This is a genomic window from Devosia sp. Micro-HW1, assembly GCF_056341075.1.
The window spans coordinates 1-115343 of record NZ_CP094375.1 but is presented as its reverse complement, the minus strand read 5'-3'; the positions used below and the strand labels follow the sequence as shown (position 1 = coordinate 115343).

General features: G+C 61.7%; 101 protein-coding genes, 1 tRNA gene and 1 pseudogene (1 of these 103 running past the window's edge). 56 read left to right on the top strand and 47 right to left on the bottom strand.

Annotation, left to right across the window (positions count from 1 at the left end):
• Positions 1-235: the final stretch of an MDR family MFS transporter gene (locus MQW79_RS00515; RefSeq protein WP_476586184.1), read on the top strand. 1151 nt of this gene lie to the left of the window's left edge; 235 of the gene's 1386 nt are visible here — the last part of the coding sequence; the start codon falls outside the window, past its left edge; the stop codon is at positions 233-235.
• Between the two features lie 7 nt (positions 236-242).
• On the opposite strand, the gene MQW79_RS00510 is transcribed toward MQW79_RS00515, so the two are convergent.
• Positions 243-587 (bottom strand): winged helix-turn-helix transcriptional regulator, encoded by a 345-nt coding sequence (locus MQW79_RS00510; protein ID WP_476586183.1) that lies wholly within the window; start codon positions 585-587, stop codon positions 243-245.
• A 103-nt stretch (positions 588-690) separates the two neighbouring features.
• Here MQW79_RS00510 and MQW79_RS00505 point away from each other — a divergent pair, with 103 nt between their 5' ends.
• The gene (locus MQW79_RS00505; protein ID WP_476586181.1) at positions 691-1404 is read left to right on the top strand and encodes a glutathione S-transferase family protein; all 714 of its coding nucleotides are present in this window, start codon (positions 691-693) and stop codon (positions 1402-1404) included.
• Here MQW79_RS00505 and MQW79_RS00500 read toward each other — a convergent pair.
• The 3 genes from MQW79_RS00500 to MQW79_RS00490 all read right to left on the bottom strand — a co-directional run bounded on the left by MQW79_RS00500 (position 1401) and on the right by MQW79_RS00490 (position 4302).
• Positions 1401-2114 carry a DUF4336 domain-containing protein gene (locus MQW79_RS00500; protein WP_476586180.1) on the bottom strand — a complete coding sequence of 238 codons (714 nt, stop codon included), beginning with the start codon at positions 2112-2114 and terminating at the stop codon, positions 1401-1403. The two genes, MQW79_RS00505 and MQW79_RS00500, sit on opposite strands and share 4 nt — an antisense overlap.
• A gap of 282 nt (positions 2115-2396) precedes the next feature.
• Complete coding sequence (locus tag MQW79_RS00495; RefSeq protein ID WP_476586179.1) at positions 2397-3128, bottom strand: RlmE family RNA methyltransferase; 732 nt, start codon at positions 3126-3128, stop codon at positions 2397-2399.
• Positions 3118-4302 (bottom strand): Ppx/GppA phosphatase family protein, encoded by a 1185-nt coding sequence (locus MQW79_RS00490; protein ID WP_476586178.1) that lies wholly within the window; start codon positions 4300-4302, stop codon positions 3118-3120. The genes MQW79_RS00495 and MQW79_RS00490 overlap by 11 nt, the downstream gene beginning before the upstream one ends.
• A 410-nt stretch (positions 4303-4712) precedes the next feature.
• Between MQW79_RS00490 and MQW79_RS00485 the strand changes: the two genes are divergently transcribed.
• Together MQW79_RS00485 and MQW79_RS00480 are read left to right on the top strand one after the other, a co-directional pair.
• Positions 4713-4786, top strand: a tRNA-Gln gene (locus MQW79_RS00485).
• Positions 4787-4894: 108 nt separating this feature from the next.
• Positions 4895-6820: a DUF6538 domain-containing protein gene (locus MQW79_RS00480; protein ID WP_476586177.1), complete on the top strand. Its 1926-nt coding sequence runs from the start codon at positions 4895-4897 to the stop codon at positions 6818-6820.
• A gap of 67 nt (positions 6821-6887) precedes the next feature.
• On the opposite strand, the gene mobV is transcribed toward MQW79_RS00480, so the two are convergent.
• Positions 6888-8612 (bottom strand): MobV family relaxase, encoded by a 1725-nt coding sequence (gene mobV / locus MQW79_RS00475; RefSeq protein WP_476586176.1) that lies wholly within the window; start codon positions 8610-8612, stop codon positions 6888-6890.
• 864 nt (positions 8613-9476) lie between these two features.
• On the opposite strand from mobV, the gene MQW79_RS00470 reads away from it, so the two are divergent.
• From MQW79_RS00470 to MQW79_RS00460, 3 genes are all read left to right on the top strand, one after another.
• Positions 9477-10706, top strand: coding sequence for an AAA family ATPase (locus MQW79_RS00470; RefSeq protein ID WP_476586174.1), 1230 nt, complete (start codon positions 9477-9479; stop codon positions 10704-10706).
• 42 nt (positions 10707-10748) lie between these two features.
• The gene (locus tag MQW79_RS00465) at positions 10749-12209 is read left to right on the top strand and encodes a competence protein CoiA family protein (RefSeq protein ID WP_476586173.1); all 1461 of its coding nucleotides are present in this window, start codon (positions 10749-10751) and stop codon (positions 12207-12209) included.
• 515 nt (positions 12210-12724) lie between these two features.
• Entirely contained in the window at positions 12725-14836 is a 2112-nt protein-coding gene (locus MQW79_RS00460; RefSeq protein ID WP_476586172.1) for an AIPR family protein, read from the top strand.
• A gap of 10 nt (positions 14837-14846) precedes the next feature.
• Here MQW79_RS00460 and MQW79_RS00455 read toward each other — a convergent pair whose 3' ends face one another.
• The 6 genes from MQW79_RS00455 to dcm form a co-directional block, all read right to left on the bottom strand.
• Entirely contained in the window at positions 14847-15284 is a 438-nt protein-coding gene (locus tag MQW79_RS00455) for an EcoRII N-terminal effector-binding domain-containing protein (RefSeq protein WP_476586171.1), read from the bottom strand.
• A complete protein-coding gene (locus MQW79_RS00450; protein WP_476586170.1) occupies positions 15281-16831 on the bottom strand; it encodes a DEAD/DEAH box helicase in 1551 nt (516 codons plus the stop codon). The genes MQW79_RS00455 and MQW79_RS00450 overlap by 4 nt, the downstream gene beginning before the upstream one ends.
• Before the next feature lie 272 nt (positions 16832-17103).
• A complete protein-coding gene (locus MQW79_RS00445) occupies positions 17104-17850 on the bottom strand; it encodes an HNH endonuclease (protein WP_476586169.1) in 747 nt (248 codons plus the stop codon).
• A gap of 94 nt (positions 17851-17944) precedes the next feature.
• Positions 17945-19591, bottom strand: coding sequence for an ATP-binding protein (locus MQW79_RS00440; RefSeq protein ID WP_476586168.1), 1647 nt, complete (start codon positions 19589-19591; stop codon positions 17945-17947).
• A gap of 42 nt (positions 19592-19633) precedes the next feature.
• Positions 19634-20050, bottom strand: coding sequence for a very short patch repair endonuclease (locus MQW79_RS00435; protein WP_476586167.1), 417 nt, complete (start codon positions 20048-20050; stop codon positions 19634-19636).
• Between the two features lie 25 nt (positions 20051-20075).
• A complete protein-coding gene (gene dcm, locus MQW79_RS00430; RefSeq protein ID WP_476586166.1) occupies positions 20076-21146 on the bottom strand; it encodes a DNA (cytosine-5-)-methyltransferase in 1071 nt (356 codons plus the stop codon).
• Positions 21147-21190: 44 nt separating this feature from the next.
• Here dcm and MQW79_RS00425 point away from each other — a divergent pair, with 44 nt between their 5' ends.
• The 3 genes from MQW79_RS00425 (at position 21191) to MQW79_RS00415 (ending at position 22324) form a co-directional block, all read left to right on the top strand.
• Positions 21191-21337 carry a hypothetical protein gene (locus MQW79_RS00425; protein ID WP_476586165.1) on the top strand — a complete coding sequence of 49 codons (147 nt, stop codon included), beginning with the start codon at positions 21191-21193 and terminating at the stop codon, positions 21335-21337.
• Positions 21338-21542: 205 nt separating this feature from the next.
• The gene (locus MQW79_RS00420) at positions 21543-21737 is read left to right on the top strand and encodes a hypothetical protein (protein ID WP_476586164.1); all 195 of its coding nucleotides are present in this window, start codon (positions 21543-21545) and stop codon (positions 21735-21737) included.
• Between the two features lie 2 nt (positions 21738-21739).
• The gene (locus tag MQW79_RS00415) at positions 21740-22324 is read left to right on the top strand and encodes a hypothetical protein (protein ID WP_476586163.1); all 585 of its coding nucleotides are present in this window, start codon (positions 21740-21742) and stop codon (positions 22322-22324) included.
• Positions 22325-22338: 14 nt separating this feature from the next.
• Here the strand turns inward: MQW79_RS00415 and MQW79_RS00410 are convergent.
• The 3 genes and pseudogenes from MQW79_RS00410 to MQW79_RS00400 all read right to left on the bottom strand — a co-directional run bounded on the left by MQW79_RS00410 (position 22339) and on the right by MQW79_RS00400 (position 23680).
• Positions 22339-23090 (bottom strand): annotated as a pseudogene (locus MQW79_RS00410) (SOS response-associated peptidase).
• Positions 23091-23093: 3 nt separating this feature from the next.
• Positions 23094-23399 (bottom strand): hypothetical protein, encoded by a 306-nt coding sequence (locus tag MQW79_RS00405; RefSeq protein ID WP_476586162.1) that lies wholly within the window; start codon positions 23397-23399, stop codon positions 23094-23096.
• A complete protein-coding gene (locus MQW79_RS00400; protein ID WP_476586161.1) occupies positions 23399-23680 on the bottom strand; it encodes a hypothetical protein in 282 nt (93 codons plus the stop codon). The genes MQW79_RS00405 and MQW79_RS00400 overlap by 1 nt, the downstream gene beginning before the upstream one ends.
• 97 nt (positions 23681-23777) lie before the next feature.
• Here MQW79_RS00400 and MQW79_RS00395 point away from each other — a divergent pair, with 97 nt between their 5' ends.
• Together MQW79_RS00395 and MQW79_RS00390 are read left to right on the top strand one after the other, a co-directional pair.
• The gene (locus tag MQW79_RS00395; RefSeq protein WP_476586160.1) at positions 23778-23948 is read left to right on the top strand and encodes a hypothetical protein; all 171 of its coding nucleotides are present in this window, start codon (positions 23778-23780) and stop codon (positions 23946-23948) included.
• 60 nt (positions 23949-24008) lie between these two features.
• A complete protein-coding gene (locus MQW79_RS00390) occupies positions 24009-26072 on the top strand; it encodes an ATP-dependent helicase (RefSeq protein ID WP_476586159.1) in 2064 nt (687 codons plus the stop codon).
• Between the two features lie 64 nt (positions 26073-26136).
• Here the strand turns inward: MQW79_RS00390 and MQW79_RS00385 are convergent, their stop codons facing one another.
• The 4 genes from MQW79_RS00385 to MQW79_RS00370 all read right to left on the bottom strand — a co-directional run bounded on the left by MQW79_RS00385 (position 26137) and on the right by MQW79_RS00370 (position 31799).
• Positions 26137-26895 (bottom strand): aminoglycoside adenylyltransferase domain-containing protein, encoded by a 759-nt coding sequence (locus MQW79_RS00385; protein WP_476586158.1) that lies wholly within the window; start codon positions 26893-26895, stop codon positions 26137-26139.
• 521 nt (positions 26896-27416) lie between these two features.
• Positions 27417-28430 carry a hypothetical protein gene (locus MQW79_RS00380; protein WP_476586157.1) on the bottom strand — a complete coding sequence of 338 codons (1014 nt, stop codon included), beginning with the start codon at positions 28428-28430 and terminating at the stop codon, positions 27417-27419.
• Positions 28420-30528 (bottom strand): ORC-CDC6 family AAA ATPase, encoded by a 2109-nt coding sequence (locus tag MQW79_RS00375; RefSeq protein WP_476586156.1) that lies wholly within the window; start codon positions 30526-30528, stop codon positions 28420-28422. The genes MQW79_RS00380 and MQW79_RS00375 overlap by 11 nt, the downstream gene beginning before the upstream one ends.
• A complete protein-coding gene (locus tag MQW79_RS00370; protein WP_476588266.1) occupies positions 30528-31799 on the bottom strand; it encodes a metallophosphoesterase family protein in 1272 nt (423 codons plus the stop codon). Before MQW79_RS00370 ends, MQW79_RS00375 begins: the two co-directional genes overlap by 1 nt.
• Positions 31800-32290: 491 nt before the next feature.
• Between MQW79_RS00370 and MQW79_RS00365 the strand changes: the two genes are divergently transcribed.
• The 6 genes from MQW79_RS00365 to MQW79_RS00340 all read left to right on the top strand — a co-directional run bounded on the left by MQW79_RS00365 (position 32291) and on the right by MQW79_RS00340 (position 38441).
• Complete coding sequence (locus MQW79_RS00365; RefSeq protein WP_476586155.1) at positions 32291-33247, top strand: hypothetical protein; 957 nt, start codon at positions 32291-32293, stop codon at positions 33245-33247.
• A 194-nt stretch (positions 33248-33441) separates the two neighbouring features.
• Positions 33442-34587, top strand: a complete 1146-nt coding sequence (locus MQW79_RS00360; protein WP_476586153.1) for an ABC-three component system protein — start codon at positions 33442-33444, stop codon at positions 34585-34587.
• Positions 34575-35078 carry an ABC-three component system middle component 2 gene (locus MQW79_RS00355; RefSeq protein ID WP_476586151.1) on the top strand — a complete coding sequence of 168 codons (504 nt, stop codon included), beginning with the start codon at positions 34575-34577 and terminating at the stop codon, positions 35076-35078. Before MQW79_RS00360 ends, MQW79_RS00355 begins: the two co-directional genes overlap by 13 nt.
• Entirely contained in the window at positions 35075-36946 is a 1872-nt protein-coding gene (locus tag MQW79_RS00350; protein WP_476586150.1) for an AAA family ATPase, read from the top strand. The genes MQW79_RS00355 and MQW79_RS00350 overlap by 4 nt, the downstream gene beginning before the upstream one ends.
• Positions 36947-36957: 11 nt before the next feature.
• The gene (locus tag MQW79_RS00345; RefSeq protein WP_476586149.1) at positions 36958-37815 is read left to right on the top strand and encodes a hypothetical protein; all 858 of its coding nucleotides are present in this window, start codon (positions 36958-36960) and stop codon (positions 37813-37815) included.
• Complete coding sequence (locus MQW79_RS00340; RefSeq protein WP_476586147.1) at positions 37812-38441, top strand: hypothetical protein; 630 nt, start codon at positions 37812-37814, stop codon at positions 38439-38441. Before MQW79_RS00345 ends, MQW79_RS00340 begins: the two co-directional genes overlap by 4 nt.
• A gap of 517 nt (positions 38442-38958) precedes the next feature.
• Here MQW79_RS00340 and MQW79_RS00335 read toward each other — a convergent pair.
• Entirely contained in the window at positions 38959-42327 is a 3369-nt protein-coding gene (locus MQW79_RS00335) for a response regulator (protein WP_476586146.1), read from the bottom strand.
• Between the two features lie 214 nt (positions 42328-42541).
• On the opposite strand from MQW79_RS00335, the gene MQW79_RS00330 reads away from it, so the two are divergent.
• From MQW79_RS00330 to MQW79_RS00300, 7 genes are all read left to right on the top strand, one after another.
• On the top strand, positions 42542-44206 hold the full coding sequence (locus MQW79_RS00330) for an ABC transporter substrate-binding protein (protein ID WP_476586145.1): 1665 nt from the start codon (positions 42542-42544) through the stop codon (positions 44204-44206).
• 69 nt (positions 44207-44275) lie between these two features.
• Positions 44276-45253 (top strand): ABC transporter permease, encoded by a 978-nt coding sequence (locus tag MQW79_RS00325; RefSeq protein WP_476586143.1) that lies wholly within the window; start codon positions 44276-44278, stop codon positions 45251-45253.
• 3 nt (positions 45254-45256) lie between these two features.
• Complete coding sequence (locus MQW79_RS00320; RefSeq protein ID WP_476586142.1) at positions 45257-46165, top strand: ABC transporter permease; 909 nt, start codon at positions 45257-45259, stop codon at positions 46163-46165.
• Positions 46162-46965, top strand: coding sequence for an ABC transporter ATP-binding protein (locus tag MQW79_RS00315; protein ID WP_476586140.1), 804 nt, complete (start codon positions 46162-46164; stop codon positions 46963-46965). The genes MQW79_RS00320 and MQW79_RS00315 overlap by 4 nt, the downstream gene beginning before the upstream one ends.
• 3 nt (positions 46966-46968) lie before the next feature.
• Positions 46969-47892, top strand: a complete 924-nt coding sequence (locus tag MQW79_RS00310; RefSeq protein WP_476586138.1) for an ABC transporter ATP-binding protein — start codon at positions 46969-46971, stop codon at positions 47890-47892.
• A gap of 5 nt (positions 47893-47897) precedes the next feature.
• Positions 47898-48728, top strand: coding sequence for a hypothetical protein (locus MQW79_RS00305; protein ID WP_476586137.1), 831 nt, complete (start codon positions 47898-47900; stop codon positions 48726-48728).
• Between the two features lie 60 nt (positions 48729-48788).
• Positions 48789-49079, top strand: a complete 291-nt coding sequence (locus MQW79_RS00300; protein ID WP_476586136.1) for a MurR/RpiR family transcriptional regulator — start codon at positions 48789-48791, stop codon at positions 49077-49079.
• 21 nt (positions 49080-49100) lie between these two features.
• Here MQW79_RS00300 and MQW79_RS00295 read toward each other — a convergent pair whose 3' ends face one another.
• The 4 genes from MQW79_RS00295 to dctP all read right to left on the bottom strand — a co-directional run bounded on the left by MQW79_RS00295 (position 49101) and on the right by dctP (position 52423).
• Positions 49101-49526: a type II 3-dehydroquinate dehydratase gene (locus MQW79_RS00295; protein ID WP_476586135.1), complete on the bottom strand. Its 426-nt coding sequence runs from the start codon at positions 49524-49526 to the stop codon at positions 49101-49103.
• Positions 49523-50833, bottom strand: a complete 1311-nt coding sequence (locus MQW79_RS00290; protein ID WP_476586134.1) for a TRAP transporter large permease — start codon at positions 50831-50833, stop codon at positions 49523-49525. Before MQW79_RS00290 ends, MQW79_RS00295 begins: the two co-directional genes overlap by 4 nt.
• Positions 50830-51348 carry a TRAP transporter small permease gene (locus MQW79_RS00285; RefSeq protein WP_476586133.1) on the bottom strand — a complete coding sequence of 173 codons (519 nt, stop codon included), beginning with the start codon at positions 51346-51348 and terminating at the stop codon, positions 50830-50832. The genes MQW79_RS00290 and MQW79_RS00285 overlap by 4 nt, the downstream gene beginning before the upstream one ends.
• Before the next feature lie 94 nt (positions 51349-51442).
• Positions 51443-52423 carry a TRAP transporter substrate-binding protein DctP gene (gene dctP / locus MQW79_RS00280; protein WP_476586132.1) on the bottom strand — a complete coding sequence of 327 codons (981 nt, stop codon included), beginning with the start codon at positions 52421-52423 and terminating at the stop codon, positions 51443-51445.
• Positions 52424-52699: 276 nt separating this feature from the next.
• Between dctP and MQW79_RS00275 the strand changes: the two genes are divergently transcribed.
• Entirely contained in the window at positions 52700-53377 is a 678-nt protein-coding gene (locus MQW79_RS00275; protein ID WP_476586131.1) for a GntR family transcriptional regulator, read from the top strand.
• On the opposite strand, the gene MQW79_RS00270 is transcribed toward MQW79_RS00275, so the two are convergent.
• Positions 53374-54204 carry a shikimate dehydrogenase gene (locus MQW79_RS00270; protein WP_476588265.1) on the bottom strand — a complete coding sequence of 277 codons (831 nt, stop codon included), beginning with the start codon at positions 54202-54204 and terminating at the stop codon, positions 53374-53376. The two genes, MQW79_RS00275 and MQW79_RS00270, sit on opposite strands and share 4 nt — an antisense overlap.
• Before the next feature lie 232 nt (positions 54205-54436).
• On the opposite strand from MQW79_RS00270, the gene MQW79_RS00265 reads away from it, so the two are divergent.
• Positions 54437-55120, top strand: a complete 684-nt coding sequence (locus MQW79_RS00265; protein ID WP_476586130.1) for a TetR/AcrR family transcriptional regulator — start codon at positions 54437-54439, stop codon at positions 55118-55120.
• 735 nt (positions 55121-55855) lie between these two features.
• Here the strand turns inward: MQW79_RS00265 and MQW79_RS00260 are convergent.
• Positions 55856-58090, bottom strand: a complete 2235-nt coding sequence (locus tag MQW79_RS00260; protein ID WP_476586129.1) for a putative bifunctional diguanylate cyclase/phosphodiesterase — start codon at positions 58088-58090, stop codon at positions 55856-55858.
• Positions 58091-58170: 80 nt separating this feature from the next.
• Positions 58171-59073: a FecR domain-containing protein gene (locus MQW79_RS00255; RefSeq protein ID WP_476586128.1), complete on the bottom strand. Its 903-nt coding sequence runs from the start codon at positions 59071-59073 to the stop codon at positions 58171-58173.
• A gap of 254 nt (positions 59074-59327) precedes the next feature.
• Between MQW79_RS00255 and MQW79_RS00250 the strand changes: the two genes are divergently transcribed.
• Positions 59328-61217 (top strand): bifunctional sugar phosphate isomerase/epimerase/4-hydroxyphenylpyruvate dioxygenase family protein, encoded by a 1890-nt coding sequence (locus MQW79_RS00250; RefSeq protein ID WP_476586127.1) that lies wholly within the window; start codon positions 59328-59330, stop codon positions 61215-61217.
• On the opposite strand, the gene MQW79_RS00245 is transcribed toward MQW79_RS00250, so the two are convergent.
• Positions 61218-61499, bottom strand: coding sequence for a PilZ domain-containing protein (locus tag MQW79_RS00245; protein ID WP_476586126.1), 282 nt, complete (start codon positions 61497-61499; stop codon positions 61218-61220). It abuts the gene before it with no gap.
• A 180-nt stretch (positions 61500-61679) separates the two neighbouring features.
• Here MQW79_RS00245 and MQW79_RS00240 point away from each other — a divergent pair, with 180 nt between their 5' ends.
• The 4 genes from MQW79_RS00240 (at position 61680) to MQW79_RS00225 (ending at position 65652) form a co-directional block, all read left to right on the top strand.
• Positions 61680-61859 (top strand): hypothetical protein, encoded by a 180-nt coding sequence (locus MQW79_RS00240; RefSeq protein WP_476586124.1) that lies wholly within the window; start codon positions 61680-61682, stop codon positions 61857-61859.
• 69 nt (positions 61860-61928) lie between these two features.
• Positions 61929-62597 carry a response regulator transcription factor gene (locus MQW79_RS00235; RefSeq protein WP_476586123.1) on the top strand — a complete coding sequence of 223 codons (669 nt, stop codon included), beginning with the start codon at positions 61929-61931 and terminating at the stop codon, positions 62595-62597.
• Between the two features lie 170 nt (positions 62598-62767).
• On the top strand, positions 62768-65236 hold the full coding sequence (locus tag MQW79_RS00230; protein ID WP_476586122.1) for an extracellular solute-binding protein: 2469 nt from the start codon (positions 62768-62770) through the stop codon (positions 65234-65236).
• A 242-nt stretch (positions 65237-65478) separates the two neighbouring features.
• Positions 65479-65652 (top strand): hypothetical protein, encoded by a 174-nt coding sequence (locus MQW79_RS00225; RefSeq protein WP_476586121.1) that lies wholly within the window; start codon positions 65479-65481, stop codon positions 65650-65652.
• 317 nt (positions 65653-65969) lie between these two features.
• Here the strand turns inward: MQW79_RS00225 and MQW79_RS00220 are convergent, their stop codons facing one another.
• From MQW79_RS00220 to MQW79_RS00195, 6 genes are all read right to left on the bottom strand, one after another.
• The gene (locus MQW79_RS00220; protein WP_476586120.1) at positions 65970-67517 is read right to left on the bottom strand and encodes a tripartite tricarboxylate transporter permease; all 1548 of its coding nucleotides are present in this window, start codon (positions 67515-67517) and stop codon (positions 65970-65972) included.
• Complete coding sequence (locus tag MQW79_RS00215; protein ID WP_476586118.1) at positions 67517-68014, bottom strand: tripartite tricarboxylate transporter TctB family protein; 498 nt, start codon at positions 68012-68014, stop codon at positions 67517-67519. Before MQW79_RS00215 ends, MQW79_RS00220 begins: the two co-directional genes overlap by 1 nt.
• Positions 68011-68955, bottom strand: a complete 945-nt coding sequence (locus tag MQW79_RS00210; RefSeq protein WP_476586116.1) for a Bug family tripartite tricarboxylate transporter substrate binding protein — start codon at positions 68953-68955, stop codon at positions 68011-68013. Before MQW79_RS00210 ends, MQW79_RS00215 begins: the two co-directional genes overlap by 4 nt.
• Positions 68956-69207: 252 nt before the next feature.
• Positions 69208-70854 (bottom strand): MGH1-like glycoside hydrolase domain-containing protein, encoded by a 1647-nt coding sequence (locus MQW79_RS00205; protein WP_476586115.1) that lies wholly within the window; start codon positions 70852-70854, stop codon positions 69208-69210.
• Positions 70851-71069 carry a hypothetical protein gene (locus MQW79_RS00200; protein ID WP_476586114.1) on the bottom strand — a complete coding sequence of 73 codons (219 nt, stop codon included), beginning with the start codon at positions 71067-71069 and terminating at the stop codon, positions 70851-70853. Before MQW79_RS00200 ends, MQW79_RS00205 begins: the two co-directional genes overlap by 4 nt.
• A gap of 452 nt (positions 71070-71521) precedes the next feature.
• Positions 71522-72514, bottom strand: a complete 993-nt coding sequence (locus MQW79_RS00195; protein ID WP_476586113.1) for an MDR family oxidoreductase — start codon at positions 72512-72514, stop codon at positions 71522-71524.
• 160 nt (positions 72515-72674) lie between these two features.
• Here MQW79_RS00195 and MQW79_RS00190 point away from each other — a divergent pair, with 160 nt between their 5' ends.
• The 8 genes from MQW79_RS00190 to MQW79_RS00155 all read left to right on the top strand — a co-directional run bounded on the left by MQW79_RS00190 (position 72675) and on the right by MQW79_RS00155 (position 82468).
• A complete protein-coding gene (locus MQW79_RS00190; protein ID WP_476586112.1) occupies positions 72675-73604 on the top strand; it encodes an ArsR/SmtB family transcription factor in 930 nt (309 codons plus the stop codon).
• 128 nt (positions 73605-73732) lie between these two features.
• Complete coding sequence (gene arfA / locus MQW79_RS00185; RefSeq protein ID WP_476586110.1) at positions 73733-75247, top strand: arabinosylfuranosidase ArfA; 1515 nt, start codon at positions 73733-73735, stop codon at positions 75245-75247.
• Positions 75248-75495: 248 nt separating this feature from the next.
• Positions 75496-77427 (top strand): ABC transporter substrate-binding protein, encoded by a 1932-nt coding sequence (locus tag MQW79_RS00180; protein WP_476586109.1) that lies wholly within the window; start codon positions 75496-75498, stop codon positions 77425-77427.
• Between the two features lie 178 nt (positions 77428-77605).
• A complete protein-coding gene (locus MQW79_RS00175; RefSeq protein ID WP_476586108.1) occupies positions 77606-78610 on the top strand; it encodes an ABC transporter permease in 1005 nt (334 codons plus the stop codon).
• Between the two features lie 3 nt (positions 78611-78613).
• Positions 78614-79471 carry an ABC transporter permease gene (locus MQW79_RS00170; RefSeq protein WP_476586107.1) on the top strand — a complete coding sequence of 286 codons (858 nt, stop codon included), beginning with the start codon at positions 78614-78616 and terminating at the stop codon, positions 79469-79471.
• A gap of 3 nt (positions 79472-79474) precedes the next feature.
• Positions 79475-80515: an ABC transporter ATP-binding protein gene (locus tag MQW79_RS00165; protein WP_476586106.1), complete on the top strand. Its 1041-nt coding sequence runs from the start codon at positions 79475-79477 to the stop codon at positions 80513-80515.
• Entirely contained in the window at positions 80512-81432 is a 921-nt protein-coding gene (locus tag MQW79_RS00160; protein ID WP_476586105.1) for an ABC transporter ATP-binding protein, read from the top strand. Before MQW79_RS00165 ends, MQW79_RS00160 begins: the two co-directional genes overlap by 4 nt.
• 88 nt (positions 81433-81520) lie before the next feature.
• Complete coding sequence (locus MQW79_RS00155; RefSeq protein ID WP_476586103.1) at positions 81521-82468, top strand: hypothetical protein; 948 nt, start codon at positions 81521-81523, stop codon at positions 82466-82468.
• A 6-nt stretch (positions 82469-82474) separates the two neighbouring features.
• Here the strand turns inward: MQW79_RS00155 and MQW79_RS00150 are convergent, their stop codons facing one another.
• Positions 82475-84043, bottom strand: coding sequence for a GGDEF domain-containing protein (locus tag MQW79_RS00150; RefSeq protein WP_476586102.1), 1569 nt, complete (start codon positions 84041-84043; stop codon positions 82475-82477).
• Between the two features lie 217 nt (positions 84044-84260).
• On the opposite strand from MQW79_RS00150, the gene MQW79_RS00145 reads away from it, so the two are divergent.
• Positions 84261-85064, top strand: a complete 804-nt coding sequence (locus MQW79_RS00145; RefSeq protein ID WP_476586101.1) for an alpha/beta fold hydrolase — start codon at positions 84261-84263, stop codon at positions 85062-85064.
• Here MQW79_RS00145 and MQW79_RS00140 read toward each other — a convergent pair.
• Entirely contained in the window at positions 85048-85269 is a 222-nt protein-coding gene (locus MQW79_RS00140) for a hypothetical protein (protein WP_476586099.1), read from the bottom strand. The genes MQW79_RS00145 and MQW79_RS00140 overlap by 17 nt on opposite strands.
• A 107-nt stretch (positions 85270-85376) precedes the next feature.
• On the opposite strand from MQW79_RS00140, the gene MQW79_RS00135 reads away from it, so the two are divergent.
• Entirely contained in the window at positions 85377-85973 is a 597-nt protein-coding gene (locus MQW79_RS00135) for a YitT family protein (protein WP_476586098.1), read from the top strand.
• A 15-nt stretch (positions 85974-85988) separates the two neighbouring features.
• On the opposite strand, the gene MQW79_RS00130 is transcribed toward MQW79_RS00135, so the two are convergent.
• Together MQW79_RS00130 and MQW79_RS00125 are read right to left on the bottom strand one after the other, a co-directional pair.
• Positions 85989-87263: a hypothetical protein gene (locus MQW79_RS00130; RefSeq protein ID WP_476586097.1), complete on the bottom strand. Its 1275-nt coding sequence runs from the start codon at positions 87261-87263 to the stop codon at positions 85989-85991.
• A gap of 3 nt (positions 87264-87266) precedes the next feature.
• Positions 87267-88604 carry an anaerobic C4-dicarboxylate transporter family protein gene (locus MQW79_RS00125; RefSeq protein ID WP_476586095.1) on the bottom strand — a complete coding sequence of 446 codons (1338 nt, stop codon included), beginning with the start codon at positions 88602-88604 and terminating at the stop codon, positions 87267-87269.
• 453 nt (positions 88605-89057) lie between these two features.
• On the opposite strand from MQW79_RS00125, the gene rpsU reads away from it, so the two are divergent.
• Complete coding sequence (gene rpsU, locus MQW79_RS00120; RefSeq protein ID WP_476586094.1) at positions 89058-89324, top strand: 30S ribosomal protein S21; 267 nt, start codon at positions 89058-89060, stop codon at positions 89322-89324.
• 289 nt (positions 89325-89613) lie between these two features.
• Here rpsU and MQW79_RS00115 read toward each other — a convergent pair whose 3' ends face one another.
• The 5 genes from MQW79_RS00115 to MQW79_RS00095 all read right to left on the bottom strand — a co-directional run bounded on the left by MQW79_RS00115 (position 89614) and on the right by MQW79_RS00095 (position 91730).
• Positions 89614-89862, bottom strand: coding sequence for a hypothetical protein (locus MQW79_RS00115; RefSeq protein WP_476586093.1), 249 nt, complete (start codon positions 89860-89862; stop codon positions 89614-89616).
• Positions 89859-90113: a hypothetical protein gene (locus MQW79_RS00110; RefSeq protein ID WP_476586092.1), complete on the bottom strand. Its 255-nt coding sequence runs from the start codon at positions 90111-90113 to the stop codon at positions 89859-89861. Before MQW79_RS00110 ends, MQW79_RS00115 begins: the two co-directional genes overlap by 4 nt.
• Positions 90114-90165: 52 nt before the next feature.
• Positions 90166-90372 (bottom strand): cold-shock protein, encoded by a 207-nt coding sequence (locus MQW79_RS00105; protein ID WP_476586091.1) that lies wholly within the window; start codon positions 90370-90372, stop codon positions 90166-90168.
• 211 nt (positions 90373-90583) lie between these two features.
• The gene (locus tag MQW79_RS00100; protein ID WP_476586090.1) at positions 90584-91069 is read right to left on the bottom strand and encodes a group III truncated hemoglobin; all 486 of its coding nucleotides are present in this window, start codon (positions 91067-91069) and stop codon (positions 90584-90586) included.
• Entirely contained in the window at positions 91059-91730 is a 672-nt protein-coding gene (locus MQW79_RS00095) for a helix-turn-helix transcriptional regulator (protein WP_476586089.1), read from the bottom strand. The genes MQW79_RS00100 and MQW79_RS00095 overlap by 11 nt, the downstream gene beginning before the upstream one ends.
• 86 nt (positions 91731-91816) lie before the next feature.
• Between MQW79_RS00095 and MQW79_RS00090 the strand changes: the two genes are divergently transcribed.
• From MQW79_RS00090 to MQW79_RS00035, 12 genes are all read left to right on the top strand, one after another.
• Positions 91817-92419: a superoxide dismutase gene (locus tag MQW79_RS00090; protein WP_476586087.1), complete on the top strand. Its 603-nt coding sequence runs from the start codon at positions 91817-91819 to the stop codon at positions 92417-92419.
• 172 nt (positions 92420-92591) lie between these two features.
• Positions 92592-93131: a flavin reductase family protein gene (locus tag MQW79_RS00085; RefSeq protein WP_476586086.1), complete on the top strand. Its 540-nt coding sequence runs from the start codon at positions 92592-92594 to the stop codon at positions 93129-93131.
• Positions 93132-93194: 63 nt separating this feature from the next.
• On the top strand, positions 93195-93500 hold the full coding sequence (locus MQW79_RS00080) for a DUF6894 family protein (RefSeq protein ID WP_476586085.1): 306 nt from the start codon (positions 93195-93197) through the stop codon (positions 93498-93500).
• 418 nt (positions 93501-93918) lie between these two features.
• Complete coding sequence (locus MQW79_RS00075; protein WP_476586084.1) at positions 93919-98586, top strand: NAD-glutamate dehydrogenase; 4668 nt, start codon at positions 93919-93921, stop codon at positions 98584-98586.
• A gap of 189 nt (positions 98587-98775) precedes the next feature.
• Entirely contained in the window at positions 98776-99723 is a 948-nt protein-coding gene (locus tag MQW79_RS00070) for a class 1 fructose-bisphosphatase (RefSeq protein WP_476586083.1), read from the top strand.
• Positions 99724-99935: 212 nt separating this feature from the next.
• Positions 99936-101201 carry an AGE family epimerase/isomerase gene (locus MQW79_RS00065; RefSeq protein WP_476586081.1) on the top strand — a complete coding sequence of 422 codons (1266 nt, stop codon included), beginning with the start codon at positions 99936-99938 and terminating at the stop codon, positions 101199-101201.
• 68 nt (positions 101202-101269) lie between these two features.
• On the top strand, positions 101270-102055 hold the full coding sequence (locus tag MQW79_RS00060) for an SDR family oxidoreductase (RefSeq protein WP_476586080.1): 786 nt from the start codon (positions 101270-101272) through the stop codon (positions 102053-102055).
• 95 nt (positions 102056-102150) lie between these two features.
• Positions 102151-103020: a carboxylating nicotinate-nucleotide diphosphorylase gene (gene nadC / locus MQW79_RS00055; protein WP_476586079.1), complete on the top strand. Its 870-nt coding sequence runs from the start codon at positions 102151-102153 to the stop codon at positions 103018-103020.
• Positions 103021-103024: 4 nt separating this feature from the next.
• Positions 103025-103843: a 3'(2'),5'-bisphosphate nucleotidase CysQ gene (gene cysQ, locus MQW79_RS00050; protein WP_476586078.1), complete on the top strand. Its 819-nt coding sequence runs from the start codon at positions 103025-103027 to the stop codon at positions 103841-103843.
• A gap of 192 nt (positions 103844-104035) precedes the next feature.
• Positions 104036-104584 carry a PadR family transcriptional regulator gene (locus tag MQW79_RS00045; RefSeq protein WP_476586077.1) on the top strand — a complete coding sequence of 183 codons (549 nt, stop codon included), beginning with the start codon at positions 104036-104038 and terminating at the stop codon, positions 104582-104584.
• A gap of 17 nt (positions 104585-104601) precedes the next feature.
• A complete protein-coding gene (locus MQW79_RS00040; protein WP_476586076.1) occupies positions 104602-105828 on the top strand; it encodes an efflux RND transporter periplasmic adaptor subunit in 1227 nt (408 codons plus the stop codon).
• Between the two features lie 11 nt (positions 105829-105839).
• Positions 105840-109181: an efflux RND transporter permease subunit gene (locus MQW79_RS00035; RefSeq protein ID WP_476586075.1), complete on the top strand. Its 3342-nt coding sequence runs from the start codon at positions 105840-105842 to the stop codon at positions 109179-109181.
• Between the two features lie 191 nt (positions 109182-109372).
• Here the strand turns inward: MQW79_RS00035 and MQW79_RS00030 are convergent, their stop codons facing one another.
• The gene (locus MQW79_RS00030) at positions 109373-109849 is read right to left on the bottom strand and encodes a GNAT family N-acetyltransferase (RefSeq protein ID WP_476586074.1); all 477 of its coding nucleotides are present in this window, start codon (positions 109847-109849) and stop codon (positions 109373-109375) included.
• Positions 109846-110679, bottom strand: a complete 834-nt coding sequence (locus MQW79_RS00025) for a LysR family transcriptional regulator (RefSeq protein WP_476586073.1) — start codon at positions 110677-110679, stop codon at positions 109846-109848. The genes MQW79_RS00030 and MQW79_RS00025 overlap by 4 nt, the downstream gene beginning before the upstream one ends.
• A gap of 93 nt (positions 110680-110772) precedes the next feature.
• Between MQW79_RS00025 and MQW79_RS00020 the strand changes: the two genes are divergently transcribed.
• Complete coding sequence (locus MQW79_RS00020; protein WP_476586072.1) at positions 110773-111177, top strand: MAPEG family protein; 405 nt, start codon at positions 110773-110775, stop codon at positions 111175-111177.
• Between the two features lie 9 nt (positions 111178-111186).
• Here MQW79_RS00020 and MQW79_RS00015 read toward each other — a convergent pair whose 3' ends face one another.
• The 3 genes from MQW79_RS00015 to MQW79_RS00005 all read right to left on the bottom strand — a co-directional run bounded on the left by MQW79_RS00015 (position 111187) and on the right by MQW79_RS00005 (position 115343).
• Positions 111187-113082: an ABCB family ABC transporter ATP-binding protein/permease gene (locus tag MQW79_RS00015; RefSeq protein ID WP_476586071.1), complete on the bottom strand. Its 1896-nt coding sequence runs from the start codon at positions 113080-113082 to the stop codon at positions 111187-111189.
• Positions 113082-113402 carry an ArsR/SmtB family transcription factor gene (locus tag MQW79_RS00010; RefSeq protein ID WP_476586070.1) on the bottom strand — a complete coding sequence of 107 codons (321 nt, stop codon included), beginning with the start codon at positions 113400-113402 and terminating at the stop codon, positions 113082-113084. The genes MQW79_RS00015 and MQW79_RS00010 overlap by 1 nt, the downstream gene beginning before the upstream one ends.
• 138 nt (positions 113403-113540) lie before the next feature.
• On the bottom strand, positions 113541-115343 hold the full coding sequence (locus MQW79_RS00005) for a LysM peptidoglycan-binding domain-containing protein (RefSeq protein ID WP_476586068.1): 1803 nt from the start codon (positions 115341-115343) through the stop codon (positions 113541-113543).

The window sequence follows — 115343 nt, the reverse complement described above, 5'->3', positions numbered from 1 at the left end:
GGCCAATGTGATGAGCCAGGTCTGGGGCCAGCTGATGTTCGCCATGGGCGTGGCGCTGGGCGGCGGGACCCTGGAACTGGCGCACCGGCTGCGCGGCGGCGCGGAGCTGGCGCTGGTTGATTTCCACATCGCCTTCTACGTGGTGGCGGCGGTGGGCTTCATCGCTACGCTGCTGTTCCTCAGGCTGCCGCGCAATGCCGGCCACCAATTGCTGGCCGGGCCAGGCGTGCATTAAAGGCCGATCACGCCTCGGCGGGAACAGCGTGGCGGGCGCGCAGTGGCGCGCTCGATTCCCACCAATCGGCCAGACCATCGATTAGCGGCACCAATTGGGCACCCGCCGGGGTCAGGTCATACTCCACGCGCAGCGGATAGCCCGGAAAGGCCGTGCGTGACACGAGGCCGGCCTGTTCAAGCTTGCGTAATTCGAGTGACAGGATGCGGTGCGACAAGGTTGGATTGTCGCGCTGCAGGTCGCTAAAGCGCTTGGTACCCTCATGGAGATAGTACAGCAGCAGGCTGGGCCAGCGGCCGGACAGCACGCGCATGACGTCTTCGATCGGGCAATCGGACACGACGGTCTGCATCTGCTCCTCCTGGTTACAAAAATGTCCGTAATTTACTTAGGCACGCGAGGGACTAGGTTCCACCCCGCTGCGCAGCATCACGTCAAACTCTGAAGGATGAACAATGGAACCGATCCTTGTCTACGGCCACCCGGCCGGTAGCTCCATGGGCCTGATCGCAGCATTCGAATGGCTGGGGCAGCCCTATCGCCTGTGTCGGGTCGACATGCTGGGGGAAATGCGCGAGCCCAGCTTTGCGCGGATCAACGGCCGGCACGAGACCCCTGCTTTGATCACGCCCGATGGCCGCCCCATCACCGAGACCCTGGCCATTGCCGCGTGGCTGGCGGCACGCGACGCCGACCACCGGATCAGCTTTGCGCCCGACAGCGTCGAAGCCGACCGCATGTGGCAGATGCTGGCTTTCATCAATACCGGCTTTACCGGAGCCTTTGCGCCGCTCTGGACAGCGCTTGAAATGGACGAGCCCGACCCCGAAACCGTCTCTGTGCTGCAACGGACCGGAAAAGAGTGGGTGATTGAGCGCCACGACAAGCTCGAGGCCATGCTCGGCAACTCTGACTATCTGGTCGGTCCTCGGCCCAGCCTCGCCGACGGGGTGCTGATCGGCGTAGCTCGCTGGCTCGACTTTCACGAGGTCGCGGAAGCCAGCCGCTGGCCGAAGCTGGCAGCCATCCGGCGGCGGCTAGAGGCGGACCCGGCCGTGATCTTTGCGACTGCGGTCGAGAATGGAGACACTCCATCAGGGTCTGGCGCCATGACGGGCCACGTCGCGCTGGCCGATGTCATCGACCGCTATGGGCGCAGAGCGGCCTAGGCAATGGCCGCAATCGCCGAGTAACGCAGCCAAGCAAAGGCGCGGCGCAGGAAGGTCGGCGAGTCCGATGTCACCGGTGTGCCATGTGCCATCACTACGCGCTCGGCCGGCCAGGTGAGAATCTGGTCGACCGCAGCGCGCATTGCCGGCTGCCCACCGAAGGCCATGCGGAATTTTCGCGGCACAGCCGGTTCCAGCTCGGACATCAAGTCGAGTCGGGCGACGACATTGCGCCAGCCGGAATACCAGTCTCGTGGCAGGTTTTGCAGCAGGTCGGTAAACAGCACGGTGCCGCTGGCACGGTGAAAAAACACCGCTTCTGTCATGATCGAGGTGGTCGGCAGGATCACCTGGTCGACCTGGCCGACCCAGTCAGAGGGCGGAGCAGCAACAAGTTCGCCCGCAAAGGTCAGGTCCGGACGGGCCGCCTGAAGTTCGCGAAGGCCGAAAAGGCGCGCATCCGGACAGGCGGCACACCATTCCGAGAGAAAACGGTGGTGAAGCGTGTTGGGCGCAACGAGCAGGCGAACCGGGCCCAGATCTTCGACGGCGCGGCGCAGGTCGTCCGAGAGCGCCGTCGGCGACCAGATGAACAAGCTGCCATCGGCAAGCCGGATGACCGCCATGCGCGTGGGATAGCGAAAGCCGAGGGCCCCGGTGACGGCGCCGCCGTCGTGGATCCAAATTTCAGGTCCAAATGGCTTGAGCATTACGCGCCCGCTTTACGGCTGTTGAACTTACTTGCCCCCTTCGGGGACCGCCGGCACCCGCCATTCGAGCAGAGCTCTCATGGCCTTCTTGGCTCGAACAGCTCCACCGGAGCTATTCGTCCCCCTCGGGGACCGCCGGCACCCGCCATTCGAGCATAGCTCTCATGGCCTTCTTGGCTCGAATAGCTCCACCGGAGCTATTCGTCCCCTTTGGGGACCGCCGGCACCCGCCATTCGAGCATAGCTCTCATGGCCTTCTTGGCTCGAATAGCTCCACCGGAGCTATTCGTCCCCTTCGGGGATCGCCGGCGAAGCCTTGAACCCCTTGGCCACGAGATAGGCTTCCGCCGAATCCTTGCGGCTTGACGGGGGCTTGATGTGGAAGGTGGTGTTGAAATGGCGCTTGAGCATATGCAGCAGCTCATGCTCGGTGCCGCCCTGGAATACCTTGGCCACGAATGACCCGCCCGGCGCCAGCACCTGGATGGCGAAATCGGCGGCGATCTCGATCAGGTGAACGATGCGCAGGTGATCGGTGGCGCGATGGCCGGTCGTCGGCCAGGCCATGTCGCTCATGACCAGGTCGACCTTGTGCCCGCCAAGGGCCTCGATCAGCATGGCCGGCGCATCGTCCTCGGTGAAATCCTTCTTGAACAGGATGACGCCGGGAATGGGATCCATATCCAGATAGTCGATGCCCACGACAAGCGGGTTTGCATCCGTGGAGCCGACAGCTGCGGCCGCCACCTGCGACCACCCACCCGGCGCCGCGCCGAGGTCGACGACCCGGCTGCCGCGCTTGAAGAACTTCTGCTTCTCGTTCATTTCCTTGATCTTGAAGGCGGCGCGCGAGCGATAGCCCTCGGCCCTGGCGCGCGCCACATAGGGGTCGTTGAGCTGGCGCTCGAGCCACTTGGTCGACGCCACCTTGCGCCCCTTGGCGGTCTTCACGCGGATCTTGAGATCCTTGTCGGACTTGCGGCCGCCCGTGCCCAGAGCCTTGCTATTGGCCATTGCCCTGCCTCCTCGGGTAGCGACTGGGACGCTTGTGCATCCGGTCGGCGTCCATCAGTGAAATCAGAATGCCTTCGCGCAGGCCGCGATCGGCAACGCGGACGCGTTCGGTCGGCCATTCGCGCCGGATGGCCTCGAAAATGGCACAGCCAGGCAGGACAAGGTCGGCGCGGTCCTTGCCGATACAGGGATGGGCAACGCGGCGCTCAAAGGGCATTCCGAGCAGCGCGCGCATGGTCTCGTTGACCTCATCGCGGCGCATCCAGAGCCCATCCACCTTCTGCCGCTCATAGCGATCGAGCCCCAGATGGAGGCCGGCCAGCGTGGTGACCGTGCCCGAGGTGCCGATCAGGTGGACCTTGTGGGTGCCGATCATCTGCCGCAGCTTCTCACGGCCGCGGAACTGCCGGAGATGAGTGGAGACGAACTCCACCATGGCTTCAAACACTTCAGGCGTGACATCGACGCCGCCGAATTTTTCGGCAATGGAGACGACGCCGACCGGCATGGACTGCCAGGAGCGAATCGAAGCCGACATGCGACCCTGGGCCCGCGGACGGCCGCCACGGAAATCAAGCCAAGCCAGTTCGGAAGACCCGCCGCCGATGTCGAACATCAAGGCGCCCTGCGCCTCGTTGTCGATGAGATCGGCGCAACCGGTCACCGCCAGTTCGGCCTCGGTGCGGCGATCGACGATCTCCAGATCGAGCCCGATTTCATTTTTCACGCGGGAGAGAAATGCCGGACCGTTCTCGGCGGCGCGGCAGGCCTCGGTGGCGATGAGGCGCATGCGGGTGGGCTGATGGTCACGCAGCTTGTTGCGGCACTGGCGCAGCGCTTCCATGGTGCGTTCCATGGCCGCATCACCGAGGCGCCCGGTGACCGAAACCCCCTCCCCGAGCCGAACGATGCGGGTAAACCCATCAAGCACGCGGAAGCCGCGCTCATGCGGTCGGGCGATCAACAGGCGGCAGTTATTGGTGCCCAGATCAAGCGCAGCATAGAGCGGGCCGCGGCCACGGCGCGGATGGGGGGCGGCTGGTGTCCGCTGATCCGGCGCGTGAGCGGATGGCGGCGAACCGCCCCGCTCCCTCCGGGCATGGCCGGAAGGTGCGCCGGGCCCTGCCTCGTCCGCAAGGGCCGAGACAGCGGCGGACCGAATGGAATCGGTCACTGAAGGCTCCTTCGTGCGCGGTCGCAAAGACCGGGAATCCCGGCCGCGCCCGCTCGCACGTCATGGTTACGTTGTCGGGAACAACGGTAGAGCAAGGGGGCGCGGAGTGCAATGGATAGGATGGACCGACAGGGATTTGGCACCATGCGCCAGGTGCAAGGGTCCGTGCATGGATCGCGATACCCGTTGCGCATCGGGCCGACATTCCCTGCCACAGACAGGCAATCTCGACAGGCCTCCACATGCAACCGGAAGTTTCCGCCCCGAACAAAGGCCGATAGCTGGTTTCCACATTTCCACACGATGGACGGCCCCAGACGCTTGCAATCTCATCGCGCTTTGTCTAATGAGACCCCGCGCCGCGCTTCGAAGCCTCACCGCTCCCGCGCCGCCGGCCAGCAGGCACCTGCTGGGGAATAGTTCAATGGTAGAACAGCGGACTCTGACTCCGTCGATCTTGGTTCGAATCCAGGTTCCCCAGCCAAACTCTCCGTAAGCTGTTGAATTTGCAGGGTAATTCGTGGGCTGTGTGAAAATTTCACACAAACTCCCACACATGGTCCCACACACGCCGACTCCAAACGAGGTCAGCATGGGTACCCGCCTGCCGTTCTGCATCCGTCGCGGCGCCATTTTCTATTGGCGTCGGCGCCTGCCAAGTCCCGCCAAAATGTACGTGGAATTCAGCCTCGGCACCAAAGACGAGCGGGTTGCCCGTCGCCTATGCTCTTTGCTTGCGATCGATAGCGATCGCGCGTTTGCAGTATTGCGTGAGGGTGGAATGACACCAGAGCAGTCAGAAGTCTTTATCCGGCACAAGTTCGCCGAACATCGTGCAAAGCTGGAGCTCGTTCATATTGTCGGACTCGATAGTCCGAGAGACTGGAAGTCAGAGATCAAAGCCAGCAAAGCTACTGCCCTTGCGTTCAATACGCTGGCACTCCGGGGGCGCACCGGCGAAATTGAGCCGTCTTTTATCGAAGACGATCCCGATGCCGACGAAGTACTTCGGTTGGCGCGCCAGTCCATCGAGACATATCGCGAGGACTTCTGGTCAGACGGAAGGGCCCTCAGGATCAAACGCGACCTGGCCGAGCTCTTCCCCACCGCGGGTATCGCCCCGGCGGATGTGGCTCAGGCCCGCTCGCTCACGCTAAGGGCCTATGCCGCGGCTAACGCTTCTTCTGCAAAAAAGAACTCCCACCCAGGCGTCTCGCTAACAGATCTGGAAGCCTTGGCAGAGCGCCTTGAACTAGCGATCGACAAGCTCGCTGAACCAGTGTCGGCATCACCAATAACTTCGAGCGTTCAGGTGGGGCCTGAACCAGCTGCACAACCTGCAGTATCGGCAAAGACTGACATCATCAAATTCACAGAGGAGACTGTGGCGTACGAGCGGGTCAACACGAAGCTAAGGTCTAACACCCTTGATCAGAAGCTGACGGTGGTGACGCAGTTCGTCTGGGCGATAGGTAAGGCGCACTTCCAGGACTTGAAACAAAGCGACATCAAGCGCTATGTCGAGTGCCTCTCCCTCATTCCAAAAAATCATAAGGCGCCGAAATACAACGCGCTGACGGCTGAAGAGATGATGGCCAAGGCGGCCTTCCTCGAGAAAAAGGAGGTTGGCCTATGTGCCTCAACCGTCAACCGCAACCTAAGCTATCTGACCAAGCTAATGCGGCAAGCCAAAATGGCCGGCATTGAAGGCCTGCCTGACTTGATTATTGGGGGCTTCCGCCTGCCTAAACTGGTCCGCGCTCACGAACAACGACCTGGCTACACGGCCGCGGACATTGAGTTGCTTTTCAGCCACTCTATATGGAGCGGTTGTTATTCTGCCACTCGCCGGCATGTCCCGGGCGACGTGATCGTATGGGATGGTCTGTATTGGTGTCCCTTGATCAGCGCGTATTCCGGCATGCGCCGGGAAGAGATCGCCGGCATGCAGGTAGCAGAGGTTGTCCTTGACGCGGATGTTCATCATTTCGTCGTTGTGGAGAATGGCAACCGGGGACTGAAAACCCTGGCGTCAACACGCAAGGTACCAATTCACCCAGTGCTTATTCGGCTTGGCTTCGACCGCTATGTCAAAATGCAGAGAAAAATCGGCGAAGCCGATCTCTTTCCCGAACTGAAGCCTAAGAAGGGCACCAAGTCATCTTGGGGTGACAAACTGCATTATCATTTTTCCAAGGCGGTGAGGCTGAAGCTGGGCGCATCGCATGTCGAAAAGGACGCAGCCAAAACCTTTCACAGCTTCCGTCACTATATCTGTACGGCGCTCGACCGCATTGAAACGGTCAAGGACAAGACCACCAGAGATATCGTCGGACATGAAAATGTGGGGACCACCGACCGCATTTATAAAGAGCCGGCATCGCTCACGGTGAAACTGGCAGCCCTGCAGTTTCTGCCAGAACTCACCGAAGCTGCGGTGGCGGCAGTTCAGATCAAGCAGGTGGTTCCGGCCCGCAAGTCAGCTGCAATCAAGAAGAAGCCACGCGCTGCGGGTTAGCGCGTGGCTGGTGACGTAATCCCAGGGAAAGGGTCAACTTGCGGGATCGTCCCCTTGCGGCAAGGCTTTATGGGGATATCGGGCTGTTCGTCTCAGGCTCTTCCAAATCCTCGTAGAAGGGATAAACCTCTGCAAAAGCTACCCCGACGCCGCCTGCGTCGTCGGGATGAGCCTCTTGGAAGGAAGAAATGAAGGTTTCGTGTGCGATCTCAAACGCCGCGAGTTCCGCCTCGGCAGCGATCCGTGCTTTCACTGGGTCGCGACGGTAGCTGACAATATCCTGGAGCTGCTCATTCCAGTCCTTGTATCCGCTCGGGCGCAGCCGCTCGCCCCAAACCCCTGCCGCGTTACCGGCCTGATCATTGTCATAGGCGCACAGGAGGCGCTTGTCCTCCGTCCCGGCGGGCGGCGACTTGCGGACACCTCCAGTTGAAATGATCCAGGTAGTATTCAGGACATCCTTCATTCCGCCAAACAGCTTGAGAAGAGCGTATGACATGGCATCGATCGCGCTTTCCACGACCACGACGATTTTGGCTTTAGGATTGCCGACCGAGAACACTCCGCGATCCCGCCGGCTGCCCAGCGCATGCCCCTTATAGGGCCGGGTGGCGTCCGTGCCGCGGATTTCGGCTCCCACCGGGTTTCCCCGACCGTCGCGCGCAAGAAACACAGCGTTTCCGCGTTCATCCGCGTAGATGTCCCCGCTTTCGTGCTTGGCATCGACAAGCTGTACCGGCAAGGACCGCGCTTCAACGAGGTACTTCTTCGCCTTCGGCCAGTTTTCCGGACTAGGCGTCGGCGGGACGAACTCGACAAGCTTCGTAACGGCAAGTGCTGCCTTGGCTTTGCGTTCAACTGAAGCCACTTGGTCTGCCACGATCTGACCCGCGTCAAAGCGAGAGGCAAGCCAAGCGCGCGCCGTTGCGAAGTCGCAGCCAAGAAGGTGCTGAACAAGATCGATGGCACCTCCCTTCCCTGTGCCCGCTCGATGGTCGTACCACTTGGCGCCAGTGACGGTGATGGCGAAGCGCTCCTCGTCATCAACCCAGCGTGCCCTGTCGCGCTTGGACGGCTCAAGCCCAGCGGCGCGAAGCACGTCCCTTGGATCGATTGCCCGGAGCCTGGCCGTCGCCTCCTTCGCAGCGTTGGCGTTCTGATTGGACTGCTTGGCGAGATTCACAATCATCGGCAAGATTTCAGGGTCAGGTGTTTCCACCTCGTTGTCCAAAGCCGCATAGAACTTCTTCAGCGATTGGTGGGTCGCCTGGGAGCCCTTGACCCCGCGTTCGATACCAAGACCAGACACGGCGGCGGCGGCCTTGTCCTGCAGTTCACGCAACTTTTGACGACCACCAAGAAAAGCTTTGGCATTGAGCCTGCCGTTGACCAGCGGAATGACAAAGCCAGTGAGGTGCGGCGTCCGCTCGTCCATGTGAAGTTGCAGATGCGCGATGTTTCCATCACCGAAGGCCTCGCGGAGGAACCTGACGTTTGCGCGGACCCAGTTTTCGACATCTTCCGGAGTGGCAGTTCCCCACCATTCATGCGAGGCGCTGATCACCACCTCGATAGCGAGCACAGACCCTGCCCTGGCCCACGCACCTTCGAGAAGAGCATCCACTTCGGCAAGCGGGTTGCTTGAGCCGATGATGATGCGGTTGAGAGAGGTCCGATCGGGGTCGGCGTTCGCCGCATGCCGCCACCGCATCATGTGAGCGGCGCTGCCAACGATCATCTCACGCGACTTTAGTTTTTCGGCCCTGAAGACCGTGAAGAGTTTATCCGCCATCGTCTTTCCTTTCCCAGTGGCGAGGTCTCGACGCGGACGCGCGAGACCTTTCCTGGGTGATCACGGATGTGTCGTCCCAGGGGACGGCCAGCACGGATGTGCTGGTCCGAACGAAACCAATGGAATTGGTGTAGTGAGTACACCTGGCTCAGCCAGGTTCTTGTCAGAGTGAACCTCACCCCAAACAAGACAAATCCATGCCTTCAACGTGAAGCAAAGCACAACCTACTGGTAATCGACAAATTACCCTGTGTAAAACTTGTCACATAAATTCCATGTTATAACATTTAACCCACAACGGAGCGTTATAACATTGTCCTTTCCATCGCGATTATTGGAAAAACTATTTCCAATCACAATCACGCGGGCCACCAACGCACGCGCCTCTGCGCCGACACTTTCCTCGCGGTGTCCACGTTGTTGTTAACCATATTTGGGAAAGGGTGGTGACATTCCTGAAACCGCTGTCACCTTTGGTACCGAGTCCAACCGGACTCATGGCCACCAATAAGGCGGCCGCCAGGTTGCTACCAACAACACTGACGGCCTGACCAGGTGACCATCCCCTGCTCTAACAGGAGAAGCCAGATGGCTGACCGTATGTACGGCTGCGACCAGATTCGCAGCAACCCTTCTCTTCCCGATCATTGCGACCATCGGTCGACTGGATCGCTTGGCGCCCGTGCGATGCACAGCGCCTGGCCGGTTTAGGCGCGCGCTTAGCCGCTCCATTCCTCGCGCATTCTTGCTGCTTGATCTCAGGCTGACGGCTCGAGGCAGTGCTGCTGCGCATCCAGTTTTTCCTCGAGCTCCGCTCTTGCGTCTTTGAACGCCACTGCTTGGCTCGACCTGACGATGGTCAAAATGACGAAAATTGCAAAAAACCAAAAAATGCCGCTCTCGGGCACAGAGGACAAGCAGCCTGACACAACCGGTGACGACACCACCGATACCACAAACCCGCCTTCAATGTTCAAGCCGCGGGAACAGGGCGACGATAACCCGCTCGTCATTGATGATCTGGAAGACTTTGGTGAGGAAGTGCTGCACCCATCCTCAATGGCCGATCAAGGCGGCAGGGACCTGATCAATCCTTGGGTTTGGCGGCACCCCGAGGGGCTGAGCATTGAAGATCTGGATCGCCGCGATCGTGCCATCAACGATGTCCAGATGGGCAAGCCCAAAACCGTGTGCTTGACCACCGGCCACGTCACCTATCTGCGGCTCACTGACCCGGCGACCAAGGACGCCATCAGCGATGGCGGTGGCCGCGATGACGAACATCCGCAGCGTGCTCAGCTCAGGCTCGAAGCAGAAGTGCCAGTGAAGTTGGTCGGTCCGGCGACCGAGCACGCGATCGACGAAGTCATCAGTGCGCTCTTCACCCGTGCACCTGCATTCGCCCCGTTCCTGCAAGCCCTGCGCGACAGCTCCCATTTGTCGCTGATGCGCGGCGCCAATTACTTCCACTTCCGGCCGATGTTGGTCGCCTCGCCTCCGGGCCTCGGCAAGAGCACCATCGTTCGTCGGTTGGCTGAAGCCACTGGGCTGCCGATCATCCATTTGGACGGCTCGACCATGATGACGACCATCGATTTGACTGGTGGTGACTCGGCCTTCAGGTCATCGAGGCCGAGCGCGATCTTCGGGGGGCTGATCCAGCATAAGGTCGGCAACGCGATCGTGGCCTTTGACGAGATCGACAAGCTGGCCGACATGACCCGCGGCGCCCGGGAAAACCCGGCAGAGTCCCTGCTGCCGTTTCTTGAGCCAACGACGGCCGGAAGGGTGCGGGAGCACTTCCTCCAGATCGATCTCGACCTGCGCTTCCTCAACTGGATCCTGCTCGCCAATGACCTCGATAAGGTGCCGCGGACAGTTCGTGACCGTTGCAAAGTCATCCAGATCCCGGCGCTGACGCCAAAGGATCTGGCCGCCGTGGCCGCGGCTGAAGTCCACCGGCGTCACCTCGAGCCCGAGCTTATTGCTGCACTGACCCGCGCCTGTGCCAAGGGCCAGATCAAGAGCCTGCGCAAGCTCAACAAGGCGCTGGATGCCGCTCAGGCAGCGATGCGCCGTCCGCATCTGCACTGACCCAATAATTTGCAAAAACCAAAAAATCGAAAGTTTCTCATCATGACGACCACTCAAAATACCTCCAATCTCCCCGCAGTCGTCCCCGGCCACACCGCAGTTGCGCAGCGTAGCGCCCTCCCCGCTGCCGGTGCGAACCGTAAGACCCGCCGCGCCATTCAGAAGGTCCTCGATGCGCGCGGCGCTGAGCCGGCCATCCTGCCGGTCGACGCGCTGCTCGATGGCCTCACCGCTGTCGACCTCACCGCCGTTCGGCGCGCCATTGCCCAGGGGCGTGGGGAGGGCAACATCCTGTTCCGGTGTGCCCAGTGCAACAGCCCGGTCTATCTCGCGGTGAGCCATACCGCTTCCACCGGCGATGGTCGCGGAGCCTACTTCAAGCACTATGGTGGCACCCCCACCCATTGCGAATGGCGCACGCCTGACGCAATGCGCGATGTCGGTGCCGGACAGTTCGGCGGCAACCAGGAGGGCGAACCCCATTGGCGGCTCAAAAATCTGCTTGCCGACAGCATTCGCTGTGATCCCGACTTCTCGGAGCCAATCGTCGACAAGCATTTCATCAAGATCGCTGATGGGCACCGCAAGCCGGATGTCTTCACCACGCGTCGGGGTCAGCCGATCGCCTTCGAGCTGCAGCTTGCACGCATGCCGCTCACGACCATCACCCGGCGCACTGCCGCATACCGAGCAGCCGGGATCAACCTCTTCTGGGTGACCAGCGCCCATGAGCTGGCCTTGCTCAACAACCAGAGTTTCCGCGACCTTTATCTGGCCGCTGGTGGCCGGATCCTTGCCGTCGATGCGGCGAGTTATGAGCGATCCGAGGAAACCAGCGTTCTGCACCTGCGGGAACTCTCGCTCGAACCTTCTGTCCAGCACCCCTTTGCCATCTATAACCGCTGGCGCAGCCGCATGGTTGGTCCCAATGTCATTCTCATGCCCGAGGCGCAGCGGCACACTGAAGGGCAGCGCGCCTATGCTGCGGCATTGGCCGAGCAGCTTCAGGCCAAGGCGCCGGGGCTCACGGAGAAGGTAGCCAGCTCCGTTGCCTCTGGCGCGGACCTCAAACTCGTCGCGGCAGAATGGAGCGCCTTGGCCAAGTTGGTCGGCGCGCGCGACCTGCGGCAATCTATCCAAGATGAGTTGCCCCATGTGCTGCGCTGGCTCCAGGCGGTCGAGCGGCAGACCAATGCCACCGGACCGGACAAGGCAGTGGCTGGCAAGGTGGTGGCCGCTTGTGCTGCGGCGATCATTGCTGCCCGCACCGGCAAGCACTGGGTTCCGCTTGTCGAGCATGTTGCCGATGCCGTGCCGGCGGTGGCCGCTGTGATCAGTCCTGATCTGCGGGGGAAGATGGTCAGGCTCAAGGCTTCTGCGGGCAAGCTGCACCCGTTTCACGCCTATCATCGCCACATGATCTCGGCGCTGCATCCCTGGCTCGCATTCTGGCTGCTGGCCAAAGCACCCGCCGGTACGGCGCCGCATCAACGCCTGCCCTGAGCTTCTGCTTCAGCCCTCACACCGCAAGTGTTCTGCTTCTGGCTTATCCGAGAGCCAGAAGCAGATCGTGTCGGCTACTCCGCTCACCCGAAGAGGGCTCGGGGTAACCGCCCCGATGCGGCCGGCAAGCCGGCCTTCTCAACGATGGAAGGGATCGGAGATCCCTTCAAACATGCCGTTCCGGCAGCCACTCGGCAAAAGAAAGAAGACCCGAGCCAGAGGTTGAGCCGAAGAGGTCCACCCACCCGTCCCCGCTTGTCGCAAGCGCCAGTGGATTTCAATGTGCGACAGCGGAACACTGAGCTCGGAATGAAAAAATCATGAGCTAAGACAATTCGTAATTTATTGTCAGGGCGTAGAAATTATCCAATCTTTATGAAATTCGAAGTTGGATTGAGGTGTGTGAATCGGAGGAGCTCACACGCCGGCCTCAGCTTCAGACAACAGGCCGATCTTGTCAGTGCCACGGACAAACTTCTCCAACCGGCGTCTAGATTCATCGAGCATGGGGAACGATGGAACAGCTGATTGAATACAACAGCGATTTGCTTGCTGAACTACGCGAGGAGAGCAGGATCTCCGAATTGCCTTTGGATGATGTCGCCTTTGAGCGCCTATGCTCCACCTTGGAGGCCGAGGGAGAACTCGAGACAGCAGATCGATGCAGTTGGAGGGATAGCGCCGCCGGCAAGACACTTAGGCTAGACGGCCACGGCGGTGACCCGAGAGAATCGGAAGGAATTCTGAGCGTTATCGCATGCGAACTGCACAACGAACTCGAGCCTGAGACCCTCAATGCGGCTGACGTAAAAAAGATCTTCGGTCATCTCATAAATTTCGTGATTGCCTCGAAGCGGCGAGATTTCAGAGATACCCTTGGCCTAGGCACACCGGAATTCGGTACTGCGACAATGATTGCGGAAGCTTGGCCATCGGTCACAAAAGTCAAGCTGATCCTCGTCACCAATGGGATTTACAGCGCCCGCACCGACGCAAAACTCGCAGGGAAAATTGGCGAGACGCCAGTCACATACAACATTTGGGACTTGGCTCGTTTCCATAGGGTCGAGACCACGGGCTCAAAAGAAAAGATCCTCGTGGACTTTGAGCAGGATTTTGGCGCAGGTCTGCCAGCATTGGCAGCTTCATCTAATGAGTCCGAATTCCCATCGTATTTGGCAGTTATCAGAGGCAAGCAGCTGGCCCAAATCTATGACACATGGGGCGCCAGGCTTCTCGAGTCCAATGTCCGCAGCTTTATTCAGGCAAGCAGGCGGTCGGTTAATGCCGGTATTCGGGACACGATCCGCGACGATCCCGAAATGTTCTTTAGCTACAACAACGGACTTTCTGCCACCGCCGACAGCTTGGAGACCCGAGAGACCGGATCGAGCTTGGAAATTCTGTCTGCCCGCAACTTGCAGATCGTAAACGGCGGACAGACAACTGCATCTTTGCATGCAGCGCTGCGATCAAGCCCAGAGACTTTGGATCGTGTGAACGTCCAGATCAAATTGACAATTGTCCCACCCAGTCGATCCGAGGAGGTGGTGCCGAATATTTCGAAATACGCCAATAGCCAGAACAAAGTTAGCGCTGCGGACTTCTTTTCCAACCATCCATTTCACCTGCGCATAGAGGGATATTCACGCCGCGTACTTGCTCCACCTTCTTCGGGGGCCAGCCGACAATCCATGTGGTTCTACGAGCGTGCCCGCGGCCAGTATTTGGTGGAGCGATCAAAACGCGGGGGATCGGAACGACGCCGTTTCGATACGGAGCATCCAAAATCGCAGCTCTTTCTCAAGACTGATCTTGCAAAGGTCGAGTTCACTTTTCGGCAGCGGCCGGACATCGTCAGCAAAGGCGCCCAGAAAAATTTTGCTGCGTTTGCTGCTGAAATTGGTTCTTCCTGGTCGACGACCGAAACCCGCTACGACGAGACTTGGTATAAGCGCCTGATAGCAAAGCTGATCATATTTCGGACCTTGGAGAAGGCCGTTCCCAAGCAGGACTGGTATCCTGGGGGCTACAGAGCGAACATAGTGGCGTACGGTATTTCCAAGTTGGTCCATGACGCGGAACAGATGGACAAAGTGCTGAACCTTGATTTGGTTTGGACAAATCAGATTGTCCCCGAAGAGATGCTGCAGTGCCTTCTGATCGCTTGTGAGAAAGCGACAGAAGTCATTACCACGCCAGAGAGCGGAATCCGCAACATCACGGAGTGGGCGAAGAAGCAGGCCTGCTGGAGCAGCCTGATGAGGTCCGAAGCTATCTATGGCGGCGCTCTGAGTGATCAGTTGATCGATGCTGAGGAAGCAAGGGCGGCCCAGCGCGACGGAAAGCGCGAAGAGGCCATGATTTCAGGGATCGAAGCGCAAACGACGGTCATTGAGTTAGGCGCAGAGTTTTGGGGGCGTCTCCGGCTATGGACTGCCCCGAACCGCTCCTTCTCGATGAAGGATGATGGCATATTGAAAGCCTGCAGCCAGCTTGGGCGTAGACTCCCGTCAGAACGTCAATGCGTACTTGCCGTCGCGATCTTGGAGCGTGCGCGCGCTGAGGGATATGTTGATGACGAAGAAACCCCACGCATTCGCATCTCTGGGGCAAGAAGCCACTGATCGCCGGGATTTAGTGCAATCGTCTCCAGCCTGAGGTCAGTTTGATGCGAACTGGACCGTCCGCATCTACGGAACTCACGATGTCATTTCGCCCATTGATCACTCGAATTTGGTAGGTAGAGGATCCCTCTTCTTGGGAGATTTCAAAGAATTGGCCTTCCTTTGCGCCGGCATCGCGAAGGAACCCTGTAAGATGAGTAATGCGGTATTCATTTCGCGTACCCCCAGGAGTGTGATGACGGTTGTTGTAGTAGACAAATCGCAACCTCAACTCCGTGCCATCAGGGGCCACGCAATCTATCCAAGCCGAAGGATTCAGCTGCTTAGGATCCAGTTGCGGAAGAAACGCCAGAAGCTCGCCATCTGATTTGGGAACCAGAATGCCTGCCATATGGGCCCCGGTACTACCGACATCGTTGGCGCTCAACGATTTGACAAATTTCTTCATTTTGTTGGCCTCATCGGCGAAATTTGGAGGGCACGACGCAAGTCATCTTCATCGCGAGATGAAACTGGCACGGTCTCGTTGGCCAAGTCCGATTTCCAAGAGGACCGATCTATCATTACCTCCTCCACGGTATCCTTGTAGAATAGCCGGTAGACTGAGACAGGCTCTGTCTGACCGCGACGGTGCGCCCGTGCGCTGGCTTGCGCCTCTACTGCAGGGTTCCACACTGGCGTGAAATGTATGACGACCGTCGCGGCAGTGATATTGAGACCGGCCCCGGCCGCTTTTGGATTCAAAATCAAACACGCCGGACCATCATGGGTGGAGAACTCGTCCACGATCGGCTGCCTGTCCAAGGATGGAGTTGAACCGTTGATGGCCCCCCACCAAGTTCCCGCAAGCCCATCGCTTGCCTTTTTCACCAAATCGCCGACACGATTGAACAGCGAAAATACAAGAACTTTTCGTTGGTTCCGGAATGCTTCACGAAGAAGCTCGGTGAGCCGTTCGAGCTTAGGCGTGATCAGCGGAATTCCTTCCAGATCTTCCAAGGCAGCATCATCCCAAGTCCCACTTTCCAGTTTCGGAGCTCTGAGCCAAGGGTGAGCGCAAAACAGCTGTAGCTGAAGAGTGGCTACTAGCGCGCCTGCGACAGGGTACTTTGCCAGTGTCGACTCCCGAACGGCGTCGTACTGACGGGCAAGGCCGTCTTCGAGCTCAAGTGGGATGTCTATATCAATACGCTCAGGCAAATCCGCTGCCACATCCATGACGCGTCTCTTGAGGATGACCGGATCTGTCAGTCGACCCAGCGACTGCGCAGCCTCCACGGTGTCGGGAAATTCGACTTCAAACACCGTCCTATCACCGAGCATTCCAGGAATCGCGAAATCAACTAGTGACCAAAGGTCGAGAAGGCCGTTCTCCACCGGCGTGCCGGTCATGGGGATGGTCTTGCGGCGCGGAATCGTCGCAACAGCCATTCGGCGATTTGAATGGGGGTTCTTAATAGCCTGTGCTTCGTCGCAGATCACCCAAGACCATTCGATAGACGATATCAGGCCGATGTCGTTCACCATCGTGTCGTAGGTGGTGATAATTACTTGGGCGACTTGGAGGTTTCGGTAAATTCCCGCTCTGTGGCTACCCCGGTGAACCATGATGCTTAGAGACGGAGCAAAGCGTTGAATCTCGCGCACCCAGTTTGCGATCAGGCTGGTCGGACAAATGATCAGTGCGGGAGCGTCTTTTATCGGCGGATCCATCATAAGCAAAGCTATGATCTGGAGCGTCTTTCCAAGTCCCATCTCATCCGCAAGGATCAGCCCACCTGTACGATTTGAGGTTTCCCACATCCACTGCACGCCACGAGCCTGATATGGGAAAAGGTCCGCTAGCAGTCCGTCGACAGCAATGCTGGGCGGAAGTTGGTCTGCGGCTATGCGACCGGCATGCAGCAACTCTGGAGAAGCTTCGATCCCCAAATCGTCGGGGGCCTCGCGAATAAGACTTATTGCAACAGAATAGGACAGATCGTCTGTATCCAAGCCCTTAAGTACGCCCGCGACGAGATCGACAACATCCCCAGGCAGAGGACGAATGATCGTGCCGTCCGCGACCCAAGAGTGCGTGAGGGACGGAGCCGTGAGCAGGTGCGCCTGGCCCCGGACGACTCTACGCCCAGCCAGTTGAGCAACTATCCGGTTTTGGGACCTGGATAGTACAATTACGGGATCAAGCACCCGTTCCGAGACCTCCATGCCCTCTGGCGGGTTCCCAATCAAAGCGGCGAAATCGCGAGGAAGTTGGCTCAAGTCCATTACCGCATTCCATAATGGTTTCGGGCAGCTTCCATGAAAGTTCGTAGGTCGTCGAGATCGAGAGGAGCAGGTCTCCGAGTGTGTACTGCGCGATGACAATTTGGGCAGAGCGGGGCAAGATCTTTGGCCGGATCATACGGCCGTGGCACGGCCAACAGCGATAACGCTTCCAAGTGGTGCACTTCCAAAATGTCGCCAGCGTCTCCGTATATCTTCCGGGGCTCCATACCGCAGCATAGGCACCGCTCTCCATGCAAACGGATGCACAGAAGGCGGTTGCGAGGATTTCTCTCTCTGCGCCGAACGGTTGCAAGCAGAATAGCGCCCTCTTCCGAGCCAGAAGCTTCCTCGTCCTCCTCAACGAGATCGTATCCGATGAGTTCGGCCATGGCAGCCATCAAGGGAACCACCACATCTCGGCTGACGCGAGCAACCGCCTCATCAGACGACTCGGTGGTCTTTCTCAATGTCGCGGTGAGCCGGAAGTTGCCTGAGTGCACGCGCCATTGGCTGCGCTCCTGACCAAAGAGATCGAGCTCAACGTCTGGAGCAAGTGAATCCACCAGAGCCTGAGCAAGCTGCACGTCCTCTTCACCGGCGCGCTGTATCTGGCGTACAACCTCCCCCGCAAAGGTGCCAAAGCCGAGAGTTGCCCGGTAGCCCTTGAGGCCGTGCGGCTTCAATTCCACAACCGGACCACGACGCTCATCAAGGTCCGCAAACCAGATTCGCAGGGCTGTGCGCATGCCCCGCGGATCCACAGCCATGCCGATCAGAGCGCCGGTACCCGCTTCAATTTCCTTTCGAACGATATCCTGCCAAGCTGCTATCACGCCGGCCTCACAGGTCTTCGTCGTCGGTCAACTCTGCAGGCTCTGGATCTGGAACATTGCGTAGGAGTTTTCGAAGGTTAGCCGATATCTCCTCCCGGATGTCCTCAAAGACCGGTTCGAGTTCCGGGTCTGTATTGTTCTGCTCAGCCATTGCAAAGGCATATAGAAGCAGGTCCATACCCTCCACCGCATAGCCATTGGCAGCTGCCCGCTGATATATCTTCTGATAAAAGTCGTGGTGCTTGTTCAGCAGAACACCGGGCACATGCTCGTCACTGCCCGTACTGCGGTATGCGAATTCCCAGAGGTGACCATTTGTTATGCTGGTTACAGCCTCCACGTGGATGCTGTCCGCGCTTACATAGTTTTGGACCGGCGCCTTGATGCGGATTTTTTGACCGCGATTATTATTGATCTCAGCTGTTTGCGAGTTCACATCGGCGCCTGTCACGTGTGGCTTCGCCGTGTTGCCGGTCGCCGCGATATTTTTGTTCGCGCTGCTGTGGTCGACCGTTCCATCCTTGTTTGCCTGTTCGCGGCTTTGACGGCGATAGCGCTGTCCGGCCTCGCGATAAACCGGTTGAAGCAGCTTTCTGAGGCCGTCTTCCAGATCCGGATGGAACAGGATACGTGATTTTTTTACGTCAATCCGAAACGCCTCGTCCAACTTATGGCCGAAGTCAAACTCGATACGAAGAAGCGAAGTATGTGGCTCAGGTGCGCCAAACACCTCCATCCAGCCGCCGTCTTGGATTAGCCGCCCTTCCCGATACACGTAAAATCCTTGCGCTCTGTTTGAGATGCGCGCGTATTCAGCCTCTTCTTCCTTTGTCATGTCACGACGGTGAGGAAGTATCCACGCTTTCATCTGCGCTACCTCCTCAGTTCCATCGAATAGTTCCACCGTGACTGTTTGCTTATTGGGAGCCAGTACCTGATCTGACTTCTCGGGATAGAAAGGATTCCACGGTTTGACGGGAGATCCATTGACGTTGATTACAACAGTCCTCTCCCGGCTGTCGTTGGCGTCAAGAAAACGATGGAAGACAAGCGCGATGTGTTTGCTCAGAGCCTCTGCCAAGCGTTTGACGGCGGCTTGTTCCTTCGCCCCCGGCGTGTATTCTTTTGACAGAAGACGGTCGCAGTTCTCCCAAACGACCAGTGTCCCCGATTCACCACAAAGTTCGTCGAATATTTCGTTTTGGCCCGCTGAAATCGGCTCCGAGAGCATTTCCCACGCATTCTGGCGTTCAACGTGATCCAAGTCCCAAGTCAATTTTGAGATTGGCTCATCGGCTGCCTTCCTCGACAAGACGCTATAACGCTTGCAGACAGAACTTGAAGCGGTCTTCAGGCCGAGGCCAAATTTCCCTAGGCTCTTGGCGTCCTTTCTCCGATCCGCACCGTAACGCATAGCGTTACGGACCTCGGCCGTATCCATGCCATGTCCGTCGTCGCCAAAGTGGACGAGTTTCCGTCCATCATGAAGTAGTTCGATGGTGATGTTTATTGTGTTGGCGCCGGCAGCAATTGAATTGTCTATAATATCCGCGGCAGCTGTACGAACGTTGTAACCCGTGTCCCGCAAGCCATAGATGAGCCTTGCTGCATTCGGATCGTTGATCATGTCCTGGTCAGTGATCATCTCTGTCATTGGTGCCCCCCTGCGACCTAGTCGTATAAAAAATCCGAATGACTAAACCAACGGTTGCGGAATTTCCGCCTCTTCCAATGGCCCAGCCATCCATCCCATGATCTTATCGATCAGGTTTGTCGGCGTTGACTTTCTCGTCTCACACTCCCAGACGATAAGTACCCGCCACCCTAGCTTTTTGAGCTCCACGATCGCTTGGCGATCCCGTTCTACGTTCCTGTTAATCTTGTGTCGCCAGAACTCGGTATTCGTCTTCGGAAGCCTAAAATTTGCGCATCCATCATGGCGATGCCAGTAACATCCGTGCACAAATATCACGGCCCGATACTTTGGCAGAACAAGATCCGGTCGTCCTGGCAGGTCACTACGGTGAAGTCTGAAGCGGATGCCGGCCGCATGAAGTCCGCTTCGAACCACAAGTTCAGGCTTCGTGTCCTTCGGACCGATCCGGGACATCATTTCTGACCGGCTGAAGGCTTGCCCCTCAGGCAACCCTGTGCGCCCCGGCCATAAGCGAAACCTTGCTGGTAATCCATGGGGCCATGGCTTCAGCGATGGCGATTGCCACAGGAGCTGCGACAGCGTTGCCGAATTGGCGGTACGCTTGGGTGTCCGAAACAGGGATGGCCCAAGGTCGATTTGAGCCCAGCCTGTCAAAACCCATCAGCCTGGCGCATTCCCTTGGTGTGAGCCTTCTCGGAATGCCACCAGGCTGAGCAATGAGGATTTCCGATCCATCCTTGTAGTATCGGGCCGACAAAGTCCTTGCCACGCCTTCAGGGCCGAAAAGCCCGAATCCAAACCCATTGCCCGCAGCCTTGTGCTTCGCGGCATAGTTCTGAAGGTATTCCCAGAGTCTTGGCGTAAGGGTGTAGCGTGATGACACCTTTCCTACGGGGCCTTCGGTAAAGGGTGGCTCCGGTCTCTCGCTGCCATCTTCCGGATGAAGAATTGACGACAACCGAGGGGATGCATCCGGGATACGAATGTCGTTCAAAGTGAAGCTGGTAGGAAGATCGCGACGAAAACCGGCTATGAATATCCGTTCGCGATGTTGCGGCACCCAGGAGCGGGCATCTATCACCCGATGATCGACCGCATACCCCAACTCGTCCAAGGCATGGAGAATGACGCGCATCGTATTACCTTTGTCATGTGACAATAGGTTTTTCACGTTTTCAAGTAAAAATGCCTTTGGCCGGTGAAAGGCAAGGATCCTTACCACATCAAAAAACAATGTACCTTGCGTTTCATCAAGAAAACCATGAGCGCGACCTAAAGAATTCTTTTTTGAAACCCCAGCAATACTGAATGGCTGGCACGGGAAGCCTGCTAACAGAACGTCATGAGCCGGAACATCTTTCTCGGATATTTTGGTAATGTCGCCATCTATTGAATGATCATCATCTCCAAAATTCGCGCGGTAAGTCTCCCTGGAGAACTTGTTCCACTCACTGGTGAAAACACAACGTCCCCCGATTGCCTCGAACCCCAAACGGAGCCCGCCAATGCCCGCGAAAAGGTCGATAAAGGTGAACGCTCCCCTTTGGCTCAAAACTCTCTCCATGGACGGTGTGCTTTCAGGGGGGAAACAAAGTGATGGCGAAGCAATTCCACCAAAATGAATCACACGGCGAAGAAAGTCGAGATGGGCTGACCCCTGAGCAGGGGTTTCGAACTGATATCGATACCCAGCGCAAAAGTTTCGCCCTTCTCGACTGCCTTGGCCGCCCGCACGACAAATGACTCTAAGCAGTACCCGTTGGGGCGGAGGCGGGTACGTCACCTGCTCCTGTTGCGAACTCGACTGCCATTCAGGCGGCAATCGCGATTTACCGAGAGCGGCCGGTCTGCTCACCGTCTTGGTGCGGAATTAATGGACGCCACCTTGACTCCTTCATCTCAAGAGGTTGAGAACATAAAGTGAACAATATCTCATAGGAGTCATGCCATGGCGACGTTCACCACTCGCCTCAACGGCCGCCAACAAAGGGACCTGAAGCTCACGATCGAGGAGGCTCTGGCGATGCATTCGCTCGGATTTCGGTTTGCCGAGTTCGCTCCCGAGTATGACCGGTGCCGGTTGTCCTCGCCATTTCGCCTGCTGATCGTGCCCGGCAAAGACGAGCTGACGATCGAGCAGTAGCGATGGCCTTCGATCCACGCATCCAGACGCTGGGCACCTATAAACCCCGGGAGTTTCGTATAGAGTGCTTTCGATGCCGCCGCGGCGTGGTGCTTGACCGTTGGCACATGGTGCGGCGTTTCGGAACCGAGACCACCCTGGCCGATTGCGCACGGAAGATCGCGGCTTCCTCGGGCTGCAATCTGGCCGCCATTTACGGCGGCCCGGATTGCAGCGTCCAGGTCTTCGAGACGTCCGTTGAATCCTGGGCGACGCTAGGCGATGCTCAGGAAGGCAAGTGGCAAGCTTACCTGACGTGCCAGCGTCGCTATGCGGCTCTCAAGTCCGCCGAAAGTTGTCCAGGGACCGTGGCTCTGGATATTGCCACTCTGGTCGTAGCGCTAGGTGATCAGTTTCCGTTGCTGCGGCTCAAATCCCGGAGCAAATGCCCCAGTTGCGGGACGTCCAGCGTTGCGATCGAGTGGCAAGTCCCCCATCCGCCATCGGCGCCGGCGCCCATACAAGAGAAGCCACCCGAGCCGCTTCGTCTGCGGCCGCGTGGCGCGGCTCTGGCCGGAACCAAGCTGCAGATCGTCAAGGGCGACTGAGTTGCCGGACGACGCTACTCCGTTTTGGAGGGTGACGGATCTTCCTTGGCGCCACGGGCAACGATTTTGAGTGTGCCATCCGGGAGCGGGCGCTGAAGCAACTTGGCCTCTTCCCAAGGCGCGGTCATCCAGGTTTCGACCTCCTCGGGCGTAGTCAGGATGACGGGCATGGCCTTGGGATGGATGGCCTTGACCTCGGCATTGGGCTCGGAGGTAAGGAAGGCAAAGAGGTCGGTCGTCACCATGCCTTCTTTGATCTTGCGGACTGACTTCCATTCTGGCGCCCAGATCCCTGCGAAGAAGGCGAGAGGTCGCGTGTCGTCAAAAGCAAACCAGATGTCGCCCCCTTCGGTCCGGTTGAACTCTGAGAAACTGGTGAACGGCACGGCGCAGCGGTATTCGGGTGCCAGCCAGCGCTGCCAGTGCTGCTCGAGGTGTTGCGCACATTGGTCGTGCCACTATCCGGCTCATGCTGTAATAGGTCGTCGAACTCCTCCTTGCTCAGTGGCGCGCCACGCTTCTGCTCAAGCTTCTGGGCGCGTTTCTTGGCGGCCTCGAAGAGAGCGAAAGAAGAGGATGGCATGCCCCAACGCACGCGGGTCAGCTCCCGCTGATCCCTGAAATTCCTGACGATGGGTGCGAGATAGTCCGGAAATATGCCGGTCTGCGGGGGCATATTGCCGACGCGCTCCATGTCCACCTTCACGTCCCGAATCCAGGCGCGAATGGCCTCGACGTTGGTGGTGACGGAATAGAGGTTGCACATGCACTAGTTCTCCGGAGCCGGGTAGCCGTTGGCGATGAGGAGGCGGTCGATATCGGCGCGCCTGGTGGGATAGATGTCTCGGACCTCGAGAAGAAGGGCTAAGGTGGATTCAAAGGCGGCCAAGGCATTGTCCTTATCGTGCCCAGCCTGAAAGTCCCTGCCATGAGACCGGAGGGCGGCGCCGCAGCGCCTGATGAAGTCACCGACTTCCCCGTCCGACATGGCGTGGAGGGGCGGATCGGGAGCAATGTCGTCGTCTGGGTCGAGGCCGAGAGCCCGGAAGGAAATGGTATTGGGCACGCGCACCATCAGTTCATCGCCTCGAGCTGGCCGGCAATCGCCTCGTCGATATAGTCCTCGATTTCCATGAACAGGGCGGCGATGACGGCCCTGCGTTCAACGTCATTGATGGCCTCGGTGGCCTCGATTTTGAAGACCTCGCTGCGCAGCTTGTGATCGGAGCGCAAGGCGAAGCCCACCCGGAACTCGATGAAACCATGGTCGCTCCAGAGGTCGACCATGAAAGTTTCCACATAGAGCTTGTACTGCTCGATCAGGGTCGAGCTCAGTCGGTCGACATAGGCTTTCATGGTCCCGTCTCCAAACTCCCAGCATGACACTAAGCAATTAATCCCCGCCTCGTCACGCCCGCTTATCCTTGCTCCTAACGAGGCAAGGAGATTGGCGATGAAGGCAAAGAGAGTTCTGGTGCAGGTTCTGGCAGGGCTGGCGGTGGCTTCCGTGTCCACCCTGGTTATGGCACCGCTATCGGGGAACACCTTTGATCCGCAGCTGGCCCTGGTCGGTCTGGTCCTCGCGGTTGGCTTCGCGGCGATGGCAATACTGGTTCGGCGTTGATCGCTTGTGAACAAAACAGGAATACGATCATCTACATCAAGCTTCCCAAAGGATCGATTCGTGCCCGTAGACACCGCCTATCTCCATAGCCTCAACCGCGAACAACGGCGGGCAGTCGAGCATGGTGTGTCGGATCCTGCTGCTGGGCCGCTTCTGGTCATTGCCGGCGCCGGTTCGGGCAAGACCAATACGCTCGCCCATCGGGTTGCGCATCTGATCGTCCATGGCGCCGATCCTCGTCGCATGTTGCTTCTGACCTTCTCCCGCCGCGCCGCCGCCGAGATGACACGCAGGGTCGAGCGCATTGCTACGCGCGTGCTCGGCGTGGGTTCAGGCGCGATCACCGATAGCCTGACCTGGGCCGGCACCTTTCATGGTATCGGCGCCAGGCTCCTGCGGGAATACGCCCACCAGATCGGTCTCGACCCAGCCTTCACCATCCATGATCGCGAAGATTCCGCGGACCTCATGAACCTCGTCCGCCATGAACTGGCTTTCAGCGAGGCCAAGACACGGTTCCCCACCAAAGGAACTTGCCTTGCGATCTATTCCAGGGTCGTCAACGCTCAGGCCGATCTCGACAAGACACTGCAGACGGTGTTTCCGTGGTGCGCCATGTGGTCAGACGAGCTGCGAGCCCTCTTTGGAGCCTATGTCGAAGCCAAGCAGCAACAGAATGTTCTCGATTATGATGACCTGCTGCTCTACTGGTCTGGGATGATGGCTGAACCCATGATCGCCCAGCAGGTCTCGAGCCTCTTCGATCATGTGATGGTGGATGAGTACCAGGATACAAACCGCCTTCAGGCAGCCATCCTCCTCGCCATGCGTCCGGAGGGCAAAGGTTTGACGGTGGTCGGCGACGACGCCCAGTCCATCTATTCCTTCCGCGCCGCAACGGTGCGCAACATTCTGGATTTTCCGAAGAGTTTTGAGCCTCCAGCGGACATTGTGACGCTCGAGCGCAACTACCGGTCCACCCAGCCCATTCTGGCTGCCGCCAACGCCGTCATCGAACAGGCGACGGAGAGGTTCACCAAGAACCTTTGGTCGGACCGCGCGTCGGAGACCAAGCCGAACCTGGTGACGGTCAAGGACGAGGCCGACCAGGTCCGCTACATCGCGACATCTGTCCTGGAAGCGCGTGAGGCCGGCACCCCTCTTAAGCAACAGGCCGTGCTCTTCCGAACCTCTAGTCATTCCGGGCCGCTCGAGATCGAGCTGACGCGCCGCAACATACCCTTCGTCAAGTTCGGCGGCCTCAAGTTTCTCGATGCAGCCCACATCAAGGACATGCTGGCCGTCCTGCGCTGGGCCGAGAACCCGCGCGACAGGGTGGCGGGGTTCCGGGTGCTGCAATTGATGCCAGGTATCGGGCCGACGACCGCCGTCCGCATCCTCGATGCGGTAGATACGTCCGCAGACGCTGCCTGGGCATTGTCCGAAGTCCCGCCGCCAGCAAAGGCAGGGCAGTACTGGACGGATCTGGTGGGCTTGGTCGCGCGGCTGTCCGGCCGCGAGATCGGCTGGCCGCTGGAACTGGCCCATGCCCGGCATTGGTATCAACCTCTGATGGAGGACCGATACGAGGACGCTGCAACAAGATCGGCCGATATCGTGCAACTTGAGCAGATCGCGTCCGGCTATCCGAGCCGCGAGAAGTTTCTGACCGAACTGACCCTCGATCCGCCAGACGCCACAAGCGATCAGGCGGGGGTTCCGATGCGCGATGAGGACTATCTTATCCTCTCCACCATCCACTCGGCCAAGGGTCAGGAGTGGAAGTCGGTTCACGTCCTCAACGTTGTCGACGGGTGCATCCCCTCCGATCTTGGAACCGGCTCGACGCATGAACTGGACGAAGAGCGGCGCCTGCTCTACGTCGCCATGACGCGAGCCAAGGACGGGTTGCACCTGCTCGTGCCACAGCGCTTCTATGTCACCCAGCAAACCCGCAATGGCGATCGCCACGTCTATGCGCAACGCACCCGGTTCATCCCACGGGAAATGACCCGTCTATTCGATGACTTCTTCTGGCCGCGCATTGAGCAGGCCGCGGACGCCGAACGGCCAAGTCGCGGCGCCACGGTGGATCTCGGTGCGAAAATGCGCGGAATGTGGTGACCGGCAGGGAGGGGTGGGTAGGGACTGGCGGCTTCGGAGGATTGGCGGTAAGAAGCAGACTTGGTTATAGCAGGTCCAACAGCTTCCCTTCGAGGTAGTCCGCTGCGCTTTGTGCTTCCACGGCGCGAGCAGACCAATCATCTACTGCCTTGCCTAAGTAGGCTGCCGCCGCGACACCTAAAGTCTCGCCGATTTCAATCGGCACGAGTGGGGCGACCCAGCTAACGGCCGCGTCCTTACTGACGAACTCCCCGGTTGCAGCAGTCCGCCACATCCGAGCCAGCGTGAGCAGGACGTTTCGTTCGTCGCCCTGTAAACCGCTTACCAAAGAGGGAATGGCGTCCCGCATCGCTCTGCGAACGTTTTGGGCTGGAATTGGAGTTAGGATTTCTGACAGGTCGGGGCCTTTAATCGGCACGGACTCTAGCCGAGCCTGAGCGAGCATAAGGGTCACACCAGGATCCAAAAATGGCTCAGGAACGATTCCCTGCTCGAAGTCAGCGCGCAACCACTCCCCGTATAGAAACTCGCATCGCCCCGGATAGCTCGGCTCGGCAAGCTCAGACTTGAGGACAACGGAGAGTTCAAGACAACGTGGTTCACCGGGTAGGTTTGGGTAGCGGCCCGATGTCCGGAGCAACGATGCCGCGAGACTTAGCAGTGTTTCAGCAAACATTGGACGTTCGATGACGACCAAAAGGTCGATGTCGCTTAATGGCTTCAATGCGCCCGAGGCACCTGATCCATATAGATAGACGCCAACCAGGCCTTGCCCAAAGACTTGAGACGCAATCGAACTCACGGTCTCCGCTTCTTTGAGCATTTGAAAGGTCCAGTTCTGGCGTTCAGGCAGGGTAGGCGTTCTCTAAGCTGACTGCTTGGCCGTTGAAGATCAACGTCCGCTTGCGGCTGAGTTCGGAGTGGTAGGGAATGGCAGAAATTGGGGTCGAAAGCGGCCCGTCGGTGACGCGCCCCATTCCGGCCGTTCAGACCGTACTTTCGATTTCCCAAAAGCTGCCGTTCGCGGCCGGCCAGGCGGACGGCGCAGGTGGGGTGGGCAATCGCCGGTCCGCTTTGCAGTCGCGATAGGAGTAAGCTGCCCTTCTCTCCCCGAAGGTCGGTCCGACTAGGCCGTGCCATCCCGAACGATGGCAGGGACTAGCTTGGTTCGGCTCGCAAGGTGTCAATGAGCGCCTCCACTCGCGCAGGGACAAAGCGACGTGATGGAAACACTGCCCAGATGTCCAGTTCATCGGGCTGGGCATTGGAGAGTTCCATACGAGCACTAATGAGGGGGCGAAGGCGTACTTTTCTGGTATGAGGTCCACCAAGCGACCCCACACTTCAGCTCCAATAGGCTCTGGGCTCAAAGCGGTCCTGGATCTGGTACAGGAAGATCTTACCGGAAGGTATGGCGTCGTTTGCCAAGTACCTACCTGGCGAACGGCAAACCAATTGGATCGAGTCGTCGGCCAGGGCGGCCAGTCCGAATGCCAAGGCGTGGGTCTTCGGACCTATCGCCAAGCATGTTGTCGGCAGTTGTTTGGTCCTCAGCACATCCTCCGCCAATCCGAGCACATCGCCAAGTGCGAATGTCATGTTGTACGCGTTCGGCATCTCGGACAAGCGCTGCCTTATCGGCGCTTCTCCCTCGAACTGCGCGCTCGGTACCCGCGCTTGAGTGTCTTCGACCGAATACAGTCGCAGGTCGCTGGCCTCGAAGCGCTCGACGATCGGGACGGCGTTTGTCAGCTCGCCGCCGAGCGAGATGAACAGGTCTCGCTTGTCGGGCGTATAATTGTCGCCTTCGAAGTATGGCACCTGGACCGTAGTCCAAGCGCCCTCCGATACGATGTTCACGGCCCCCGAATGCTTCAGCCTCGTCATCTCGTACCGTTCTGCCTCGGCGTAGAGAATGTCCATCCGGGCAACATGCTCCTGCCGGAAGCCCCGGCCGAGCAGGAGCAGTGAATAGCGTTTTGGAAGGCAAGACATGTCCAACAGCACCGAGATCGGCCTGCCGGCTCTCCTGACGGCCTCGGACACCAGCCTGTCGAGAGCAGCCACGTTCTCGTTCCAAACGGTCGATCGTTCGAGTGAGTGCAGGCTGTACGAGCCGAGTATCTTGTCCGCGTTTGACTGCATGACGTCTTTCAGGTCGTCCACGCTTTTATCGGTGGATGCGAACCTCAGCATCACGGTTTCTTCAGAACGACCGGTCATGAAAGGGAGAGCCGTTACCGTACGGCTTTCCCAACTGATCGCTGCCACCCCCAGATCGTATTTCTTGAGGAGTGCGTCATTCGTCAACTCGCCTTGTGTAACGTGCAAAGCGCCGATAGATGCCTCAGGCGTCATCGTCATCCCCGGTAAGAGGCAGCGAGAGCTGTTCGAGTGCGTCCGCCTCAAGTGGCGCAGCGCCGGCGACCCAGGCATCGGGCGTTATAGCGGACTCCGCAGCGCAAAGGGCTGCAAGATACTCCGTCGACACCCGGACGGGCTCGTATGCGCCACGGTAGGAGAACATGAAGAACGGCGCGAAGCGGCGATGGAGCCTGAAGCCGGTCAAGGTCCCGGAGGAACGAGGCGAGGTCGCCGTCCCGGACGGCCGCCGCTTCAAGGTGATCGTCCGCAAGTATCCCGAAAGTTCGGCTCGCGCGATGACCTGGCGAACGTACTGGGTGACGGTATCGTCCTCGGGCCAGAGGTACTGGTTGCCGTCGAGCACGAATACTCCCCGCTCCGTGGTGGCGAGCACCGAAGGATCGTCGGTCGCGCTCTGCAGCCGGCTCGTGTACTTACCGAGAGCCTCGATCAACCTCGCCATGGAGGTCGAACTCGCATCGCTCAAGGCGCCCACGCCATCGAAGTACTGAGCGCTGGCATTGTAGATGCCAATCGTCTGCACACGGGTCGCGATCTTGGTCCGTGACGTGACGAAACGTTTCAGCGCTTGGCTAGCGTCGACCTTGCTATTGTTGGCTTTGTACGCGTCATAGATCGCCGCCATGATCTCCAGGAAATCCCGGATCGATCCGTCTGCCAGTGACGTAACGATGTTGCTGCCCGACAAAGGTAGCTGCTTGAATCCGAGGCGTGCCGCGATATGCAGCATGGTACCCACCATCTTGCGTCGCATCCAGGCCTGGAATGCCGGTGACGACAGTTGCGTGAGGTGTTGGTCTATCCGAACCATGTCGCTTGGCGCAGCCGTCGCTACGAACGCATCTTCTCTCCCGGTCCAGTGCCATAACAGGTAGGCTTGGTAATATGGCGGGACATCACCGAGAATCGTGTTCGGCACGCCGGCCTTGGACGACTTGGCCATATCCGAGAGGCGAGTTGCAGCTGCGGCAATCTGCCTTGCGAGCGGTCTCGTCGAGCGCGTCAGGACGATCCCGAGGATGTCGTTCACACCGACGACCCCGAGTTTCTCGCGCAGGGAAAACTGCCGGGCGATGGTATCGCCGGTCACCGGCGGCCTGTCGTTCTGCGGCAGCGAGAAATAGGTCCGCAAGCTGACAACCGCCTCGCAAAGCGACACGAACTCGGGGCGGTCCCGCTCGTCGAGCGAGATCACGCGGCGGTCGGCGTCGGTCAACGGCTGTTCCTTGATGAACGTGTCGCCTCCCTCGATCGTCTCGCCGACGGCGCAGATGACCCAGGAAACTGGGAAGCGGCTTTTCCTGACCAAGGTATTGATGGAGCGGAGTTGTGTCGGGCTGAGAACTTCGCAGTCATCTAGACAGAATTTGAAGCCCGGTGCCGGCCTCGAAGCTGCCGTCTTAAAGCGGATAACCCCGGAAAGCTTCTCACAGAGGGTCCCCAAGAGTTCATAGGGTTCGCGTGCAGGCAAAGCTCCGACGAGTTCGGCCACTTGCCCGCGTCCGCTTGCCTCGTTCATGCGTCTGACAAGATTGCGGCACATCCGGGCGAGATCTGAAAACGTCCGGATCGCCTGATCGGCATCGGCAAGCCTCGGAAACTCGGCGACGAAATCCTCGACGACCGCGATCTCGTGAACGGCTTGGAGCTCAAGCTCGTCAGCCAGTCGAAGCTCGTGCACTGCGCTGAGCACCTTGTCCACGCACACCAGCTCGACCGCCAGCGAGAAAAACCTGAAGAACTCCAGGTCCGGCTCGTCCGCCTTGGGAAAGACTTTCTTCCAGTCCGTTCCGCCCATTGATCCCGAGACGTGGTCCGGCAGGCGGATATAGATGCCGATGTGGGGGAAGTCCGATAGCTTCCGTTGTAGCCGCAGCGACGGATTGCGTGCCAGATCCTCCCAGCAGATGCTTTTGAGCAGGGTTGTCTTGCCACTTCCGCGGCTCCCGTGGACAAAGGTCGACTTGTCTCCCGCGAGCGACTGCGCCGTGGGGGTAAGCCAAATGAGCGGCCGGCCCGAGTTGTCATGCTCCCAACGCGTCGGCCTGAATGGATTCGGTTCCCAGTCCATCACATCTCCGCCCGGACGATCCAGTTTTGCACTGCTAGGTCGGCGTTGTCGATCTTGACGAGGTCATCCGCGAAAAGCTGCTCGACCATGGCCACGAGGACATCTCCCGTAGGATGACTCGCGAGGGTCGACCCTATCGTCTCGACGTCGGACCAATATGCCGTCCGGCGCTCGAGCAACTTCCAGTAGAGGGTCGTCAGCACCGGGTCCATACGCCGTTGCCCGTCGTTCAGCGGGATCGCGACCCTTGGCCGTTCTCGCAATATACCTGATTGATCGAAGCGTAGCGGAGTCACGTGACATGCAATCGGCATCGTCTGGGGCGAATACACAAGATCGATAATATTGAATCCCGACGAGAGCTTGGGAGCGCTTATGGAGATGATCGGCGAACCGCCCGGAGATTTCAAAATCTCGATGGGATCCTCATGGATGTGGCCGTGCAGGTAGAGCACAGGCTTACCCAGTTCACCGAGCGAAGCTCTCAAGGCACCGCCGTTGACCAGTTCGGTGTATGGGGCGAGCCGCGGAAGCCGTTGAGGCAGGAGATTATGATGGGCGACGATCACGGACAGGACGTTGCTCGGAGCTCCGTAGACTTCTTGCATGAGTTCGGTGACGGAGTCCTCCGAGAGCGCAGGAGTGTCCAATTGGCGGTCGTAGTAGTCCTTGATCGCCTTATCGCCGGATGCACCTGCGATGGCGCCCTCGATGGCGGCGGCGATAGGCGCGCGGAAGTGTTCGGGGATGCGGGCCTCGTCGCCACATCCCCAGCAACTGTTCATCAGGAAAACATTCGCTCTTGGCCCGGCTGCTCCAAGGGCGAGCAACTTGGGCTGCGTAACCGGTATGGTCGGAAGCCCGACCGCGTTCAAGGCCGAGCCGAGCGGTGCGAATTTCGCCGCATTCCCGGGCTGCTTTGCCAGTCCTCGGTCAATATCGTGGTTGCCGGGTACGAAGCCGACCGGCACGTTGGAGAAGCGGCGGCCAGACCCGATCTGGAGCGCGGAAGCGATGTATCGGCAGCAAGCCGCATAGGCGTCGAGATTGCCGTAGTCCGTCAAATCGCCCATAAAAAGGATGCCGTCGACCTGCCCGGCCTCGAGCAGTGCGAAAACTCGTTTGAAGACGCGTTTTAGCGGACTTGTCGCAATAAGCGACGCGAGACCTTGAGGGAAAGTCGGGTCTTTCACGTCTGCAAATGGCCGAGCGTTCATCCCGCTAGGGAGGTGCACGTCGCCTATCTGTAGGATCCGCAGTCGAGGTAGCATCAGGTCAATATGACTGCAAGTATTCGCCAGGCAATCCTCCCGCCTCGACAACTCTTGCTTCTACCCAAATAAATTCCGTCACCCGGCCAGCTGGTGAAGTGTTTTGCTGTCTTTTTCGATCAACGTGACGGGTTTCCGTGCCCGAACCCATTCTCTCGATGACACCAATGCGCCCGGCTGCCTCGCAAGGGCATGAAGGACTCTAAACGGAGTTACATTTAGACAGTCCGCTCTTCAGGGACGACCATTGCAACGTCAGTCTGGCAGCGAAGCGCCCCATTCCCGCCGTTTGGCTTGCCATTGCCATCCCCCAAAACCGGACACTGTCATTTGACAGGCCCGACGTCCAAATGCGGGAGTGGGCGCCGGTCGACAGCGCGTCCCTTCAAGCGTTTTCAGTTGGAATTGCATACCGTGAGCCCTTCCGTTCAAGTGACTTCTATTTGGGAGGGGCGTCAACTACGCTATTGGCTGGCAGAGGAGTGTGAAGCGTGCTGGACAAAGAACAGACGGCCGAAAGACCTGAGGTCGCCAAAGGTTTAGCGGATGCTGAGCCGTTAGAATGGCTTCTTCGCATATTTGCATTTCTCAATGCTGTTCGTACTCACCCGCTGACGAGCACCGTACTCCTAGCGTTGATCGTCGTGTCGGCATTTTTGGGTGGAATGGTCATAAGGATAGGTTTTGGTTTCGTCCCTATCATCGACAAAGGCAGTCTACTGCTGCAGTTGGCATTCTATGCTTCGGTACTTTCAGTCTTACTCAACCTTGTTGGCAGTGCCATCGAGAGTATGATCTCGCAGAACGAATTTGTGTCCCAACTACTGGTACGAGTGTCAGACGTCCTATCCGAGCGCTTCCCGGTGAAAGTGAAAGCTGGTTCGAAGAAGCTCGACTTTGAAGAGGAGGTCTACGAAAGGCTGATGCAGGCAGTGTGGGCCAAAGGGAACCGCATAATTGCTCAAGTGATTAGCGGGTTCCTGTCACTGTTTTTCGTTGCATCGCTAACTATCGGCCTAGTCGGATTCGGCGCTGTTTTTCTTCAGCTGCCTATTGGGCCATTCATTCTTGCCCATTGGTATGTATGGGGACTTTGGGCACTGTTTATGATTTTTCTTGCAGGAGCCGTTCTTCCGCCACTTGGAACAAAGGTCCCGAGACTCTCCTTTCTACCCCCTGTGAACCGGTTAAGCTTTGTATGGGCTCGCGTCGCGCTCCTTCTTGCCGTGGTTACTTCGGGAGTGGCTTGGGTGGATTACCTCGTAGAGGTTGCCCCACCAGTCGGTGTTGAAATCGCTGATATTGGCGCGGCGCGGGGCACGCTGCTATTCGCGGCTACCGACGGCATGATTGTTCACTTGCGGGATCAAGCAGGGGTGCAATACCTGCCTTGGAGCAGGATAGACCGGATAACCGCGAATCCGTCGGCAGCAACGCCCGACGAATAGGCGCTCCATTCCGGTCGTAACGAGAGACCTATCACAGGCCTTAAAGCCGACGTTGCTGCCGCTCGCTGCGAGCTCTAATCTGTCGCACCGCCGTGGATCACCTTACGCTGGCCACATGTATTCCCGTATTTCCAGGCCGACCGAACTCAACGATTGTTGACAACAACTTAGTATAGACTTCCTATAGAATTATGGTGGGGGACTCAGAAACTTACGCTGAAGGTCACGATATCGACGCGCTTTCGAAGGGTGGCGGGCCTGCAGATTTTGCGGAGGTTTCGGCCACGCCTGCCAGCCCCACCATGCTCTCTCCGAGCCAGGTTCAAAGCGGGCCGCCGATTGAACCGCTGGTTCGCATCGTCACCTATGATCCCGCGCAATGGGAGACCTTTGTCGACGAATGGGTCTCATCGCTCAAAACCAAATACCACAAGGTGCTGCGCTACACCGGTGCGAACGATCGCGGGATCGATGTCGCCGGGTTCGAAGACAAGAATTTTCTGCAAGGTATTTGGGACAACTACCAGTGCAAGCACTACCGTGACGCCATCACGCCCGGCACGGCGTGGCCGGAAATCGGCAAGATGCTCTGGTATTCGTTTCGCGGCGACTTCGCTCCACCCCGCGCCTATTACTTCGTTGCCCCGCGCGGCACCGGAACGACGCTCACTCAATACCTCACAAATGCTCCCGCGCTAAAATCAGCTCTGATCGATGCATGGCCGAAAGCCGTTGCCGACAAGATTACCGCAACGCAGCTCGTGAAGCTCGAAGGCAATTTTGCCGAATATGTCGACGCCTTCGACTTCTCGATCTTTCAACCCGTGTCACCGCGAGAAATCATCGAGCAACATCGCGCCACGAGATACTTCGTCGCGCGTTTCGGCGGCGGACTGCCGCCGCGCCCTGTCGTTGGCGCGCCGCCGACTGATCTTGCTGATCACGAGAGCGTCTATGTAGCGCGCCTGCTCGCGGCCTATGCCGATCATACCAAGCAAGAAGTTGCGGGGCTTGCCGCGCTGAAGGCCTGGAAGCCCCTTGAAGATCATTTCAAGCGGCAGCGAGAGTGCTTTTATCACGCTGAGTCTTTGCGCGTTTTTGTTCGGGACAAAGTAGAGCCTGGCACATTCGAAGGGTTGCAAGATGAAATCTATCATGGTGTAGCGGACACCGCTGAGAGCGACCATGCTGACGGGTTTGAGCGGGTCAAGGCTGTAACACAGGCGGCGCAGAATGTTTCGCTCGACGCTCACCCGCTGGGCGCGAGCGCCCTGGTAAAAGACAAGCGCGGGATCTGCCACCAGCTCGCCAACGAAGACCGCCTTAAATGGACGAAGTAGCCCGCGACCAATTTTCGCTGACATTCAACGGCCCCCTTGAGGCGGGCGTTCGCGCGGTTGCGGTCCTAGGCTTCGCATTTCCGCGCGCCTACGACATCCAGCGGTTGACGGCTTTCGACTATCTTCTGGTCCGAACGAATCAGCTGGGCGGACCCGACGATCTTCATCCGGCAACACCTATCCAGACGCCGGCAACGGAAGTTCGGCGCCGCGTGGTTCAGGATGCGCTGCACTTGATGATGACCCGCGATCTCGTCGTGCGCGTCGTCGACGAGAACGGAATCTCCTATCGCGCCGGTGAGTCGGCCGCGATGTTTCTCGATTCGCTGGAAACGCCGTATCTCACTGCCCTGAAGAGCCGTGCGGACTGGCTCGTTTATCATCTCGCCGACTATACGGATTCAGCGCTCGATGCGTTGATGCGCAAGTTCTTCGATACCTGGGTCGTGGAGTTCCAGAATATCGAACGGAGCCTCGGTGCGCGCGCATGACAAAGGGGTTGCGCCTGCGGCATCTCAGTTTCCATGGCCCTGCGCGAAAGCCCGCCACCATCGCCTTTGCCGCAGGACTGAACGTTATCCATGGCGCTTCGAACACTGGAAAGTCTTTCATCGTCGACGCCATTGACTTCATGCTTGGCGGCAAGGGGCCGCTGCGCGATATTCCGGAACGGGTTGGATACGATAAGGTCCTGCTCGCGATGGAAACGCTGGAAGGGCAACAATTCACATTGGTGAGAAGTACCGAGGGCGGTGCGTTTCGTCTCTTCGACGGTCTCTATTCAGACACGCTTCCCGAGGGCGAAGGCAAGACGCTTGGGGATGTCCACAATGAGAGGAATGAGGACAACCTTTCCGCCTACCTGCTTGCAATGCTGGACCTTGCCCACAGACGCGTGAGACGGAACAAGCGCGGCGACACAAACAGCCTGAGCTTTCGCAATCTTGCCCGCCTTGTGATCATCAACGAAGAAGAGATCATCCAGCAGCGCTCGCCGCTGTCGGACGGCAACTACACGGCCGACACGACTAACACGTCCGTCTTCAAGCTTCTGCTGACCGGGGTTGACGACTCGACGATCTCGACCACCCAGCCGCGCACCCCGGAAGAACAAAGCCGCAGCGCCCAGCTCGACCTGTTGGACCAGTTAATCGAAAGCCACCGCCGCCAGGTCAAAGAGCTCGCCGGTCCGCCGGACGAGCTGGAAGCCCAGCGTGAGCGGCTTGAAGACGCCATGCGCTCCCAAGGCGAGCTTCTTGCGGTCACAGAATCCGAGTTCAAGGATGCCGCCGGGCGCCGCAGAGGTATCGCGCGCCGCGTTGAAGAAGGAAGGGATCGGCTCACCGAAATAACCGCCCTGTTGGACCGCTTCACTTTGCTCGATGCACATTATCGTTCTGATACGGAACGATTGCGCGGGATTGAGGAGGCAGGCAGCCTTTTTGCCGCTCTTGGTGCCGGCAATTGTCCGTTCTGCGGATCAGCTCCAGAACATCATCGAAAGGCAGAATGCGATTTCGACGTCGACAAGGCAGTCGCCGCCGCCCGGTCCGAGATTCGAAAGATTGAACTGCGGCAAAGCGAACTGACCCGGACGATTGAAACGCTGCGGAAAGAAGCCGTCAGCTTCGAGCGGCGCCTTCCGGTTCTCGAGGATCAGCTCGCCTCAGTGTCGGGCGAGATAGACCGTATTGTAGCTCCCAATCTACGTCAGCTCAGAACAGCTTACAGACAATTGGCCGACAAGGATGGAGAAGTGCGCGAAGCGCTCGCGATCTATCGCGGCCTGTCGGACCTTGAGAACAGAAAGGCCGCGCTCGAGCGAGAAGGCGATCAGTCGGGAGATGGCGGGAATAGTCTCAGCGATGTCGACCTCCCCAGCAGCACCGCAGACAAGTTCGCGACGATCGTCCTCGACACTCTTAAGGCTTGGCACTTTCCGGAGATCGACCGTGTCCACTTCGATGCCAAGACGCGCGACCTTGTCATCAACGGCAAGAACCGAATCTCGTTCGGCAAAGGCTTGCGCGCCATTACGCAAGCAGCATTCACCGTCAGCCTTCTGCAATATTGCAGGCAATCCGACACGCCGCATCCTGGTTTTATCGTTCTTGACTCGCCGCTGCTTTCATACCGAGAGCCGGAAGGAGATGGCGACGACCTCAGCGGTACGGACCTCAATACTCATTTCTTCGACTATCTGGCTGAGCTCGATGACGATAGGCAGGTCTTGGTTGTTGAAAATACCGATCCTCCGGCCAACATTCAGGCATCGGCGCAGACCCTAAAGTTCACAAAAATCGAAGGCACGGGCCGATACGGGTTCTTTCCAATCGAACCCGCGCCACAAGCGCCGTAGCGGGGATCGGCATGCAGTTCGACGCGGCCTGGAGATACGACTCGCCCGGAAGACTTCCCCGAGTTGTGGTGAATGGGTTCAACTCACTCGTGGGCATAATTGCCTCCCAAGGAGCGTCGCGGAAGCGAATCCTTGAGCCTTTCAAGAGCTACTTTTCGAACTCATACGGATCGACTTCATCCATCAGCTCGGATGTGAGCTGGGCTGAATCCGATCTCTACACGGCGATGGTGGCTACCGGCGAAAACGCCCCGCTTTTTATCGACGCATTCTTTGAAGCGTGTGAGGCCTTGCGTGGCGATCCCGTGATCGCATTGCCGGACGTAGCCCGGATGAACCGGACTCTTGCGGAGCACAATGCAGGATATGAGATACAGCCGCCCTGTATAAATGCAGTGGGCGTTCACAAACCGATCCCTGTGCCAGAACGATATGAGTCACTCGATGAGAAGGCGCAGCAGACAATCAGCGAGTCATTCCGGCAGTCAGAACAATTGCTTGCCGAAGGCAGACCCAGGCAGGCCGTGCAAGAAATTCTATGGCTTATGGAGTCGGTCATGACGGCCTTTCGCGGATTGAACGCGGGGGATGCCACCGTCGAGGAAAAATACTTCAACAAGATTGCTGGCGAACTTAAGCGAAACCAGAAAGGCTCGATGCGAGAGCAGGTGCTGACATGGCTCGGGGAGCTTCACGGCTACCTCTCATCGCCCACGGGAGGGGGCATACGCCACGGTGCCGATCTGAAGTCCGACATCAGCATCGGACCTGCCGATGGCAGGCTCTATTGCAATCTCATCCGCAGCTACGTGAATTTCCTGATGTCGGAGCATGAGCGGCTCAGCCGCCATTCTGGAGGTCGGAATTGAGTCAGACCGCTGCTGCCAGTGCCAAGTCCGAGCTTCTCGCGCCGGGAAAGACCAAGGATGATTGGACGAAGCTTGCCCAGCGGCTCACGCCTGGAAGGGATTCCGATCTCTGGGCGGAAGCCGTCGATTCATTCCTGTTGAGCAGACTTCGAAGCCGCTATCTGAAGCCAATCGGACTAATACAGGACAAGGGGAATTGGGAGGGTGAAGGCTTTACGATCGCATCCATCCAGTGCGCGCTCATCGAGTTTCTCGCAGCGACACGCGAAGGAAAAAACTACCGGCATGGGAACCCCCAAGGGCCATACGAATACAACGGAAGCCGCAGACTCTTTGTTGATTTCCTGTTTCAGACCGCGCCCTTCGATCAGCTGTTCTCAAAAGGGGAGGCCGAGGATTATTACAGCAATGTACGCTGTGCACTGCTCCATGAAGCCAGGACCAAGGACGGCTGGATCATCTGGGGCTCCGGAACAGTTGCCGTCGATTGCAAGAATAAGATCGTCTACCGCGACAGCTTCCAGAGGCTCATCGAGCAGTACATTGACGACTATGGCCGAGCGCTGACGATCAATTCCACTCTCCAAGAAGCTTTCATCCGGAAGTTCAACGACCTAGCGGCTTGACTGACTGATACACCTTCTAGGGCACATTGCCTGACCCGCTCAGGAGTTGTGATCCAAACTCTCCAATTGGATCAAGAAGGCCGCGATCGATTAACCGACGGACCAAGGTCGGCTTTGAACAGGACCCTTCCCGGAAGCCGAAATTCCGCTAGCGGCCCCCAACCTGCACTTATTTGTGACGAACACAATTCGCGTCAGGCGCGGGCGACAGCATTGTTCTCGATGTCAATGTACGGACTTCGCCGCAACACAGGAAGATTAAAAGTTGGGCGTTGACTAGCTTGGACCGTGTGTGAAAACTTCCACTCAGATTTCACACTGACGTGTTGGTATCAAAATTTCTCTAGCGAAAACAGCAACTTGAGACACTGGCGCGCTCTTAAGGGAATCCAGGTTCCCCAGCCAATTTCTCTCGCAATCGGCTATTTGTGACGATCCAGGCTTGTGGATTGTACGCGTTCGTTCCAGGGCGTCACTGGGCACGACGGTGGCAATCAGGTTGGTGCGTTGCGGTCTATCACACTTCCTGGCCGAGTGCAGACCCCTCCTCCGACTGGCTCCGTGATTTGCGGATGAGGCGTTTGAGAGTGTCCAGGAGGTCGTTGAGTTGGCTCGTGTCGGCCTCGTCGGTGATGGCGGTGAGGACGAATTCCGCGGTGTTGACGACGTCGCGCCAGCGCGGTTGGACCGGGAGGGTTTCCACGAGGAGATACTTGTCCAGGGTCCTGGCCTGCAAGGATGAACGATCCAGATTGACGCGCCAGATGCCGCTGCGCTCGGCCAGTTCGAATTTGGATTCGCCGGTGGCCTGACGCCAGAGGCGGAGGCTTTCGACCATGACGGCAACCATGGTCTGGCGGTAGTGGAGCGGATCGAAGGCGATCTGGTCGGGGGCAGCAGGCACAGGGCGCGCGGCCTGACCGATGGCGGGACCAACGGTATCAAGCACGTCACGGATCGATCGACTGATGCTCGCCGCCTCGTTGCGGGCCGAGGCGGTGTCACGATCAACGATCAGCGCGAGACCTCCGCCCGCTTGGGGCTCGAGCTCGAAGCCGCTGATGAGCACCGGCGCCGACGCCGCCCCCTTGAGAATCACATCGGTAAGGTTGGCTTCGCCGGACGCGTTGATATCCTGGCGGATCGAAGCGAGCAGATCGGCAGGCAGGACGTGGTTCAGCTGCGTTTCGCCGGACAGTAGATGCGCGCCCAGGAGGTCGGCGGCGGCGTGATTGGCATAGCTGATGCGACCGGCCTCGGTGGCGCAGATGACGCCGGCCGACACCGTGTCAAGCAGGCGCGACATGCGCTGCTGCGACAGGCGAAGCGCATCCTCCACGCGGACACGGCGCTCGATCTCCTCACGCAGCTCAGCGTTCTCGCGGGCCTGAACCTGGGCCTTCGAGGCCGCCAATAGTGTGGAAATGCGGGCCAGGAGCTCGTCCTTGACGAAGGGCTTGCAGACATAGTCGTTGGCGCCGCTCTCGAAGCCGGCGAGCAGATCACGGGTACGGCTGCGGGCGGTCAGCATGATAATGGGGAGGTCGTAGAGCGTGTGGCGCTCGCGCAGCTTTCGCGCGACTTCCAGGCCGCTCATGCCCGGCATCATCACATCGAGGATGACCAGGTCCGGTTTGCTGCGACAGACCGCATCGACGGCCTCCTGGCCATTTCGCGCAGTTTCCAGACTGTATCCGAGCGGCTGGAGTACATTGCGCAGCACCTGGATATTGACCGGTTCGTCGTCGACCAGCAGCAGCCGTGTGCTGTCGGCCGTTGGCACCGCAGCCAGCTCCGACAGTTCCGGAAACGTGACGGACTGGCTGACCGGACCGGAGAGCATTTCCATCGGCGCCAGCTCTGCCCCCACCTCGGCTACGGGCAGGACAAGGCGGAAAACCGAACCGGAGCCCAGCTCGCTTGTGGCTGAAAGGCGGCCGTTCATGGCGTGGGCGAGCTGGCGGGCGATGGTGAGGCCGAGCCCGGAGCCTTCCACTTCGTTGCCGCTGGCCCGTTCGAGCGGCTGGAATACCCTCTCGAGATTGTCGGGCGAAATGCCGGCGCCCGTATCACGCACCGCGATCTCTATTTCGCCATTGTGCTCCCGCGCGCTGACCCAGATGGCGCCGTTGCCTGTATATTTGATGGCGTTGCCGATGAGGTTGTAGAGGATCTGCTCAAGGCGCACTGGATCGGCGAGCAGGTAGGGCAGATCGTCGTCAAGTTCGACCCGGATGGCAATGGCCTCGCCCCACACCATGGTCTGAGCCACCGAGAGCACGTTGCGGATGCTGGTGGGCAGATGCACGGCGTGGATGTCGAGCCGCATGCGACCCTGGCGAATGCGATAGAGGTCGAGCAGATCATCGACGAGGCGCGAGAGGCGACGCGCAGAGTAGGTGATGATCTCGAGCTGACCGCGCTGGACGGGCGAGAGATCGCCAGCAGCCCCGGCCGCCAAGGTGCCGGAAATGCCGATGATGCCGTTAAGGGGCGTGCGCAATTCGTGGCTGGTATTGGCCACGAATGCGTCCTTCTGCCGGTCAGCCTCCTCCAGCTCGGCATTCTTCTCCTCGATAATGGTCACCTGCTGCTCAAGCTCGGCGTTCTTCTGGCGGATGAGCGCGAGCTGTTCGAGCACCGAATTGCGCATGCGCTCGAAGCTCTGAGTGAGGCGCGAAAGTTCAACCGGCCCTGAAATGGCAGGCACCTGCATTTCGAGCTTGCCGGCGGCGATGGATTCGGCGGCATCGGCCAGAATACCCAGGGATGAGGAAATGGTCCGCGAGAGCAGCAGCGCCGTCCAAAATATCAGCGGCAGGCTGAGGGCGGTCAGCAAGAGCACGAAGTGAGTCAGCGACTCGATCTTGGCGAAGGCCTGGCGTGTGGGGACCTCTGCCGTGAGCCGCCAGAATGCATCGCCGAAAGGCACTTCGGTCCAGGCGACCAGCGCGGGCTCGCCGCCGGAACCGTCCCCTTTGGCAACGCCGGTTTCCGACACGGGGCGAATGGCGGCATCGCCAAGCACACCCGGCTGCCAGACCCCGTCCGGCGGGCCGGAGATGAGCGCGCCTGCGCCATTGGTCAGGAATAACTGGCCGGCAGCCTGATTGCCGAACTGCCCTTGCACCACTGCGCTCACCGATTGGGCCGGAAGGCGGAACAGGGCCACGCCGCGTGGCCTGCCATGGAGTTCGACCAGGATGCCGACATAGGCCGAGAAACTGTCGGTCACGGGGTCGAGGGCGAAGTCCTGCACGGCGACGCCGGGGCCCCACTGGTTTGCCAGCAGTGACTTGGTGATAGCGGCGAGGGGTGTGTGGTCGACAAAGGCGCTGTTGAGATCGGCGCCGAGATATCCGTCCTTCACCGTGGAGTAGACGACCCGCCCGTCGAGATTGACGAGGTAGAGATTGTCGAACTCCGAACTGCGCACGAAAGACAGGTAGTCCTCGTGAAAGCGGTTGTGGGCATTGGCATAGTCGAGCGCCTCGCGCAGCAAGGGACCGCCCATCTGTCCGGCGGGGCTGGCGCCGGCGCTGGACGCGAAAATATCCTGCAGGACCTGGCGCGCCGCCTCCGGACGCGGATCTATCATCCGGAAACCGTAGGAAAAGCCGTAGAAGTCGCCGACCGCATAGCGGATCGCGTTGGTCTTGGTCAGGGCCTCGGCGCGGCTCACAGAGAGAGCGAGATATTGTTCGATTTCCGCCTGCTTGGCGTCACGAGAAAAGCGGAGCTGGGCGAAGGTTTCGTCCTCAAGACTCGAGGTCTGCGTGGTGACCAGCGCCAGGACGGTCAGCGATAGCGGCAAGGCCATCACCATCACGAAAATCACGAATAGTCGGCCGCGGAAATTTGACGGCCAGAAACGCGAAAACGCCATGTTCTCCCCCGCATGCCGACCGTCCGGGACTAATACCACTTCAAGGCCAGTTGCTGGTTTTGGGCCTCGCTTTGACGGTTTTATCCGCCATTTTTTCGATTTTGCCGGCATGACTTCGAGACCATTCTAGTGCCACTTTCATACCAATCGCAACAGATGCGATGCATTCGGACACTTGACCGGATGTGGGGAACCGTTTCGGGAGGAAACCGTAATGAACTTGAAGAAGACTGCCCTCATGCTGCTGGCCAGCACGAGCGCACTGTCAGGCGCTACCGTCCACGGCCAGGAAGAAGCCGTGTTGACTGCCGTGCCGCAGCAGCTGACAGCCTGGGTTGAAAACTACAACCCGATGAACGCCACCACTGTGCTGCCGACCGTGCAGGACTTCCTCTACGAGCCGCTGGTGATCTTCAATGCGATCAAGGGCGGCGAAGCCAATTACCGCCTGGCTTCCGAATATTCCTATTCGGACGACCAGCTTGAGCTGACTTTTACGATGCGCCCGGGCGTGACGTGGTCGGATGGCACGCCGCTGACGGCCCAGGATGTGGCCTTCACCTTCAACATGGTCAAGGACCATCCCGCCCTCGACCTTCGCGCCGTCTGGCCGGGTCTCGAAAGCGTCGAAGCGATCGACGACAGCCAGGTTCGCTTCAAGTACAAGGAAGTGAATGCCGGGCTCATCTACCAGATCGTGCAGACCTACGTGGTTCCCAAGCATGTCTGGGAAGGCGTTGAGGACCCCGTGACCTTCACCAACCCCAATCCGGTTGGTTCGGGCCCGCTGACTGAAATCCGTCGTTTCACACCGCAGGAATATATCCAGTGCCGCAACCCGAACTATTGGGATGCTGCCGAACTGGAAGTCGACTGCATGCGCATGCCGCAGGTGTCGAACAACGACCAGGTCCTGACCATGGCCTCCAATGGCGAACTCGACTGGTTCGGCTCGTTCATCCCGGACATCGAGCGCACCTATCTCTCGGGTGATCCAGACAATCGTGGCTACTGGTTCCCGGCCGGCTCGCCGGTCTACTTCTCGCTCAATATGGCCAGCGAAGAACCGGGCCTGAACGAAGCCTTCAACAATGTCGACTTCCGTCGTGCCTTCTCGATGGCCATGGACCGCCAGGCCATGGTGGATATTGCCGGCTACGGCTATCCCACTGCCAACGAATATGCCTCGGGCCTCGGCCAGGCCTATGACGTATGGACAAATGCCGAAGCGGAAGCCGAATACGGCCAGTTCGCGCAGTTCGACATCGAAGCCGCCAAGACCCTGCTCGCCGATGCCGGCTTTGCAGACACCAATGGCGACGGCTTTGTTGAGAGCCCGAGCGGCGCCGAAATCGCCTTCGACATCATCGTTCCCAATGGTTGGACCGACTGGGTGAATACCGTGCAGCTCGCCGTTGAGGGCCTTGCTGAAATCGGTGTCAACGCCACCATGGCGACCCCGGAAAGCCCGGCCTGGACCGACGCCCTGATGTCGGGCAACTATGAAGCTGCGATCAACTCGGTCACAACAGGTGTCAGCCCGCACTTCTTCCTCGATCTGTCGCTGCATTCGCGCCATATCGGGCAGAACCGTTTTGCTTCGTCGCGCTACTCCAATGCTGAACTCGACGCCGCCCTGGACGCCTTCAATGCGACCACCGACGACGCTGCCCAGCGCGAGGCCATGAACACGATCCTCGGCCTGATCGCCGCCGATATGCCGCTGATCAACGTGTTCAACAACCCGCTCTGGTACGAGTACAACACCAGCCGCTTCACCGGCTTCTACAACGCCGAAAACCCGGGCGCCCGCCCTGTGGTCTATGCCGGCGTCCCCGAGCGGCTCCTGCACCTGCTCGCCCTCTCCCCGGTGGAATAACCCACCGTAAAGGGGCGGCGCGGTCTTCGGACTGCGCCGCCTTGTCTATTTTCTCAGGGAGGGAGTGCGATGGGTTTCGTCCTACGCCGTGTCGCTTTTTATCTCGTGGCGTTTCTCGTCGCTGCCACGATCAACTTTATCCTGCCCCGGCTTATGCCTGGCAATCCGATCGACGTGCTGTTCGCCCAGCAGGCGACCACCCTGCCCGCCGAAGCCCGGCAGGCGCTGATCGAAACCTTTGGTTTCGCCTCCGGCCCGCTGCATATGCAGTTCCTCGACTACATGAAGTCGGTTTTCACCGGCGACCTGGGCTATTCCATTCGCTTCTATCCGCAGACGGTCAACCAGGTTCTGGCTTATGCATTCCCCTGGACCCTGCTGCTGGCGGGCACCGCGACGCTCCTGGCCTTCTGTATCGGCTCGATCATCGGCACCTATGCCGCGTGGCGCCGCGGGGGCCTGCTCGATGCAGTCGCCACACCAACGTCCCTCGCCCTGCAGGCAACTCCTGCCGTGGTGATCGCGCTGACCGCGCTCTACGTCTTCGGTGTCGCGCTGCGCTGGTTGCCGACAGGCTATGCCTTCAATCCCTCGCTGGATCCCGCATGGAGCTGGCAGTTCATCTCCAGCGTCTTCATCCACGGCCTGATGCCGATCTGCTCGCTGATGATCGTGTTTGTAGGCGGGTATCTGGTGACCATGCGCAACAACATGATCGGCCAGCTCGGCGAGGATCACGTGACCATGGGCCTGGCCAAGGGCCTGACCAACCGCCGCGTGCAGTTCAACTATGCAGCCCGCAATGCGCTCCTGCCCTCGGTCACCTCGCTTGGCCTGACGCTTGGCGCGATTCTGGGCGGGTCGCTCGTGACCGAGGTGGTGTTCAACTATCCGGGCCTCGGACAGACGCTCTACCTCGGCATCGTCACGCGAGACTATCCGCTCATCCAGGGCCAGTTGCTGATCATGACCTTCGCCACCTTGCTGGCGAACCTGGCGGTCGACCTGCTCTACGTATTCCTCGATCCTCGCCTGCGGAAGGCCTGATCCATGTTCGAGACCCTCAAAGTCTTCCTGCGCAATCGCAAGGCCCTGGTTGGCCTCATCATTGTGCTGCTCTATGTCGCCGTGGCCATCTTCGGGCCCATGATCCTCAATCTCGACCCGATGCAGCGCGTCGGCCGCCCGCACCAGCCGCCCAGCCCCGATGAGTGGTTCGGCACGACCCGCATGGGCCGGGACGTGTTCGCGCAGTTGATCTATGGCACCCGCACGTCGCTGGCCGTCGGCTTCTTCGCCGGCATCATCATCGTGCTGATCGGCACCTGCCTCGGAATTGCCGCGGGCTATTTCGGCGGCTGGATCGACGAAGTCGTGACCTTCTTCACCAATGTCGTCCTAGTGATCCCACAGCTGCCGCTGCTGCTGGTCATTGCGGCCTTCATGGGCCAGACCAGCCCCGCGGTCATCGCCGTGATCATCGGCCTGACGTCCTGGGCCTGGGGGGCGCGCGTTACCCGTTCGCAGACCCTAACCCTGCGCAATCGGGAATATATCGTTGCGTCCGAACTCATCGGCGAACGGCCCACAAGGATGATCTTTGTCGAGCTGCTGCCGAACCTGCTGTCGATCATCGGCTTCAATTTCATCGGCTCGGTGACCTACACGATCATCACCCAGGCGACGCTTGAGTTCCTCGGCCTGGGCAATCCGATGTCGGTGTCCTGGGGCACCATGCTCTACCACGCGCAGAACACCTCGGCGATTTCGATCGGCGCATGGTGGGAGGTGCTGGTGCCGGCGCTGGCCGTGGCCGGAATCGGCATTGGTCTGTCGCTCCTCAACTTCGGTGTCGACGAAATCTCCAACCCGCGCCTGCGCACGCTCGGAACTGTTGCTGCCGCTGTCCGCACCCAGAAAAAGCTCGACCAGCAGCGTCTGGCGGAGACCACAGCATGACCAGTATCGTTCCCAAACCCCTGGTGGAGGTAAAGGGCCTCAAGGTCGACTTCCTCACCGCCAAGGGCCTGTTCACAGCCGTCAAAGGCGTGGATTTCTCCATCGACCGCGGCGAAGTGCTGGGGCTGGCCGGTGAGTCCGGCTCCGGCAAAAGCACGATCGCCCTGGCACTGATGCGTCTGCATCGACCGCCAGCCATCATTTCCGAAGGCGCCATCACCGTGGATGGCGAAGATGTGCTGGCCATGCCGGAGAACCGGCTGCGCCAGTGGCGCTGGTCGAGCGTTTCCATGGTGTTCCAGAGCGCCATGAACTCCCTCAACCCGGTGCTGACCATCTTCGAGCAGTTTCGCGACGTGATCGTGCAGCATACGGGCAGGACAAGGCAGCAGGCTCGCGAGAGGGCCGAGGAATTGCTGACCATGATCGGCATTGCCCCTAGCCGCCTCGACGACTACCCGCACCAACTTTCAGGCGGCATGCGGCAGCGCGTCGTGCTGGCCATCGCCCTGGCGCTCGAGCCCAAGCTCATCATCATGGATGAGCCGACCACGGCGCTTGACGTGGTGGTACAGCGCGAGATCCTCGAGGAGATCGTGGCGCTCAAGCACAAGTTCGGCTTTGCCATCCTGTTCATTACGCATGATCTGGCGCTGATGGGCCAGTTCGCCGACCGCATCGCCATCATGCTGGAAGGCAGGCTGGTGGAAGTGGCGCCCTCGGCGCAGCTGATCGCCGATCCTCAACATGACTACACAAGGCGGCTATGGGCATCCATGCCGCTGCTGACGCGGGGTTAGGCCATGGACAACGCAACCGAACTCCTGCGCATCGAAGGCGCCAGCAAGTCCTTTCACTTGAAGCCCATGTTCGGGGCCGCGCACGAAGTGGTGGCTCTGAACAACATCACCATCGGCATCGAGGCCGGCAAGGCGCTGGCCGTAGTGGGTGAAAGCGGCTCGGGCAAGTCGACGCTCGGGCGGGCCGTCACTAGGCTGTTCCCGCTGACATCGGGCCGGATCAGCTACAAGGGCCAGGATATAGCCCAGCTCAGGACGCGCGCCCAGAAGCTGGACTATCTGCGCAGCGTGCAGATGGTGTTCCAGGACCCCTTCTCCGCCCTCAATCCGGCGCACACGATCCAGCACCATCTGGAGCGACCGCTGGTGCTTCACCGCAAGCTGAGCGGCGCGGCCCTCAATGCCGCAGTGCGAGAGGTGCTTGCGGATGTAGAACTCGATCCCGAGGTGACGCTTCACAAGTATCCGCACGAGCTGTCGGGCGGTCAGCGCCAACGTGTCAACCTGGCTCGTGCCCTGGCGGTGGGGGCTGAATTGATCATCGCCGATGAACCGACCTCGATGCTCGACGTATCGATCCGCCGCTCGGTACTCGATCTCATGCGCCGCATGAAGGAAACGCGGGCCATCACGTTTCTCTACATCACCCATGACATCGCCACCGCGCAGTTCATCGCCGACGAAATCGCCATCATGTATGCAGGCCAGATGGTCGAGTGGGGCAAACCGGATCGGGTCATTGCCAATCCGCAACATCCCTATACGAAGCTCCTGCTGTCGGCCGTGCCCGACCCTGCGGTCAAGCTGGATGGCCGCGGCAGCAAAGCCTTTGCAAAGGAGGCCGAAGCCGTCCGCGCCCTCGCCCGCAAACCTGCGCCCGATGTGATCGAGGTTGAGCCGGGGCATTATGTCCGGCAGGTGGATTGACCATCATGGGCGATGAAGCCGCTATCATTCAACGCATTGGCGGAGCGCTTTCGGCGCTCCCCATTGGATCGATCGTTGTCGGGCTCGGCGGGGCCCATGCCAAGGGGCAGGTCGACGCCCTGTCCGACATCGATTTCTACGTTTTCGGCTCGGATATCCCTGCCGTAGAGGACCTGCGGGACGCGCTTCTGGCCCTATTGCCCGGCGCGCATGGCTTCGAAATCTGGTCAGGCGCATGCGAGGCCGGGATCGACATGAAACTTGATGGCCGCGTCATCGAAATGTGGTTCCGCGACACGGCCACCATATTCGCGTCAGCCGAGAGGGCGCTGAACGGCAGTTTCGAAAAAGAGGACCGGGTGTGGACCCCCAACGGGTTCTACAAGACCACTGCTCTGGCTGACCTGATTGCCATGCAGGTGCTGACATCGAAGGACCCGGATTTCGTCGGGATGCTGGAGCGGATCGCCGCCTATCCCGATGCGCTGCGCCAGAAGGCATTCGCGGCCGGCATGGCGCCGCAGCGGTTCTGGCGGGGCAATATGCACCTCCACACCGCCATAGCTCGTGTCGATGGCTATTATCTTGAATCGATCCTGCACCAGGTTCGCAGCGGCCTCATCCAATCTGCCTTTGCGATGAACCGAAAGTATTTTGGCGGCGACAAGAAGATGGAGCGGTCGCTTCGGGAGCTGCCCAGCCTTCCCGAAGGGTTCGCCGGAGCTGTGCTCGACATGAAGTCACCGACTTCTCCAGCCGGCTGGCGGGCCCGTTTTGACGATGTATTCGCCGCAGGCGACCGTCTCTGCAAGCTGAACGAAGAAGGAACCGCCTGATCACGGTCCGGGGCGACTTCTGCTGCCCCGGGCATAGCTGTACCGACAAGGGAGTGTGCCGTGACGAATCCAGATCCAGGCCTGATCCTGGCCGTTCACCAGCCCCATCTGTCGCGCGCAGAACACGCCATAGCCAACTATGTGCTGGCCCATATCCAGGCCGTCCCGTCGCTGACCATAACCGAGCTTGCGACCAGGACCGGCGTTTCGCCACCGACGATCACGCGGTTCTGCCGCAAGATCGGTTACGCGTCCTACGAAGAGTTCAGGCTCGATCTCGCTCAGGTCCCGCCGGGCAAGGCGGGTGAGCCTGAAGTCCTCGACGGCGCGGGGGTAGTGGCCGACGAATAGTACCGGCCGGGCCCCGCCCCGCTAAACCATTTCCAGCATGGCGCGGACAGCCGTATCGTAGCCCCGCGCCCCGAGCCCGGCAATGACGGCATCGGCGCGCATCGAGACGTAGGAGCGGTGGTAAATTTGCTCGCGCTTGTGGATGTTGGAGATGTGCAGCTCGATGACCGGTGCCTCCACCATCTTGAGGGCGTCGAGCAAGGCCAGCGAGGTGAAGGTGAAGGCTGCGGGGTTGATGATGACTCCCGCGGCCTCGTCGATGGCTTCGTGCACCCAGTTGATCAGTGCTTCTTCGCTATTGGTCTGGCGGAAGACAACTGGATGATCGCCGGCTGCCGCGCGACAGTTGGCCTCCACCTCGGCCAAAGTTGTCGAGCCGTAGATATGCGGCTCGCGCTTGCCAAGGCGGTTGAGGTTGGGACCGTTGAGGACGTAGATCGGCTTCACAGCAGCACTCCCTGATAGCCGAAGAGCTTTGGCAGCCAGAGCACGGTCTCGGGCACAAAGGTGAAGAGGGCCAGGGCGAGAAGCAGACCCCACAGGAAGGGCATGACATCGCCGATCAGGGCCTTCATCGGAGACCCGGATATGCGGGTCATGATGAAAAGCAGCAGGCCATAGGGCGGCGTGATCAGCCCGAGCATGATGTTGATCACCACGACGACGCCGAAATGCACAAGGTCGATGCCCAGCGCCTGGGCCGTGGGAATAAGCACCGGTACGATGACCAGAAGGATGGTGGTCCCTTCCAGCACGCAACCAAGGATCAGCAGGACGATGTTCACGATGATCAGGAACATCAGCGGATCGAGATCCCAGGACGTCAGCAGCATGGATAGGCTGCGCGGGATATTCTCGATGGTCACCACATAGTTGAAGACCAGAGCGCCGGCGATCAGCATGCCGATGGAAGCAGTGGTTTTGGCGCTGGTCAGCAGGGAACCATAGAAATCGCGGGCGCTGACACTGCGATAGACGAGCACCGAGACGACCAGGGCGTAGGCGGCGGCAACGGCGGCAGCCTCGGTGGGCGTGGTGACGCCGCCATAAATGCCCCACATCAACACGGCCGGCATGAGCAGGACCGGCAAGGCCTCCCAGGTCATTTTCGGCAGCTGGCGCAGCGGCACGGGTGGCTCGACGGGGAATTTCCTGATGCGCGCCGTGACGCTGATCTGCACCATGAGGAACAGCGACATCAGCAGGCCGGGGATAACACCAGCCAGAAACAGGTAGCCGATGGAGGTATCGGCCACGAGCGCATAAAGCACCATGGGGATGGAGGGCGGAATGATGGGGCCGATGACGGCGGTGGCGGCGGTCAGCGCGGCAGCGTAGGACGGCGTATATTTCCCATCCTTGGTCATCATGTGCTGCATCATCTTGCCCGAGCCAGCGGCATCGGCCACGGCCGAACCCGACATGCCGGCGAAGACGATGGACTGGAGCACGTTGACCTGCGCAAGGCCGCCGCGGAAACGGCCCACCAGCGCATCACACCATTTCAGCAGCCGGTCGGACAAGGTGCCCGAATTCATGATCTCGGCGGCGAGAATGAAGAGCGGCACAGCCAGCATGATATAGTTGGAGTACATGCCGTTGAGGAACTGCTCGGCCGAGATGCCCATGTCCTGCCCGCGCATGAACAGGTAGAGGATCGAGCCGGCAATCATGGCAATGCCCATGGGCAGACCGAAGAAGGCCAGGAAGGTGATCACCCCCAGGGCGACCGTAAAAGCGAGAGAAACGGTCATACGCCCGAGCCTGCCTTGGTTGGGTCGAAACTCTCATCTTCCTTGCCCCAGACGGCGCGGCCGGTAATCCAGAGCTGGCGCACGATGACGGCCACGGCGAAAATGCCGTAGATGGAATAGAGATAGTCGAAGCGGATATCGAGATAGGCGGTCTTTTCCACCTTCATGAAGGTGATGTAGTCGATGACCGCCGGCAGCGAGATCGAGAAGAGCGCCACGGTGATGAGGCCGGTTGTCGCAACCATGATGCGTTTGGGCCAGCCACGCGCCGCTGCGTAGAAAATGTCGAAGCGGATTTCCTCGCTGTCCCGGACCACGAAAGCGGAACCGAACAGCACCATCCAGATCCACATGATGACCGAGATCTCGTGGGTCCAGCCGATGGGAAAGTTCAGCAGGTAGCGGAAGACGATCTGCAGGATGAAGACGAAGAACATGATGGCCAGCATGGCGGCCAGCACGTTTTCGGCGCGCGCATGCAGCCAGGCGCCGAAGCGAACAAGGGAAGTTGGCATGACGGGGACTCCGCATTTCGTCGGTCGAGGAACCGAAAATGCCGTAAAAAAGGGTGGCGGCACTACACGCACCGCCACCCGCTGGAGGATGACCTCAGAGACCGTTGATGGTTTCCACGGCGCCTTCCGGCCAGTCCTTGGCCAGCTCGCTGTCGAGGTAGACCTGCTGGGCATGGGTGCGGAAGGCGTTCTGGTCGGGCTCATACACGTCGAGACCGGCGCTCTTGAAGCGTTCGGCCAGCTCGGCCTCGCGCTTCAGATGCTCTTCCTGGCTGAAGTCGATGGCCACGGTCGCGGCCGCCTGGAAGGCTTCCTGCTGTTCCGGGGTCATGGCATCCCAGGCGGTGTTGCTGATGACCAGGAGGTCGAAGCCCACGAGGTGCGAGGTCAGGACGATCTGGTCCATGACTTCGTAGAACTTCATGTTCTCGACGTTCGGGAGCGGGTTGTCCTGGCCGTCGATCGCACCGGTCTGCAGGCCGGTATAGACTTCGGCATAGGCCATCGGGGTCGGGTTGGCGCCGAGCGAGGTGCCCAGGAACTGCCAGGCATCGCCGCCGGGCATGCGCAGCTTCACGCCAGCCAGATCGGCCGGGGTGTTGATCTTCTTGTCGCCGCGCAGGCCGATCTGACGGGCGCCGAAATAGGTCGGCCCGAGAATGTGGATACCGAGCTGATCGGAGGCCATCTGCTTGAATTCGGCGCCTAGCTCGCTGTCGAAGAAGGTACGCAGGTGAGCCGCATCGCGGAACAGATAGGCCGAGGTCAGCAGCGACCAGGCGGGAATCTGGTTGGAAATATCCTGGGGAGCAATATTGCCCATTTCGAGATTGCCGCGCTGCAGCGCGACCAGTTCAGTACCCTGCTTGAACAGGTTGCCACCGAGATAGGGCTCGATGGTGACGGTGTCAGCGACCTGCGACGAAAGCAGGTTCAACATTTCGGCGCGAATGTCCTGCTCCGAGAACACGGCCGAAAAGCGCAGGACGGGCTTGTCCTGTGCCATGGCCGGGAATGCGGCTGCCAAGAGCAGGCCACCCACCATGAGTGCGCGACGCGAAAGCGAAATGGTCATTAGTCTTCCTCCCTGGAATGCCCTTTAGCATTCCGTGCTTGTTGCGCATCCGAGGACCGGAACTGCACAGCAGATCAGTCCGATGCCAGTTTGGGTTCACCCCTACCCGGACCTCTCTCGGTCCGGCGCCGACAACCTCCCGCCATCGGCCTTCATACACTTTGTACGAAACAGTTCGTTCATGTCAACGGCCAGCGCAGGAGATTGGTCAACGCACTTTCCATTTCTCACATGTTTTGATAGGTATCAGATAATTCCCGTTTTACCAGATGTAAAATGATCGACACGAGCGACCAGACCTCCCCCACCGTGGGCGAAGCGACATACCAGCGCCTGCGCGAGGACATAATCGCCTGCCGGCTGAGCCCCGGGCATAAGTTGCGCCTCGAAGCACTGCGGGAGCGCTATGATGCGGGGGTCAGCACGCTGCGCGAAATCCTCAACCGGCTGGCCAGCGAATCACTGGTCGTCGCAGAGGGCCAGAAAGGCTTTGTCGTCGCCCCGGTGACGCGGCAGGATCTGCGGGAAATTGCCGACCTCCGGTTGCTGCTCGAAAGCCATGCCCTCGGGCTGTCGCTGGCCCGGGGTGATCTCGAATGGGAGGGACGCGTCGTAGCGGCTCATCACAAGCTGGCGGCGACCGAGAAAAAGCTTCTCGCCGGGCAGGAGCGGCACACGGTCAACTGGGTGCGCTATGACTTTGCCTTCCACAATGCACTGATATCGGCCTGCGGGTCGCAGGTGCTGCTCGACCTGCATGCGGCGATCTTCGATCGGTTCCTGCGCTATCACATGCTGGCGGCCAGCTTCCGTGGCGCCGGCGTGGTCGGCGACCACAAGGCGCTCTACGAAATGGCGCTGGAGCGCAATGTCGATGGCGCACAGGCCATGCTCGCCAGCCACGTCAACAGCGGCGTCGAGCATGTGCTGTCGACGCATATCCTCGACAACTAGGCGAATTCGGCGAAAGTCCTGCCCATTTCTGCAGAGTCCGGATCGATGCCGGTGAAGAGGCGGAAGGCCCGGACCGCCTGGTAGATGGCCATGCCGCCACCGGGCAGCGTGCGACAGCCCAGCCCCGCCGCCTGGCGCAGCAGTTCGGTCTCGCGCGGGAAATAGATGAGATCGGCCACCCATTGGCGGCGCCGCAGCAGCGCAGGGTCGAAGGGCAGGCCCGGCAGCTTTTCCATGCCGACGGGCGTGGCGTTGACCACGCCGGCAGCAAGGCCGATGACTTCTTCAAGCTGAGCGGGCACGAGCGCCTGGGTCCGCGCATTGCTGGTCCGGGCGATGTGGGAGGCCAGGCTTTGCGCACGGGCGGGATCGGCGTCGACAATGTCGATGGTCATGGCGCCGAGCTGCACCAGCGCATGGGCAATTGCCGAACCGGCGCCCCCTGCCCCGACCTGCACGACATGATCGATCTGCACCGCGCCCAGACCCGTGCGCACGCTCTGGGCGAAGCCCCAGCTATCGGTATTGTGGCCGATACAGGCGCCGTCGCGCAGGACGACGGTGTTCACCGCGCCGATGACATCGGCCTCGGGGGAGAGATCGTCGAGCAGCGGCACGATGGCCTGCTTGAACGGGTAGGTGACGTTGAGGCCCCAATAGCCCCGCTCGCGGGCGCCCGCCAGCATGGGTTCGAGGTCCTCGTCCTCGAGGCCAAGACGGTCGAAATCCACGAGATCGTAGCGATAGGCGAGGCCATGACGGCGGCCTTCGGACTCGTGCATGATCGGGGTCAGCGACGAGCCGATGCCGCGACCGAAAAGGCCAATGCGCACCGCAGTCGTGCCAGCGCCCTCGAAGGTGGACCGCGCGGCATCGACGACCGCAAAGGCATTTCGCACGCGATCGGACTGATTCACGAAACTGCTCCCCGGACGGCAGGTCTCCGCCCTTGTTTTAGCCTGCGTCTGCCCATTACAAGAACGTCAGGCGATTTGCTCCACAATGTACGAACTGGTTAGTTTGGTCAATTGCGGAGGTGTTGGAAAGGGTTTTTCCCCGATGGCGGAGACGGGATCAGCGGTGAAGCGGAGCGGGCGCAAGGCGTCGACGCGCCAGCAGGACCCCGAGGGCACCAAGGCAAACATCATCGAAGTGGCGAGCCAGGAATTTGCCCTCAATGGGCTTTCCGGCGCCCGCATCGACGAAATCGCCGCCAAGACGCGCTCGTCCAAGCGCATGATCTACTACTATTTCGGCGACAAGGAAGGGCTCTATCTCAGTGCCCTCGAAAGCGCCTATGCCACGGTGCGCGAGGGCGAAGCCGAGCTCGACATTGCCGGCCTCTCGCCCGTGGACGGGTTGAGGCGCCTGGTCGAATTCACCTTCGAGCACCATCACCAGCATGAGGATTTCATCCGCATGGTGATGATCGAGAATATCCACCACGGCCAGTATCTCGAACGCTCCAGCGTGGTCCGCGACCTCAATGTGACGGCCATCGCCAAAATCCGCGACCTCTATGAGCGTGGTCTGGAGGCAGGCCTGTTCCGCGACGGGCTCGACCCGCTGGAAATCCACTGGCAGATCAGCGCCCTCTGCTTTTTCAACGTCTCCAATCGCGCGACCTTTTCGCAGCTCTTCGCCCGCGACTTTGGGGCGGCGGAGATGCAGGAGCGGCTGAAGCAGAACACGGTCGACATGGTGCTGCGCTTCGTGGCCAAGGCCGGGGCAATCAAGGGCTAGCCTGGCTGGCGGCTCCTTTCCCTGGGTGGTTGGGGCGCGCCCCGGAACCGGGCGGGCACGGCTTGCGGCCGGACTGCCGCTGGCATCCGGGTTTGAAGTCGTTGATGGCGCCCCGAGGCGGAAACCGCCTCTGAGTTTTTAAATGTGAGACGATTGCCGCCTCGGAGCATCGGGATTTCAGGCAGGGGGTTTCCCTAGGGAGGACATTGCTGCCCCAACCCATCCCCGGACCCAGGCTCCGTAACGATTCAGAGCCCTCCCGACTGTCGCCGGGCAGTTGATCGTTGCAACTCCATCGCAACCCGGCTGATGGAGGGATTATGGAGGAGGATGAAGGGGCGGGGATAAGATTTTTCAGGGGTCGAAGAGAAAGCGGCTTCTCGCCATGTCTGGCAGAGCGCGTGGAGAAATTTTGCCGAGGAACGCGTGCCCTACATGCTCCTGGTGGCGGGACTAGCCAAGCGGCACCGAAGTTTTCTACCCACGCAGGGGAGCGCCCTCCCCATCCGATCCTCCCCGCCCTGCCATTCGCCCATAGGGCTCAAGGCCTTCTGGCCTCCGGCCGCGCCACTGGCGCGTCCGGCCCTGCGGGACGCCCCGAAGTGCGTCGGGACCGCGTAACTGGCGGGGATGGGTGGGCGTATGGAGGAGGTTTTTGGGGCGGGGATACGTTCTGCCTATAGGCCACGGTCAGGACGAATTCAAAACGCGACGTATGGATGGGTCAAGGCGATGTCAGGCCGCTGCATAATTCGAGGGCAGAAGGCCTACGGCTTCGGGCGCTTCTGGCCGGCCGAAGAGATAGCCCTGGCCCACCGGGCAACCAATTTCGCGGAGGTATCGAAGCTGGGCCTCGGTCTCGATCCCTTCGGCAATCACGGATTTCCCCAGGCGGCGGGCCATCAGCATGACCGTTTCGATAATCGCCCGGGCTTCGGGGGCCGGCAGGTCCCGCACAAAGGCCTGGTCGATCTTGATCTTGTCGATGGGCAGTTTCGAGAGATAGCTCAGGGACGAATAGCCGGTGCCGAAATCATCCAGCGCGATACTAACACCCAGTTGCCTGAGTTCGACCAGAGCCCGCGACGTTTCGGAGGGGCTGGCGATGAACAGACTCTCGGTGATCTCGAGATCAAGCCGGTCGGCAGGAAAGCCGGAGGCTGCCAGAGCGCTCCGAACACTGGCCACCACATTACCGAACGTGAACTGCGCTCCGGACACATTGACCGATAGCCGACCGCCCCAGGCCCAACCCGCCGCCTGCCGGCAGGCCTCGTGCAGCACCCAGTCCCCCAGTTCGGTAATGAGCCCTGTTTCTTCGGCGAGCGGTATGAATGCGGCTGGTGATATCAACCCGTGTTCGGGGTTTCGCCAGCGCACCAGGGCCTCCACGCCGATCATTCCGCCGGTCGTCAGGTCCACCTGGGGCTGGAAGACCAGGAAGAATTGCTGCTCCGCCAGCGCGCGGCGCAGGGCCAAATCGAGGTGCCGCTGCTCCTCGACGCGGCGACCATGGTCCTGCGAGAAGGTAGCGAAGCTGGTGGCATTGCGTCGCGCGAGGCCCAGCGCCATATCCGCCTGCCGAAGCTTTTCCGCGCCGGGAGCCGACCCATCGAGGGACAGACCCAAACGGGCCTGGAGAAAGATGGTGTGACCATCAACGGCATAGGGCGCGTCGAGAAGTCCGGTCAAGACCGCCGCGAGCTGAGACGGAGATGCCGCTACCGCAGGCGTTATTGCCAGAAGATCCGTGCCAATCCGGGCAGGCAACCCAACGGCGATCCGCTTTAGCCTCTCAATCGCTTCAACCGTGACACGGTCGGCGATATCGTGGCCAAGCGTAGCGGTGACAAGGTCGAGGCGACCCAGTTCCACCAGAACGATCTGCTCGCTGCCGGCCCGACCATCCAGGTCGTCAATCAAAGCCTGGCGCGAGCGCGCACCGGTGACGGCATCGTGGCGAGCCAGCCAAGCTAGCCGTGCCTGCTGGCGCCGGTTCTCGGCGCGCCGTTCCAGCCACTCACCGACCAGCGCCAGGATCACCAAGCCGCCGCCGAGGACGTGCAGGCAGGCAGTATCGAAGAGCAGGCCCCATTGGCGCAATGCCAACCAGGCCGCAAATTCCAGGACGAGTGCGCCCCCCAAGGTTCCGGCAAGAAGAACGGGCACGGCAAGGCGTCGGCCGACCAGAATAAAAAAGGCCAGGGCCAGCGCCGCGATGACGACGGCAGGCCCCTGCCCCAACTCAACCAGATGCCTCTCCGCCTTAAGGGTCTCGGTGGCCGCGATCTGCACCATCGGCCCGGGGATGACGCCGAAGCGCGGCACGCGGAAAAAGTCGCGCAGCTCGACAGCGCTCGCTCCCACGACAACCTGACGACCAGCGATCAGTGCCGGATCAACGGAGTCGTCAAGAACGGCCCGCGCAGGTATGCGCGGGACCGCCGCGAGGTCGATTCCGAAATCGATGACGATGCTGGCGTCTGTCGCCGTTCCCGGCGTAAGCGCACGCGCGATCGAGGGGACAGGCGGCTCGCCCAGCGCGGCCGGAACGGAGCGCAGCAGGCGGGTGCCATCACCATCGACATTGACCAGTACGGCGGGAGCCTGGGCGGCAAACCGCGGCAGTGGCTGGTTGAAAAAAACTGTGCCATCGGGTGCCCGCTGCTGGAACGCCGCGAGCCAGGCATAGCCGCCGGCCCGTTGCAGGGCGGCCTCGAAGGCGGCGTCGGCGGCTGGGGTCGATTGGACACTAAAGTCGATGTCGAATACCACCTCTTCGGCTCCGAGCGCCATAAGGGTGTCGAGCAGGTCAGCGTGGACGGTGCGCGGCCAGGGCCAGACGCCGACCGCCGCGAGACTGGTCGCGTCGATCTCGACGAAGACGACTTGACCACTGGGCGCCTTGTCGGTGGTCGCAAAGCGCAGGTTCCGCAGGCCCTCGTCCAAGTGGGCGAAAATAGACAGCACCGCTCCAACAAGTACTGTTGCCGCAAACGCTGCTGGCAGCGCGGCACGCCATACCGAACGCAACCAGTCAGGAGTTCTCACTAGTGGCCGTTACCCTTGCCATTGCCACCGGCGTTGGAGTGAGCCGGGGGACCATTGCCGTTGTCGCCAGCATTTGAGTGGGCGGGGGGACCATTGTCGTTACCATTGGCGTCGGAATTGGACGGAGGACCATTGCCACTGCCACCGGCGTTTGAGTGGGCCGGTGGGCCATTGCCACTACCACCGGCATTTGAGTGAGCCGGAGGGCCATTGCCATTGCCACCGGCGTTAGAATGGGCCGGACGACCATTGCCGTCGACGGCTGTGGGCAACTGCCGGGTATTTTCATCAGACCGCCCGGTGTCCACTATATCGGTCGTGCCCGGAACCACGGCGTCGCCCGTAAACGTGAATATTGCGGGCTGACCGCCCCCGCTGACATTGAGAGGGAAGCCGTCACCAACGATGGCCTGCTGGCCCGGACGAATATCCGTCACGAGATCGTTGGCGGTATCCTGAACCTGTACAATGCCCCGATCGACATCGACTTCAGCGCTGGTTTCACTCACGACAACCGTAAAGCGTGTACCCTTGACCACGGCAGCGAGGAATGGCGTCTGCACGGAAAAATGTTGCACATTCCGGCGCTCTACATCCACGGAGATACTGCCACGTTCCTGGATGACGCTGGTCTGCAGGGAAGCGCCGCTATCGCGCAGGCTGATCTCGGTGTTGGCGCCCAGTTCGATGATTTCACTGCCCCGCGCCAAGCCCACGCGCCCGTCGGCGCCGGTACGCAAGGTGTGCTTCGGTTCGACCAGCATACCGCGCTCCACCGCCACCCAGCTTATTCCCAGCTGCATCTCGGCCGTTCCGCGTACTCGACTAACGACCCAATCCTGGGCCAGCGCCGATCCTCCGAGCGCCAGCGTGGACGCCAATACCAGCATAATTCTGCGCATAGTTCTCTCGCATTCTTGCTTTTGCAGAGAGCATCGCGCCGTGGGGGATTTAGAAACTCTTAATGGCACTCACCAGCCAGTTCACACCCTGCCGAAAGGTAAAGACGACGTTGCCGATCTATGGGCACTTTGGGGATGCTCGGCATGTCAGTCGAAGACTATAAGGGTTAGCCTGACTGTCTCTCCCACATTGACCCAGTCCCATCCCCCCGCTACTTTGTACGAACTAGTTAGTTTGCACAGAGATCCGCGCCATGAAGACCTCCATTGCCACCGTGTCCATCAGCGGGGATCTGCGCGAGAAGCTCGAAGCCATTGCGGCGGCGGGGTTTGATGGGGTCGAGATTTTCGAGAACGATTTTTTGGCCTTTGATCGCAGTCCTGCTGAAGTGCGGCGCATGGCTGAGGATCTGGGGCTGGAGATCACGCTGTTCCAGCCGTTCCGCGATTTCGAGGGCCTGCCCGAACCGCAGCGGAGTGCGGCTTTTGATCGGGCGGAGCGCAAGTTTGACCTGATGGGGGAACTGGGCGCGCCGCTGATGCTGGTGTGTTCGAGCGTGGCGCCGGCGGCGCTTGGGGGCATCGACCGGGCGGCGGCCGACTTTCGGGAACTGGGGGAGCGGGCGGGAAAGCGCGGGCTGAAAGTGGGATTCGAGGCGCTGGCCTGGGGACGGCATGTCAATGACCATCGCGACGCCTGGGAAGTGGTGCGGCGGGCCGACCACGCCAATGTCGGGCTGATCCTCGACAGTTTTCACAGCCTGTCGCGCAAGATCAATCCGGACACGATCCGCGCCATTCCCGGCGACAAGATCTTCATCGTGCAGCTGGCCGATGCGCCGGCGCTCGACATGGACCTGCTCTATTGGAGCCGGCACTTTCGTAATATGCCGGGCGAAGGCGACCTGCCGGTGGTGGAGTTTGCGCGGGCGGTGGCGGCGACGGGATATTCGGGTCCGCTGTCGCTGGAAATCTTCAACGACCAGTTTCGATCAGGCTCGCCCCGCACCATTGCGCTCGATGGCCACCGTTCGCTGATCTACCTGATGGACCAGGTGCGCGAGGCCGAGCCGGAGGTGGCGCCAGCCATTGCCGCCCTGCCCCCGCGCGTCGCCGTGAAGGGCGTGAGCTTCGTTGAGTTCACCGCCGACGAGACCGAGGCCGAGACATTGCGCGGCATGCTCGGTCAACTCGGTTTTGCGCGGACGGGGCGGCACAGGACCAAGAGTGTCGAGCGGTTCAGCCAAGGCCAGATCAATATCGTCATCAACACCGAGCGCGAGGGGCTGGCGCATGCCGCCTATGTGACGCATGGCACCTCAGCCTATGCCATGGGCCTGCTTGTTGAGGACGCCGGGGCGACGCTGGAGCGGGCCAAGGCGCTGGGGGCGCAGCCCTTTGCGCAAAGGGTGGGGCCGGGAGAGCTCTCTATCCCCGCGGTGCGCGGCGTGGGCGGCGGGGTGATCTATTTCCTCGACAATCACTCGGACCTCGGCCGCGTCTGGGACGTGGAATTTGCGCCCGAGACGGTCGCCGCCGGGGCGGATGCGGCGCTGGTCGGTTTCGACCATGTGGCGCAGACCATGAACTATGAGGAAATGCTGACCTGGATCCTGTTCTACCGGTCGATTTTCGTGGTCGACAAAGGGCCGATGGTGGACGTGGTCGACCCGTCGGGCCTCGTGCGCAGCCAGGTGATTGCCAACACCGGTGGATCGCTGCGGCTGACGCTCAACGGGGCGGAAAGCCGACGGACGTTGGCGGGGCATTTTATCGCCGAAACCTTTGGCTCGAGCGTGCAGCACATTGCCTTTTCGAGCGCAGATATTTTCCAGACGGCGCGGGCATTGCGGGCCAATGGGCTGAAGTCGCTGGAGATTTCGCGCAATTATTACGACGACCTGGCGGCGCGGCTGGGCCTTGATGCGGAGATGATCGACACGCTCGCCGAGCATAGCATCCTCTACGACCGCGATGCGGGCGGAGAATTCTTCCAGCTCTATACGCCCAATTTGGGGGAAGGCTTCTTCTTCGAGGTGGTGCAGCGGGTGGGTGCCTATGCCGGCTATGGCGCGGTCAATGCGCCCTTCCGCATTGCGGCACAGAAGCGCTCGATCCGCCCGGCGGGCATGCCGGCCCGATAATCACCCGGGCTGGTATTCGACGCCCATTTCCTTCATGGCGCGCCAGGCGACGCGGCAAAGCTGCGGGCGGTGGCCGGGCACGTTGAGGGTGAACCGGTCAGGAATGCCGGTGACCTTGGCCACTTCGAGCTTGGCGCCGGTTTCCGACACGTTGCGCACGATGCAGGGCACATTCGAGGAAAAGCCGAAGCTGATCGTCGCGGCAATATTGGTGTTGCGGCGGGGCGCAATCCGGCGTTCGAGCAAGAGCGGTGAGGTGGCGGGAGATTTGTCGAGGGGCATGGGGCAGTCTTTTTGTGCAGGCTTTCATCGAGCCTAGACCTGCATCCTTGCCGGGCCCTTAATCGGGTTTGCGCAATGCGAGGCAAGGCCGATCTTTTGCGCCGTAAACCATTCGCGCAGTTGAGGGCAGACGGGCGGGCGCGCCTCCGTTAAGGTTTCATCAACCATACGGAGGCAGCGATGCGCGTACCCAATGCCGGACAGGACCTGGTCGAGCGTCGCATCGTGCGCGAGGGCAAGCGGATCGCCGAAGTGATGCTGGCCGACTTTTCCGATCCGCCGGGTTTTTCGGTGATGGGCGTGATGCGGCAGGTGAACACCTGGCTGGAGCAGTTGCGCCTGCATGCGCGGTCGCACTGATCTGTTCATAGACGCAATTCCAATTCCCACCGATCCTGCCACGCTCTAGTGTCCTCACAAGGAGGACCCATGCGCATATTGCTGGTGGAGGACAACGAGGACCTGGGCGAGGCCATCGAAAAGCGCCTGCGCACGGCGGGCCATTCAGTGGAATGGGTCAAGGACGGCGACGATGTCGTGCCGGCAGCCGAGGCCGAACCCTTTGATGCGGTCGCGCTCGACCTGATGCTGCCCAATCGCGACGGCATCGGGCTGATCGCCGAACTGCGCAAGCGCAAGTTCAATGCGCCGATCCTCGTCATCACCGCCCGCTCGGAAATCGACGACAAGGTGAGCCTGCTGGATCTGGGCGCCGATGATTATCTGGTCAAGCCGTTCGACCTGCGCGAACTGGAGGCCCGCCTGCGGGCCCTGCTGCGGCGCACCGGCGGACAGGCATCGAGCACGGTGGGCGTGGGCAATCTCGAACTGGATCTCGCCGGGCTCAATGCGGCGGTCGATGGCAAGACGCTGGAACTGGGGCGACGCGAATTCCGGCTGCTCGAAATCCTCGTCGCGCATGAGGGCAAGGTGGTGGCCAAGGAACGGCTGATGAACCAGCTGTTCAACTTCGACGAGAGCGTGTCGGTCAACGCGCTGGAGCTGCACATTTCCCGGCTGCGCAAGAAGCTCGAGGCGGCGAATGTGGAAATCGGCACGGTGCGCGGTGTGGGCTATGTGGTGCGGGTGCGTGAATAGATGAACTGTATGTTCAGCACGCGTGAGGTCACCCCACCCTCAGTCCCTCCCCATCAAGGGGAGGGAGGCGCAGGCCTCAGTCGCCAGTGTTCATCGTCTCCCTCCCCCTTGTGGGGAGGGATCAAGGGTGGGGGGACTGCACGGAACCGCGGCTCCCAATTCGCACCCTGATGCCCGCCCGCGTCGCAAAACCCTTCTCGATCCGACGGCGCATCTTTGCTCTGGCGCTGGGGCTGTTGCTGGCGGCCTCGGTGGTGCTGATCATCTTTATCCGCGACTATGCGGAACGGGCATCGGACCGTGCGTTTGACAGGCTGCTGGCGGCCTCCGCCCTGACGATTGCCGGCGCGGTGCAGGTCGAGAACGAGGCGGTGGTGGTGGAAATCCCCTTCGCTGCCTTCGCCATGTTTTCGGGGCAGGACCGGGTGTTCTACGCGGTGGAAGACCCCGATGCGCGCACGGTGACCGGCTACGAGGACCTGGCGGCGCAGGTCAGCGAGACAGTGTCGGCGGAGCCGCGCTTTGCCGACATGACCTATCGCGGTGAAACCGTGCGGGTAGCCAGCGTCGGGAGGCTGATTTCCACGGCCAGCGACACCGGCTGGGTGACGATCCATGTGGCCGAAACCCAGAACCAGCGCGAGGCGCTCTCCAACGAAATCCTCTCCAATGCCGTGCTGCCTGTCATCGCGCTGACCCTGCTGGCGGTGGGCCTGGTGTGGTTCGGAATTTCACGCATGTTCGCGCCCCTTACCGAACTGGAACACGAATTGCGGGCCCGGGCCCCCGATGATCTGTCGCCGATAACGGTGCCAGTGCCCCAGGAGGTCGATCATCTGGTGGTGGCGCTCAATGCCTTCATGGCGCGACTGCAGAAGGCCATGGAACGGGTCAGCGGCCTGGTGGCGGAGGCCGCACACGAAGTGCGCACACCGCTGGCGTCGCTGCGCGCACAGGCCGAAGTGGCGATGGACGAGCAGGACCCCGAAGCCCTGCGCCGCCGCGTGGGCCGCATTCATACCGGAGCCGTGCAGGCCAGCCAGCTGGTCAGCCAGTTGCTGATGGAAGCCACGATCTCGCACCGAATGGAAAACCAGGAAATCGAGACCACGACACTCGGCGCCGTGGTGGCGGAAGTGACGCAGAGACTTGACCCTGACCTGGCCGGGCGGTTGCGGATTGCTCTTTCCGAGGATGCTGCGACGGCCCCGCTGCGGGCCGACAGGGTGGCCCTGCGCGAGATGATGCGTAACGTGATCGACAATGCGCTGATCTACTCGGATGGCCACGTCGACATTGTGGGCCGGATCGACAAAGGGAGCCTCGCGGTGGAGATCAGCGACCGGGGACCGGGCATCGAGGATCCGGAAAAGCCCGCCGTGCTGGAGCGCTTCCGACGCGGCAAGGCGAGCACAGGCAAGGTGGGGTCGGGGTTGGGACTGTCAATTGTCGCGCGCGTGGCCGAGGCCCATGGCGGGACGCTGTCGCTGCTCGACCGCGTCGGCGGTGGGCTGACGGTGGCAATAGTGCTCCCCCTGCCCCGTCGGAGCGCGGGCATGACCGGCTTCTTACCGCTGGCGCTGGGCGTGCTGCTGCTGCCCGCCCTTGTGCTGCAGCCTGCCCCGGTAGACGCAGCAACCTCGATCTACCCGGCCCGGGACGGCTCGGAAGACAGAGTGCTCAACATACTCGGGGTGACGGACACTCCGCTCTTTGCGCATTTCGTCGAGGCCTTCCAGGCGCTGAACGGCGACGTCACCGTCGTCTACGAAGAAACCGACAGCCGCCCTCTTTATGAGGGCTTCGTTGCGGGAACATTTGAAGTCGCGCCGGACCTGGTCATCAGCTCTGCATCGGACCTGCAGTTGAAACTGGCCAATGACGGCTATGCGCTGGCCTATGACAGCCCCTACCTGCCTGCCCTGCCCGACTGGGCACATTGGCGCAACGAGGTATTCGGCTTCACCTTCGAACCGGCTGTCATCATCTACAACCGCGATCTCATCAGTGACGAGGAAGTGCCGCGCACGCACCTGACGCTGGCCGAAATGCTGGAGACGCAGACGGAGCGGTTCCGGGGCAAGATCGCCACCTATGACATTGGCGTTTCCGGCGTCGGTTATCTGCTGGCAGCGCAGGACCAGACGATCTCTTCGACCTTCTGGCGCCTGGCAAGCGCCTTCGGGCGGGTGAATGCCCGCTTTTCGGGGTCCAGCCCGGCCATTCTCAACGGCGTGGCCGATGGCAGCCTGGCCCTGGGCTACAACGTGCTCGGCTCCTATGCCTTTGCCCGGCAGGCCGAGGGCGCACCTGTCGAAATCGTGGTGCCAGATGATTACGTGCTGGTTCTGACGCGCTCGATGCTGATCCCGAGGAATGCGCCCAATGCAGAGCTGGCCAAGGCGTTTGTAGATTTTGCCCTTTCGCCTGCGGGACAGGCCGTCGCATCGGGTCCGACCGCTCTCGGGTCGGTGGTCCCCGATGGATCAGGCCCATGGACCAGCGAAGCCATTGCAGCCCGCGGACGCGGTGTCATCCAGCCCATCCCACTGGGACCGGGTCTGCTGGTGGCGCTCGATACGCTGCGTCGCCAGCGTTTCCTCGATACCTGGCAAGAGATCGTTTCGCCGAAGCCCTAAATCTCAGAGCCCAAAGACCATCCAGGCCACCAGCGCGCCACACTCCCCACCCCACCTCTGCCCAAGGGGGAGGAGTGGGCCCGATTGCGGGATTGGTGCAGCGTAAACACGATGCTCGAGACATTCCCCCAATGCATGGCTGAAGTGACCAATCCACCCCTACTGATCCAGTCGGGTCAGGTCCATCTATCGGTCATGGAAACGAACCGGGATAGTCCGGGTTCGAAAGGAAGGATTGGAAAATGAGCGCCCCGCGCAAGAACAAGTTCTTTGCGACCCTCGACACTTTCGTCACCGTCTTCGGCAGCGCCGCTGCTGTGTCGGCGGCCGTTGAAGGGGGCCGGGCGCCCAAGGCCAAGCACCTCAACAACCTGGGCATCGACCCGGTGGCGTTCCGCAACATCGGCAAGCTCTAGGCTCCGCGGTGGCTTGCTGACTCTCTGACAGCAAGCAGCCAGCGTCGCAGCGTGGACAGGGCATACGCGCCCAGGCCCCTCCCTCCCGAGGCGCGCACGCACAATGCCGATATGACAAAGCCCGGCTACCAGTCCCTGGTAGCCGGGCTTTTGCTTGTGTCAAAAGGCACGTCGCTAGAGGCCTTCCAAAACCCAGATCGTCCTGTTCTTCGTCATTGCCCGGCTTGACCGGGCAATCCAATGCGCGGCGGTGTGGACCACCGGGTCAAGCCCGGTGGTGACGAAGGGTGAGAGAGGCCGCAGGAGCCTTGGCGCCTTCAATCCTCATCCGTCGCCAGCTGCCCAAGAACACCGCCCTTGCCGCGCAGGCGCATGTAAAGGGGCACAGCAACGGCGATGAAGGCCACGACATAGAGCGTGATGGCGATGGGCGAGGAGACCAGGATCCCCAGATCGCCCTGGCTGATGGCCAGCGCCCGGCGCAATTGCTGCTCGGCCATGGGCCCCAGGATCAGCCCGACGACGACGGGGGCGATCGGATAGCCGAAGCGGCGCAGCAGGTAGCCGAGGATGCCGAAGGCCAGCAGCAGGATCAGCTCGAAGGAAATCCTGATCGGGCCAATGCCCATAGACATGGCACCATTGGCGCCCAGGGTGCCCAAGGTGGCGAAGGTGAGGATGCCCGCATAGAGCCAGGGCTTGGGAATGGTCAGGAGCCTGACCCAGAGGCCGATCAGCGGCAGGTTGAGCACCAGCAGCATGAAATTGGCGACGAGTAGGCTGGCGATCAGCGCCCAGACCAGCGAGGCATTGTTGGTGAACAACAAGGGACCCGGCTGCAGACCGAATTGCTGGAAGCCGGCCAGCATGATGGCGGCGGTGGCGGTGGTCGGCAGGCCAAGGGTCAGGAGCGGTACGAGCGTACCGGCAGCCGATGCATTGTTGGCGGCCTCGGGACCGGCGACGCCTTCGATGGCGCCATGGCCGAACTCTTCGGGCTTTTTGGCGAAGCTCTTTTCAGCGCTGTAGGAGAGGAAGCTGGCGACGTCGGCGCCGCCGGCCGGCATGGTGCCGATGGGAAAGCCAATAAAGGTGCCGCGCAGCCAGGCTGCCCAGCTCCGCTTCCAGTCATCAATGGTCATCCAGACCGAGCCCTTGACGGCAATCACTTCGGCATTGGCCTGATCGCGATCGGACGCGGTCTTGAGGGTCTCGCCGATAGCGAAGAGCGCCACGGCCAGGGTGGTGACTTCAATGCCGTCGAGCAGGTCCATGACGCCGAAGGCGAGACGGGTCTGGCCGGTTTGGAGATCGATGCCGATCAGACCGAGGCCAAGACCGATGAAGAGGGCCGTGAGGCCGCGCAAAGCCGAGTCGCCAAAGGCGGCCGAGACGGTGACGAAGGCCAGGACCATCAGCGCGAAATAATCGGCGGGACCGAAGGACAGAGCAAACTTGACGACGGTCGGGGCGATGAAGGCGAGGCCGAGGGTGGCCAGGAGGCCCGCGATGAACGAGCCGATGGCGGCGGTGGCGAGGGCCGGACCACCCCTGCCCTTGCGAGCCATCTTGTTGCCTTCGAGCGCGGTGACAATGGAGGCGCTTTCGCCCGGCGTGTTGAGCAGGATCGACGTGGTCGAGCCGCCATACATGCCGCCGTAGTAGATGCCGGCAAACATGATGAGCGAGCCGGCCGGATCGAGCTTGTAGGTGACGGGCAGCAGCAGCGCGACAGTCAGCGCCGGTCCGATGCCCGGCAGCACGCCGACGGCGGTGCCCAGGGTGACGCCGATCAGCGCGTAGATGAGATTGTGTACCTGAAGGGCAGCAACGAGGCCCTGGGCAAGAAGTCCCCAAGTGTCCATCAGAAGCTCCCCGTGGTCAGAAGGCGTTCAAGCGGTCCTGCGGGCAGTGACAATTGCAGGCCCTTGGCGAAAATGAACCAGACGACGAAGCAGAAGACGACGCCGATGGGGATGGTCTGCCAGAGCGGGCCGCGGCCAAAGGCCTTGGCGGTGAAGGCAAAGAGCACACCGGTGGCGATGGAAAAGCCGGCCGACGAGAGCAATAGGATCTGGGCGACGAGACCGCCGACGATCCAGAAAATGGGGCCGTAGTCGTCCTTGCTGCGCGCCGGAAAGCCGTTGCGCAGGGCCGAAATGGCGGTGCCAATGGACAGGAGGGCAAGGCCGGTGGCGATCGCGTAGGGAAAGACCGTGGGGCCGACACGCGCCTGGATGGGCGGGACGCGCATCTGGCTCGTCTGCCAGAAGATGATGACGGCGAGGCCGGCAAGTATCGCGGCGATGACAAGCGCCGCCCCATCGGGGCGACGCTCGCGGCTGGAGGAGCCAGTTGTCATTGGACGAGGCCGATGTCTTTCAGGATGGTCTCGGTCGCCGCGATGTCAGCGTCAAGCTGGGCGGCGAAGGCGTCACCATCGAGATAGGTGTCGACCCAGCCCTTGGTTTCCAGTGCGGTCTTCCAGGTGGCGGATTCGGCCATGGCCTTCACGTCGGCGGCAATGGCGGCTTTCTGCTCATCGGTGATGCCGGGAGCAGCGGCAACCATGCGCCAGTTCTGCAGGGCGACATCAACTCCGGCTTCCTGCAGGGTCGGCGCATCGAAGCCCGGCACGCGGGTGTCGGTCGAGACCGCCAGCAGGCGCAGTTCACCGGCTTCGATCTGCGAAGCGAATTCGCTGACGCCTGAGACGCCAACGGTCACCTGGCCGCCGAGAATGGCAGCGAGGGCTTCGCCACCGCCCGAATAGGCAATGTAGTTGACCTGGGTCGGATCGACGCCCACTGCCTTGGTGATGAGGCCGGCAGTGATGTGATCGACACCACCAGCAGAACCACCAGCCCAGGCAACCGCACCGGGATCGGCCTTGAGCTTGGCAACGAGGTCGTCAACCGACTGGATGTCGGAAGCGGCCGGAACGACCAGCGCCACGGCTTCACCGGTCAGGCGGGCGATGGGGGTGACGTTGTCGAGCGTTACGGGCGACAGATTGGTGAGGATGGCGCCAACCATGACGTATCCGCCGACAATCAGCGCGTTCGGGTTGGCAGCATCCTGGGTGGCGAACTGGGCAAGACCGATGGTGCCGCCGGCGCCGGGAACGTTGGTCACCTGGACATTGCCGGAAATGCCTTCACCCTGCAGGGCTTCCTGCATGGTGCGGGCGGTCTGGTCCCAACCACCGCCGGGCGCAGCCGGGGCCATGATGGTGTAATCCGCAGCGAAAACGGAAGTCGAGAGGGCGCCGGTCACCAGCGCCGCGAGAAGCAGCTTGTTCATAGTTCCTCCCTAGAACAAAACGCGGATGTCGTTGCATCCGTGCGCCGGAGCTTAGGCATGCTCCCTGTCACCGTCCTGTCAGGGGAGGTTAGGCCTTTGGGATCAGGTGGGGCAAGGGGGAAGGATTCCAACTCTAGTGGCGTGGGGCGAAGATGGATTGCCCGGTCAAGCCGGGCAATGACGGCGTTGAGGTATCCAGCGCTTCCACCATCGTTACCACCCAGCTTGACCGGGTGGTCCAACTGCCTCGCGTCACCCGTAGCTGGGCAGAATCAGCCCCGGATGGTCGACCAGCTCGAGCTGACCGGATTTGAGGGACCAGCGCTCGTTGGGATCGATGTCGATAGGATGGGTCCGGCCATCCCATTCGATCTCGCCGGTCACGGTGCGGCTGGTGATGCCGATGACTTCGTGTAGCGCACCAGCGCGATCGGTAACGACACGGATGCCGGAAGGGAAACGACCAAGTAACGCGCCGTCGCGATAGACTTCGCCAGCATCGACGCCATTGAGGAGTTCGAATCCAGTCCCATCCACCACGCGCGCATAGGCGGTTTCCCAGAGTTCGTAGCGGTGGGCCGCCGGCTTGGGCAGGAGGCTGGTGAACCAGAGGGTGCCCTCGGGACGGGGGAGGATGCCCGAGAGGCGCTCGACGAAGTCGAGGAGGCAGAGAATCGAGGGCGAGTATTTTTCGGTGAAGCCGGCTTCGCCACTGAAGGGGCTCAGGGTCTGCGGGAAGCGGTCCGCGGCGAACAGGGCCGACAGCGTGGGCTGCATGATCCAGCTGAGCTCGGTGTGATGGCCGTGGTGTTCGAAAGCGTGGGGCGTTCGGATCAGGGTGAGGAAATTGCTCGGACCGTCCCAGCTGTTCTGGCCGAATGTTGGATCGAAGCGCGGGTCGTCGAGGGCGATGGAAGTCAGCGGGAATTTTGCGAAGAATTTCCGCGTGTTGAGCAGATAGCGCTCAAGTGCTTCGGCAAAACTTGCCGCATCGCCGATTTCGCAGGCCAGCACGCGCAGGAGATTGTCGGACTGGATGCGGACCAGGCGGCCGTGGCGGTCGCGGTCGTAGAAGAAGGCGTCATCGGGATCGTAGCACTGCGCGTACAGGGCCCTGCGGCTGGCTTCGGCCTTGAGACGCCAGGCCGCGCCGTCGCCGCCGAGACGATCGGAAATGGCCCCAAAGTAGTCGCGCTGGCATGCGACATTGGCGGTCAGATCGGGCGCGATGAAGGGCAGGATCGGATTGTCAGGATCGTAGCGCGTCGGGTCGTTGGAATAGGGGCTGTCGGGAACATGCCAGAAGCGGGATGAAAGATCGTGCCCGGTATCGTAGGTGGAGAAGGCTTCCACCGCGCCTGTGCCCAGGGTGTTTCGATGGCGGGCGAGCCAGTCATCGTAGCGCGCCATGGCGCCGAACATATGGCTCAGCCAGTCCTTGTCGAGGCCATTGAGGCGGAAGTGGTTCCAGACCGAGCGGGCTAGCGGGGTCACCAGCTGGATCTGGTTGAAGGCCGGGCCCTGCGGGGTGACCTTGTAGGGGAAGAGCCCGTCGTCGCGCTGATAGCGGGCGAAGGCCGAATAGGTCGCGGTGGTGATCGAGGGCAGGAAGCGGCTGAGGACTTCGGCATTGATGGTGCCGGTACTTTCGAGCCAGCAGCCATGATAGATGCCGCCTTCATGCAGGATCGGCGTCTCGTCGGCTGCAGGCGCGATACAGTCGAAGAGTTCGCGGACGGCGTCATAGTAGCGGGACGTCAGCCGCTCGGAACTGGACGCGAACTTTACGCCTGAGTGGCGCCATTCATCGAGCAGGGCCGCATCGGCAGGCTTGGCCAGCGGCCCGACCCTGGCGGCAACATCGACCGAGCGAAGAGTGTCGAGCAGGGCTTGGTTCACGCGCCGACCTCGATGCTCAGGCCAGCGGCATCGAAGACATGCGCATCGCTGGCCTGGGCACTGTCACGGCTGAGGCAGACGAACTGGCTGGGCTGGACAACGCAGCCGCCCGCAACCTCGTCAGGTGACAAGGCGCCGCGCAGGACCAGATAGCCATTGAGGTCAAACAGATAGCGTTCGAGGTCGGTGCAGGCTGCACCGGTCGCGGTCTCCATCCCAATCTCCCCGCTCCGCCCCATCTTCGGGGTCGCTGCAATAAGCGCGGTGCTGCTGGGAAGGATCGTCCCGCCAACCGCGACCGCACGGTTGCAATCATTTTGCGGGCATCTCAGAAGGTCGATACGAGCAGCTGTCCGTGGTCAGTTTCGGTCAGACAGCAGACGTACCGCGTAGCTCACGCTTCACCACATACCCTGGCTGGGCCCTTGGGCCCATGACGTGTCTCCGGCCGTTCCTGAGAGGTTGTCCCCGCTCAGATTGGTCACAGGATCATCATATCTTCCATACAAGTCAAGAGGGTTGGCGAGTGTCTTCGGCAGGCAGAAGGCCACCACCACCTGCCTGGTGCCACCGATAGCGGCGCGCTGGTGGACATAGTCACCCAATCCGACCTTATCGGCGCCCTGCTCGCGCCGGCAGCGAAGAGATCGCGCAGATCGCCTGAAGTCTACGTCGCCGGGTTGACCAGCACCCTGCCCCGGATCTCGCCACGCAGGATCTGCGCTGCCTTGTCCGGAAGGGTGGCCAGGCCGATTTCCTCGACATTTTCGGCATAGGCGGCGAAGTCAAAAAGGCCGGCCAGCCGCGCCCAGGCGGCCGTGCGCGCCTCGAACGGCTGCATGACGCTGTCGATGCCCGTCAGCGTCACGCCGCGCAGCAGGAAGGGCAGCACATTGGTGGTCAGGCCGATGCCGGCGGCATTGCCCAGGCTCGCCACGGCGCCGCCATAGGCGATCTGGCGCAGGAGTTTTCCCAGTATATCGCCTCCCACGCAGTCGACTGCCGCGGCAAAGCGGGCCGATTCCAGAGGCTTGTCGGGTTGGGCCATGAATTCAGCCCGGTCAATGACGCTGGCAGCGCCCAGTTCGGTCAACATGGCCGCGTGCTGCGGTCGGCCCGACAAAGCGGCGACCGTGTAGCCAAGGCGATGGAGTAGAGCCACGGCAATGGAGCCGACGCCACCGGCTGCGCCAGTGACCAGCACTTCGCCACTTGCAGGGGTGAGGCCGAGGGTTTCGAGGCGATTGACGGCGAGCATGGCGGTCAGACCAGCCGTGCCCATGATCATGGCGTCGCGGGCGGTGAGGCCCGATGGCAGTGGCACCAGAAAGTCGCCCTTGACCCGGGCGCGCTCCGCATAGCCACCCCACTGTGTCTCGCCCACGCGCCAGCCAGTCAAAACCACAGCGTCGCCAGCGCGATAGCGGCTATCGCTGCTGTCGCGCACAAGGCCGGCAAAGTCGATGCCCGCGACATGCGGGTATGTCCGGACCAGACCGCCCTGCCCCATGAGGCACAGCCCATCCTTGTAATTGAGACCGGCCCATTCGACATCGACGGTGACGTCGCCATCGGGCAGGCTGTTGTCGTCGAGTTCCTGTACGGAGGACGAGACGGCGCCGTCAGCACCCTTCTCAGTCAGCAAGGCACGGAACGTCATGGGCTTTTCTCCTCTGTGGCCGACCTCTCCCGACGCGGCGGGCAGAGACTAGCCGAGGTTCCCTGATCATGGCCAGCCCGTCAGAACAGCGCCCGGGTTGATTGGTTCAGATTTCCTGATACACAATCAGGTTCCTTCATAATGCAGCGTCACACCCCAAATGAGCCGGAATTTCCTCGTCATCGACCCCGAAGAAGGCATCGAGGTGCTCAAGGGGCTGGCCTCACCCGTGCGGGTGAAGATGCTCAAGCTGCTGCATCTGCAGGGGCCCATGAATGGCAATGACATTGCCGAAAACCTTGGCCTGCCGCAGTCGACCGTGTCGACCAACCTGCAGATCCTGGAGAGTGCGGGCCTGATCCGCACCGAGACGCAGAAGGCGCGCAAGGGCAATCAGAAGATCTGCCACTCAACCTTCGATGAAGTCCTCGTCATGTTCAAGGACGACATCGAGCCGCTGCGCGACAATACGATCGAAGTTTCGATGCCGCTCGGGCTCTATACGAGTTGCGAAGTCTCCGCGCCCTGTGGCCTGTGCTCGACCGAGGGCATTGTCGGCCTGCTCGACGTGCCGGACACATTCCTCGATCCGGACCGGATGAAGGCCGGGCTGATCTGGTTTACCCGCGGCTTTCTCGAATACCAGTTTCCCAACAATGCGAAGCTGGCGCAACATACGATAGAATCCATGGAATTCGTGATGGAGCTGAGCTCGGAAGTGCCCGGCACTTCGGCTGACTGGCCCAGCGACATCACGCTTTCGGTCAATGGCACCGAGATCGGGACGTGGCTTTCCACCGGAGACTATGGCGACAAGCGCGGCGTCTATACGCCGGGCTGGTGGAAGCTCAAGGGCAGCCAGTATGGCAAGCTCAAGAGCTGGCGCGTGACCATGGACGGCACCTATGTCGACGGCATGAAAGTGTCGCCGGTGTCACTGCATGACCTTGACCTGGCGACCCACCACTCGATCCGGCTGCGGATCGCGGTGAAGCCAGACGCCAAGCATCCCGGCGGAATCAACATTTTTGGCCGCGGTTTCGGCAATTATGACCAGGACATCATCCTGCGCCTGCATACGGCGTCCTAAACCTGTCCCCGCCATGCACGAGGGGCAGCGCCAAAAATCATACAAAAGGGCCTTGCGCGCATCTGGAGCCGTCGCTAAAACCGGTATCAATGATATAAATCAGAATATCGGAATTAGTGGAGGGGCGAGTGAAGGCGTCTGTTATCGCGAATAAGGATTACACGATCTCGAAAATTGACGATCGTGTCTATGGGGCCTTTCTCGAGCATCTGGGCCGCGCCATTTATGAGGGTATCTACGAGCCCGACCATCCGAGTGCCGACAAGGATGGCATGCGCGGCGACGTCGCCAAGCTGGTCAAGGACCTCAATGTTCCGGTCGTGCGCTATCCCGGCGGCAACTTCGTTTCGGCCTATAACTGGGAAGACGGCGTCGGCCCGCGCGACCAGCGCCCCACCCGCCTCGACCTTGCCTGGCATACGTCAGAGAGCAATGCCGTGGGTATCCACGAGTTCGCCGACTGGTGCGCCACTGTCGGAACCGAGATGATGGTGGCGGTGAACCTGGGTTCGCGCGGTGTCGACGAGGCCCGCAATTTCCTTGAATACTGCAACCATCCGGGCGGCTCATACTGGAGCGACCTGCGCATCAAGAACGGCCGCAAGGAGCCGTTCAACGTCAAGATGTGGTGCCTCGGCAACGAGATGGACGGCCCCTGGCAGGTCGGCCACAAGGATGCAGACGAATATGGCAAACTGGCCGCCAATACGGCGCGCGCCATGCGCATGTTCGACAAGAGCCTAGAGCTGATCGTCTGCGGCTCGTCCCACTCCGACATGCCCAGCTTCCCCGATTGGGAGCGCACTGTCCTCGAACATACCTATGATCTTGTGGACCATATCAGTCTGCACATGTATTTCGCCAACCGGGACGACAATACCCCTAACTATCTGGGGATGAGCGAGAAACTCGATACCTATATCGAGACCGTCGCCTCGACCATCAAGCAGGTCAAGCACAAGAAGCGCTCCAAAAAGGACGTCTACATTTCCTTCGACGAGTGGAACGTCTGGTACCATTCCAACAAGAAGGACCGCGAGATCCTGGACGGCAATGGCGGTTGGCCACATGCGCCGGGCCTGCTCGAGGACATCTACAATTTCGAAGACGTGCTGATGGTGGGGCTGATCCTCAACACCTTCATCCGCCGTTCGGATGTGGTGAAGATCGCCTGTATCGCCCAGCTCGTAAACGTGATCGCCCCGATCATGACCGAAAAGGGCGGACCGGCCTGGGCCCAGACCATCTACTATCCCTATTATTTTGCTTCGGTTTTTGGCCGTGGCACGGCGCTGCAGCTCAAGACGACCTCGCCGGGCTATGAGACAACCCATGCCAAGGACACGGCCTATGTGGACGTGTCGGGCGTGCACAATGAAGAGGAAGGGACGCTCACCTTCTTCCTCGTCAATCGCCATACCAGCGAAAGCATCGAATCCGAAATCAGCCTGCAAGGCTATGAAAAGGCGGAAGTTATCGATCACCAGGTGATGACCCACCCCGACCTGAAAGCGGTCAATACGGCCAAGAACCAGGACGAGGTGAAGCCGGCAAAGGGATCGGGGGCCAAGGCCGAGAACGGCAAGCTCACAGTCTCGCTACCGCCCTATTCCTACCAGATGGTGCGTGTCAAAATCGGATAAGCGCCCCGCCTCCACCCGAGCGGAGGGATGAATTTGCTGGCACATTGCTAGCACCAGGCATGACATTGCCACACAAACGAAGGGCGCATCGGCAACGATGTGCCCTTTTCCATTATATATCATAGTTTTGGATTTACATCAGAAAGTCCATTGACAGAGGATTACCCCTAGTTAAGTATGACTTATAACGGGGTTGAGGAGCCCCGGAGAATGGGCCGCCCAAAGGCGCCCCACAAGGGAGGACATCGATGGATAGACGCAGTTTTCTGATCGGCTCAACCGCGATCGGCGCGCTGATGGCAGCAGGCCACAGCCTGGCATGGGGACAAGATGCCGCGCAGGCCACGGCACCAGACCTGGCGCAGTTTCCACGCAACGAAACGCTGATCATTCACAACCCCGAAGGCGTGATCCGCAATCCGGCCTGGTTCAACAACTGGGTCATCGGTTCGGGCGCCGGCCTTTCCAACGGCCTGCACAACCTGACCACCGACACGTTCTGGTTCATCGACCCCGATGCGGGTATCGAAGGGGCCAGCGAGAACGCCATCTACAATTCGCTTGCCGACGACCTGTGGCAGTATAACGAGGACTTCACGGAGATGACCGTGAAGCTCAAGCAGGGCATCTACTGGAGCGACGGCAACGAGTTCACCGCCGACGACGTAGTCTTCACCGTCGAGAAGCACAAGGCGACACCGGGCCTGTCACAGAATGGCGCCTACAATGCGCAGGTCGCATCGGTGGAAGCGGTGGACCCCTATACGGTCAAGTTTACCCTGAACGGCCCGAATTCACGCTTCCACACGTTGTTCTCGATCCGTTGGGGCGGCGCCTGGATCATGTCCAAGGCCCATTTCGAAGGTGTCGAGGACATCCTGAGCTTCCCCAACGACCCGCCGGTCAGCATCGGGCCCTACACGCTCCATTCCTATGACCCGAACGGTACCTGGTATATCTGGCAGCGCCGCGAGGACTGGCAGCGCACGGCGCTGGGCATGATCGGCGAACCCAAGCCCAAGTTCATCATCTATCGGAACAATATCAGCCCCGACAATCGCCTCATCGAGATGCGCAACGGCAATCTCGACATGGTGCATGACCTCTCGCCGGAAGCCACATTCTCCATCATCAAGGAGGATCCGCAGGTTCAGGGCTGGTTCCCGGGCTTCCCCTATGCGCACCCCGACCCGACCCTGGTCATGGCGATCTTCAACCTGCAGAAGCCGCTGTTCCAGGACAAGCGCGTCCGCTGGGCCCTGGCGCTCATGCTCGACGCACGCGCCATGTCGATGGCGTCCTATCGCGGTGCGGCAACCCTGTCCGCCATCTCGGTACCGCCGACCGGCACGCATCCGCGTGATTATCATGCGCCGCTGCAGGAATTCCTGACCAATTACGAGATCACGGCCGGCGGCAATACGGTGAAACCGTATGATCCCACCATCGGCATGCAGGTCGCCGAAATGGTCCGCGGCCAGTTCCCCGACGCGCCGACCGACGAAGATGCGATCCGCAACGCCTTCGGCTATGGCTGGTGGAAACAGGATATCGCGACGGCAGAAGCCCTGCTGACCGATGCCGGCTTCACCAAGAATGGCAACAATTGGGTCATGCCCGACGGACAGCCGTTCAGCTTCTCGGTGATGGTGCCGACCGATGGCGTGGTCAATCGCCTCGGCTCGATCATCGCACAGACCTGGGCGCAGAATGGTGTCGGCGCAGAAATGGAAGCGGCGTCGGACACCTGGGATCGCCAGCGTGTCGGCAATTACGACGTCAACATCTCGTGGGCCGTGGAAACCTGGGGCGGTCACCCCGACCTGAGCTTCTTCCTGGACAGCTACCATTCGGAATACATCCGGCCGCTGGGTGAATCCCAGCCGGATCGCAACTGGATGCGCTGGGAAGATCCGCGCCTCGACGAGCTGATCGAAAAGGTCCGCGCCAGCGACTTCAACGATCCTGTGGGCATCGAGTATGGCCATGAATTCGTGAAGCTGCATCTCGAAGAGATGCCGAATATCCCGATCATGTCCTACAACGTGTTCTCGGTGCAGTCGAACCGCTACTGGACCGGCTGGCCCAATGCCGAGAACAACTATGCCAACCCGGTGACCAACTGGTCGAACGGACGCTTCATCTTTACCCAGATCACGCCTGTCGAGGGTGCGGCCTGACATCACCTCCTCCCGGAGGTCCGGCTAACGCCGGGCCTCATGGAGGGGCGCGCCCTCCGGCGCGCCCCTTCCCGTTTCGCAGGCGCTGAGCGGCAGCGCGTTCGCAACGGGAAGGGACCGGATCCCCCGGCCGCAGCGATGCGTGCCGCCTGGCGACCGGCATGTTCAAGGAGTCCTGATGCAGGCCTATTTCTGGTTCATCGGCAAACGATTGCTGCAACTGCTGGCGGTAATCTTCTGTGCCATATCGGCCACGTTCCTCGTGACACACCTGTCGCCGATAGACCCCGTAGAGCAGGTGCTGGGGCGGCTGTCGGCCCGATCGAATCTGTCACCCGAGGCCATCGAGGCGACGCGTGTCGCGCTGACGGAAATGTATGGCACCAACCAGCCGATGCTGCAGCAATACGTCAACTTCTGGACCCGCCTGTTGCGCGGCGACCTGGGCCCGTCGCTGCTGGCCTTCCCAACTCCGGCAATGGACCTGGTCGGCCGGGCCATGCCCTGGACGCTGGGCCTGCTGGTCACCTCGACACTGATCACCTTCGTGATCGGAAACCTTCTGGGCGCCCTGGCGGGTTACAATCCCGACAACCGTTTCCTCAAGGCATTCGGCCTCGTCTCCATGGGCATCCAGCCCATTCCCTACTATATCGTGGCCTTCATCCTGCTCATCATCTTCGGCTATTTCTGGCCCATCCTGCCGGTGTCCGGCGGATATGCCATGGACGTGCGGCCGGGGCTGACCTGGCAATATATCGGCTCGATCGTGCAGCACTCCATCCTCCCGGCCATGTCGCTGGTTCTGGTCGGGTTCGGCGGCTGGTTCCTGGGCATGCGGGCGCTGGTGAGCAATGTCATCAACGACGATTACGTGACCTATGCCGAACTGGCGGGCGTCAAGCGTTCGACCATTGCCGGCAGCTATGTGATCCGCAATGCCGTGGTGCCGCAGCTGACGGCCCTCGCGATGGCGCTGGGCGGCGTGTTCTCGGGCACTGTCATCACCGAGCAGGTGTTCAACTATCCCGGCTTGGGATCGCTGCTCATCGACGCCGTGAATTATGGCGACTACTCGCTGGTGCTGGCCGTCTCGACCGTGTCCATCACGGCCGTCGCGGGTGCCATCTTCATCGTGGACCTGCTCCACCCCCTGCTCGACCCTCGCGTCCGTGCGGAGTAAGCCATGTTTGCCGTCTTTCGCGACCTCATTCGCTACAATATCGAATTCACCATCGGCATGATCCTGGTGACCATCGTGGTGGTCTTTGCCGGGCTGAGCTTCTTTTCGCCGGTCGACCCCACGCTCATCTACATGGCCCCCCCGGACCAGCCGCCTTCGGCCCAATACTGGTTCGGTACCAATTCGCGCGGCCAGGACCTGTTCTGGCAACTCTCGGCAGCTTTTCGCAACAGCCTGATCTTCGGCATCACGGTGGCCGTTCTCTCCCGCATCATCTCGATCGCCGTGGGCCTGGCTTCAGGCTATATCGGCGGCTGGGTCGACCGGGTGCTGATGTTCATCAACGACATCTTCGTGGCCGTCCCGATCTTCCCGATCCTGGTGCTGTTCTACTTCGTGCTCCGCAACAATCTCGACAGCTTCACGCTGGCGCTGATCATGGCCTGTTTCGGCTGGCCGTTCGACGCGCGGCTGATCCGCTCGGTGGCACTGGGGCTCAAGCATCGGGAGTTCACGCGGCACGCTGTGTTTGCCGGCATGTCGACCCGCAGGGTGCTGCTCGAGGAGCACCTGCCCTATGTCATGCCCATCGTCTTCGCGACCTTCATGAACAACATGCTCTGGTCGATTGGCCTCGAAGTGACGCTGGCCGTGCTGGGCTTCACCAACCTCAACAACCCGACCATCGGTACCGTGCTCTACTGGGCCAATTCCCATTCGGCCATGGTCGTGGGCGTCTGGTGGTGGCTGGCCATTCCCGTGGTGCTGATCGTGATGACCTTCCTCGGCCTGTTCCTGCTGGCCATCTCGATGAACGAACACATAGACCCGCGCAGCCGCTTGCGCCGCATGGGAGCCTGAGCCATGACCCTCGAAAACAACCCCGAAATCCTCAAGGTCGAAAACCTCAAGGCCTACTACCAGATGAACTATTTCGGCGTGAGCCGGGAAGTTCGGGCAGTGGACGACATTACCGTCACCATGCGCAAGAACGAGGTCTACGGCATTGCGGGGGAGAGCTCCTCGGGCAAGACCAGCTTCATCAAGGTGCTGGCCGCCGCCATCCGCCCGCCGCTGCGGGTGGTGAGCGGGACGGCGAAGTACAACTTCTCCAGTGGGCCGATCGATGTGGCCCATGCAACGCCCGAGCAGATCGAGGCGATACGCTGGAAAAGCCTTTCCTACATCATGCAAGGCTCGATGAGCGTGCTCAATCCGGTGCGGCGCATCGGCAAGACCTTCAAGGATTTCGCGGAGCGGCCACTCGGCCTCAAGGGCAGCGCCTTCGAAGAGCGGGTGATCAACCACCTGGCGCGGCTGAAATTGCCGCCCGACGTGCTGCGCGCCTATCCGCATGAGCTTTCGGGCGGCATGCGGCAGCGCGTCACCATCGGCCTGGCAACGGTCTGCCACCCGGAATTCATCATTGCCGACGAACCGACGACGGCGCTGGACGTGGTGGTGCAGAAGGAAGTGCTGAAGCTCATCCGCGATATCCAGACGGAAATGGGTGCCTCGGTGGTGTTCGTCACCCATGACATGAGTGTGCATGCCAATGTCGCCGACCGGGTGGGCATCATCTATGCCGGGCGCCTGGTGGAGGAAGGGCCGACGCGCGAGATGTTCTTTGCCCCCAAGCACCCCTACACCGCCCACCTCGTGGCCAGCCTGCCCCGCATCGGCGACACGCAGCAGCGCCCTGCCCTTGAAGGACGGCCCCCCAACCTGGCCGACCCGCCGCAGGGCTGCCGGTTCCATCCGCGCTGCCCGCTGGCGATCGACATCTGCAAGAAAGAGGTGCCGCCGATGGAGACCATCGGGCCTGACCACCGTACCGCCTGCTGGCGCTGGAAGGATGTGGAGCCGCTGGTCAATGCGGCCAAGCCTGCGGGAGTCATGGCATGACGACGCTTCTCGACGTGCGCGATGTCAGCAAGCGCTTCACCATGGGGGGCCTGTTTGGCCGCAAGACGGTCGATGCGGTGATGGATGCGAGCTTTTCGCTAAGCGCCGACAAGCCGGAAATCTTCACCATCATCGGCGAGAGCGGCTCGGGCAAGACGACGCTGGCGCGGATGATCCTGGGGCTCGAAGATCCGACCTCCGGCGAAATCCGCTTCCGCGGGGAAAAGGTCGACCGCCATGCCGGGCGCGCCAAGAGGCTCGACTTCATGAGCCATGTGCAGCCAGTCTTCCAGAACCCGTTCGAAGCGTTCAACCCGCTTAAGAAAATCGAGCGGTACCTGGAAAGCACTGCAAGGCGGTTTCTCAATACGTCGGACAAGGCCGCTATCGACAGGGCTATGGACGAGGCGCTGCACAAGGTGGGGCTGAGCCTGAAAGAAGTGCGGGGGCGGTTTCCGCATGAAATGAGCGGCGGGCAATTGCAGCGCTGCGCCATTGCAAGGGCGCTGATCCCCAATCCGCCACTGCTGATCGCCGACGAGCCGGTGTCGATGGTCGATGCGAGCCTCAGGATGAGCATCGTCAACCTGCTCAGAAGCCTGCGCGATGATCTCGGGGTGTCGGTGATCTACATCACCCATGACCTGGCGACGGCCTATTATATCTCCAACCGGCTGATCATCATGCAGCGCGGGCGGATCGTGGAAATGGGCGATGCACGGACGGTGCTGGACAATCCCGAGCATGCCTATTCGCGGCTGCTCAAGGCCTCGGTGCTCTCCACCGACGATGCGGGGGCCGGCAAGCTGGGGACCGACCCGGACATGCTGCGGCTGGCCAATGGCAGCGTCGGGCAGGCCGGACGCTTCATCGACCGGGCTGACGGGCGCAGCGTTCGCGTTTATGAAGGGGTATGATTTCAGGCCACTATTCGTCCAATCCCCCCTCACCCACCCGGCTTCGCCGAGCCACCTCTTCCCGATGGGAAGAGGAATAGGAGGAGCCATGAGCGCACCGATCTTTCGTGACCCGATCGAGGATGGCGCGGCGGACCCTGTCGTGGTGCGCCGCGAAGGCAGCGACGAATGGTACATGTTCTATACCAATCGCCGCGCCAGCGCCGAGGGACCGAAATTCACCTGGATCCATGGCTCTCCCATTGGCCTGGCCATGAGCGTCGACGGCGGCGGGAGCTGGCATTATCGCGGCACGGTTTCCGGGCTGGACGACCCCGATGACGTCCCGGGCGGCAATACGCATTGGGCCCCGGAAGTGGTGTTTGCCGAGGGGCAGTACCACATGTTCCTCAGCTATATCACGGGCGTGCCTGACGACTGGCGGGGCGTGCCGCGGACCATCACGCATTTCACCAGCAAGGACCTCATCTCCTGGGAGCGGGTGGGGCCGATCCGGCTCTCCAGCAATCGCGTCATCGATGCCTGCGTGTTCAAGTGCCCGGATGGGCTGTGGCGCATGTGGTACAAGGACGAGGCCGCCGGTTCGAGCACCTGGGCGGCATCGAGCCCAAACCTGTTCGACTGGCAGGTCGAAGGGCGGGTGCTGGCGGGGTCGCCATATGGCGATCCGCATGAGGGGCCCAATGTCTTCGCGCTGGGCGGGTTCTACTGGCTCATCGTGGATGAATGGCACGGCCAGGGTGTCTATCGCTCCGACGATACGCGGCTGTGGCGACGGCAGGGCGTCATCGGCGCCGAACCCGGCACGCATGAGAGTGACAGCAAGTTCATCCGCCACGCCGACGTGGTGACCTTCAGGGATCACGCCGTGCTGTTCTACTTCACCCATCCGGACTGGGACGAGCGCAGCCAGAAGGACGGGCCACAGAATAGTGCGGCGCGGCGCACGGCCATTCACCAGGCAAAGCTGACCGTCGTCGATGGCGTACTGACCTGCGATCGCGACGTGTCCGCAGCCGCGGCCTTGCTGGGCTGAACCCCGCTATTGCGCTGCCTGCACATCCTGCAGGGATGCGGGATCGTCCTCGGCCATGACCCGATTGCGGCCATTGGTCTTGGCGCGATAGAGGCGTGCGTCGGCCAGTTGCATCAGCTCACCCGTGGGCCTCTCGCCGCCATCGGCAGCCACGCCTATGCTCACGGTGACGCGCATGCCCGGGGTGAGCCGATCCCAATCGGCATTCCCGATGGCAAAGCGAATGCCCTCGCACATGGCGGCGGCCGTCGTCAGGGGCGCATCCGGGAACAGCAGGGCAAATTCCTCGCCACCCAGACGCGCCACATGGCCGTGTGAGCCGAGCTGCTCCACCATGATGCGGGCCATCTGCCGCAAGACGGCGTCGCCGATGATGTGAGTGTAACGGTCATTGACCTGCTTGAAGTGGTCGATGTCAACAATCGCCACGGCCAGCGGACTGCCGGCAAGCCGGTTGAGGATGTGATCGAAACTGCGCCGATTGGCGATGCCGGTCAGGGGATCGGACATGGCCATATCAGCCAGCTCGGCCATGCGCACGCGCAGGCGATCGGTCTCGCTGCGGATTTCGGCCACCCGGGCACGGCGCCGCACCCCCTCACCGGATTGCTGGACAAAGGCCTTGTGGTAGCGACGGTGCATCTCGAGCGCCGCTCGGGTATCGCCCAGGGCCTCGAAGGCGCGGCTCAGGATTTCGGCGGCATTGACCTGATGGTCGAGCTGCCCGGCCGCTTCGGCAAGGCAAAGCGACTCCTCGGCGGCCTTACGGGCCCGGTCATGATCGCCGGACGCGAGTTCAACAAGGGCCAGGGTATAGAGCTGATGGGTGCGCAGGCTTGCTTCCGGATTTCCGGGGACCGCCTCCCAGCGCTGCAGCAGCTGGCGGGCCTCGTCGATGCGGCCGACGGAACTGAGGAATTCGGCGGCATTGCAGAGAGCGACGCGCAGCGTCCAGAGGTCGCCGGCGCGGTCGGCAAGATCGACCGCCTCGAGTCCCCTCTCGATGGCATCTGCCATCTGGCTCTCGGCTTCTGCGACCATGTCGCGATGCCCCGCATTTCCCGCCAGCTTGGCGTGGGCGAAACTGAGGATGAGCGTATAAAAGGCGGCGGCGACCAGATTGCCGTCGTCGCGCGCCAGTTGCACCGCCCGGCCGATCTGCGGCAGGGCAAGCTCTGACTCCTGGCAGATGGACAGGACCAGCCCGTGGGCCGTCAGTGCAAAGGCAAGAATGCCTCTTTCATCCAGCTTTCTGGCCAACTCGAGACCCTCGACGGCCAGGTCATAGGCTTCATCCGACAGGCCGAGATCGAGAAAGACAAAGGCCTCGACGACGGTGGCGCGTGCCAATTCGTTCGGATTGTCGAGGCGGCGCCAAAGCGACTTGGCCCCCATGGCAAACTGGAGGGCCTTGTCGGGGTCACCCAGCTTGAACCGGGTCCAGGCCATCTCGCACAGGCAGGTGGCCATAAGCCTCGCATCGCCACCGGATTCCGCGGCGGCATAGACTGCGCTGAACAGAGCCTCGGCCTCGGCCAGATCGCCTCGCCGCAACAGACGCAAGGCCGCAGCCAACTGCCCCTCATCCTGTAAGTGCCCGAAATCCACCCGTTCCACCTCGCCAGATCCCCTTGTGCGACCCTATCTCAATTTGCGCCCTACGTCGTTACCGGATCAGGGTATTTTGCGGCGTCTGCCGAACAGAATACGGCGGACAGCGTTGCCGAGCCGGAAGAGAGCGTGTCGAAATCGGGTTCATCCGTTCGTTGTATCAGCAATGGGAGAAGACGAGATGAACAGTGCATGGACCGATGACGCCCTGACCCAGTTTGCGAACGAGGGGCCGCCCGCCTTGCCGCCGGGTGGGGAGAGGCTTGTTCGCGATGGGGTCGACATCTGGTTTGCCGATTTTGGCGACGGACCGGCCGTGGTGCTGCTGCATGGCGGCCTTGGAAATGCCGGCAATTTCGGTCACCAGGTCCCGGCCCTGATTGAGGCGGGCTACCGGGTACTGGTGATGGACAGCCGGGGCCAGGGCCGCAGCGGTTGGGATGGCACCCCATTCTCCTACGAGCAGTTTGCCGGGGACGTGGTCGCCATGCTCGATCATGCCGGCGTCGAGCGGGCAGCAATCGTGGGGTGGAGCGACGGGGCCTGTACCGGCCTGGCGCTGGCAAAAGCCCATCCGGAGCGGGTATCCGGCGTGTTCTTCTTTGCCTGCAATGTCGATGCGACTGGCAACTGGCCGTTCGAGATGAGCGACGTGATCGGCAACTGCCTGGTTCGGCACCAAAAGGATTATGCAGCCCTGTCCCCCGCTCCAGACGGGTTCGAGGCGATGAGCGCGGCCCTGCAGGTCATGCAGTCGAGCCTGCCCAACTACACGGCCGAAGACCTTGCCGATATTGGGGTACCGGTCCTCGTGGCGCAGGCAGAGCGCGACGAATTCATCCGCCCCGAGCATGCGCGCTACATCGCCCGGACCATTCCTGGCGCCCGGCTGGTTTCACTGGCTGAAGTCAGCCACTTTGCCCCGGTGCAAAGACCAAAGCTGTTCAACGCGGCTGTCCTGGATTTCCTCAGTTCCCTGGATTAAGGCTGCCCAGCTCGCGCTGACGACGCAGGAAATTCATGACGGCGGTGAAGCGATCGTGGAGTCGCGAAAAACGGTCAACGATCTCGTCAGGCGTCCCCGCTTCGATCAGGTCGACATGGAGGCTCTTGAGGGCGCCTTCCATGCTATCGGCTTCGTCGAGAAGCTGGATGATCTGTTCTTCCGAGAGACGAACGATGGTTGCCATGGACGTTCTCCTTCCCACTTGAGGCAAGTGGCAAGGAGGAGGAAGGTTCCCGGTGGACAGAGGTTTCGGCTCTGGGGTATGCCGCAGCCGTCGTTTCGAGGTCCATCATGCCACGCCATCACCTGTTTGAAGACATGCTCGCCATTGTGACCGGGGCGCTGCTGGTGTCGCTGGGGACGGTGCTCTATGGCAAGGCTATGCTGCTGACCGGCGGCACCGTCGGCATGGGACTGTTGCTGCAATTCGCCACCGGGCTGGGCTTTGGCATCACCTTCTTTGCCATCAACCTGCCCTTCTATCTGCTGGCCTGGCTGCGCATGGGCTGGCAATTCACGGCGCGGACGGCGCTGGCGGTGACGCTGGTCTCGGTGTTCAACTGGCTTTCGGCAGACCTCGTGCATGTGGACTTCATCAATCCGCTCTATGCGACGGTCATGGGCGGCGTATTGGCGGGAATTGGCCTACTGGTTCTGTTCCGCCACCGCACGGGCCTGGGCGGTACCAATATCCTGGCCCTCTACCTCCACGAAAAGCTCGGCTGGAAGACCGGCCATGTGCAGCTGGCCATCGATCTGGCCATCCTCGCCGCAGCGTTTTTCGTGCTTCCGGCGCAGAACCTGCTGCTCTCGGTGATCGGCGCAGTCATCGTCAACATGGTGCTGATGATCAACCACCGCACCGACCGCTATGTGGCGGTGAGCTGAGGGGCCCACCTGCCCTCACCGGAACCGGGGTGGCGCGTAGGCCCGGTTCGGCTGCACGTCGAAATTCCAGCGCCGCAAGATGTCATAGGCGTGCTTTAGCCTCGTTGTGAGGTCGGCCAGGTGCGCCTCATCGGTGGTGGGCCAGTCGGTGCCCGGAAGGCGCACATGAGCGGCGTTCTTCTTCCCCAGCAGAAGTTCGCGCGCAAATTCGGACTGATAGGCGCCGACACCGATATTGAGAACTTTCTCGTTGCTGCCGTGCCGGACGATGCCGCGCGGTTCGAGCCGGTGCAGGAGCCGGCCGATATACTGGCACTCATAGGCGCCGAGATACGGCGTATTGAGCGCCATCGAGGCTTCCACATCGGTGTGCGGAACCTCGAAGGCAAAGGCCATGGCCTGCTGCAGGCTGCGGAACTGCGCGCCATCGATGATGGGCACGTCGATAACAGGCATAAGGTTGCCGTCTGCCGGTGGGCGGGGCTCGCCGCGCTCGTCGCCGCGATTGCCCAGCGACACGATGTGCGGCAGGCGATCATCAGGCGGCTTGTCGCGATTGACGGCACCATCGGGCGCGACGGTGGCATTCATGGTGTCGTGCACGCAGTTGACGTGCAGCATCCGGGCGCTGTTGAAATCGGAGACAGTGACCTGGTCCATGTCCAGATCGTGCAGATGCGCGCATTTGGCCTCGAAGACCTGTTCGATCAACTGGTCGCGGATGCGGGCATAGGCTTTTGCGCCGCGCTCGCCGAGGTCAGTGATGACGGCCATCAGTTGCCGCCACGCCGCCTCGTCCGCCGGCTTGCGCAGGAAGGGCACGCCACTGAAGGAGATCGGCCTTATGGCGTCGACGCCATTGTAGGAGACCTTTTCTCCCCGCTGTTGCGCCTCCCATCGGCTGAAATAGTCGCGCAGGCTGGCCTCCGGATCCGCAGGCCAGTCCCGGTTGGGGTCGAAGAGGATGCGATGATGGGGGAATTCGACATAGACGACCTTCTCATCGATCTCGGCCCAGCGCTTGCAGAGGTCGCTGGTGGCATAATCTGAAAAGTCGAACTGCTTGCGCTGGGTGAGGCCGGGTTCGAGGAAGGGTTCCAGCTCGCGCGGCAAGGCCGCCGTGGCGTGGGGGCCGGTGAGGATCAGGTCGATGCGGCCGGCGACTTCGGCGAAGGGCACTTTGCCCTTGCCCTTGAAGAAGACGAGATCGTCAAAATCGAAGGCCTTGCCTGATGCAATCCAGACGAGACCGCCGGGCTGATCCTGTTCGAAGGGAGGGTGCAGGGTCATTTCTCAGCTCCATCCAAAGACCAGGCCGGCGATGACGAGGCCGCTGAGTACCGAGACCACGGCGGCGATCACCGTGGGGATGACGAAGGAGTGGTTGATGAGGAACTGGCCGATGTGCGTCGTGCCGGTGCGGTCAAACTGCACCGTGGCGATCTGGGAGCCGTTGATCGGGAAGAAGTAGATGCCGATCACGGCCAGCCACATGGCGACAAGGAATTGCGGCGGGATGCCAAGGGCTATGCCGATAGGGATGAGCGCCGCCGTGGTGCTGGACTGGCTGGTGGTCAGCGCGCCGACGACGAAGATGGCTACCGCGAACATGATCGGCGCTGTCTCGGCGGCATTGCCGAGGCCGGTGACGATAGTGTCCTGGTGCGCGGCGATGAAGGTATTGGCCAGCCAGGCCACGCCGAACAGCGCAACCATGGAGACCAGGCCGGAATCGAAAACCTTGCTCTCGGGGATTTTCCTGGGGTCGGCCTTGGCGAAGAGGATAATGGCCAGGGCAATGATGAGCATGATGATCTCGATCAGCGAGGTCATGTCCAGTCGCGCGGCATCTTCGCCCACGCCCACCATGGGCCGCAGGCCTTCGAACAGGCCGAACAAGATGATGAGCATGACACCGCCCAAGAAAATCATGGCGCTCTTTTTGGCGTTGGGGTCGAGCTCTTTTTCCTCGGCGACCGGTTCGGCCTGGGTGATTTCGCCAGCTGCCAGGCGCCGCTTGTATTCAGGATCGTCCACCATCGCCTTGCCCATGAAATTTGCGACCAGCGCCATGACGAAAATGGCAATGAGGGTGGCGGGAATGGCGATGATGAGGATCTGCGCGATGCTGAAGCCGGTGGGCTCCATTACCCCGACCATGACCGCCATGGCGGCGGAAACCGGGCTGGCGGTGATGGCCAGTTGCGAGGCGGTTGCCGAGACCGAAAGGGGCCGCTCGGGCCGGACCTTGTACTGGTAGGACACGTCCTCGATGACCGGCAGCAGCGAGAAATAGATATTGCCGGTGCCGGCACCCATGGTGAAAAGCGCCGAAATATAGGGGGCGATGAAGGTGATGCTCTGTGGCCGCCGCTGAATCAGGCGCCGGGCGACCTGCACAAGCCAGTCTATACCACCCGCGACCTGCATGGCGCCGGCAGCGCTGACGACGCAGAGAATGATGATCATGGCGGAAATGGGCTGATCGCCGGGGGGAACGCCCATGAAAGCCAGGACCAGCACGCCCAGGCCGCCCCACATGCCGATGGACATGCCGCCACTGCGGACACCCATGGCAATGGCGGCGATCACCACGGCCCCGTGAACGATGAGCAAAACACTTTCCGGCATGGCGAAAACTCCTTCGCGCAAGCGGCGCTGAACGTCGTCATCGCACTGGGAGCGCTATGACCACCGCGTCAGGTCGCAGAGTGTTATCGGAATAGTCAGGCACGCGAAAACACCGCTCCGCTGGATCAGCGGGACCGGTTGAAGACGAATAAAATAAGCCTGAAATCGCCATGCGGCGTGTTCAGCCAGTCTGGTCATCTTGCAACCCAGCCTGAACGCCGCGACACCCCAAACGCAGATTCGGTACATTGGTTGCGCGCCGAGAAGGATCGTCGACGGTTCGCGGAAGGTGAAGCGCGTGGCCGAGGGCGTCCAGGCCCGATCCAAAACCGCGCAGAACCGGACCAGCGCCATAGGCCAGGACGGGAGTATCTGATAGGATGGCCGCAAGTGGCCACAGGGCCGCTTCTGCCTCCCACCTCCGGTGAGGCGTGGACAATGTTAGGAAAGTTTTTGCAGGTTCAGGTACGCGACAACAATGTCGACCAAGCCCTAAGAGTTCTGAAGAAGCGCCTTCAGCGTGAAGGCGTGTTCCGGGAGATGAAACTCCGGAAATATTTCGAGAAACCATCGGAAGAGCGGGTCCGCCGCAAGGCGGAAGCCGTGCGCCGCAGCCGCAAGGCGGCCCGCAAGCAGGCGATCCGCGAGGGGTTGATTGCCGCCCCCAAGCGCATCGAGCGGACTGCAGGAGGGCGTCCGGGCGCCGCGCGGCAGGCCTAGACCCCGCGGCCAGGCCTCCGGGCCTGGCCGAGCGCCCCCATCTGCGCATGCAGACGTCGTATCTGCCGCGGCCCGAGGGTGGTCATGCCCACGCGCAGCAAGGCGCCCCGAAGGCTAACGGGGGGAGCGTGTTCCATAGCGAAGCGCACAGCCTTGGCAGCCGAGCCAAAATGGCGAGGGCCAAGCGCTCGCGCGGTAGCGGCATCGCTGCCCAGGAAAAGCTCCCCGGGCGCGGCCAGAAGTTCGGTATTCATCGTGATCTTTCTTCCGGCCGTCTGGCCGGTATCAATCAGCGCTCGCGGCGCTGGAGGGGGTAATCCGCCGCGTCGTAAAGCGCGCGGATCTGGTGGCCTTCAAGGCGTGTGTCACCGCTTTCCACGGCCATCCCGCGCAAGGCAGCGCCGGGAAGTTCCTCGATGGCGAAGCGGATTGCCTCGGCGGTGGTGTGAAATCGCATATAGCGAGAGTTGCGCAGGCGGAAAGTCGCAACGCTGACATAGAGCTCAGCCGGCTCTGCCCAGTCGATGTTGGCGTTCACCGCTTGCTGATGGCGATGCTGAAAACGCTGTCGCGTTCCGAGAACACTGTCTTGAGGGCGGTACTGGGCGACAAATCCGCCTCCTCGACCACGCGCTCATTGCCCTCGCCCAACGACTTGACCCGATAGAGCACGGGGCCCTTCTCGTGCGGCAGGCAGACCATCACTTCACAGGGACCGGCAGGCCGGTTGCTGTGGCGCGGAGCCGAACGCAGGTCCAGCATCTGCCCAACCTTATAACGGTGCATCATTGAGCACTCCCTGGCTCGGGGGAGGCGCCCGCAGGCGCCTCCGGAAACCGGCTCAGGCCAGTGCGATATTGACGGCGGACTCGCGACCGTCGCGGCTGTTCTCAAGCTCGTAAGTGACCTTCTGGCCGTCGGCCAGGGTCGACAGGCCAGCACGCTCGATGGCCGACACATGGACGAAAGCGTCCTTGCCGCCGGTATCCGGGGTGATGAAGCCGAAGCCCTTGGTGGAGTTGTAGAATTTAACGGTGCCGTTGATCATGGTGGCGTCCTTATGAAAAGGCTCGAAGCGAAGCAAACGAGCAAGGTCCCCTGCGCAGCATGCGTCAGAGGTCTAAAACGTTCGCAGTTCGGAAGGAAAGCCAATCAACCGGCTAGCCGGGATGGTCAGGTCGCCAACAGTGGCAGAAAACGTATGAGGGCATCATCTGCGCATGCAGGGAGAAAGTCAACCCGGCTGGCGGACCGGGCCCCTATTCCGGCTTCCAGCTCGAGGAAGCCTCGCGCTTCAACGGGCCCATCCGGGTGATGTCGTCGCCGCGGCGCATGGAGATGTTCATGCGGAAGGAATTGCCGATGCGTTCGGAACGCTCGATGAACAGGGCGGCGACGGCGGGCGGGCAGAGTTCGTCGACGGTTTCGCGGAAGAGGCGCAGCCAGCGCATGAAATGGGCATCGCCCAGTTCGGGAATGGCCATGTGCTTTGGCATTGGACGGCCGTTGTAGCGGCCGGAGCCGAGCAGCATGGAACTCCAGAAATCGGCGATCTTGCTGAGGTGATCGGGCCATTCCTCGGCGGGAATGACGGAATTGAAGACCGGGCCGATGACGTCGTCGCGGCGGGCACGGGCGTAGAATTCGTCGACCACTGATCGGATCATGGCCTCGTCGAGACCTTCGGGCACTTCCCAACCAATACGGTGGAGCTGGGTGCCCACGGGTGGGCGATCAGACGACATTGGCATTGGCCTTGATAGTGTAGGAGCAGCGCCGCCCGCCCGAGACGATGTGCTCAGTGCGCTCGACCTGCACTTCTTCACCTAGAACGGAGCGGAAGACTTCGAGTTCGGCCCGGCAGAAGCCCTGACAGGCCGTGGCGGCAGCGCAGATGGGACAGTGATTTTCAACGAGCAGGAGCGAGCCATCGGGCTGCTCGGTCCAGGCGGCCATGTAACCTTCCTGGCTGCGCAGATCGGCCAGTGCAGCGACCCGGGATTTCAGATCCGGCGCCCCGTCCATGGCTGCGTGGTAGCTGGCGGTAGTGTCCGCCTCGCGCACGGCAATGATGGTATCGAGCGCCGCGCCGCCTAGATGGTTGCCGATGATGTCGAGTAGCTGCACGGTCAGCGCCGCATGCGTGTCGGGAAAACGCGACTGGGCGGCGGGCGTGAGGCTCCAGAGCTGGGTCGGGCGACCGACGCCAGCCGACAGGCTGCGCGCCTCCACCAGCCCCTCTTCGGCCAGCCGCAGGAGCTGCTGGCGGGCGGCCTCACTGGTCGTGCCGAGCTTGTCGCCCAGCACGGCTGCGGACAGCGAACCCTGCATCTTGAGCGCCATGAGAATCCGCTCGCCAGGGTTGCGCGGCGACCAGGACGTATTTTCCAAGCCTGAGCTTGACATATCTTCTGAAAGGGTTTTCAAAGCCATTGCTTGGAAATTAACCCGCCCTGCACAAAGTTGCAAGCCGGTGCCGAAAGGACAATCTGATGACCTTCACGCTCCCCGCCCTCGACTATGCCGTTTCCGCCCTCGCCGAACGCGGCATGAGCCAGGAAACGCTCGAACTGCACCATGGCAAGCACCACCAGGCCTATGTGACGGCACTCAACGGTTTTGTCGAAAAGAACCCGGACCTGCAGGGCAAGTCGCTCGAAGAGATCGTGACCTTTGCCAATGGCAAGACGGACCTGGCACCGGTGTTCAACAATGCCGGCCAGCACTGGAACCACATCCACTTCTGGAATGCGCTGAGCCCCAATGGCGGCAAGCTGGGTGGCAAGCTCGAAGCCAAGATCGTCGAGGATTTCGGCTCTGTCGACGCCTTCAAGGAGAGCTTCAAGACAGCTGCCACGACGCAGTTCGGTTCGGGCTGGGCCTGGCTGGTGCAGGGCGCCGACGGCAAGCTCAAGACCACCAAGACCCCGAACGGCTCGAACCCGCTGGCGACTGGCGAAGGCAAGGTGCTGCTCGGCCTCGATGTGTGGGAGCACTCCTACTATGTCGACTTCCGCAATCGCCGGCCGGACTATGTGAGCAACTTCCTCGACAAGCTGGCGAACTACGAGTTTGCGGAAGCGAATCTGGGGTAAGGCCCCCTCACCCGTCTCGGCCTTTGGCCGATCCACCCTCTCCCACAAGGGGAGAGGGGCGACCCTGTGGCCGTGACGCACTCCCCTTCTCCCCTTGTGGGAGAAGGTGCCCGCAGGGCGGATGAGGGGTGTTGCACTTGCTCATTGCGCGACAAACACTATGACTATCCCCATGCCCGACTTCGACTTGCCCGACAGCATGGCCCTGCGGCCGCTTCGACGCCCTACCGTCAGCGATACGGAATTCCGTGCCGCCATGTCCGGACTGGCGTCGAGCGTTCATGTCGTGACGTCCAGGCGCGGCGACGAACGCGTGGGCCGCACGGCGACCTCGGTGCTGTCGCTGTCGGCGCAGCCACCGGCCATTCTCGTCTCCATCGACATCGTAAGCCGCCTCGCCGATGTGATTGCCCGCACGGGCGCATTTTCGCTCGCCATGCTGTCCAATACGCAAAGCGACGTAGCCGACGCCTTTGCCGGGCGCGTAGAGGCCGAATTGCGCTTCGGCGTAGGCTCATGGGGCCAGTGGCCCTCCGGGCAGCCGCATCTGCAGGGCGCCGTGACAGCCTTGGATTGCGAAGTGATCGGGGCGATGGAAACCGGCTCGCACGTGCTGTTTGCCGGCGCCATCGTGGAGGCCGAGACCGATTCCAGCCTCAGCCCGCTCCTGTGGCACCGGCATGGCTACCGTGACCTCAATGGGGTCGACTGAGACGCAAAGCGGTGACAGACTTGTTGCGATTCAGGCGCTTGCAACAGTTCGCCGCCTGATGCGTTGACCCGCACCACCGGGGACTGTCTCGTGCCGCGCTACTATTTCCACTACCGCACCGAATCCGCCCTGATCCGCGACGAAGCGGGCAGCGAACACGCCAATCTGGAGGCCGCCGAGCAGTCCGCCGCCGAAATGGGTCGCGCCATCATCGAGAAAATCGCGGGCGAAGGCGGCGAAATGGACGAGCCGCGATCGATTGAGATTACCGACGCCAGCGGCGAGGATCTACTCTATGTCGTGTTCTGGGCAGGGCCACAGATCGGCGAGGATGGCGGTGGCCCGATCACGCCGGCCACCGTGCATTGATTCCGAAAGACCGGATACAGCTTTGATTTTGAAACAAAAATGGCGACCTGAAGGTCGCCATTTTTGTTGAAGTCCGATCAGACCAGATGGATCAGAAATTGAAACCCACCAGCACGGTGACGGCGAAGCCGACAAACAGGGCTGCGGCAAGCGCCGCGTATGACACGTAGTGAGACAGCTTGGGCATCAGTGCACCTTGTTCAAACTGCCTTTAACACTACCAGATCGATAGGGTTTAACAAGTCGTAAACCTATTGCGCAGAGGGCCAAGCAGGAAACGCTTTGCCCAAATGTGACCATATTGTGAAATCGGCTGCTCCGCCCTGCCCCGGATTTACGGCGCTTCAGGACCCGGAGGCGGTGCAGACAGTGTCATCTGCACAGCCTAAGGTAGTGCTGCGAGTCACGGGGGAAGCACATGACCAATATGGTCGAAGCGCAGGTTCTTGAACGAGCTCGGCTGCGGGCCGGCGAGGATGCGAGCCTGAGGGTCATGCTCGAAAGCGCCATTGCCGCAATCGACCCGGACGACCTGGCGCGACAAAATCCGGACAGGCTGATCGACGCGCTGGTGACCAGCCACGAACGGTTGCTGGCCGGGCCGGTGGAATCCACCCGCGTGCTGGCGACGCGTCCCAGCGCTCCGGGCGAGCCACTGGTGCTCGACATTATCTCCCCGGACATGCCGTTCATCGTCGACAGCGCGCTGGCGGCGCTGCGCTCCATGGGTGGCGCCATCCGGCTCTTCGCCCATCCGGTGCTGCGGGTTTCCCGGGGCAAGGTGGCGAGCGAGGGCGCGCCGGTGAGCGTACTGCATATCCAGTCCGACCCGGTTTCCGACGTGGATGCGCTGGTGCACGAACTGGAGGCGACCCTGCGCGACGTGGCCCATGCGGTGGCCGACTGGCAGCCCATGCTGGAGCGCGTGCAGCGCGCCATGACGGGCCTGGCCGTGCTGAAGCCCGCCCAGCGCGACGAGGCCGACCGGTTCGTAGAATGGCTGACCGAGCACAATTTCACCTTCCTCGGCGTGCGCGAATACCGGCTTGAGGCGCATGAACTGGTACCGGTCGAGGGCAGCGGGCTCGGCATTTTGCGCGACCCCGGCCTCAAAGTGTTGCGCAGCGGTGCCCACTATGTAGACAGTACACCCGAGCTGGTGGCCTTCCTGGAAGGATCCGACCCGGTGCTGGTGACCAAGGCCAATGTGCGCGCAAGGGTGCATCGGCGCGCGCATATGGATTATGTGGGCATCAAGCTGTTTGACGCCGAGGGCACAGCTTGCGGGGAGTTGCGGGTGGTCGGGCTCTACACCGCCCAGGCTCTGGCGACCCCGCATACGGAAGTGCCGCTGATCCGCCGCAAGATCGCCCAGGTCATGCACCAGTCAGGGGTCGATCCGCTGGGGCATGCCGGGCGGACACTGCTCGGCGCACTCGACAGCTATCCGCGTGACGAGCTGTTCCAGATCGACACCAGGCAGCTGGCCGAATTCGCCGAAGCCATAGCCGGGCTCTATGACCGGCCGCGGGTGCGGGTCCTGCCGCGCATCGACCGCTTCGACAATTTCGTCTCCATCCTCGTCTATGTGCCGCGCGACCGCTATGACGGCGCCGTGCGGGCGCGGATCACCCGCTACCTTGCCGAGCTCTATGACGGACGCGTGTCGGCCTATTACCCGCACTTCCCCGAAGGCGAGCTGGTGCGGCTGCATGTCATCATCGGGCGCAATGGCGGGGTGACGCCCCGGCCGGAACGGCGGGCGCTGGAAGCGGGCGTCGAAGCGCTGACGCATGATTTCTCGGACATGCTGATGGCGGCGGCACCCGAACCGGGGGCGATCAGCGACTGGAAGCAGGCCTTTTCAGGGGCTTATCAGAGCCGCAATGGCGCCGAGGATGCGCTGCGCGACATTGGCGTGTTCGAAAAGCTGGGCGAAGACGGCATTGCCATCCGGCTCGTCACCCGCAATGGCACCGACGGTGCGCTGGGACTGAAATTCTACCATGAAGGCACCGCCATTCCGCTCAGCGACCGTGTGCCCATGCTGGAGCATTTCGGCTTCCGGGTGATCGACGAGCGCACCTATACGATCGTGCCGCGCGACGGGGTGGAACGGTATCTCCATGACATGGTGGTGGAGCTGGGCGACGACGCGGCGGTCGATGTCATGGCGCGGGCGCCTGGCATCGAAGCCGGGCTGCTGGCCGTGTGGGCCGGCGCGGCGGAGAGCGACCAGCTCAATGCGCTGGTGACGCTGGCCGGGCTCGACTGGAGCGACGCCGCATTGCTGCGCGCGCTATCGCGCTACCTGAGGCAGGTCGGCACGTCCTATTCGCAGCGCTATGTCGCGCAGGTGATGGTGAGCCAGAGCGCTGCCGCCAAGGGGCTGGTGCAGCTGTTTGCAGCGCTGCACGACCCGCAAGAAGCCGACCATGACGGGGCGGCGGAGAAAGCCCGCGCGGCCATTGCGGCCGAACTCGAGCAGATTTCCTCGCTCGACGAGGATACGATCGTCCGGCGCTTCCAGAACCTCATCGAAGCCTCGCTGCGCACCAATGCCTTTCAGCGCGGACCGGGCGGGGAACGCCGCCCGGCCCTCGCCATCAAGTTCGACAGTTCGAAGGTCGAGGGCATGGCCGCTCCCCGGCCCTACCGCGAAATTTCGGTCTATTCGCCGCGCGTCGAGGGCGTGCATCTGCGCTTCGGCGCCATTGCCCGCGGCGGCCTGCGCTGGTCGGACCGGCCAGAGGATTTCCGCACCGAAGTGCTGGGGCTGGTCAAGGCGCAGCAGGTGAAGAACGCCGTCATCGTGCCTGTGGGCGCCAAGGGCGGATTCGTGCCCAAGCGCCTCACGGCGGGCATGGCGCGCGATGCCTATATGGCCGAGGGCACCGAGAGCTACCGAATTTTCATCGGCACGCTGCTCGATGTGACCGACAATCTGGTCGAGGGCGCGGTGGTGCCGCCCGACAATGTAGTGCGGCGCGACGGTGACGACCCCTATCTGGTCGTGGCCGCCGACAAGGGTACGGCGAGCTTTTCGGACATCGCCAACGGCATTGCGACGAGCCGGGGCTTCTGGCTGGGCGATGCCTTCGCCTCGGGCGGTTCGGCCGGCTACGACCACAAGAAGATGGGGATTACCGCACGCGGCGGCTGGGAGGCAGTGAAGCGGCATTTCCGCGAGATCGACCGCGATATCCAGCGCGAGGCCTTCACCGTGGCCGGTGTGGGCGACATGAGCGGTGACGTATTCGGCAATGGCATTCTGCTGTCGCGCGAAATCCGGCTGGTGGCCGCCTTCGACCACCGCGATATCTTCATCGACCCCAATCCGGATGCCGCTGCGGGCTTTGCCGAAAGGCAGCGGCTGTTCGCGCTGCCGCGATCGAGCTGGCAGGACTATCACAAGAGCCTGATCTCTGCCGGTGGCGGGGTGTTTTCGCGGTCGCTCAAATCCATCCCGCTCAGCGCGGAAATGCAGGCCCTGCTTGGCCTCAATGGGCCTTCGGCAACGCCGAACGAGGTGATGAAGGCGATCCTCTCAGCGCCGGTGGACCTGCTGTGGTTCGGCGGCATCGGCACCTATATCAAGGCCGCCGACGAGGAAGATGCCAAGGTCGGTGACCGCGCCAATGACGCTATCCGCGTCACCGCAGACCAGGTGCGCGCCAAGGTGGTGGGCGAAGGCGCCAATCTCGGCGTCACCCAGCGCGGGCGCGTGGCCTATGCCCTCAAGGGCGGGCGGATCAATACCGATGCCATCGACAATTCAGCCGGCGTCAATTCCTCGGACCTCGAGGTCAATATCAAGATCGCGCTGGCGCCCGTGGTGGCGTCGGGGCAACTGGACATGGGCAGGCGCAATGCCTTCCTGGCTTCGATGACCGACGAAGTCGCGGCCCTCTGCCTCAGAAACAACTACCTGCAGACGCTGGCCATTTCCCTGGCCGAGCGCGCAGGCGTGGCCGAACTGCCCGACCATCGGGTGCTGATCGAGGGGCTGGAAGAGCGGGGCCGGCTCAATCGGGCCGTGGAATTCCTGCCCACAGACGCGGTGCTCGACGCGCGCGCGGCCGAGGGCAAGGGGCTGACGCGGCCGGAACTGGCGGTCATCCTCGCCTATGCCAAGCTGACGCTGTTTGATGACCTCATGGCCGGCACGGCGATCGACGAGCCTTATCTGGCGGGTGAACTGTTCCGCTATTTCCCGGAACGATTGCACCAGACCTATTCGGCCGCCGTGGAAGGCCACCGGCTCAAGCGCGAGGTGATCGCTACCGTTCTCGCCAATGCGATGATCAATCGCGGCGGTCCGGCCTTCGTGTCGGAACTGACGGCGGCGACCAGCGCCAGTGCCGGGGAAGTGGCGCTGGCCTATGCCGCCGTGCGCGATACTTATGGGCTGAGCCCGCTCAATACTGCCATTGACGGGCTCGACGGCAAGATACCGGGCGCCGTGCAACTGGCGCTCTACGCCCAGGTGGAGGCGCTGTTGCGGCAGGAAGTCCTGTGGTTCCTGCGCAATGGGTCGGTGACCGAAGGGCTTTCGGCTCTTGTCGAGCGGCACCGTCTCGGGGTCCAGCGGCTGGCGGAAACCAAGGGCCTGCTGCCGGAAGCGCAGGGCGACGAACTGGCCCGGCGCGTTGCGACGCTGATCGGCCATGGCGTGCCCGCCGACCTGTCGCAGAGGATCGGCGAATTGCCTTTCCTCAGCCATGCCAGCGACGTGGTTCTGGTGAGCGAGCGCTCGGGCGTCGATGTGGTCGAAGCGGCGCGGGCCTTCTTCGGGGTGGCGGGTCTGTTCGACCTCTTCCGGATCATCGAGGATGGGCGTGCCATCGTACTCGGTGACCGGTTCGACCGCATGGCGCTGGACCGGGCACTGGCCAACCTGATGCGCGCCCTGCGTGACCTGACGGCGGACGTACTGGCCGCCGGGTCGGTGGAAGAATTCCAGCGCAGAAGCCCGGTGGCGGTCGCGCGGACCGTGGACGCGGTCAAGGAGCTCACCGAGGGGGGGATCACGGTATCGCGGCTCAGCGTGGCGGCGGGGTTGCTGGCGGATCTGGCAAGGGAATAGGCCGCGTCGGGCCGCCGGCGGACCCAACACGTCCCGAACACTGCGCCGCCCTCGGGTCAGGCCCGAGGGCGGAACGGTGGGAAATTGGTGCACCGGCGTACACGCCGCGACAACCGCCCTCACCCGAAAGTCTGCCTTGTATGGTTGATCCGGTTGGGGCTTTTGGGGGTCAGCAATGGAGACCTTCGCATGATCGACCTTGGCCAGTGGCTGACGACGCAAACTGATGACAGGGACCTGGCCGGCGCCGTGGTGTCGATGGCGGCCGCCGGGGTGGACATCGCCGCTGCGCTACGCCTGGCGCCGATTGCCGGGCAGACCGGGCTGGCCGGATCGGAAAACGTGCAGGGCGAGGCGCAGAAGGCGCTCGACGTGATCTCGAACGACATTGTTTTGAATCACTTGCGGCAAAATCCGGCGATTTCGATTCTGATCTCGGAAGAGCTGGATGAAGCGGTTGATCTATCGAGTCAGGGGCGGTTCAACGTCGCCACCGATCCGCTGGATGGGTCTTCAAACCTCGACGTAAATGTCACCGTGGGCACGATTTTTTCCGTTCTGAATGCCGAAGGGGGGCTTCTACAAAAGGGCACGGCACAGCTCGCCGCCGGCTATGTGGCCTATGGACCGGCAACGAGCCTTGTCGTGCGCATTGCGGGTGACACAAGCGTCTTCACGCTCGATGACGAGGGCGTCTGGCGGCAGACGGTGGCCGCGGCCGAAGTGCCCGCAGCCAGCGGCGAATTCGCCATCAATACGGCGCGCGAACGCTTCTGGGATGAGGCAACCACGGGTTACGTGAAAGACAGCGTCGCGGGCGAAACCGGACCGGCCGGCAAGCGCTACAACATGCGCTGGGTGGGCTCGATGGTGGCGGATATTCACCGCATCCTGATGCGCGGCGGGATTTTCCTCTATCCGCTCGACAGCGAAACGGTGACCAAGGGCGGAAGGCTGAGGCTGCTCTATGAGGCCAACCCGATGGCCTGGCTGATCGAGGGCGCGGGCGGGAAGTCCACAACAGGCAGGCAGGGCATTCTCGATGTCGACCCCACCGACATTCACCAGCGCGTGCCTGTCATCCTCGGGTCGGCGGAAGAGGTGAAGCGGGTGGAGGAGTGGTACGCGAAGGGGTAGCCGCCTGCTACCGCCACGACCTTTGTTCATCGTCATTGCCCGGCTTGACCGGGCAATCCAGTTCGCGGCGCCATGGACCACCCGGACAAGCCGGGTGGTGACGGTGTGGATGTCATCGCGTCCCACTCGCAGCGCATTTGCAACGTTGCCGTGCTTTCGCTAAAACCCCTGCCGAGACAGACCGGCGAGGGTTTTGCCGGATGGGAGCCAGCATGACCAACGACGCCAATCGCCTGCCCGTGACCAATTGGGGGGCCTGGCAGCAGCGCCCGTTTCATCGCCAGTATCTGATGAGCCAGGCGAGCCGGCTGTTCGATTTCTTCGAGGCCGCGTCGATCAATGCCAAGGGCGGCTTTTTTGAACTGAGCGACGAGGGCCAGCCGCTGTCGCCGGACAATGGCCTGAGGCAGATCCACGTCACCTGCCGCCTGATCCATTGCGCCACGATCGGGAGCCTGCTCGGGCGCCCGGGCTCGGACGAGATCGTCGACCATGGCATGACCTATCTGTGGGAAAAGCACCGCGACCAGCGCCATGGGGGCTATGTCTGGTCGCTCGATGACAATGGCTATGTCGATGCCAGCAAGCAGGCCTATGGTCACGCCTTCGTGCTGCTGGCGGCGTCCAGCGCCAAGCTGCTCGGCCATCCGCTGGCCGACACGGTGCTGGCCGATGTGTCGGAGGTGATCGAAAAGCGCTTCTGGGACAACAAGGTCGGCGCGGTGCGCGAGGAGTTTGGCAATGACTGGAGCCAGATCAGCACCTATCGCGGCCAGAATTCCAACATGCACCTCACCGAGGCGCTGATGGCCGCCTATGAGGCGACCGGCCAGAACGACTATCTGAGAAAGGCAACGCGGATCGCGGACCTGATCATCCACCGCAATGCCGCGCGGCTCGACTATCGCGTCGCCGAGCATTTCCACGAAGACTGGAGCCTCGACAAGGATTATCTCGGTTCGGAAATGTTCCGCCCCTCCGGCACCACACCGGGCCATGCGCTTGAATGGTCGCGCTTGCTGTTCCAGCTCTTCGTGCTTGGCCGCAAGGAACATAGCTGGATGACCGAGGGTGCGCGCGGCCTGTTCCGCCAGGCCGTGGAGCTGGGCTGGGACAAGCAGAATGGCGGGTTCTACTATACGCTCGACTGGAACAATCAGCCGATCATGCGCGAAAAACTGTGGTGGCCAGTTGCCGAAGCCATCGGCGCGGCGGCCTATATCGGCGGCAACGATCACGATGACTTCTACCAGATCTGGTACCGCAAGCTGTGGGACTTTGCCGAGAACCACCTGATCGACCACGAGCGCGGCGGCTGGCACAGCGAACTCACCGAACAGCTGGTGCCAACCTCGCGGCTGTTCGTGGGCAAGCCGGACCTCTACCATGCGCTGCAGGCCTGCCTGATCCCGCTTTACCCGGCCGATGGCAGTCTCACCTATTCCATCATCCAGACCGATCACCCCAAGCGGCACTAGCGGCTCTAATTGACGACAACCAATGCCCGTGCTCCGCGTTGCCCTGACGGCAACAAAGGAGGACGGGCATGGCTTTTCTGGCTGGCAAGGTGGCGCTGGTAACGGGCGCGGGATCGGGGATCGGCAAGGCGGCGGCGCTGAAGCTGGGGCGCGAAGGCGCAAGCGTGGTGGTAATGAGCCGCACCAAGGAAGAAATTGACGCCACCGCGCGAGAGATCGAGCAGGCCGGCGGCAAGGCGCTGGCCATTGCCGGCGACACGACCGATGATGCGGGGATGAAGGCCATTGTGGCGGAAGCTGTCGAGCGGTTCGGCCGGCTCGACATCGTGGTGGCCAATGCCGGGATCAACGGCGTCTGGGCGCCGATCGAGAAACTCAAGCCCGATGAGTGGGACAAGACCATCACCGTCAACCTCAAAGGCACCTATCTCACCATTCATCACGCGGTGCCGGAGCTGCAAAAGGCAGGCGGTGGTGCCATCGTGGTGGTCTCCTCGATCAACGGCACGCGCACCTTCACTTCGCCGGGGGCCAGCGCCTATTCGGCCACCAAGGCGGGTCAGGTGGCGATGGTGCAGCAGCTGGCGCTGGAGCTGGGCAAGCGGCAAATCCGCATCAACGCCGTCTGCCCTGGCGCCATCGAAAGCCGGATCGACGAGAATACCGAGCGCCGCGACAGCGACGAGGCCGGCATTCCGGTGCATTTTCCGGAGGGCGATATCCCGCTGACCGGTGGCGCACCGGGCAAGGCGGAAGACGTGGCGGACCTCATTGCCTTCCTCGTCTCCGATGCGGCACGGCACATTACCGGCAGCCCGGTCTGGATCGATGGCGGGCAGAGTTTGCTGCGCTAGGCAACGGACGGACAAAAGCGTACCCTTTGGGTCTGTTGTCTGGCGGGGGGATGCGTCGTAAAGCACGGCACCACATGTTTGTGAGGTGAGCTGTCATGACCGCCCTGCCCGCTAGCCTGCCGCGCCAGATCGTCGACCGCGCGGTCGCCGCTGCGCTGGAAGAAGACCTCGGGCTGGCCGGAGACCTGACCAGCCAGGCCACGCTTGCCCCTGACGCCACTGCTCACGCGGTGCTCGGCGCGCGCGAGCTGGGCATCATCGCCGGGCTGGACCTGGCGGAAGCTGCCTTCCGGCTGGTGGGCGACGGCGTGCGGTTCGAGCGGCGGCTCAATGACGGTGACCGGGTCGAAGCGGGCGGCATCGTTGCAGAGATTTCCGGCCCGGCGCGGCTGGTCATGTCGGCCGAACGTGTTGCGCTCAACTTTCTCAATCACCTCTCGGGCATCGCCACGCTGACCCGCACCTATGCCGATGCCGTTGCGGGCACGAATGCGAAGATCTGTGACACGCGAAAGACCACGCCCGGCATGCGGGCTTTCGAGAAATATGCCGTGCGCTGCGGCGGCGGCGCCAACCACCGCTACGCGCTCGATGACGCCATCCTCATCAAGGACAACCATATCGCCGTGGCCGGTGGCGTTACCGCTGCCTACAAGGCCGCCGAAGCCTTTGCCGGGCATCTTGTGGCCATCGAAATCGAGGTGACCAGCCTGGCCGAACTCGAAGAGGCCCTGGCGGCGGGCGCGCGCATCATCATGCTCGACAATATGAACGATGACCTGCTGCGGCAGGCGGTCGCCATCACGGCAGGGCGCGCCAGACTCGAAGCGTCGGGCGGGGTCAAGCTCGACCGGGTGCGCGCGATTGCTGAGACCGGCGTGGACTTCATTTCCACCAGCCAGATCACGATGGGGTCCAAGCCGCTCGACCTCGGACTGGACGTCACCATTGGCGGGGCCAAGTAACCTGATGAACGCTACCGTCTCAATTTCCCTGACCGATCTCGCCGTCGAAGCGGCCATCGCCGCCGCCGCAGTGATCTGCGCGGTCTATGATCGCCCGATCCATGTGGTGACAAAGGACGACGGATCGCCGGTTACCGAGGCGGATGCCGCGGCCGAGGCCGTCATCATCGAGCGGCTCAAATCCACCGGACTGCCGGTGCTGGGCGAAGAAAGCGTGGCGGCCGGCATCGTGCCGGTGCTGGGCGAACGCTATTTCGTGGTCGACCCCCTCGACGGCACCAAGGAATTCATCAAGCGAAACGGCGAGTTCACCGTCAATATCGCGCTGGTCGATCGCGGCCGTCCGGTCATGGGCGTGGTGCTGGCCCCCGTCAGCGGCGAGCTTTTCGTCGGTGACGAAGGCGGCGCCTGGACCGCCAGGGTCGTGGCCGGCACGGTGGTGGACCGGCGGGACATCAGGGTTGGCCTGGCATCCAGGCCGCGTATCGTGGCCAGCCGCAGCCATGGGCATGCGGCGCTTGAACAATTGTGCCGGACGCTGGATGTGGAAAGCGACGTGTCGGTCGGATCGTCGCTGAAATTCTGCCTTCTGGCGCGCGGCGATGCGCAGCTTTACCCGCGCTTTACCCCGACTTGCGAATGGGATACCGCCGCCGGACAGGCCGTGCTTGAAGCAGCGGGCGGTGTCGTCCTGACACTGGATGGCGCACCCATGCGCTATGGCAAGTGGGAGCTGGAATTCCTCAACCCGTATTTCGTCGCCGCAGCCAGTGCGGAGCTGGCGGAGGCGGGAGCCGCAGAAATGCGGCGTCTGCTGCAATAGTGACTCCTCGTCGCATTTGCGAAGCAGAATTATAGGTTTTTACTGCAGTGGCGCCGGTTAGAGACCGGGCATGCAAGCAGTGCTTAACTGATCTGCGCGGTCACCTGGCCCGTAATGCTTGCAGCATCGGCCTTGCAGATATATACGCCCAGCATATATCGGACCAGAATATGGCCAATTGGACGCGAGCGCATGAACGTCAGGACCCTTTGCCTTTCCATCCTCTATGACGGGGAAGCGAGTGGCTACGATATCCGCAGAATGTGCACGGAAGGCAATTTTGCCTATTTCGTAGAGGCGAGCTATGGCTCGATCTACCCTGCCCTGTCCCGCCTCGAGGACGATGGCCTGGTCACCAGCCGCACCGAACACCAGGACGGCAAGCCGGCTCGCAAGGTCTATACAATCACCGAGGCGGGTCGCGCCGCTTTCGCCGAAGAGCTGAGCGAACCGCTGGCCGAAGACATGTTCCGCAGCCCGTTCCTGCTTTTCGCCCGTTTTGCGCACATTCTGCCGCGCGACCTGGTCGAAGCGCGCTGCAATGAATTCCTCCAGCGCTCCATTGAGGGGCGCAAGCAACTGGACCAGGCGCCTGCAGAGCATGACTGCAATGCAGCAGACCTCTGGGTCATCAACTATGGACGTGCAGTATTGGAGGTTGCGGAGAAGCATTTCCGCACCCATATGCACGAACTGATCACAATGGCGCGAGCCGAGCCACGCAAAGACGCGGCTGAGTAAGGGGCGAGACTTTTCCAATGCGTGCACTGTTTTCCTACGGCCTGGCCTTTCTGATCCTGCTGCTGGCGGGCGGCTGGCTGGCATCCGGTACTCTGGTCCAGGGCGGTCAGGGCCCGGGCAATGGTGAAAAGGCGATCATCTCGGTGATCGAAGGCGAGGAACACGGCCCGATTGCCACGGCCCTCGGCGATGCCGGCCTGCTCGCCGAGCATCATGCGCCCGAAATCGACCCCACGCTGACCATTGCCCAGCGCAATGAGGCAACCACCGGCGCCAATGCGCCGCTGCAGTCCGTGCGCACCAAGGTCTACACTGCCCAGGCCATGCCGCTGGAAGTGCCGCTGCGCGGCCGCACCGTCGCCAAGGCCACCGTGACCGCCGTGGCGGAAACGGCCGGCGCCGTTGACGTCGTGCATATCACCAAGGGCCAGCGCGTCGAGGTAGGCGATGCCTTGTGCACGCTCGACCAGGGCACGCGCAGAGCTGCCGTCACCCAGGCAGAAGCGGCCCTCGCCCAGGCCCAGCTCAATTTCGACACCAATGCCGACCTGCGTGACCGTGGCCTCGCCGCCGCCAATACCGCCAATGCCGCAGAGGTAGCTCTGACGCAGGCCCAGGCCGCACTCGACAATGCCAAGGCAGAACTCGACCGCACGGAAATCGTCGCCAAGGTCGCCGGCCTCGTCCAGGACCCGCTCGCCGTACAGGGCTCGATGCTCGCCGCCGGCGCACCCTGCGCGACCATCGTGCAGTTGAACCCTATCGTCTTTACCGGCTCGGTTCCCGAGGCCCATATCGGCCTCGCCAGGACCGGCCTCGACGCCACGATCAAGACCGTCACCGGCCAGACCGTCGAAGGCAAGGTGACCTATATTTCGGCCGTGGCCGACAATGCGACCCGCTCGTTCCCGGCCGAAATCGAAATCGCCAACGAAGATTATTCGATCCGCGATGGCGTGACCGCCGAAGCCATCGTCAATCTCGGCACGGCGCCGGGACACCTGCTGCCACAGTCTGTCCTGACGCTGGACGACGATGGCGTGCTGGGCGTGCGGACCGTGGAAGACGGCAAGGTTGCCTTCTATCCAATCCAGATCGTCAGCGACACGCGGGACGGTGTGTGGGTCAGCGGTCTGCCTGTCGTTGCCGACGTGATCATCGTCGGCCAGGAAAACGTGACTGCCGGACAGGCCGTTGAGGCCAGCCCGGCGACTGATGCCGCCGCCGAAACCACCGCCAGCTAAGGACGCAGGTCATGCTCGATTTCATCGAAAAAATCCTCAGGATGCCGCGTGTCGTCCTGACGATCATGGTCATCGTGCTGGCGGCGGGCGTCGGCGCCTATACGTCGATGCCGAAGGAAAGCTTCCCGGCCATCGACGTTCCCTATCTCTACGTGTCGATCAGCCAGACCGGCGTGTCCCCGCGCGACGCGGAAAACCTGCTGGCCAAGCCGGCTGAGGAAGAGCTCGCCAACCTGCCGGGGCTGCAGAACATTTCGTCGACCTCGACCACCGGCCATGCGTCGGTCTTCCTCGAATTCGACATCAATACCGACAAGGACCAGGCCCTGGCCGACACCCGCGCCCGGATAGACGCGGTCAAATCCAAGCTGCCTGATGACGCCACCGATCCGACGGTGAGCGAAATCGACCTTGTCGGCATGCCGATCATCTCGGTGGCCGTCTATGGCTCGGCTCCGGAAAAGGAGCTGGTGCGTCGCGCCGAACTGCTCCAGGACGCGCTGGAAGGCATTCCCGAAGTGCGGGAAGCCACGCTTTCGGGTGCCCGCAAGGAACAGCTCGAAGTCCGCGTCGACCTGCTGCGCCTGGAAGCCTATGGCCTGACGGCCAACCAGCTGTTCGACGCCCTGGCGCGCAACAACATGGTCGTGCCGGGCGGTACGCTCAACACCGGACAGGGCGCCTTCAACATTGAAGTGCCTGGCCTGATCACCACGGCCGAAGACGTCTACAGCCTGCCGCTCAAGACCGATGGCAACACTATCGTGACCTTTGGCGACGTCGCCACGATCACCCGGACGCTGGCCGACGCCACCGACTATACGCAGGTCAATGGCTCCCCTGCCCTGATCATGGGCATCTCCAAGAAGTTGGGCACCAATATCATCGACGTCTCCGACAAGGTGCGTGCGGTGACCGAGGAAGTGGCCAAGGAATGGCCGGCGGGCGTCAGCTATTCGTTCTTCCTCGATCAGGCGGAAACGACCACGGCCCTGTTCCGCTCGCTGGAAGCAGCGGTGCTGACCGCCGTGGCGCTGGTGCTGATTACCTGCGTTGCCACGCTCGGCGTTCGTCCGGCGATCATGATCGGCCTCTCGATCCCGCTGTCGTTCATGATGGCCTTCCTCGTCGCGCAGGGCCTGGGGATGACCATCAACATGATGGTGATGTTCGGCCTCGTGATCGCGGTGGGCGTGCTCGTCGACGACCCCGTGGTGGTGGTGGAATATGCCGAGCGAAAGCTGATGGAGGGCGTTCCCAAGAAGGAAGCCTTCATCATGGCCATGCGCAAGATGTTCGTGCCGGTGGTGGGTGCTACGGCAACCACGCTGGGTGCGTTCATCCCGCTGCTGTTCTGGCCGGGCATTATCGGCAAGTTCATGAGCTACCTGCCGATGATCGTGATCATCGTCATGGTCGCCTCGTTCATTTCGGCCCTGATTTTCATGCCGGTGATCGGCTCGATCATCGCGTCGACCCATGTCGACCCGGTCGAGAAGGCCAAGGCCGACATCGTGATGTATCCGGACAAGTTCGACTCCAAGAAGGTCGGCGGGATTACCGGCGTCTATGTCCGGATCATGGAAAAGCTGCTGCACTGGCCGCTGCCGACGCTGGCGGTGGGCTTCGGCATCATCGCCATGATCTTCGTGACCTATGCGATGAACCCGACCGGCTCGGAAGCCTTCCCGGCCTCCGAACCCGAATTCGCCACCGTTGCCGTCGTGGGCAAGGGCAACTATTCGCCCGAGGAAATCCGCGACATGCTCATGGAGATCGAGGATGAGCTCATCCAGGTCCATGGCGTGCAGGACGTGATCATGCAGTTCGGCTCGACCGGCGCCTTCTCGACCACGCCGCCCGACACGATCGGCAATTTCCAGCTGCAGCTGACCAACTGGAACCATCGTGTTCCGGCTGAAGAGATCTTTGCGGAAATCCGCGAGCGCGTTGCCGGCTTTGCCGGTCTCGATATCCAGCTGCTGGCTGCCGAAAACGGCCCGCCGGCCGGCAAGGACATCAACCTACGCGTGGAGAGCACCAACTACGACGACCTGGTGCCGACCGTGACTGCGATCAGCGATGAGCTGGCCAGCTGGCCGGAAGTGGTCGACCTCGAAGACGGTCGCCCCTCCCCCGGCATCGACTGGCAGGTCACCATCGACCGCGCGGAAGCGGGCAAGTACGGCATCGGCGTGCGAGAACTGGCGCCCTATGTGCAGCTCGTGACTTCGGGCGTGAAGCTGGGCACCTATCGTGACGAGGTGACCGGCGAAGAGCTCGATATCCGCCTGCGCCTGCCCGAGAATGAGCGGACTTTCGATGCCATGGATTCCATGCGCATCGCCACCGCTCAGGGCCTGGTGCCGGTCAGCAACTTCGTCGAGCGTACTCCGGTGCCGAAGGTGGCCAATATCCAGCGCCGCAACCAGCTCTATACGATGCCGGTCGCAGCAAGCCTCACCAACCTGCCTGAGGGCGTCTACCCCGCCGACAAGGTTGCAGAGCTACAGACCTGGATCGACCAGCAGGACTTCCCGGAAGCCGTGACGGTGACGTTCGGTGGTGCCGAGGAGCAGATGGGCGACGCCAATGCCTTCATCGTTCAGGCGCTGGGCATGGCCATGGCGATCATCTTCTTCGTGCTGCTGCTCGAGTACAACAGCTTCTATCAGGTGCTGGTGACGCTCACGACGGTGGTGATGTCGGTGGCGGGTGTGCTGCTGGGCATGTTGGCCACGGGCATGACCTTCTCGGCAATCATGACCGGCCTCGGTATCGTGGCGCTGGCGGGCATTGTGGTGAAGAACGGCATCGTGCTGATCGACACCTATAATGACTACCACCGCCATCAGAATGTCGAAGCCGTGAAGGCCATGCTGCTGACCGTCAGCCAGCGCGTCCGTCCGGTGCTGCTGACCGCATTCCTGACGGCGCTGGGCGTGATCCCGATGTGGGCGAATGTCGAATTCGACTTCATCCGCCGCGAGATCGTTGTCGGTGGCCTTGCGGGCTCGTGGTTCATCCACCTTTCGGCAGCGCTTGTTTCGGGCCTGTTCTTCTCGACTGCCCTGACCTTGATCATGGTTCCGGTCATGATTACCGCGCCGGCAGTGATGTGGAAGCAGATCCAGTGGCTCGGCGGGCTCCTCGGGGCTCTGGGCGGCTGGATCGCCAGCCCGTTCCGCCGCGGCCAGGCCATGGCGGCTCCCGCCGGCTTCGACGGCATGGCCGTGGAAGTGCCGGAAGGCGAAGACAGCGCCAAGCGCTACATCGTCTCCAAGGATGCCGGACTGAAGGAAAAGGAAGCCAATGGCGTGACGGTGGTGAGCCGGAGGGATGCGGCGGAGTAGGCAAACCCCGCCGATGACGAGATGTTCGAGGGCCCGCAGAAATGCGGGCCCTTTCTGTCTGTGATCCCACCTCTCATCGTCATTGCCGGGCTTGTCCCGGCAATCCACCTTGCGGATCTATCGCGTGGACCACCGGGACAAGCCCGGTGGTGACGATGGGGACTTGAGATCGGCGCTCTCGGTCAGGACACCTAGTCACTGCCAAGCGCATAAAGCGACCACTCATCACCGTCGAAATGGATGTCGAGGGGAGCCCCTGCCCGGCCGGTGAGGGCCTTGCTCCAAAAAACCCGGGCGGCGCGGTTGGCGTGGGGCACGGCGATGTGCCAGTCGCCGGGGTGGGCTGACAGCGCCAGGTCGAGCGCCGCCTGACCGACGCCCTGCCTGCGATAGGCCTTGAGGACGAAGAACTCGGCCATGAACCAGCACGGCGCGCGGCCGGTCAGCGGGCACTCGTCAACCACCAGCGCGAAGCCGGCGATCTCGTCACCCTGCATGATAAAATAGGGGTGCCGCCAGAAGCGGTCGAGGAAGCCGTATTCGAACCGCCCATCGCTGCCGACCGGGAAGGGCATGAACTCGGTCATGTCGTAGAGATAGAGCTGGATGAGACTGGCGATGGTGGGCTTGTCGGCCGGAGTAGCGGGGCGGAGGGTGATGGCGGTCATGGCCTCGCCTCTCGCATGAACGCATCGAAGAGAGCCCTGATACGCGCAGTCTGGCGCAGTTCCATGGGCGTGAGCAGCCAGATGGCGATGGAGAAGGCGGCCTCGTCAGCGAGACGGACGAGGCCGGGAGACTGTTCAGCCAGGACGGAGGGGACTAGCCCCGCCCCGAGACCCGTTTCCACGGCGCGCAACATGATGAGAGGCGTGGGGACGCTGGCCTGCGGGCGGATGGTGGGGTGAAAGCGCCGCAGCCAGCGCGTCGCCGGCTGGCTGCAATCGCGATTCCCATATTCTAGCCAGGGTATGGTGTCAGGCTCTGCAGCAAGGTCGGCGTGGACATAGGGATAGAAGTCGAGGGTTCCAAGCCGGCGGCCGAAGAGATGATCGTCGGGGCTGTTGGTGGCCCGCAAGGCAACTTCTGCCTCGCGGCGAGACAGGTTGCGCAGCTCCGTGCCAATCTCGACGGCCAGTTCTATTTGCGGATGGCAGGTGCGGAAGCGAGTCAGGACCGGCATATAGAGCCAAGCCAGAGCATCGACCGTGGTGAGCTTGATGTGCCCGGTGAGACTATGGTCGCGGCCGGTTATGTCGCGTTCGAGCCCGGCAAGCTCTGCCTCGATACGACGGGCACTTTCGAGCAGGCGCTCGCCTTCAGGCGTCAGGATCACCCCGTCGTCGCGCCGATCGGCCAGGCGCGCGCCGTAGTGGGCTTCCAGGTCCTTGAGCTTGCGCGACACGGTTGTATGCGCCACCCCAAGCAGGCGAGCGGCGCCGGTAAAAGTTCCGGCGCTGTCGAGAGCAGCCACAATGGCAAGATCGGCTGGAGGCATTGAACATTCCTGCACACTAGCGGCGCGATTCTGCGCGTTGACCGTGCAGGATTGAACCACAATATTTGCCCGGTCACCAGCCAGGAATGTCCAATGTCCGCCTCAATCGCCCTTCTCACGGCCGGCGCGCTCGTGTTTGTTTCGGCCGCCGTGCAGCATCTCAATACGATCGGCTCCAAGGGCATTGCCTTTGTCTTTACCGACAGGGCGGCGCCCCTCAGCCGCGAAGGTTTTGCGGGGCGCGCGGCACGAACGCTGCAGAACAACCTGGAGTCATCGGGCATGGTGGTGCCTGCCGCCACGATGCTGGTCGTGTTTGGCTCAGATAATGTATTGGTCGGTGGCGCCGCCTTAATCTATGCAGCGGCGCGGGTCGGCTTCACTCTCAGCTATTGGAGCGGCATCAACCGGCTGCGTTCGATGTTCTGGGGGATTGGCATGGCGATGATCGGCGTCCTGACGATCAACGCAGCGCTGACGGTCGTACAGGGGGCCTAGCCCCCTGCCCTATTCCGCCGCGGGAGTGCCGCGCTTGACGAAGCCGTCGGGGTCGTCCTGGGTGCGGGCGAGCAGTTCGGCGGCCTCGCTGGCTTCGCGCTGACGGTTCCACATCTGGGCATAAAGCCCGTCCTGCTGCAGCAGGCTCCAGTGATTGCCGCGCTCGGCAACCTGACCTTCGCGCAGAACCAGGATTTCGTCGGCATTGACGACCGTCGAAAGACGGTGGGCGATGACGACTGTGGTGCGGTTGCGGGAGACCTCGTCCAGAGCCTGCTGGATGTCGCGCTCGGTCTTGGTGTCGAGCGCGGAAGTAGCCTCATCAAGGATGAGGATCGAGGGGGACTTGAGGATGGTGCGCGCGATGGCCACGCGCTGCTTCTCGCCGCCCGACAGTTTCAGCCCGCGCTCGCCCACCGGGGTGTCATAGCCCTTGGGCAGTGCAGCAATGAAGCTGCCCACCTGGGCCATGCGCGCGGCTTCGCGAACCTCTTCCGACGAGGCGCCGGGGCGGCCATATTCGATATTGTAGCCGATGGTGTCGTTGAACAGCACGGTATCCTGCGGCACCATGCCGATGGTGGAGCGCAGGCTCGCCTGGGTGACGTCGCGCAGGTCCTGGCCATCGATGGTGATGCGGCCGCCGGTGACGTCGTAGAAGCGGAACAACAGGCGCGAAATGGTCGACTTGCCGGCGCCGGTGGGGCCGACAATGGCCACGGTCTTGCCAGCGGGCACCTCGAAGCTCACGCCCTTCAGGATCGGCCGGTCCGCGTCATAATGGAAGGACACATCCTCGAAGCGGATGACGGGGCCGGTGACCGCAAGCGGCTTTGCATCGGCCTTGTCCTCGATTTCCGGGTCCTGATCGAGGAGCTTGAACATTTCCTCGATGTCGGTGAGGCCCTGACGCAGTTCGCGATAGACGAAGCCGATGAAGTTGAGCGGCCGATAGATCTGCATCAGGAAGGTGTTGAGCAGCACGAAATCGCCCAGCGTCAGCGTGCGGTTCATGACGCCCACAATGGCCATGATGGAGATGATGAGGAAACCGCCATAGAAGATGACGGCCTGGCCGAAATTCAGCCAGCCCAGCGAGGTCCAGATGCGGATGGCCGAGCGCTCGTAACCGGCCATGGAAGCATCGTAGCGCCTGGCCTCCATCTCCTCATTGGCGAAATACTTCACCGTCTCGAAGTTGAGCAGGCTGTCGATGGCCTTGCCATTGGCGTCGGTGTCGCTGTCATTCATGTCGCGACGGATGGCGATGCGCCAGTTGGAGGCCTTGATGGTGAAATAGAGATAGGCCCAGATCATCACCACCAGCACGCCGAGATAGCTCACCCCGAACATCCAGACGAAGATGATCGCCACGACGACGAATTCGACCAGGGTCGGCACGATGTTGAGCATGGCGAAGCGGACGACCGTTTCGATGCCCTTGGTGCCGCGCTCGATGACGCGCGAGAGCCCGCCGGTGCGCCGCTGCAGATGGAAACGCAGCGACAGGCGATGCATGTGGTGGAAGGTCTGCAGCGCCAGCTTGCGCACGGCATGCTGGCCGACGCTGGCAAAAAGCACGTCGCGCAGCTGCTGGAAGCCGGCATCGATGACATTGCCCAGCACATAGGCAATGACCAGCACGATAGGCACGGCAAGGCCAAGGATCAGAGTGGAATCCGGGCTGGTGCCGTCGAGACTGTCGATAATGCCCTTGTAGGCAAAGGGCACGAGCGTGGTGGCCACCTTGCTGACCAGGAGGGCGCCCAGCGCCAGCACCACTTTCCAGCGCAGGTCCGGGCGGTTCTCCGGCCACATATAGGCCCAGAGGTTGCGAACGGTAGAAAAAACCGATCCCTCGTCCGCGCTGACGGACGGCTTCTTTTCAGCGATGTCGTTTGCCATCAGGCCGGTTCCGTTTCCTTGTTGGCGGCGTCGGGCGCCAGCCCCTTGAGGAGTCCGCCAAAGGCCGAGTTCAGCTCGGCCAACCGATCCTGACGGATGCAGTAGCGGTTGCGCGTGCCATGCGGCTTGCGCTCGATGAGACCTGCATCATGCAAAACCTTGATGTGCTGGCTGACGGTGGATTGCGCCAGCGGCAGGCTTTCGGTCACATCGCCGCAGCAGCACTGGCCCTGCTGCTGGGTGGCCATGATGCGCAGGATTTCGAGACGCACCGGGTGGCCAAGGGCGCGCATGATGTTGGCAATGTCGTCGTCGTGCATGGGGCGTGCCGAATGATCGGTGAATTGCGATGAACATGGTGACGATTGGCAACGAGGTCAATCCCCATCACGCCATGACGCGCGGATTTGCCCAGCCACAGAAACAAAAACGGCGCCCGAAGGCGCCGCTCGTTTTGACTACTGGCCCGCAGCCTCCGTGGGCAGGGCGAAGACCTGGCCGGGATAGATGCGATCCGGATCACGGATCTGCCCGGTATTGGCCTCGTAGATCGTCGTGAACTTGAGACCCTCGCCATAGACACGGCGGGCGATGGTCCAGAGATTGTCGCCACGACGAATGATGGCCTTGCCGGAGACGAAGCGCTGGGCCTCGGGGTCGCCAAGCGAGACGGCCACCATGGTGGGCACAGCGGGCTCGGCGGGAACCGCGGGCTCGGCAGCGGGCGCAGCGGCGACGGCTTCGGGTGCCGGTTCCGCGGCGGGTGCGGCATCGGCCGTCGCGGCGGGTGCGGCGGGAGCCGCAGGCGTCGCGGCTGGTGCAGGCGCCGGAGCCGATACCGCCGGAGCGGGTTCGGGAGCCGGCTGGGCAGTGGCTTCGGGTGCAGCGGCGACGGGCGCAGCAGCGTCCTCAGATGCAGCAGCTGCGGCTTCAGGGGCAGCAGCAGCCTCCTCAGGTGCAGCAGATGCGGCTTCAGGTGCAGCAACCGCTTCCGGAGCGGCTGCGGCAGGCGCAGCAGCCTCGGGCGCCTGGGCGACAGAAGTTGGTGACTCCGTCGCGGGAACATCGACCACGAAATCCACTTCGGCACGGGCGACGACACTGCCTGAGCCGGCCTGCAGGAGGTCAACCCGGACCCGCTGGGTGGGCTTGCCCAGCACCGGACCGGCCTCGACCAGCCAGCGCCCGCCTTCGACCGTCGCGTCGGCGATATAGGCGTCATCGACATAGAGGCGAATGACACCGCCCTCGGGGCCAGCACCGGCGAAGAAGGTCCGATCCGTCTCGATTTCGATCGCGTCGATGCTGGGCGGCACTGTGACAGTTCCAGAAACAGGCGCGTCGGCTGGGACGGGCACGATTTCGGGCGCGGCCGTGACTTCGGTGGTTTCGGTGGCAGGTGCTGCAGGTTCAGTTGCCGCCACAGCCGCGTCAGCAGGCGCCGGCTCGGCGGCTGGCGCTGCTTCCGGCGTTGCCGCGGGAGCGGCATCTGTGGTGACCGCAGGCGTGTCAGCCGCAGGCGCGGCCGGCGCCTCCGGTGTCGCGGGGGCAATTGCCGTATCCAGCGGGGGCTCTGTAGTGGGCGCTGCAGACTCGGCTGCGGGCGGCGTTGCTGCCGGAGCGGCCGGGCTGGCGGCAGGCGCAGGTATCGCCGCAGAAGCCTCCGGCGTCGCCGCGGCAGGAGCAGCGGCGACCTCGGTCGGCTGCGTCAGGCCCTGCAGCACTTCGCTGGCTTCGCCCGGCTTGCTGGCCACGACCAGCGGCTGGCTGGTCTTGTCTTCATTGATGACGACGATGAAGCTGTCGGCTGCGGTGCCGTCCTTGCCTTCTTCGCCGAGGGTGATTTCAAGCCCACCGGTCTGGAGCGGGGCATCGGGCACGAAGACCCAGTCGCCACTGGCTTCCACTTCGACCGTGCCGAGCGGCTCACCATTGGCGTAGACCACGACCTTACTGCCGGGCGTACCCGAGCCGGCAATGACAACAGAGCCATCCGGCTCGGCGCGCAGCAGGCCAAAGGTTGCGACCACCAGACCGTCGACATCGACGTCTGCCGGGTCGGCGGCAGCGTCAGCGGGCGGAGTGACATCAAGTGCCGGTTCGGCCGGAACGGCTTCGTCTACCACGGCGGCCGCGGTTTCAGAGGCAGCGGCGTCGGCCTCGGCAACGGCCGGGGCAGGCGCCGCGGGCACGAGCCCGACATCGACCATGCGGCCGCGCAGGCACTGGCCCATGCCGTCTTCGCTATTGAAGCAGGACAC

Excerpts from the sequence above, each read along its gene's own strand:
- MQW79_RS00380 (WP_476586157.1), bottom strand. The coding sequence starts at position 28,430 with ATGACGCCTGAGGCATCTATCGGCGCTTTGCACGTTACACAAGGCGAG.
- MQW79_RS00125 (WP_476586095.1), bottom strand. The coding sequence starts at position 88,604 with ATGCCGGAAAGTGTTTTGCTCATCGTTCACGGGGCCGTGGTGATCGCC.
- cysQ (WP_476586078.1), top strand. The coding sequence starts at position 103,025 with ATGAACGCTACCGTCTCAATTTCCCTGACCGATCTCGCCGTCGAAGCG.
- nadC (WP_476586079.1), top strand. The coding sequence starts at position 102,151 with ATGACCGCCCTGCCCGCTAGCCTGCCGCGCCAGATCGTCGACCGCGCG.
- MQW79_RS00040 (WP_476586076.1), top strand. The coding sequence starts at position 104,602 with ATGCGTGCACTGTTTTCCTACGGCCTGGCCTTTCTGATCCTGCTGCTG.
- MQW79_RS00400 (WP_476586161.1), bottom strand. The coding sequence starts at position 23,680 with ATGAAAGCCTATGTCGACCGACTGAGCTCGACCCTGATCGAGCAGTAC.
- MQW79_RS00220 (WP_476586120.1), bottom strand. The coding sequence starts at position 67,517 with ATGGACACTTGGGGACTTCTTGCCCAGGGCCTCGTTGCTGCCCTTCAG.
- dctP (WP_476586132.1), bottom strand. The coding sequence starts at position 52,423 with ATGACCATTTCGCTTTCGCGTCGCGCACTCATGGTGGGTGGCCTGCTC.
- MQW79_RS00445 (WP_476586169.1), bottom strand. The coding sequence starts at position 17,850 with ATGCGCACAGCCCTGCGAATCTGGTTTGCGGACCTTGATGAGCGTCGT.
- MQW79_RS00265 (WP_476586130.1), top strand. The coding sequence starts at position 54,437 with ATGGCGGAGACGGGATCAGCGGTGAAGCGGAGCGGGCGCAAGGCGTCG.
- MQW79_RS00135 (WP_476586098.1), top strand. The coding sequence starts at position 85,377 with ATGCCACGCCATCACCTGTTTGAAGACATGCTCGCCATTGTGACCGGG.
- MQW79_RS00090 (WP_476586087.1), top strand. The coding sequence starts at position 91,817 with ATGACCTTCACGCTCCCCGCCCTCGACTATGCCGTTTCCGCCCTCGCC.
- MQW79_RS00195 (WP_476586113.1), bottom strand. The coding sequence starts at position 72,514 with ATGACGTTCCGTGCCTTGCTGACTGAGAAGGGTGCTGACGGCGCCGTC.
- MQW79_RS00255 (WP_476586128.1), bottom strand. The coding sequence starts at position 59,073 with ATGCGCAGAATTATGCTGGTATTGGCGTCCACGCTGGCGCTCGGAGGA.
- MQW79_RS00505 (WP_476586181.1), top strand. The coding sequence starts at position 691 with ATGGAACCGATCCTTGTCTACGGCCACCCGGCCGGTAGCTCCATGGGC.
- MQW79_RS00325 (WP_476586143.1), top strand. The coding sequence starts at position 44,276 with ATGGGTTTCGTCCTACGCCGTGTCGCTTTTTATCTCGTGGCGTTTCTC.
- MQW79_RS00415 (WP_476586163.1), top strand. The coding sequence starts at position 21,740 with ATGGCCTTCGATCCACGCATCCAGACGCTGGGCACCTATAAACCCCGG.
- MQW79_RS00070 (WP_476586083.1), top strand. The coding sequence starts at position 98,776 with ATGATCGACCTTGGCCAGTGGCTGACGACGCAAACTGATGACAGGGAC.
- MQW79_RS00275 (WP_476586131.1), top strand. The coding sequence starts at position 52,700 with ATGATCGACACGAGCGACCAGACCTCCCCCACCGTGGGCGAAGCGACA.
- MQW79_RS00240 (WP_476586124.1), top strand. The coding sequence starts at position 61,680 with ATGCGCGTACCCAATGCCGGACAGGACCTGGTCGAGCGTCGCATCGTG.
- MQW79_RS00315 (WP_476586140.1), top strand. The coding sequence starts at position 46,162 with ATGACCAGTATCGTTCCCAAACCCCTGGTGGAGGTAAAGGGCCTCAAG.
- MQW79_RS00160 (WP_476586105.1), top strand. The coding sequence starts at position 80,512 with ATGACGACGCTTCTCGACGTGCGCGATGTCAGCAAGCGCTTCACCATG.
- MQW79_RS00420 (WP_476586164.1), top strand. The coding sequence starts at position 21,543 with ATGGCGACGTTCACCACTCGCCTCAACGGCCGCCAACAAAGGGACCTG.
- MQW79_RS00500 (WP_476586180.1), bottom strand. The coding sequence starts at position 2,114 with ATGCTCAAGCCATTTGGACCTGAAATTTGGATCCACGACGGCGGCGCC.
- MQW79_RS00330 (WP_476586145.1), top strand. The coding sequence starts at position 42,542 with ATGAACTTGAAGAAGACTGCCCTCATGCTGCTGGCCAGCACGAGCGCA.
- MQW79_RS00345 (WP_476586149.1), top strand. The coding sequence starts at position 36,958 with ATGCAGTTCGACGCGGCCTGGAGATACGACTCGCCCGGAAGACTTCCC.
- MQW79_RS00470 (WP_476586174.1), top strand. The coding sequence starts at position 9,477 with ATGACGAAAATTGCAAAAAACCAAAAAATGCCGCTCTCGGGCACAGAG.
- MQW79_RS00190 (WP_476586112.1), top strand. The coding sequence starts at position 72,675 with ATGAGCCGGAATTTCCTCGTCATCGACCCCGAAGAAGGCATCGAGGTG.
- MQW79_RS00110 (WP_476586092.1), bottom strand. The coding sequence starts at position 90,113 with ATGATGCACCGTTATAAGGTTGGGCAGATGCTGGACCTGCGTTCGGCT.
- MQW79_RS00425 (WP_476586165.1), top strand. The coding sequence starts at position 21,191 with ATGGCGAAGCAATTCCACCAAAATGAATCACACGGCGAAGAAAGTCGA.
- MQW79_RS00250 (WP_476586127.1), top strand. The coding sequence starts at position 59,328 with ATGAAGACCTCCATTGCCACCGTGTCCATCAGCGGGGATCTGCGCGAG.
- MQW79_RS00305 (WP_476586137.1), top strand. The coding sequence starts at position 47,898 with ATGGGCGATGAAGCCGCTATCATTCAACGCATTGGCGGAGCGCTTTCG.
- MQW79_RS00145 (WP_476586101.1), top strand. The coding sequence starts at position 84,261 with ATGAACAGTGCATGGACCGATGACGCCCTGACCCAGTTTGCGAACGAG.
- MQW79_RS00215 (WP_476586118.1), bottom strand. The coding sequence starts at position 68,014 with ATGACAACTGGCTCCTCCAGCCGCGAGCGTCGCCCCGATGGGGCGGCG.
- MQW79_RS00095 (WP_476586089.1), bottom strand. The coding sequence starts at position 91,730 with ATGTCAAGCTCAGGCTTGGAAAATACGTCCTGGTCGCCGCGCAACCCT.
- MQW79_RS00010 (WP_476586070.1), bottom strand. The coding sequence starts at position 113,402 with ATGCACGACGACGACATTGCCAACATCATGCGCGCCCTTGGCCACCCG.
- MQW79_RS00495 (WP_476586179.1), bottom strand. The coding sequence starts at position 3,128 with ATGGCCAATAGCAAGGCTCTGGGCACGGGCGGCCGCAAGTCCGACAAG.
- MQW79_RS00060 (WP_476586080.1), top strand. The coding sequence starts at position 101,270 with ATGGCTTTTCTGGCTGGCAAGGTGGCGCTGGTAACGGGCGCGGGATCG.
- mobV (WP_476586176.1), bottom strand. The coding sequence starts at position 8,612 with ATGGCGGATAAACTCTTCACGGTCTTCAGGGCCGAAAAACTAAAGTCG.
- MQW79_RS00395 (WP_476586160.1), top strand. The coding sequence starts at position 23,778 with ATGAAGGCAAAGAGAGTTCTGGTGCAGGTTCTGGCAGGGCTGGCGGTG.
- MQW79_RS00155 (WP_476586103.1), top strand. The coding sequence starts at position 81,521 with ATGAGCGCACCGATCTTTCGTGACCCGATCGAGGATGGCGCGGCGGAC.
- MQW79_RS00020 (WP_476586072.1), top strand. The coding sequence starts at position 110,773 with ATGTCCGCCTCAATCGCCCTTCTCACGGCCGGCGCGCTCGTGTTTGTT.
- MQW79_RS00130 (WP_476586097.1), bottom strand. The coding sequence starts at position 87,263 with ATGACCCTGCACCCTCCCTTCGAACAGGATCAGCCCGGCGGTCTCGTC.
- MQW79_RS00405 (WP_476586162.1), bottom strand. The coding sequence starts at position 23,399 with ATGGTGCGCGTGCCCAATACCATTTCCTTCCGGGCTCTCGGCCTCGAC.
- MQW79_RS00335 (WP_476586146.1), bottom strand. The coding sequence starts at position 42,327 with ATGGCGTTTTCGCGTTTCTGGCCGTCAAATTTCCGCGGCCGACTATTC.
- MQW79_RS00035 (WP_476586075.1), top strand. The coding sequence starts at position 105,840 with ATGCTCGATTTCATCGAAAAAATCCTCAGGATGCCGCGTGTCGTCCTG.
- MQW79_RS00245 (WP_476586126.1), bottom strand. The coding sequence starts at position 61,499 with ATGCCCCTCGACAAATCTCCCGCCACCTCACCGCTCTTGCTCGAACGC.
- MQW79_RS00440 (WP_476586168.1), bottom strand. The coding sequence starts at position 19,591 with ATGACAGAGATGATCACTGACCAGGACATGATCAACGATCCGAATGCA.
- MQW79_RS00210 (WP_476586116.1), bottom strand. The coding sequence starts at position 68,955 with ATGAACAAGCTGCTTCTCGCGGCGCTGGTGACCGGCGCCCTCTCGACT.
- MQW79_RS00180 (WP_476586109.1), top strand. The coding sequence starts at position 75,496 with ATGGATAGACGCAGTTTTCTGATCGGCTCAACCGCGATCGGCGCGCTG.
- MQW79_RS00225 (WP_476586121.1), top strand. The coding sequence starts at position 65,479 with ATGAGCGCCCCGCGCAAGAACAAGTTCTTTGCGACCCTCGACACTTTC.
- MQW79_RS00170 (WP_476586107.1), top strand. The coding sequence starts at position 78,614 with ATGTTTGCCGTCTTTCGCGACCTCATTCGCTACAATATCGAATTCACC.
- MQW79_RS00370 (WP_476588266.1), bottom strand. The coding sequence starts at position 31,799 with ATGCTACCTCGACTGCGGATCCTACAGATAGGCGACGTGCACCTCCCT.
- MQW79_RS00140 (WP_476586099.1), bottom strand. The coding sequence starts at position 85,269 with ATGGCAACCATCGTTCGTCTCTCGGAAGAACAGATCATCCAGCTTCTC.
- MQW79_RS00435 (WP_476586167.1), bottom strand. The coding sequence starts at position 20,050 with ATGATGTCCCGGATCGGTCCGAAGGACACGAAGCCTGAACTTGTGGTT.
- MQW79_RS00285 (WP_476586133.1), bottom strand. The coding sequence starts at position 51,348 with ATGCCAACTTCCCTTGTTCGCTTCGGCGCCTGGCTGCATGCGCGCGCC.
- MQW79_RS00510 (WP_476586183.1), bottom strand. The coding sequence starts at position 587 with ATGCAGACCGTCGTGTCCGATTGCCCGATCGAAGACGTCATGCGCGTG.
- MQW79_RS00310 (WP_476586138.1), top strand. The coding sequence starts at position 46,969 with ATGGACAACGCAACCGAACTCCTGCGCATCGAAGGCGCCAGCAAGTCC.
- MQW79_RS00290 (WP_476586134.1), bottom strand. The coding sequence starts at position 50,833 with ATGACCGTTTCTCTCGCTTTTACGGTCGCCCTGGGGGTGATCACCTTC.
- MQW79_RS00030 (WP_476586074.1), bottom strand. The coding sequence starts at position 109,849 with ATGACCGCCATCACCCTCCGCCCCGCTACTCCGGCCGACAAGCCCACC.
- MQW79_RS00015 (WP_476586071.1), bottom strand. The coding sequence starts at position 113,082 with ATGGCAAACGACATCGCTGAAAAGAAGCCGTCCGTCAGCGCGGACGAG.
- MQW79_RS00460 (WP_476586172.1), top strand. The coding sequence starts at position 12,725 with ATGGAACAGCTGATTGAATACAACAGCGATTTGCTTGCTGAACTACGC.
- MQW79_RS00230 (WP_476586122.1), top strand. The coding sequence starts at position 62,768 with ATGCCCGCCCGCGTCGCAAAACCCTTCTCGATCCGACGGCGCATCTTT.
- MQW79_RS00455 (WP_476586171.1), bottom strand. The coding sequence starts at position 15,284 with ATGAAGAAATTTGTCAAATCGTTGAGCGCCAACGATGTCGGTAGTACC.
- MQW79_RS00045 (WP_476586077.1), top strand. The coding sequence starts at position 104,036 with ATGAACGTCAGGACCCTTTGCCTTTCCATCCTCTATGACGGGGAAGCG.
- MQW79_RS00385 (WP_476586158.1), bottom strand. The coding sequence starts at position 26,895 with ATGCTCAAAGAAGCGGAGACCGTGAGTTCGATTGCGTCTCAAGTCTTT.
- MQW79_RS00085 (WP_476586086.1), top strand. The coding sequence starts at position 92,592 with ATGCCCGACTTCGACTTGCCCGACAGCATGGCCCTGCGGCCGCTTCGA.
- MQW79_RS00375 (WP_476586156.1), bottom strand. The coding sequence starts at position 30,528 with ATGGACTGGGAACCGAATCCATTCAGGCCGACGCGTTGGGAGCATGAC.
- MQW79_RS00075 (WP_476586084.1), top strand. The coding sequence starts at position 93,919 with ATGACCAATATGGTCGAAGCGCAGGTTCTTGAACGAGCTCGGCTGCGG.
- MQW79_RS00165 (WP_476586106.1), top strand. The coding sequence starts at position 79,475 with ATGACCCTCGAAAACAACCCCGAAATCCTCAAGGTCGAAAACCTCAAG.
- MQW79_RS00465 (WP_476586173.1), top strand. The coding sequence starts at position 10,749 with ATGACGACCACTCAAAATACCTCCAATCTCCCCGCAGTCGTCCCCGGC.
- MQW79_RS00355 (WP_476586151.1), top strand. The coding sequence starts at position 34,575 with ATGGACGAAGTAGCCCGCGACCAATTTTCGCTGACATTCAACGGCCCC.
- MQW79_RS00065 (WP_476586081.1), top strand. The coding sequence starts at position 99,936 with ATGACCAACGACGCCAATCGCCTGCCCGTGACCAATTGGGGGGCCTGG.
- MQW79_RS00105 (WP_476586091.1), bottom strand. The coding sequence starts at position 90,372 with ATGATCAACGGCACCGTTAAATTCTACAACTCCACCAAGGGCTTCGGC.
- MQW79_RS00235 (WP_476586123.1), top strand. The coding sequence starts at position 61,929 with ATGCGCATATTGCTGGTGGAGGACAACGAGGACCTGGGCGAGGCCATC.
- MQW79_RS00480 (WP_476586177.1), top strand. The coding sequence starts at position 4,895 with ATGGGTACCCGCCTGCCGTTCTGCATCCGTCGCGGCGCCATTTTCTAT.
- MQW79_RS00350 (WP_476586150.1), top strand. The coding sequence starts at position 35,075 with ATGACAAAGGGGTTGCGCCTGCGGCATCTCAGTTTCCATGGCCCTGCG.
- MQW79_RS00175 (WP_476586108.1), top strand. The coding sequence starts at position 77,606 with ATGCAGGCCTATTTCTGGTTCATCGGCAAACGATTGCTGCAACTGCTG.
- MQW79_RS00100 (WP_476586090.1), bottom strand. The coding sequence starts at position 91,069 with ATGTCGTCTGATCGCCCACCCGTGGGCACCCAGCTCCACCGTATTGGT.
- MQW79_RS00200 (WP_476586114.1), bottom strand. The coding sequence starts at position 71,069 with ATGGAGACCGCGACCGGTGCAGCCTGCACCGACCTCGAACGCTATCTG.
- MQW79_RS00025 (WP_476586073.1), bottom strand. The coding sequence starts at position 110,679 with ATGCCTCCAGCCGATCTTGCCATTGTGGCTGCTCTCGACAGCGCCGGA.
- MQW79_RS00320 (WP_476586142.1), top strand. The coding sequence starts at position 45,257 with ATGTTCGAGACCCTCAAAGTCTTCCTGCGCAATCGCAAGGCCCTGGTT.